The 113,800-nt window shown below is 70.3% G+C and carries 97 protein-coding genes (2 of these 97 only partly in view); 50 read left to right on the plus strand and 47 right to left on the minus strand.

Features of this window, described 5'->3' with window-relative positions:
* Together OZ403_RS02795 and OZ403_RS02800 are read right to left on the minus strand one after the other, a co-directional pair.
* On the minus strand, positions 1-391 hold the beginning of the coding sequence (locus tag OZ403_RS02795; protein ID WP_268783414.1) for a JmjC domain-containing protein. Its footprint begins 917 nt before the window's first position; the window shows 391 of its 1,308 coding nt (coding positions 1-391); it begins with the start codon at positions 389-391; its stop codon lies off the left edge, out of view.
* Between the two features lie 3 nt (positions 392-394).
* A complete protein-coding gene (locus tag OZ403_RS02800; RefSeq protein ID WP_268783415.1) occupies positions 395-1,705 on the minus strand; it encodes a hypothetical protein in 1,311 nt (436 codons plus the stop codon).
* A gap of 20 nt (positions 1,706-1,725) precedes the next feature.
* On the opposite strand from OZ403_RS02800, the gene OZ403_RS02805 reads away from it, so the two are divergent.
* Positions 1,726-2,298 (plus strand): glutathione S-transferase family protein, encoded by a 573-nt coding sequence (locus OZ403_RS02805; protein ID WP_140786985.1) that lies wholly within the window; start codon positions 1,726-1,728, stop codon positions 2,296-2,298.
* A gap of 85 nt (positions 2,299-2,383) precedes the next feature.
* Here OZ403_RS02805 and OZ403_RS02810 read toward each other — a convergent pair whose 3' ends face one another.
* From OZ403_RS02810 to pdxR, 8 genes are all read right to left on the minus strand, one after another.
* The gene (locus tag OZ403_RS02810) at positions 2,384-2,914 is read right to left on the minus strand and encodes a hypothetical protein (RefSeq protein ID WP_140786987.1); all 531 of its coding nucleotides are present in this window, start codon (positions 2,912-2,914) and stop codon (positions 2,384-2,386) included.
* 27 nt (positions 2,915-2,941) lie between these two features.
* A complete protein-coding gene (locus OZ403_RS02815; protein ID WP_268783416.1) occupies positions 2,942-3,916 on the minus strand; it encodes a HEAT repeat domain-containing protein in 975 nt (324 codons plus the stop codon).
* 14 nt (positions 3,917-3,930) lie between these two features.
* A complete protein-coding gene (locus OZ403_RS02820) occupies positions 3,931-5,154 on the minus strand; it encodes a hypothetical protein (RefSeq protein WP_268783417.1) in 1,224 nt (407 codons plus the stop codon).
* 95 nt (positions 5,155-5,249) lie between these two features.
* A complete protein-coding gene (locus OZ403_RS02825) occupies positions 5,250-6,917 on the minus strand; it encodes a serine/threonine protein kinase (protein WP_140786992.1) in 1,668 nt (555 codons plus the stop codon).
* Between the two features lie 124 nt (positions 6,918-7,041).
* Positions 7,042-7,788, minus strand: a complete 747-nt coding sequence (locus OZ403_RS02830; protein WP_174258622.1) for an ABC transporter permease — start codon at positions 7,786-7,788, stop codon at positions 7,042-7,044.
* A gap of 24 nt (positions 7,789-7,812) precedes the next feature.
* Entirely contained in the window at positions 7,813-8,745 is a 933-nt protein-coding gene (locus tag OZ403_RS02835) for an ABC transporter ATP-binding protein (protein WP_140786996.1), read from the minus strand.
* A gap of 123 nt (positions 8,746-8,868) precedes the next feature.
* Positions 8,869-9,699, minus strand: coding sequence for a metallophosphoesterase (locus OZ403_RS02840; RefSeq protein ID WP_268783418.1), 831 nt, complete (start codon positions 9,697-9,699; stop codon positions 8,869-8,871).
* A gap of 88 nt (positions 9,700-9,787) precedes the next feature.
* A complete protein-coding gene (gene pdxR, locus OZ403_RS02845) occupies positions 9,788-11,215 on the minus strand; it encodes a MocR-like pyridoxine biosynthesis transcription factor PdxR (protein ID WP_268783419.1) in 1,428 nt (475 codons plus the stop codon).
* Between the two features lie 103 nt (positions 11,216-11,318).
* Between pdxR and OZ403_RS02850 the strand changes: the two genes are divergently transcribed.
* From OZ403_RS02850 to ettA, 3 genes are all read left to right on the plus strand, one after another.
* The gene (locus tag OZ403_RS02850; RefSeq protein WP_268783420.1) at positions 11,319-11,783 is read left to right on the plus strand and encodes a 2,4'-dihydroxyacetophenone dioxygenase family protein; all 465 of its coding nucleotides are present in this window, start codon (positions 11,319-11,321) and stop codon (positions 11,781-11,783) included.
* Positions 11,784-11,827: 44 nt separating this feature from the next.
* Positions 11,828-12,160, plus strand: a complete 333-nt coding sequence (locus OZ403_RS02855; RefSeq protein WP_140787003.1) for a DUF2834 domain-containing protein — start codon at positions 11,828-11,830, stop codon at positions 12,158-12,160.
* A 232-nt stretch (positions 12,161-12,392) separates the two neighbouring features.
* Positions 12,393-14,072 carry an energy-dependent translational throttle protein EttA gene (ettA, locus tag OZ403_RS02860; protein WP_140787005.1) on the plus strand — a complete coding sequence of 560 codons (1,680 nt, stop codon included), beginning with the start codon at positions 12,393-12,395 and terminating at the stop codon, positions 14,070-14,072.
* A 54-nt stretch (positions 14,073-14,126) separates the two neighbouring features.
* Here ettA and OZ403_RS02865 read toward each other — a convergent pair whose 3' ends face one another.
* Positions 14,127-14,372 carry a hypothetical protein gene (locus OZ403_RS02865; RefSeq protein ID WP_140787007.1) on the minus strand — a complete coding sequence of 82 codons (246 nt, stop codon included), beginning with the start codon at positions 14,370-14,372 and terminating at the stop codon, positions 14,127-14,129.
* A gap of 14 nt (positions 14,373-14,386) precedes the next feature.
* Positions 14,387-15,295 carry a peptidoglycan-binding protein gene (locus OZ403_RS02870; RefSeq protein ID WP_268783421.1) on the minus strand — a complete coding sequence of 303 codons (909 nt, stop codon included), beginning with the start codon at positions 15,293-15,295 and terminating at the stop codon, positions 14,387-14,389.
* Between the two features lie 531 nt (positions 15,296-15,826).
* On the opposite strand from OZ403_RS02870, the gene htpX reads away from it, so the two are divergent.
* From htpX to OZ403_RS02890, 4 genes are all read left to right on the plus strand, one after another.
* Positions 15,827-16,744 (plus strand): protease HtpX, encoded by a 918-nt coding sequence (gene htpX / locus OZ403_RS02875; protein ID WP_140787010.1) that lies wholly within the window; start codon positions 15,827-15,829, stop codon positions 16,742-16,744.
* A gap of 160 nt (positions 16,745-16,904) precedes the next feature.
* Entirely contained in the window at positions 16,905-18,290 is a 1,386-nt protein-coding gene (locus tag OZ403_RS02880; protein ID WP_268783422.1) for a porin, read from the plus strand.
* Between the two features lie 185 nt (positions 18,291-18,475).
* A complete protein-coding gene (locus tag OZ403_RS02885) occupies positions 18,476-20,086 on the plus strand; it encodes a LysM peptidoglycan-binding domain-containing protein (RefSeq protein ID WP_237077991.1) in 1,611 nt (536 codons plus the stop codon).
* Positions 20,087-20,236: 150 nt separating this feature from the next.
* Positions 20,237-21,400: an ATP-grasp domain-containing protein gene (locus OZ403_RS02890; RefSeq protein ID WP_174259178.1), complete on the plus strand. Its 1,164-nt coding sequence runs from the start codon at positions 20,237-20,239 to the stop codon at positions 21,398-21,400.
* A 5-nt stretch (positions 21,401-21,405) separates the two neighbouring features.
* Here the strand turns inward: OZ403_RS02890 and OZ403_RS02895 are convergent, their stop codons facing one another.
* Both OZ403_RS02895 and OZ403_RS02900 read right to left on the minus strand, forming a co-directional pair.
* Positions 21,406-21,978 carry a DUF2378 family protein gene (locus tag OZ403_RS02895; protein WP_268783423.1) on the minus strand — a complete coding sequence of 191 codons (573 nt, stop codon included), beginning with the start codon at positions 21,976-21,978 and terminating at the stop codon, positions 21,406-21,408.
* Between the two features lie 10 nt (positions 21,979-21,988).
* On the minus strand, positions 21,989-22,762 hold the full coding sequence (locus tag OZ403_RS02900; RefSeq protein WP_140787019.1) for an alpha/beta hydrolase: 774 nt from the start codon (positions 22,760-22,762) through the stop codon (positions 21,989-21,991).
* 132 nt (positions 22,763-22,894) lie between these two features.
* On the opposite strand from OZ403_RS02900, the gene OZ403_RS02905 reads away from it, so the two are divergent.
* The 6 genes from OZ403_RS02905 to OZ403_RS02930 all read left to right on the plus strand — a co-directional run bounded on the left by OZ403_RS02905 (position 22,895) and on the right by OZ403_RS02930 (position 30,982).
* On the plus strand, positions 22,895-23,086 hold the full coding sequence (locus OZ403_RS02905) for a hypothetical protein (protein WP_140787021.1): 192 nt from the start codon (positions 22,895-22,897) through the stop codon (positions 23,084-23,086).
* A gap of 112 nt (positions 23,087-23,198) precedes the next feature.
* Positions 23,199-25,292, plus strand: a complete 2,094-nt coding sequence (locus tag OZ403_RS02910) for a hypothetical protein (protein ID WP_268783424.1) — start codon at positions 23,199-23,201, stop codon at positions 25,290-25,292.
* A 26-nt stretch (positions 25,293-25,318) separates the two neighbouring features.
* Positions 25,319-27,130: a lamin tail domain-containing protein gene (locus OZ403_RS02915; RefSeq protein WP_140796323.1), complete on the plus strand. Its 1,812-nt coding sequence runs from the start codon at positions 25,319-25,321 to the stop codon at positions 27,128-27,130.
* Positions 27,131-27,210: 80 nt separating this feature from the next.
* A complete protein-coding gene (locus OZ403_RS02920; RefSeq protein ID WP_237077993.1) occupies positions 27,211-27,603 on the plus strand; it encodes a thermonuclease family protein in 393 nt (130 codons plus the stop codon).
* Positions 27,604-27,809: 206 nt separating this feature from the next.
* Complete coding sequence (locus tag OZ403_RS02925) at positions 27,810-30,074, plus strand: PAS domain-containing sensor histidine kinase (protein WP_140787025.1); 2,265 nt, start codon at positions 27,810-27,812, stop codon at positions 30,072-30,074.
* Positions 30,075-30,151: 77 nt separating this feature from the next.
* On the plus strand, positions 30,152-30,982 hold the full coding sequence (locus OZ403_RS02930) for a hypothetical protein (protein WP_140787027.1): 831 nt from the start codon (positions 30,152-30,154) through the stop codon (positions 30,980-30,982).
* A gap of 30 nt (positions 30,983-31,012) precedes the next feature.
* On the opposite strand, the gene OZ403_RS02935 is transcribed toward OZ403_RS02930, so the two are convergent.
* Entirely contained in the window at positions 31,013-31,198 is a 186-nt protein-coding gene (locus OZ403_RS02935; RefSeq protein WP_162521040.1) for a hypothetical protein, read from the minus strand.
* Positions 31,199-31,639: 441 nt separating this feature from the next.
* Here OZ403_RS02935 and OZ403_RS02940 point away from each other — a divergent pair, with 441 nt between their 5' ends.
* Positions 31,640-32,047 carry an arsenate-mycothiol transferase ArsC gene (locus OZ403_RS02940; RefSeq protein ID WP_140787028.1) on the plus strand — a complete coding sequence of 136 codons (408 nt, stop codon included), beginning with the start codon at positions 31,640-31,642 and terminating at the stop codon, positions 32,045-32,047.
* A gap of 19 nt (positions 32,048-32,066) precedes the next feature.
* On the opposite strand, the gene OZ403_RS02945 is transcribed toward OZ403_RS02940, so the two are convergent.
* From OZ403_RS02945 to OZ403_RS02955, 3 genes are all read right to left on the minus strand, one after another.
* Positions 32,067-32,888, minus strand: coding sequence for a TonB family protein (locus OZ403_RS02945; RefSeq protein ID WP_268783425.1), 822 nt, complete (start codon positions 32,886-32,888; stop codon positions 32,067-32,069).
* Between the two features lie 132 nt (positions 32,889-33,020).
* Positions 33,021-33,635: a DUF938 domain-containing protein gene (locus tag OZ403_RS02950; protein WP_140787031.1), complete on the minus strand. Its 615-nt coding sequence runs from the start codon at positions 33,633-33,635 to the stop codon at positions 33,021-33,023.
* 77 nt (positions 33,636-33,712) lie between these two features.
* Complete coding sequence (locus OZ403_RS02955; protein WP_140787033.1) at positions 33,713-34,777, minus strand: ATPase, T2SS/T4P/T4SS family; 1,065 nt, start codon at positions 34,775-34,777, stop codon at positions 33,713-33,715.
* An 81-nt stretch (positions 34,778-34,858) separates the two neighbouring features.
* Between OZ403_RS02955 and OZ403_RS02960 the strand changes: the two genes are divergently transcribed.
* The 12 genes from OZ403_RS02960 to OZ403_RS03020 all read left to right on the plus strand — a co-directional run bounded on the left by OZ403_RS02960 (position 34,859) and on the right by OZ403_RS03020 (position 55,264).
* The gene (locus OZ403_RS02960) at positions 34,859-35,230 is read left to right on the plus strand and encodes a hypothetical protein (protein ID WP_237077994.1); all 372 of its coding nucleotides are present in this window, start codon (positions 34,859-34,861) and stop codon (positions 35,228-35,230) included.
* Positions 35,231-35,623: 393 nt separating this feature from the next.
* Positions 35,624-36,376: a translation initiation factor IF-3 gene (gene infC / locus OZ403_RS02965; RefSeq protein ID WP_140787035.1), complete on the plus strand. Its 753-nt coding sequence runs from the start codon at positions 35,624-35,626 to the stop codon at positions 36,374-36,376.
* Positions 36,377-36,619: 243 nt separating this feature from the next.
* Complete coding sequence (locus OZ403_RS02970) at positions 36,620-37,516, plus strand: DUF2135 domain-containing protein (RefSeq protein ID WP_140787036.1); 897 nt, start codon at positions 36,620-36,622, stop codon at positions 37,514-37,516.
* 29 nt (positions 37,517-37,545) lie between these two features.
* On the plus strand, positions 37,546-38,286 hold the full coding sequence (locus tag OZ403_RS02980) for a DUF1175 family protein (protein WP_140873128.1): 741 nt from the start codon (positions 37,546-37,548) through the stop codon (positions 38,284-38,286).
* Positions 38,283-39,851, plus strand: a complete 1,569-nt coding sequence (locus OZ403_RS02985; protein WP_268783426.1) for a hypothetical protein — start codon at positions 38,283-38,285, stop codon at positions 39,849-39,851. Before OZ403_RS02980 ends, OZ403_RS02985 begins: the two co-directional genes overlap by 4 nt.
* Positions 39,848-44,566, plus strand: coding sequence for an MG2 domain-containing protein (locus tag OZ403_RS02990; RefSeq protein WP_140787041.1), 4,719 nt, complete (start codon positions 39,848-39,850; stop codon positions 44,564-44,566). Before OZ403_RS02985 ends, OZ403_RS02990 begins: the two co-directional genes overlap by 4 nt.
* A 3-nt stretch (positions 44,567-44,569) precedes the next feature.
* Entirely contained in the window at positions 44,570-46,780 is a 2,211-nt protein-coding gene (locus OZ403_RS02995; RefSeq protein WP_268783427.1) for a SpoIID/LytB domain-containing protein, read from the plus strand.
* Positions 46,781-46,918: 138 nt separating this feature from the next.
* Positions 46,919-48,238 carry a trypsin-like serine protease gene (locus tag OZ403_RS03000; protein WP_140787044.1) on the plus strand — a complete coding sequence of 440 codons (1,320 nt, stop codon included), beginning with the start codon at positions 46,919-46,921 and terminating at the stop codon, positions 48,236-48,238.
* 213 nt (positions 48,239-48,451) lie between these two features.
* Complete coding sequence (locus OZ403_RS03005) at positions 48,452-50,632, plus strand: hypothetical protein (protein ID WP_268783428.1); 2,181 nt, start codon at positions 48,452-48,454, stop codon at positions 50,630-50,632.
* Between the two features lie 111 nt (positions 50,633-50,743).
* Complete coding sequence (locus OZ403_RS03010) at positions 50,744-52,666, plus strand: HEAT repeat domain-containing protein (RefSeq protein WP_268783429.1); 1,923 nt, start codon at positions 50,744-50,746, stop codon at positions 52,664-52,666.
* A gap of 40 nt (positions 52,667-52,706) precedes the next feature.
* Positions 52,707-54,479: a hypothetical protein gene (locus OZ403_RS03015; protein ID WP_268783430.1), complete on the plus strand. Its 1,773-nt coding sequence runs from the start codon at positions 52,707-52,709 to the stop codon at positions 54,477-54,479.
* A gap of 53 nt (positions 54,480-54,532) precedes the next feature.
* Positions 54,533-55,264 carry a hypothetical protein gene (locus OZ403_RS03020; RefSeq protein WP_268783431.1) on the plus strand — a complete coding sequence of 244 codons (732 nt, stop codon included), beginning with the start codon at positions 54,533-54,535 and terminating at the stop codon, positions 55,262-55,264.
* Positions 55,265-55,321: 57 nt separating this feature from the next.
* Here the strand turns inward: OZ403_RS03020 and OZ403_RS03025 are convergent, their stop codons facing one another.
* Positions 55,322-56,599, minus strand: coding sequence for a nucleotide disphospho-sugar-binding domain-containing protein (locus OZ403_RS03025; RefSeq protein WP_140787051.1), 1,278 nt, complete (start codon positions 56,597-56,599; stop codon positions 55,322-55,324).
* Here OZ403_RS03025 and OZ403_RS03030 point away from each other — a divergent pair.
* The 5 genes from OZ403_RS03030 (at position 56,598) to OZ403_RS03050 (ending at position 60,826) form a co-directional block, all read left to right on the plus strand.
* Positions 56,598-56,738, plus strand: a complete 141-nt coding sequence (locus OZ403_RS03030) for a hypothetical protein (RefSeq protein WP_268783432.1) — start codon at positions 56,598-56,600, stop codon at positions 56,736-56,738. The genes OZ403_RS03025 and OZ403_RS03030 overlap by 2 nt on opposite strands.
* 107 nt (positions 56,739-56,845) lie before the next feature.
* Positions 56,846-57,517: a DUF4142 domain-containing protein gene (locus OZ403_RS03035; protein ID WP_268783433.1), complete on the plus strand. Its 672-nt coding sequence runs from the start codon at positions 56,846-56,848 to the stop codon at positions 57,515-57,517.
* Between the two features lie 67 nt (positions 57,518-57,584).
* Positions 57,585-58,538, plus strand: a complete 954-nt coding sequence (locus OZ403_RS03040; RefSeq protein ID WP_268783434.1) for a hypothetical protein — start codon at positions 57,585-57,587, stop codon at positions 58,536-58,538.
* A 21-nt stretch (positions 58,539-58,559) separates the two neighbouring features.
* Positions 58,560-59,318 (plus strand): ATP-binding cassette domain-containing protein, encoded by a 759-nt coding sequence (locus OZ403_RS03045; protein WP_140787052.1) that lies wholly within the window; start codon positions 58,560-58,562, stop codon positions 59,316-59,318.
* Positions 59,315-60,826: an ABC transporter permease/substrate-binding protein gene (locus OZ403_RS03050; protein ID WP_268783435.1), complete on the plus strand. Its 1,512-nt coding sequence runs from the start codon at positions 59,315-59,317 to the stop codon at positions 60,824-60,826. Before OZ403_RS03045 ends, OZ403_RS03050 begins: the two co-directional genes overlap by 4 nt.
* A gap of 17 nt (positions 60,827-60,843) precedes the next feature.
* Here the strand turns inward: OZ403_RS03050 and OZ403_RS03055 are convergent, their stop codons facing one another.
* From OZ403_RS03055 to OZ403_RS03070, 4 genes are all read right to left on the minus strand, one after another.
* The gene (locus OZ403_RS03055) at positions 60,844-61,221 is read right to left on the minus strand and encodes a DUSAM domain-containing protein (RefSeq protein ID WP_140797112.1); all 378 of its coding nucleotides are present in this window, start codon (positions 61,219-61,221) and stop codon (positions 60,844-60,846) included.
* Positions 61,222-61,299: 78 nt separating this feature from the next.
* The gene (locus tag OZ403_RS03060) at positions 61,300-61,629 is read right to left on the minus strand and encodes a hypothetical protein (protein WP_237080167.1); all 330 of its coding nucleotides are present in this window, start codon (positions 61,627-61,629) and stop codon (positions 61,300-61,302) included.
* Between the two features lie 56 nt (positions 61,630-61,685).
* The gene (locus OZ403_RS03065) at positions 61,686-62,657 is read right to left on the minus strand and encodes a COX15/CtaA family protein (protein ID WP_140797113.1); all 972 of its coding nucleotides are present in this window, start codon (positions 62,655-62,657) and stop codon (positions 61,686-61,688) included.
* Between the two features lie 464 nt (positions 62,658-63,121).
* On the minus strand, positions 63,122-66,055 hold the full coding sequence (locus OZ403_RS03070) for a sigma-54-dependent transcriptional regulator (RefSeq protein WP_268783436.1): 2,934 nt from the start codon (positions 66,053-66,055) through the stop codon (positions 63,122-63,124).
* A gap of 96 nt (positions 66,056-66,151) precedes the next feature.
* Here OZ403_RS03070 and OZ403_RS03075 point away from each other — a divergent pair, with 96 nt between their 5' ends.
* On the plus strand, positions 66,152-67,237 hold the full coding sequence (locus tag OZ403_RS03075; protein ID WP_140800599.1) for a hypothetical protein: 1,086 nt from the start codon (positions 66,152-66,154) through the stop codon (positions 67,235-67,237).
* Positions 67,238-67,328: 91 nt separating this feature from the next.
* Here OZ403_RS03075 and OZ403_RS03080 read toward each other — a convergent pair whose 3' ends face one another.
* From OZ403_RS03080 to OZ403_RS03095, 4 genes are all read right to left on the minus strand, one after another.
* Positions 67,329-67,619, minus strand: a complete 291-nt coding sequence (locus tag OZ403_RS03080; protein WP_237078002.1) for a hypothetical protein — start codon at positions 67,617-67,619, stop codon at positions 67,329-67,331.
* Positions 67,620-67,695: 76 nt separating this feature from the next.
* Positions 67,696-68,457, minus strand: coding sequence for a mechanosensitive ion channel family protein (locus OZ403_RS03085; RefSeq protein WP_268783437.1), 762 nt, complete (start codon positions 68,455-68,457; stop codon positions 67,696-67,698).
* Positions 68,376-69,374 carry a hypothetical protein gene (locus OZ403_RS03090; RefSeq protein WP_268783438.1) on the minus strand — a complete coding sequence of 333 codons (999 nt, stop codon included), beginning with the start codon at positions 69,372-69,374 and terminating at the stop codon, positions 68,376-68,378. Before OZ403_RS03090 ends, OZ403_RS03085 begins: the two co-directional genes overlap by 82 nt.
* A 43-nt stretch (positions 69,375-69,417) precedes the next feature.
* On the minus strand, positions 69,418-70,833 hold the full coding sequence (locus tag OZ403_RS03095) for an NAD-dependent succinate-semialdehyde dehydrogenase (protein WP_268783439.1): 1,416 nt from the start codon (positions 70,831-70,833) through the stop codon (positions 69,418-69,420).
* Between the two features lie 142 nt (positions 70,834-70,975).
* Here OZ403_RS03095 and OZ403_RS03100 point away from each other — a divergent pair, with 142 nt between their 5' ends.
* The 6 genes from OZ403_RS03100 to OZ403_RS03125 all read left to right on the plus strand — a co-directional run bounded on the left by OZ403_RS03100 (position 70,976) and on the right by OZ403_RS03125 (position 79,103).
* Entirely contained in the window at positions 70,976-71,215 is a 240-nt protein-coding gene (locus OZ403_RS03100) for a hypothetical protein (RefSeq protein ID WP_140787062.1), read from the plus strand.
* Between the two features lie 81 nt (positions 71,216-71,296).
* Positions 71,297-72,001 carry a phosphatase PAP2 family protein gene (locus OZ403_RS03105; protein WP_140787064.1) on the plus strand — a complete coding sequence of 235 codons (705 nt, stop codon included), beginning with the start codon at positions 71,297-71,299 and terminating at the stop codon, positions 71,999-72,001.
* 130 nt (positions 72,002-72,131) lie between these two features.
* The gene (locus tag OZ403_RS03110) at positions 72,132-73,892 is read left to right on the plus strand and encodes a histone deacetylase family protein (RefSeq protein ID WP_140787066.1); all 1,761 of its coding nucleotides are present in this window, start codon (positions 72,132-72,134) and stop codon (positions 73,890-73,892) included.
* Between the two features lie 12 nt (positions 73,893-73,904).
* Entirely contained in the window at positions 73,905-74,564 is a 660-nt protein-coding gene (locus tag OZ403_RS03115; RefSeq protein ID WP_140787067.1) for an acyltransferase, read from the plus strand.
* Between the two features lie 161 nt (positions 74,565-74,725).
* On the plus strand, positions 74,726-76,897 hold the full coding sequence (locus OZ403_RS03120; RefSeq protein ID WP_268783440.1) for an ATP-binding protein: 2,172 nt from the start codon (positions 74,726-74,728) through the stop codon (positions 76,895-76,897).
* Positions 76,898-77,042: 145 nt separating this feature from the next.
* Positions 77,043-79,103 carry a neutral/alkaline ceramidase gene (locus OZ403_RS03125; protein WP_268783441.1) on the plus strand — a complete coding sequence of 687 codons (2,061 nt, stop codon included), beginning with the start codon at positions 77,043-77,045 and terminating at the stop codon, positions 79,101-79,103.
* A 13-nt stretch (positions 79,104-79,116) separates the two neighbouring features.
* On the opposite strand, the gene OZ403_RS03130 is transcribed toward OZ403_RS03125, so the two are convergent.
* Both OZ403_RS03130 and OZ403_RS03135 read right to left on the minus strand, forming a co-directional pair.
* Positions 79,117-80,526 (minus strand): serine/threonine-protein kinase, encoded by a 1,410-nt coding sequence (locus tag OZ403_RS03130; RefSeq protein ID WP_140787072.1) that lies wholly within the window; start codon positions 80,524-80,526, stop codon positions 79,117-79,119.
* A 132-nt stretch (positions 80,527-80,658) separates the two neighbouring features.
* On the minus strand, positions 80,659-81,711 hold the full coding sequence (locus tag OZ403_RS03135) for a DNA ligase (protein ID WP_174259180.1): 1,053 nt from the start codon (positions 81,709-81,711) through the stop codon (positions 80,659-80,661).
* Between the two features lie 169 nt (positions 81,712-81,880).
* Here OZ403_RS03135 and OZ403_RS03140 point away from each other — a divergent pair, with 169 nt between their 5' ends.
* The 3 genes from OZ403_RS03140 (at position 81,881) to OZ403_RS03150 (ending at position 84,843) form a co-directional block, all read left to right on the plus strand.
* Positions 81,881-82,369, plus strand: coding sequence for a gluconokinase (locus OZ403_RS03140; protein WP_268783442.1), 489 nt, complete (start codon positions 81,881-81,883; stop codon positions 82,367-82,369).
* 210 nt (positions 82,370-82,579) lie between these two features.
* Positions 82,580-83,128, plus strand: a complete 549-nt coding sequence (locus tag OZ403_RS03145) for a carbonic anhydrase (RefSeq protein ID WP_328285501.1) — start codon at positions 82,580-82,582, stop codon at positions 83,126-83,128.
* A gap of 14 nt (positions 83,129-83,142) precedes the next feature.
* Positions 83,143-84,843, plus strand: a complete 1,701-nt coding sequence (locus tag OZ403_RS03150) for a dihydroxyacetone kinase family protein (protein WP_140852964.1) — start codon at positions 83,143-83,145, stop codon at positions 84,841-84,843.
* Between the two features lie 174 nt (positions 84,844-85,017).
* Here OZ403_RS03150 and OZ403_RS03155 read toward each other — a convergent pair whose 3' ends face one another.
* The 4 genes from OZ403_RS03155 to OZ403_RS03170 all read right to left on the minus strand — a co-directional run bounded on the left by OZ403_RS03155 (position 85,018) and on the right by OZ403_RS03170 (position 88,093).
* Entirely contained in the window at positions 85,018-85,830 is an 813-nt protein-coding gene (locus OZ403_RS03155) for an oxidoreductase (protein WP_140852965.1), read from the minus strand.
* Between the two features lie 311 nt (positions 85,831-86,141).
* Positions 86,142-86,480, minus strand: a complete 339-nt coding sequence (locus OZ403_RS03160; RefSeq protein WP_174258628.1) for a CBS domain-containing protein — start codon at positions 86,478-86,480, stop codon at positions 86,142-86,144.
* A gap of 159 nt (positions 86,481-86,639) precedes the next feature.
* The gene (locus tag OZ403_RS03165) at positions 86,640-87,416 is read right to left on the minus strand and encodes a DUF481 domain-containing protein (protein WP_140787088.1); all 777 of its coding nucleotides are present in this window, start codon (positions 87,414-87,416) and stop codon (positions 86,640-86,642) included.
* Between the two features lie 50 nt (positions 87,417-87,466).
* Positions 87,467-88,093, minus strand: coding sequence for a phenylalanine--tRNA ligase beta subunit-related protein (locus OZ403_RS03170; RefSeq protein ID WP_140787090.1), 627 nt, complete (start codon positions 88,091-88,093; stop codon positions 87,467-87,469).
* Positions 88,094-88,278: 185 nt separating this feature from the next.
* On the opposite strand from OZ403_RS03170, the gene OZ403_RS03175 reads away from it, so the two are divergent.
* Positions 88,279-89,901, plus strand: a complete 1,623-nt coding sequence (locus OZ403_RS03175) for an ABC-F family ATP-binding cassette domain-containing protein (protein WP_140787092.1) — start codon at positions 88,279-88,281, stop codon at positions 89,899-89,901.
* A 127-nt stretch (positions 89,902-90,028) separates the two neighbouring features.
* Here OZ403_RS03175 and OZ403_RS03180 read toward each other — a convergent pair whose 3' ends face one another.
* From OZ403_RS03180 to OZ403_RS03205, 6 genes are all read right to left on the minus strand, one after another.
* Positions 90,029-90,796 (minus strand): PH domain-containing protein, encoded by a 768-nt coding sequence (locus OZ403_RS03180; protein WP_140797123.1) that lies wholly within the window; start codon positions 90,794-90,796, stop codon positions 90,029-90,031.
* Entirely contained in the window at positions 90,789-91,367 is a 579-nt protein-coding gene (locus OZ403_RS03185; protein WP_140797124.1) for a PH domain-containing protein, read from the minus strand. The genes OZ403_RS03180 and OZ403_RS03185 overlap by 8 nt, the downstream gene beginning before the upstream one ends.
* Before the next feature lie 125 nt (positions 91,368-91,492).
* Positions 91,493-92,911 (minus strand): hypothetical protein, encoded by a 1,419-nt coding sequence (locus OZ403_RS03190; RefSeq protein WP_268783443.1) that lies wholly within the window; start codon positions 92,909-92,911, stop codon positions 91,493-91,495.
* 50 nt (positions 92,912-92,961) lie between these two features.
* Positions 92,962-94,401: an aldehyde dehydrogenase family protein gene (locus OZ403_RS03195; RefSeq protein WP_140787100.1), complete on the minus strand. Its 1,440-nt coding sequence runs from the start codon at positions 94,399-94,401 to the stop codon at positions 92,962-92,964.
* Positions 94,402-94,439: 38 nt separating this feature from the next.
* Positions 94,440-95,891 carry an aldehyde dehydrogenase family protein gene (locus tag OZ403_RS03200; RefSeq protein ID WP_140873144.1) on the minus strand — a complete coding sequence of 484 codons (1,452 nt, stop codon included), beginning with the start codon at positions 95,889-95,891 and terminating at the stop codon, positions 94,440-94,442.
* Between the two features lie 28 nt (positions 95,892-95,919).
* A complete protein-coding gene (locus OZ403_RS03205; protein WP_140787104.1) occupies positions 95,920-96,603 on the minus strand; it encodes a TetR/AcrR family transcriptional regulator in 684 nt (227 codons plus the stop codon).
* Between the two features lie 98 nt (positions 96,604-96,701).
* Here OZ403_RS03205 and OZ403_RS03210 point away from each other — a divergent pair, with 98 nt between their 5' ends.
* Positions 96,702-97,334 (plus strand): phospholipase D-like domain-containing protein, encoded by a 633-nt coding sequence (locus tag OZ403_RS03210; protein WP_268783444.1) that lies wholly within the window; start codon positions 96,702-96,704, stop codon positions 97,332-97,334.
* A gap of 133 nt (positions 97,335-97,467) precedes the next feature.
* Complete coding sequence (locus tag OZ403_RS03215; protein WP_268783445.1) at positions 97,468-98,799, plus strand: sensor histidine kinase; 1,332 nt, start codon at positions 97,468-97,470, stop codon at positions 98,797-98,799.
* A gap of 270 nt (positions 98,800-99,069) precedes the next feature.
* On the opposite strand, the gene OZ403_RS03220 is transcribed toward OZ403_RS03215, so the two are convergent.
* From OZ403_RS03220 to OZ403_RS03235, 4 genes are all read right to left on the minus strand, one after another.
* A complete protein-coding gene (locus OZ403_RS03220; protein WP_140797127.1) occupies positions 99,070-100,080 on the minus strand; it encodes a hypothetical protein in 1,011 nt (336 codons plus the stop codon).
* A gap of 306 nt (positions 100,081-100,386) precedes the next feature.
* On the minus strand, positions 100,387-101,160 hold the full coding sequence (locus OZ403_RS03225; RefSeq protein WP_140787112.1) for a helix-turn-helix transcriptional regulator: 774 nt from the start codon (positions 101,158-101,160) through the stop codon (positions 100,387-100,389).
* Positions 101,161-101,240: 80 nt separating this feature from the next.
* Positions 101,241-102,140 (minus strand): fatty acid desaturase family protein, encoded by a 900-nt coding sequence (locus OZ403_RS03230; protein ID WP_174258629.1) that lies wholly within the window; start codon positions 102,138-102,140, stop codon positions 101,241-101,243.
* A gap of 145 nt (positions 102,141-102,285) precedes the next feature.
* A complete protein-coding gene (locus OZ403_RS03235; protein WP_026114223.1) occupies positions 102,286-102,645 on the minus strand; it encodes a helix-turn-helix transcriptional regulator in 360 nt (119 codons plus the stop codon).
* Between the two features lie 421 nt (positions 102,646-103,066).
* Here OZ403_RS03235 and OZ403_RS03240 point away from each other — a divergent pair, with 421 nt between their 5' ends.
* From OZ403_RS03240 to OZ403_RS03250, 3 genes are read left to right on the plus strand one after another with little or no spacing between them, the layout of a single operon-like run.
* The gene (locus tag OZ403_RS03240) at positions 103,067-105,295 is read left to right on the plus strand and encodes a HEAT repeat domain-containing protein (protein ID WP_268783446.1); all 2,229 of its coding nucleotides are present in this window, start codon (positions 103,067-103,069) and stop codon (positions 105,293-105,295) included.
* Positions 105,296-105,335: 40 nt separating this feature from the next.
* Complete coding sequence (locus OZ403_RS03245; RefSeq protein ID WP_140787120.1) at positions 105,336-106,295, plus strand: ParA family protein; 960 nt, start codon at positions 105,336-105,338, stop codon at positions 106,293-106,295.
* 5 nt (positions 106,296-106,300) lie between these two features.
* Positions 106,301-107,557 carry an extensin-like protein gene (locus OZ403_RS03250; RefSeq protein WP_140787122.1) on the plus strand — a complete coding sequence of 419 codons (1,257 nt, stop codon included), beginning with the start codon at positions 106,301-106,303 and terminating at the stop codon, positions 107,555-107,557.
* A gap of 10 nt (positions 107,558-107,567) precedes the next feature.
* Here the strand turns inward: OZ403_RS03250 and OZ403_RS03255 are convergent, their stop codons facing one another.
* Genes OZ403_RS03255 through OZ403_RS03265 form a run of 3 tightly spaced genes read right to left on the minus strand, consistent with a single transcriptional unit; the run spans position 107,568 to position 111,510 of the window.
* Entirely contained in the window at positions 107,568-108,554 is a 987-nt protein-coding gene (locus OZ403_RS03255; RefSeq protein ID WP_140787124.1) for a M48 family metalloprotease, read from the minus strand.
* Positions 108,551-109,129 (minus strand): SH3 domain-containing protein, encoded by a 579-nt coding sequence (locus OZ403_RS03260; RefSeq protein ID WP_174258630.1) that lies wholly within the window; start codon positions 109,127-109,129, stop codon positions 108,551-108,553. The genes OZ403_RS03255 and OZ403_RS03260 overlap by 4 nt, the downstream gene beginning before the upstream one ends.
* Before the next feature lie 26 nt (positions 109,130-109,155).
* Positions 109,156-111,510 carry a CHASE2 domain-containing protein gene (locus tag OZ403_RS03265; protein WP_268783447.1) on the minus strand — a complete coding sequence of 785 codons (2,355 nt, stop codon included), beginning with the start codon at positions 111,508-111,510 and terminating at the stop codon, positions 109,156-109,158.
* A gap of 269 nt (positions 111,511-111,779) precedes the next feature.
* Here OZ403_RS03265 and OZ403_RS03270 point away from each other — a divergent pair, with 269 nt between their 5' ends.
* Together OZ403_RS03270 and OZ403_RS03275 are read left to right on the plus strand one after the other, a co-directional pair.
* On the plus strand, positions 111,780-112,985 hold the full coding sequence (locus OZ403_RS03270) for a hypothetical protein (RefSeq protein WP_140787130.1): 1,206 nt from the start codon (positions 111,780-111,782) through the stop codon (positions 112,983-112,985).
* 1 nt (position 112,986) lies between these two features.
* A complete protein-coding gene (locus tag OZ403_RS03275; protein ID WP_140797132.1) occupies positions 112,987-113,760 on the plus strand; it encodes a ferritin-like domain-containing protein in 774 nt (257 codons plus the stop codon).
* A 3-nt stretch (positions 113,761-113,763) separates the two neighbouring features.
* Here OZ403_RS03275 and OZ403_RS03280 read toward each other — a convergent pair whose 3' ends face one another.
* Positions 113,764-113,800, minus strand: the final stretch of a protein-coding gene (locus OZ403_RS03280; protein WP_140797133.1) for a DUF924 family protein. It continues 518 nt past the right edge of the window; only the last 37 of its 555 coding nucleotides appear in the window; its start codon lies off the right edge, out of view; its stop codon occupies positions 113,764-113,766.

Raw genomic sequence — 113,800 nt, forward strand, 5'->3', positions numbered from 1 at the left:
GCCAGAGGTCGGAGAAGAAGGCCCGCTCGCGGGACCAGAGTCCGAAGCCGTGGGAATGCAGCAGGGAGATGATGAGCGCGTAGCGACGAGTTCCCAGCGCGTCCGCGAGCCGCGAGTCGTAGCCGTCCAGCGAGCCGTCGGTGTCGCGGGGAAGCCAGGGCCCGGGGTGGACGGGCTGCCCCTGGTCGATGGTGAACTGGACGTCCGTGCGCGCCTCGAGCGCCGTGGGCGGGTCCATGGCGCCGCGCGAGGCCCCGAGCGCCGCGTCGAACACGTCCGTGTCCATGAACGGATTGACGCCCGTCGCCTGGTAGAGCACCGGCCGCCGGTTCCAGTAGCGCGTGACGAAGGTGTCCCAGTCGAACCGGCGCTGGATGTCGATGCGGGCCATCCGTCAGGCCTCCTTCGAGGGCACGCGCTCGATACCGCGCAGCGCATGAAGGGTTTCCAGCAAGGCCCGCACCTGCTCGCGTTGGGACGCGCCTCGCCCCAGGCCGCACAGGGCGCCCACCCGCACGGGGACGCCCGGCGCCAGCGCGTCCAGTACGTGCGCCGCGAAGGGGCCTGGACCGGCGAAGGCGTGGCCGTTGACGGCCCACAGCCACTGCCCCGGGCTGTCCAGCATCCGCACCACGCGGCCCGGAGGCGTCTTCCGCACGTAGGCGTCTTCTTCGAGGGGTTCGTGGGCGCGCGGTGGAGGCACCGGCTCCAGCGCGGAGGCGCTGACGCGCTGGGCCCACGTGATGCGCAGCAGTTGCCGCAGGTCCGGGCCGTGCGTCACGGCCCGCAGCGCGCTCGCGGTGTGCGCCAGTCGTGGCACGGGCGTGCGTCCACGCGTCCCGGGAAAGGGCAGGTACGGGACGGTGTCATCCGCCTCGCCCTGGGCCTCCAGGAGCTTCACCGCCAGGGCCTTCACGGCCTCCAGGGGCTCGCTGCCGCGCACCGGAATCCACAGCCGCAGCACCAGGGCGCCCTCGTCGCTCGCCTCCTCTTGCCAGACGTGGGACGGCGCATACAGCACGTCCCCCGCCTGGGCCTCCACCGTCCGGGCCTCGTGGGCGTCCTTCGTCCACTGGCGCACGCGCAGCCGCCCGTGGAGCACCGCGGTGAAGCGGGCATGGTGTTCCCGGCGCGCGGCGCCCTGCGGCGGCTCGCTGAAGCGTCCCAGCCACAGGTCGCTGATGATGGGCAGCACGGGCACGCCGACCTGCGCCAGCGCGCCGTCGACGAAGGCGCGCACTCGCTCCCACTGCGCGTAGTCCCGCATGAGCGGCTGTTCCACGAAGCACTGGAAGCCGCGCGCCGCGCCGAGCTCGCGGCCGACGCGCTGGAGATACGCGGTGGCGTCCGCGTCCTGCTCCCCGGGCAGGAGCGTGCCGGGCGCGCGCATGCGAGCGGTGTCCGCGAAGAAGCGCACGTCGGGCAGGGCGCGGAAGCGCGTGCCGAAGCGGAAGGGCGCGCTGATGGAGACGAGCCCCTGGAAGGCCTGCTCGGGCGGAATGAGCGGGGTGTCCAGCCGCAGCCGCGTGGGGGACTGCTCCCAGTGCGTGCTCGCGAAGCGGGCCCAGTCGGGTGCGTGTCTCATCGGCAGGGATTCCACCATCGAAGTCTGACGGGTGGGCGAGCGTCCAGCGGTGGATTTCTTCACGCGCATGATGCCGTGCTCCGTGCCGGCGTTCTGGTAGGAGACAGCGCTGTCCTCCATCCGAAAGGTCAGGTCCGACGATGAAACTCTATTTCAACCCCAGAAGCCGCGCGGTCATTGCCAAGTGGATGCTGGATGAGTGCGGCGCGCAGTACGAAATCGTCCCCATCGACTTCGAGAAGAAGGAGAACAAGTCGCCTGAGTTCTTGAAAATCAACCCCGCTGGGAAATTGCCAGCCTTGGTGGACGGAGACGCGCGGCTGTTCGAGAGCGCGGCCATCTGTCTCTACCTGGCGGAGAAATTCCCGGACGCGCAGCTCGCGCCGAAGCCGGGTGACAAGGACCGGGGGCGCTACCTGTCGTTGATGGTGTATTCCACGTCGCAGCTCGAGCCCTCCATGGGGGACCACCTGATGAAGCTGCCGACGGGGCCCGCGCGGGGCTGGACGGACTTCGAGACGGTGCTGAACGTCGTCGAGGGCGAGCTGGGACAGGGGCCCTACCTGTTCGGTGAACGCTTCACCGCGGCGGACGTGATGATTGGCTCGATGTTCATCTGGATGCGCATCTTCGGCAGCCGGACGGGGCGTCCCGCGCTGGAGGCCTACATCGAGCGGCTGCTGGCCCGCCCGAAGGGCATGAAGCTGGGCTGAGCGGCGCCCCGCGCGAGGTCGAAGGCCCGGACCTTCCGATGGGGGACGTGTCCGGGCCTCCTGGCGGCCCAGGTGGGCCCGTGCGTCAGTCCAGAACGCCGATGGTCTTCGCGCGCGTGACGGCGGTGCCCACGCTGACGTAGCCCTTGTACCAGGACGTGTCCTTCGTCCCCAGCTTGTCCTGCTGGAGGTGCGCGTGGGGGCCGGAGGAGTTTCCGGTGCCGCCGATGTTGCCCACCTGGCAGCGGTCACACGTGCGGTTGCGGGAGTCCGCCGTCTTGATGAAGTGCCACTGACGGAACGTCCAGCCGCTCGCCCAGGCGTGGCGGGCCTCGTTCTGGTTGCCGCTGCCGTTGCCGTTGCAGACGACGCCGGTGGTGCGGATGGTCACCGCCCAGTAGAGCGAGCCCACCACGCCCGTCTCCGCGCCCCAGTAGTTGCAACGGCCGCCCGCGCCGATGTCCACCGCGCCGTGGAACTTGCCGCTGCTGTAGTTGGTCAGGGCCGTCACCGAGCCGGTGTGGGTGCCCTTGACGGTGTGCGCCGTCACGGACGCGGGGATGAGCGCCAGCGCGGCCAGCGCGGCCAGGGAGTTCTTCCAGGTGCTGCTACGCATGAGGTGTTCCTTTCAATGGACTGCCTGTCACGGAGCCTGCTGCAACCGCTGCTTCTCCCTCAGGAGCAGGCTCCACTCCTGAAGGCCCATGCCGAGAACCTGAATCCACGCGTCGGCCTCCCGCGCCAGGCGCGGGTCCATGGCGCGCAGGCGTTGGAGGTCGGGAATCGCGCCCTCGAAGCCGAGCTGCGCGACGCTCTGGAGCAGCGCCTTGCGCACGCTGTCGTCCGTCTCCTCGCGGTACATGGCGAGCAGGGACTCACGGGCGCCCTGCATCTGCTCCGCCGGGACGCCGCCCAGCGCGTTGACGGCGGCCTTGCGCACGCTCGCGTCGTCGCTGCGCAGCAAGGACGTGATGCGGTCCGCGGACTCGGCGCTGATTTTCTCCGTGGAGAGGTTGTCCAGGATGCGCGCCGTCACCGCCGGGTCCGTGGAGGCCACCGCGGCCGTCACCGCCGTGTCGGCCGCCGGGCCGTACTGGCCGGCGTACACGTGTGCGTTGTCCTCGATGAGGTTGGTCGCCGCCTCCTGCCGCACCTGGGGCGACTCGTCCCGCACCATGCGCTCGTACAAATCGCCGGTGCGCTCCAGCGCGCCGGTGCGCCGCATCGCCCGCAGGGTGGCGGCGCGCACCGACGGGTCCGCGTCGTGCAGCGCGCGCTGTGCCACCACGTCCATGGCCTGGGTGTCCGCTTCACGTTCCGCGCGGGCCACCAGCGCCGCCGCCAGGTGTTCGGCCATGACGGGGTCCGACTCCCGCGCGAAGGCGTCGCGCAGCTCAGCGTCCGGCAGCGTGACGGCGGCCTCGCGCAGCAGGGTGCGCAGGTAGCGCTGGTAGGACGGTGAGCCGGAGCCCAGTCCACGGCGGATGTCATCCATCAGCCCGCGCACGGAGCAGGTGCTGGCCCGGAGCGCGGGCCGCGCGTCGGCGGAGGCCGCGTGCGCGTTGGCGGACAGCAGGGGGAAGAGGGGCAGCGTGAGCAGTAGGCAGAGGCGTTTCATGGAAGCTCCCGTGCTCAGTCGTGACCGACGAGACAGCCGAAGGGGTCCTGGTCGGGCAGGCTGTTCCAGAGCCGGACGAAGTCGTGGAGCCCGCTCGCGTAGAGCTGTTCGAAAATCTGGTAGATGGGCTGGAAGCGCGGATCGGCCATCGCCATGTTGGCCATGACGGGCAGGGCCTCGCGGCCGGATGCGCGCGCGGCGAAGCGGAAGAGGGCCCACCGCACGCACGTCTCCTGCTCTCGGGCGAAGGCCTGGGCGAACAGCTCCAGCACCTGCTGGTTGTCTCCGGAGATGGAGAGGTTGTGGGCGGCGGCCTCGCGTCCGTCCGGGCTGCCCTCCTGCGTGAGCACCTTCGCGTACCGCGCGCGGGTGTGCTCATCCAGCACGGGCGTGGCGTGCATGGGCGTGGACAGCGCCAGGTAGCGAATCTGCTCGTCGGGGGACTCGGTGCCGATGGCGAGCAGCGCGTCCATGTAGGGCGCGGCGTTGCCCTTCGCCTCGAAGTCGCGCTTCATGACGCGGGCGATGGTGCGCGTGGCGGCCCAGCCTGCCTCGCCGGAGACGGGGTCTTTCGCGAAGGCCGTCAGGGTGTCCAGCGCCGCCGGCTCGAAGCGCTTCTGCGTGTCCAGCGCGGACAGGATGCCCGCGCGCCGTCCGCCGTCGAGCGTGGCGTCCATGCCCTGCGCCAGCAGCTGGGTGGCCACCTGGGCGTGGTGCACCGCCTCCGAGCCACGCAGCGCCGTCAGGAGGACGTCGAACTCGTCGGGCCCCGCGGTGCGCGCCCAGGACAGCACCTGGCTCGCTCGGCCCGGGTCCTGGCCAATCAGCTCCGTCAGGCGCTCCGCCAGGTAGTCCGCGACCAGCGAATCCCCCGACGCGAGCAGCGGCGCGGCCCACGCGCGGAAGTTCTCCAGCGTCACCGCCGCGTCGAAGCGCTCCAGCTCGCGCCAGCACACGGCCTCGTCGAAGCGAGGGGGCGGCGGCTCTTCGTCGTGCGTCCCACCCGCGCCCGCGCGCCCGCCGTGGCCTCGCCCGCCGGATGCGGCCTTCCGGGACGCCGCGGCGGTGCCGCCGGCTTCGGCATCGGACGACTCGCCATCGCCGCCACGCGACGACAGCAGGGCCACGCCTCCCACGAGCAAGGCCGCGCCCGCGAGCCACGCCAGCGTCTTGGGCACGCGACGGCCCGGAGCGCCCGGAGCGGGAGCGGCGGAACGGTGGATGGATTCTGGAGTCATGGCGCCTGGGCCTGTGAGGGGGTCCACTCCCCCTGAGGGCCCAGCGCGCGCGCCGTCTCAGAAAATCATTTCGCGCGGATTTTCCCGCGCGAGGCTCAGCGGCCCGTCTTGATGCCCAGGCCGCCGCCCTGGCCGGGATTGGCGGGCCGCTTCGTCCCTGCGGCCGGCGTGCCCGGACTGGACTTGCCGCCTCCGGCGCGCCGCAGCTCCAGGCGCAGCTCCTCGTCCGTGGCGGACACCTGCCGTGTCACGGGCTCGTAGCCGTTGAGGGCCAGCGTCACCGACACCGGGGCGGCTCCGGCCTCCAGCTCCAGGCGCAGCGGTGTCTCGCCGCGCTCCTCGCCGTTGACGCTCACCCGGGCTCCAGGGGGCTCGGTGATGACGGGCAGCTTCACGTGGCGCGCCGGCTCGGGGTCCACGTGTGGAGGCGGCTGCACTTCAGGCGCGACTTCCGGCTGGTGCGGCACGGCCACTTCCACCGGCGGACGGACCGGGGTGGCGTCCGCGGGCGAGCGGAAGAAGACGATGCCCGCGCCCGCGATGAGCAGGCCCAGCCCCGCCGTGGCCACCGGGAGCCAGGGGATGCGCCGGGCCGGCTCCGGTTGCTGACGGGCCAGGGGCGCGGTGCCTCGCGTCTGCTCCTTCGGCTGCGGCGCGGCGGCGGCGTGCCGCGAGCGCGTCCCGGGGACGGCGCCATGGGGGGAGCCGCGCATGGCCCGCGACGCGGAGGAGCGCCCCGCAGGGCCCAGCAGCCCCGGCACTCCGCTGAGCGACGAGTTGGAGCGCGAGTCCAGGTCCGCGTCCTCCGCGAGCTGGTCCAGCTTCGCCGGGTCCGTCTCATGGGCGATGCGGTCCGCGTAGAGCTCCCGCAGGAAGGCGGCCAGGTGCGCGCTGCTGGAGGGCAGCCGCAGGTTGAGCGCGTAGTCCTCCAGCGCCAGCCGGAAGGCGCCGCAGTCCGGGTAGCGCTGGTCCGGCGAGGGCGCCAGGGCCTTGAGCACCACTTCGTCCAGGCCCGGTGGCAGGCGCGGGTTGAGCTGCGACGGCCGTGGCACCTGGCAGTCCTTCACCAGCCGCAGCGTCATCATGTCCGACTCGCCCTTGAAGAGGCGCTTACCGGTGAGCAGCTCCCACATGACGACGCCCAGCGCGAACAAGTCACTGCGCGCGTCGATGGAGAGCCCGCTGGCCTGCTCCGGGGACATGTACGGGTACTTGCCCTTGAGGACGCCGGTGGCCGTGTTCTGGCTGCTGGTGGCCGCCTTCGCCACGCCGAAGTCGATGACCTTCACCCCGCCGTCGAAGCCGACCAGGATGTTCTGCGGCGACACGTCGCGGTGCACCAGCCGCAGCGGCTTGCCCTGGGCGTCACGCGCCTGGTGCGCGTAGTCGAGCCCGGCGGCCGCGTCCGCGATGATGCGCAGGATGAGTCCCACCGGCAGCGTCTTGCCCTGCGCGCGGGACGTCTTGTCCAGGCGGCGCACGTCGTCGCCCTGCACGTACTCCATCGCCAGGCAGTGGCGGCCCTCAATCTCTGTCAGGTCGAGGATGGTGATGAGGTTGGGGTGCGTCAGGCGCGCTACGAGCCCCGCCTCGTCCAGGAACATGGAGAGGAACTCATCATCCTCCGCGAGGTGGGGAAGGATGAGCTTGAGGACGACAAGTCGCTCGAACCCCGTCCCATGTTCGCGGGCCAGAAACACCTGACCCATTCCCCCAGAGGCAATCTTGCGTAGTAGCTCGTACTTACCGAATGGCACAGCCATGTGTGCCCGCCAGGATATCGCTCTTTCTTACCTCGTGGGAATTGCTCAGTCGCGAATTACCCCACAGGGTTGGGAACGAGCAGGCAGGCAGGCGTGAACGGCCTGCCCGGCTTTCCGGGGTGAGTCAGGCTTTCATTTTGTAGCCGGAGCGCAGGACGGCGTAGGTGAGCGCGGTGGCCACCACGGCGACGGCGAAGAGGATGCTCCCGCCGCCCAGGGGCGAATAGATGCTGCGGCCGAGCATGCCGTAGCGCAGCCCTTCCACCATGTAGACCATGGGGTTGAAGAGGCTGACGGTGTTCCAGGGCGCGGGCAGCTCGCGCACGGAATAGAAGACGCCGCCCAGGAAGGTGAGGGGCAGCATGACGAAGGTGGGGAAGAAGTTGATCTGCTCGAACTTCTCCGCCCACACCGCGGCGAGCATGCCCAGCACACTGAAGACGTAGGACGACAGGATGAGGAAGTACGCGGCCACTCCCGCGTGCTCCAGGCTGAAGCCGGTGAAGAAGGTGGCCACGGCCCAGGTGAGCAGACCCACCGCGAGCCCGCGCACCATGGCGCCGCCGATGAAGCCCGCCATCAACTCACCGGGCCCCAGCGGGGCCACCAGCAAGTCCACCACGGTGCCCTGAATCTTGGTGATGAACAGCGACGAGGAGCTGTTGAGGAAGGCGTTGTTCGCGATGCCGAGGAAGACGAGCCCCGGCACGATGAAGTGCAGGTACGGCAGGCCCTCCACCGTCTGGACGCGGTTGGACATGGAGACGCCGAAGACGATGAAATACAGCGTGGTGCTGATGAGGGGCGACAGGACGGTTTGCCCCGGCACGCGCATGAAGCGCCGGACCTCCTTCGCCAGAAGGGTCTTCATCCCAAGGACGTTCATGATGAGGGCTCAGGCGGCCTGCTGTGGGCGGCCACGGAGGATTTCGATGAGCACGTCTTCCATGCGAGAGCGGCGCGTCTCCACGTCGGAGATGAGCTGCCCTTCGGCGTAGAGGGCGCGGAGCAGTTCGCCGGACGGGGCGCAGCCGTCGCGCTCCACGTAGGTGAGGGTGCGGCCGTCCTCGCTGAGGCGGGCGGTGAAGCGCTTGCCGGCCTCGGACAGGCCCGGCTGCGGCTGCTCGAAGGTGATGATGACGCGGCGCTCGCCGAAGCGGCGCAGCAGGGTGGCCTTGTCCTCCACCATGAGGAGGCGGCCCTCGTTGATGATGCCCACGCGGTCGGCCAGCTCCTCGGCCTCTTCCAGGTAGTGCGTGGTGAGGACGATGGTGGTGCCCTCCGAGGCGAGCTTGCGCACGTAGGTCCACAAGTCGCGGCGCAGCTCCACGTCCACGCCCGCGGTGGGCTCGTCGAGGAACACGAGGCGGGGCTTGTGCACCAGCGCCTTGGCGATGAGCAGCCGGCGCTTCATGCCACCGGACAGCGCGCGCGTGTACGCGTCCTTCTTCGCGTGCAGGTTGAGGGCGGTGAGCACCTCGTCGATGCGCGCGTCATCCGCGGGGCGGCCGTAGAAGCCCAGCTGGATGCGCAGCGATTCGGCCACGGTGAAGAAGGGGTCGAAGTTGATTTCCTGCGGCACGAGCCCGATGTCGTAGCGCGGACCCACCGGGTCCTGGTCCAGGTCCTTGCCGAAGACGCGGATGCTGCCGGAGGACTTCTTCACCAGGCCGCAGACGCTGCCAATCATCGTCGTCTTGCCCGCGCCGTTGGGGCCCAGCAAGGCGAAGATTTCACCGGGACGGATGGCGAGGTCCACGGTGTGAAGTGCCGTGAACTCTCCGTAACGCTTGGAGAGTCCCTGGAGTTCGAGGGCGGGGACGGACATGGCGCGCTTCCTGTAACACCTCCGGTCGCGCGGCGCTCGCCTTGTGTGCGGGCGCGGTGTCCGTCCCTGGCGACTCGCTATCGCAAGTCGGGCAGGGTGGCGCGTCGCGTTGTCCACCCGGTGTCATTCCCGCATGGCGACTTCCTGGAGCGTGCCCTCGCGGCACTGGAAGACCGCGAACGCATCCGCGCCCTGCTCCACGCTGGCGAGGCACCGCACGAGCGAACGCTGGCCGCCGGGGTGCTGGACGGTGCCGGCGTAGGGCCGGTGCAGGTGGCCACAGAGGACCAGCCGGGGCTGGAGCGCGTCCACCAGGAGCCGCGCGTACGCGTTGCCGACGAGGTCGTGGCTCGCGCTGCGGCGCTGTCCCTGGAAGTCGGCGGCCTCCTCGGGCGGGATGATGCCGGAGGGCCAGTCATGCAGCAGGAGTACGTCCGCGCGCCCGAGCGCCAGGACTCGCTCGACGTCCTGTTCGTTGAAGAAGGTGAAGTCCTTGTTGGACACGTCGCCCATCGAGGCCAGCGGCGGGCGGGACTTGCAGAAGGTGGCTTCGCGGTGGATGCCAGACAGGCCCGCCACGCGGAGGCCGTTCAACTCCACCACGCCGCTCCGGCCCAGGTAGTGGCAGTGCGGCGCCAGCGCGGAGCCCTCGGGGTACAGGTCGAGGTGACCGTAGGGCTCGTGGTTGCCGCCGATGAAGTAGACGGGCCAGGGGAAGCGGCGCCGTCGCTGGTGGTAGGCCTCGAAGTCCCCCAGGTGCCTGTGCTTCATGGGTGCGGCCATGGTGGCCAGGTCGGCGTCGTGACGGTGGGGCTCGAAGTCGCCCACCTGGAGCACGAAGTCGAGCGGCCTTCGGCTGCGTTCCTCCCAGGCGGTGAGGTGACTCACCATCCGGTTCATGTGTCCATGGACGTCGCCCACCACGGCGAAGAAGAACGTCTGGGAGGAGGACATGGCGGTTTCCGTTCTGGTTCAGGTTCCAGTCGCGGGCGAGGACGAGGGCGGTGCTTTGGGACTGACGGGTGGTTCGTGTGCGGTGGCCTCAGAGGGCTCCGGCGAGCCGCGTTCGCAGGCGTCTGAGTCCTTCGTCGATGCGGTCTACTGTCACGCCGCCGTAGCCCAGCACCCAGCCATGGCGGGTGGGCGTTCCGGCGAAGTAGCGGGAGAGTTCTTCGATGCCGATTCCCGCGTCACGGGCCCGTCGTGTGAGCTCCCGCTCCAACCGGGCGCCGCCTCGCGTGAAGGCGACGCACAGGTGCAGGCCCGCGACGGAGGGCAGTTGCTCAAGGGTGTCTCCAAAGTGGTGGTGGAGCTTCTCCGACAGCCGCGTGTGCCGTTGCTCGTATTCGCGCCGCGTCTTTCGCAGGTGCCGGGCCAGTGCTCCCGTGTCGATGAAGCGCGCGAGCGCCGCCTGCGCGGGAAGCTGGCTGTGCCAGTCCGTCACCTGCTTCGCCAGCCGGAGCTCTCGTTGGAGCGAGGGCGGCGCGACGAGGAATCCCAATCGCAGCGCGGGGAGCAGCACCTTGGAGAACGAGCCCACGTAGAGGACGCGGCCCGAACGGTCCAGGCTGTGCAACGTCTCCAAGGGCCGGCCGCCGAAGCGGAACTCGCTGTCGTAGTCGTCCTCGATGACCACCGCGTCGCGCCGCCGGGCCCAGTCGAGCAGGGCCCTGCGGCGCGCGGGCGACATCACGATGCCCAGCGGGAACTGATGGGACGGCGTGACGTAGACGAGGCGCGTGTCGTCCGGCAGCGCCTGCATGTCGAGCCCCTCCTCGTCGACTGGCACCGGAACCACGCGGGCTCCGAGTGACTGGAACAGGAGCCGTGCGGGCGGGTAGCCGGGTTCCTCCACGGCGACGCGGTCTCCGGGCTCCAGCAGCACCCGGCCCGCGAGGTCTAGCGCCTGCTGCGCTCCATGCGTGATGAGCACGTCCGACGCTTCGGCACGAACGCCTCGGGAGACGCCCACGTGGCGTGCCACGGCCTCGCGCAGCTCGGGGTGGCCGGCCGGGTCCGCGTAGGCTGCCGTCATCACGGCGGCGCGCAGGTGCCGCGCGAGCAGCCGATGCCAGGTTTCGAACGGGAACAACGCGGCGTCGGGGGTGCCGACGCGGAAGTCATACGGCGCTGGCGGCTCGGCGGGTGGAGGGACGTGCAGCTCGCTCCAGACGGCGCGCGGACGCAGCTTCACACCGCGCGTCGCCGCCGCGCGCGCACATTGTTCCCGGGGCGCGTTCTGGACGAAGCTGCCCGCGCGGCCTCGGCCCACGAGCAGGCCCTCGGCGGCCAGCCATTCGTAGGCTACGCCCACCGTGTTGCGCGAGACGCCCAGCCGCTGGGCCAGCTCACGCGATGGAGGAACCTGCTCACCGTCCCGCAGCCGCCCGTCGAGAATCCGCGCGCGCAGCCCTCGGTAGATCTGCCCCGCGACGTCTCTGCGGTCCTGGAGGTCGACGTGAAGGTCCATGCCAGGAGCCCCTCTAGTTTGGCCCAGTGAGATTCGTCAATTCTGGCCCGGTGGGCGGGCCAGTGAGGGCGCAAGGTGACGGCGTTTCTTCACAGGAGCCATCATGAACGACACGTCCTCGTCCTCTGCGTCCTCGCGCCCGGTCGACCCCGAGCGCATGCCCTGGATTCCCATGGGCCCCGCGGGCCTCTCCTTCAAGCCGCTTCGTTTCTTCCGGGATGGCTCCGGCTGGATGTACCTCTTCCGCTTGGAGCCCGGCACCGTCATTCCCCGGCACCGCCACACCGGCGAGGTGCACGGCTTCAACCTCTCCGGGACTCGCGAGCTGCTCGACACGGGGGAGGTGATTGGCCCCGGTGGCTACGTCTACGAACCGCCCGGCAATGTCGACAGCTGGCGGGTGACGGGCGACGCGCCAGCGGTCCTTCTCATCACCGTGCGCGGGGCCATCGAGTACCTGACGGAGAATGGCCAGGTCTCCAAGCGCGTCACGTCCGAGGACCGGCTCCAGACCTACCGTCGCTGGTGCGAGGCGAACAGCGCGCCGTTCATGGCCACACTCGAGTGAGCCCCGACGGCATGGTGTGAACGCACGCTTGTTATGCTGACGCGGTGAAGACCCGGCACCTCAAGTCCGTGCTCCTGGCCCTGACCGTGGCGGGAGTGGCCATCCCCTACGCGGCCTTCGTGCCCTTCGTCGTGGAGCACGGGCTGGATGTTCCACTGTTCGTCGCGCAGGCCGCGGCCAATCGCATCAGCGCGTTTGCATGGCTGGACGTCGTGGTGTCCGCGGTCGTGTTGCTGGTGGCCGCGTACTCCGGCAGGTTCATCCAGCGGAATCAGGCCCTCTTCGTCACCGGCCTCACCCTGGGGGCCGGCGTTTCGGCGGGCCTGCCGCTGTTCCTGTACTTCGCGCTCGATGCCGGCGCGTTCAAGAGGGATTGAAAGAGGATGGATGCCGTCATGGAGCAGGCCCAGAGGGGGCTTCTGGCGGCACCGTTCGCTTTTCCACGCCTGCGGGGCGGGCCAAGGGGCGACGGCTTGTTCCGGGCTGCCCCCACCTGTCGGGGCCGGTCGTTCGAGCCCCACGGGGTTGGGGGACGCTCTCGCCTTGAGTGCGCTGTTGCACCCTGGTATCCGCAGAGCCCCTCACTCCACCTTAAGCAGGAAGGCCCAGATGGCCCAGAATTTCATCTTCACGATGCAGGACCTGCGCAAGGTCAAGAACGGCAAGGAGATCCTCAAGGGCATCTACCTCTCGTTCTTCCCCGGCGCGAAGATTGGCGTCATTGGCCCCAACGGCTCCGGTAAGTCGACGCTGCTGCGCATCATGGCGGGCGTGGACACGGAGTTCTTCGGGGTCGCCAAGCCAGACCCCAGCGCCAAGGTTGGCTACCTGGCGCAGGAGCCACAGCTCGACGCCTCGCTCGACGTGAAGGGCAACGTCGAGCTGGGTCTGAAGGAGATTCGCGCCACGCTGGACCGCTTCAACGAGGTCAGCGCGAAGTTCGCCGAGCCCATGAGCGACGCGGAGATGGAGAAGCTGCTGGCCGAGCAGGGCCGGCTGCAGGACGCCATCGACGCGGTGAATGGCTGGGAGCTGGACCGCACCATCGAGATGGCCATGGACGCGCTGCGCCTGCCGCCGGGCGACGCGGACGTGACGAAGCTGTCCGGTGGTGAGAAGCGCCGCGTGGCGCTGTGCCGCATCCTGCTGGAGAAGCCGGACCTGCTCCTGCTGGACGAGCCCACCAACCACCTGGACGCGGAGAGCGTCGCGTGGCTGGAGCAGGCGCTCAAGGAGTACAAGGGCACCATCGTCTGCATCACCCACGACCGGTACTTCCTGGACAACGCGGCCGAGTGGATTCTGGAACTGGACCGCGGCGAGGGTGTGCCCTGGAAGGGCAACTACTCCAGCTGGCTGGAGCAGAAGCAGAAGCGCCTGGAGCTGGAGGAGAAGTCGGAGAGCCACCGCCAGAAGACGCTCAAGCGCGAGCTGGAGTGGGTGCGTGCCTCCCCGAAGGCCCGTCAGGCCAAGAGCAAGGCGCGCATCGCGGCCTACGAGGAGCTGCTCAACCAGACGCAGGACAAGCGCGACGCGACGGGCGAGGTCATCATTCCGCCCGGGCCGCCGCTGGGCGGGCTCGTCATCGAAGCCAAGGGGCTGCGCAAGGCCTACGGCGACCGGCTGCTCATCGACGACCTGAGCTTCAAGCTGCCGCCGGGTGGCATCGTGGGCGTCATCGGTCCCAACGGCGCGGGCAAGACGACGCTGTTCCGGATGATGACGGGCGTGGAGTCGCCGGACGCGGGCGAGCTGCGCATCGGCGAGACGGTGAAGCTGGCCTACGTGGACCAGAGCCGCGACGCGCTGGACGGCGACAACACGGTGTTCCAGGAGGTGAGCGGCGGGCTGGACCACCTGGACCTGGGCAAGGCCGGGCAGGTGCCCAGCCGCGCGTACCTGGCGGGCTTCGCCTTCAAGGGGCAGGACCAGCAGAAGCGGGTGAAGGACCTGTCCGGCGGTGAGCGCAACCGCACGCACCTGGCGAAGATGCTCAAGAGCGGCGGCAACCTGCTGCTGCTCGACGAGCCCACCAACGACCTGGACGTGGAGACGCTGCGGAGCCTGGAGGACGCGCTGCTGAGCTTCGCGGGTTGCGCGGTGGTCATCAGCCACGACCGCTGGTTCCTCGACCGCATCGCCACGCACATCCTCGCGTTCGAGGGCGACAGCAAGGCGTTCTTCTTCGAGGGCAACTTCGAGGACTACGAGGCGGACAAGAAGAAGCGCCTGGGCCCCGAGGCCCTGGAGCCGCACCGCATCCGCTACCGGCCGATTACGAAGAGCTGAGCTGCTGCATGCCCAGAGCCACCGTACCGTGAGGTGCGGTGGCTCCACGGTGCTTCAGCAGCTGTGGATGCAGTCCACCGTGTAGAACGGCGTCACGTCCTCGGTGTTGTAGCAATCCGGGTTCGCGCAGGAGCAGTGCAGCGTCATCACGTACTCCGTGAGCGCCTCGTCGTTGTAGTACGTGTACGTGCAGGCCTGGTTGAGCGACTCGGCCTCGGCGACAGGCGTGTACCCCAGGCCGCCGACGACAACCCCCGCGGGAACCGCCAGCACCGCGAACGCCATGAGCAGCTTCTTCATGTCTCTCTCCTGAGTCAGGGCCGGTACTCCCAGTGCCAGGGCTCGGACGGGACGGTGCGCACGAAGCCGAAGTTCTTCGCGTTGTTGGCCATCCACCGGTACGTCGAGGTGCCCGTGCCGCCCGTGTTGACGTCCACCGCGATGCCGCCCTGGTGGTTGGAGTAGCCCGGAGGCGCGGCCAGGTTGCCGGTGCCGTTCTTGTACGCGCGGTACAGCGCTTCCTGCTCCCCCATGCTGCGGAAGCCGCTGTTCACCTTCAGGGTGATGCCCTGCGCGCGCGCCGCCGCGTACATGCGGTTGTACGCCGCCGCCGCGTCCGAGCGCATCTCCTTGCCGTTCGGGACCGACGAGAGCGAAATCTGCCGCGGCTGCCCGTTCACATAGCCCGTGACGACCCGACCGCCACCGCCGCCGCCCGGGTTGGTGACGGGGCCCTGCACGTTGATGCCCAGCTTGTCCCACGTCTTGGGGCCGACGATGCCGTCCGCCACCAGACCGCGGGACTGCTGGAAGGCCTTCACCGCGGACAGCGTCTTCGGACCGAACGCGCCGTCCGCCGTGCCCGACTTGAAGCCCAGCACGTTGAGCCGCTGCTGGAGCGCACGCACCGGCTCGCCCCGCGCGCCATTGCGCAGCGTGGGGCCCGAGCCGCCCGAACCGCCCGCGGAGTTGAGCGCGCTCCACGTCTTGGGCCCGACGATGCCGTCCACCTGGAGCCCACGCGCACGCTGGAAGGACTGCACCGCCGCCTGTGTCTTCGGACCGAACACGCCATCCGCGGCGCCTGGGTTGAAGCCCGCGGCCCTGAGCTTGTTCTGGAGTTGCGTCACGGCCGCGCCGCGCGCGCCACTGCGCAGCGTGGGCGAGGCAGAACGGGACGCGCTGCTGGACGCAGCCGCGGAGGAGCGGGCAATGGCTACCATGGGGGGACTCTTCCCTTAAAAGAAGAATGGAGTTGGACCCATTTTCCCAACCGCTCAAATAAAGTTGCCTGGGATTCCGTCAAAAACGCGTGTCAATCCAAGCGCGCGCTCATGATTGAGCTGCGTTTCGTGGCGTGACGGAAATTTTGCGCCAAGGTGACAGTGGGCAGACGGGATTCGTGGCATTCATTGTCGTGGAAATATTCCACCTTCTTCGTCTGATTTGTCATTGCTGACGCGGGAAGGGGATGTGCGGTGGAGTCGTACGTGTGGCGCCCGGAACTCACCCCTGGTGTTGAGCCGCACGGGCAGGGCCCAGGCACCCAACCTGGCGGCCGATCAAGCCCCGGGGAAACGCCCGTAAAGGCCATTTCATAGAGAAAATCTCAGGTTCCTGAAGGAACAACCTTGGGAAGTGCCCCGTCGGAAGGCTGTTCTAGTCCGGTCGGGACAAGAAGTGGCCGACGAAGCTTGCATTCGTCCCGCGCTGCTGAATGTTGTCCCCAAGGTTTTTTCTAGGGAGAGAGAGTCATGAAGGGAAGCTTCGCCAAGCGCATCACACTGTTCGTCCTGACCAACCTCGCGGTGGTCGCGATGCTGGCGATCGTCGGGCAGCTCATCGGGGTGGAGAACCTGCTCGCCCGCCGCGGCGTGGGGCTGAACCTGCCGGGCCTGCTCATCATGGCGGCGGTGATGGGCTTCGGCGGCGCCATCTTCTCGCTGCTCATCTCCAAGCCCATGGCCAAGTGGAGCACGGGGGCGAAGGTCATCACGTCGCCGCGCTCGGAGGACGAGCGCTGGCTGCTGGAGACGGTGCACCGGCTGGCCCGCGACGCGGGCATCGGCATGCCCGATGTGGCCATCTACGACAGCCCGGACATGAACGCCTTCGCCACGGGCGCCAAGCGCAACAGCGCCCTGGTCGCGGTGTCCACCGGCCTGCTCCATGGCATGAAGCGGGACGAGGTGGAGGCCGTGCTCGGCCACGAGGTGGCCCACGTGGCCAACGGTGACATGGTGACGCTCACGCTGCTGCAGGGCGTGCTCAACACCTTCGTCATCTTCCTCAGCCGCGTGGTGGGCTTCTTCGTGGACCGCTTCCTCAGCCGCTCCGAGGATGGCGAGGAGAGCGGCGGCTCGGGGCCGGCCTACTTCATCACCAGCATCGTGCTCCAAATCGTGTTTGGCATTGGCGCCAGCATGATCGTGGCCTGGTACAGCCGCCGGCGTGAGTTCCGCGCGGATGACGGCGGCGCGCAGCTGGTGGACCCGGGCGCCATGGCGCGGGCGCTGAACCGGCTGCGCATGCAGCAGGGGGAGCCGGCCATGCTGCCGTCCAACATGCAGGCGTTCGGCATCCGGGGCGGCGGGATGATGGCGCTCTTCTCCAGCCACCCGCCGCTGGAGCTGCGCATCCAGCGCCTGATGGACGGCAGCTGGAAGAGCTGACGCGAGCGCGGTCGTAACGCCGGCACATGTCACGAATGTGTGACATGTGCCGGGCTGTTCCGTGACACGGCGAAGGGGCCTGTGACGGTGAGGCAACAACAAGGGCCCTTGCGTTGCGGCAGTTCATTCCGTCCTGTAACGGGAGCGCAAACTCGAGCCCGTGCGCGCTTTCGCGCTCTGCTGGCAGTTCCGCGCCGTCATGACCCCCACCGCTTCGTTCCGCGCTGCTCTCCAGGTCCTGTTGTCCGGCTCCGCGCTGCTTCTGGCGCCTCTTGCCCACGCGCAGCAGGACGAGGCCGCGCCCTCGTCCGCCACCGAGACACCTCCTGCTTCCGAGCCGACGCCCACGCCGACGCCGACGCCGGTTCCCGAGGCGGCGATGCCCGAGCCGGAGACGAAGCCCGAGGCGGAGAAGAAGGAGCAGGCCTGGTACGACCGCATCCGCATCCGGGGCTACACGCAGTTCCGCTACAACCGGCTGCCCAGCTTCCGGGTGAATGACGAGCTGGTCAACGACCAGGGCGACCGCTTCCTCGGCAAGAACACCGGCTTTGGCATCCGGCGCGCGCGCCTCGTGCTGTTCGGTGACGTCTCCGACCGCGTGTCCATCTACCTCCAGCCGGACTTCGCGTCGGTCATCGGGGACCAGTACAACGTCACCATCATGCGGGACTGGTACGCGGACATCTTCCTGGACGCGAAGAAGGAGTTCCGGCTGCGCGTGGGCCAGTCGAAGGTGCCGTTCGGCTTCGAGAACCTCCAGTCCAGCCAGAACCGCGTTCCCCTGGATCGCAATGACGGCATCAACAGCGGGCTCAAGGACGAGCGCGACCTGGGCGTCTTTTTCTACTGGGCGCCCGACGAAATCCGGAAGCGCTTCAAGTTCCTCGTCGACAACAACCTGAAGGGCTCCGGCGACTACGGCGTGGTCGGCTTCGGCGTCTTCAACGGCCAGACGGCCAACCGCGCCGAGCGCAATGACACGCCGCATGGTGTCGTTCGCGTCACGTGGCCCTTCCTGTTCGGCTCGCAGTACGTGGAAGCGGGCGTGGGCGGCTACTACGGTCGCTTCGACCTCACTGCCTCGCCGCGTGACGGCGCGCCCTACGCGCTCGCCCGGGGCTCCAACATGGTGGACGCGCGCGTCATCGTCAGCCTGGTCATCTACCCGCAGCCGCTGGGCTTCCAGGCCGAGTTCAACCTGGGCCGCGGTCCCTCGCTGGGCGAGGGGCCCGTCGATGGCCTGCTCATCGACAGCCGCCAGCTCCGGGGCGGCTATGCGCAGCTCATGTACAAGCTGGACGGCGTGCTGGGTGTGTCCCTCATCCCCTACATCCGGGGCACCCTCTACGACGGCGGCAAGAAGTTCGAGACGAACGCGCCGCTCTACGACGTGCGAGAGCTGGAGATGGGCGCCGAGTGGCAGCTCAACAAGGCCTTGGAGCTGACGGGCACCTACCTCATCTCGGACCGCACCTCGTCCCGCTATCCGTATATCCAGCAGCAGGGACACGTGACGCGCGTCCAGCTTCAGGTCAATTATTGAGCAATTTTGGATGCTGCCGCCGGGTGTCTGTCACAATCCTGTGACTGGTGCGGTGCGTCAGGGTTTATTCATGCGCACTGGATTTGAACGCTGAGGCTGTTGTTTCGCGGCTTGCGCAACTTTCGGATGTTGATCCGGAAAATCATGGAGGCGTCTGACTTACTTCGCCCCCCATGGAGCCGCTGATGACTGGTAGCAACTCCTATCGAATCCGCCAGGGAGATACGCTCAGCGCCATCGCCCGGCGCAACAACACGACCGTCGATGCGCTGGCGCGAGCGAACAACCTCCAGAACCCGGACCGCATCATCGCCGGGAAGACCCTGGTCATTCCGGGCGCCAACGATGGTTTCGAGGCCAATGCGCCTCGCCCGATGCCGCGCCCGGCCAACCGGCTGGCGGGTACGTCACAGAACCGTGACAGCTTTGAGCCTGGCACCGCGCAGGGCACCGTGGCGCAGGGCGTCACGCCGGCGGGCACCGCTGGCGTGTCTGGCACCCAGAATGGCTATCGCAACATCGACCTGACGGCCTTCCGCCAGGGCGGGTCCAACTCCGAGTCCGCCATTGTCGTTGGCACCTCGGAAGGCAACCGCACGCCGAATGGTGGCTTCACGGCGAGCTACGGGGGCCACACCGACCCGGGCAATGCCAAGCACAACCGCGGCTCGTTCTCCTACCAGGGGGGCGGCGCGAACTCCCCGTCGCACGCGGACGAAATCTGGAACCGCGAGCTGGGCCGCGTCACGCCGCAGTACCAGCGCGCCGCCGAGCGCGCGGGCCTGGACCCGAACAACGCGCTGCTGGCCTCCACCTTCTACGACCTGCACACGCAGTCGCCCCGCGCGGCGCAGAACTTCCTCAACCGCGAGCTGCCCAAGCTGGCGCAGGACCCCCGTGGCGTGACGTCCGAGGCGCTCGTCGACGCGCGCGTGAATGCGTTCCGCACGGACAACGGGCAGATCAGCGCCTCCGGCTTTGACCACAACGAGCAGCGCCTGCGCGCCGACCAGACGCGGCGTGAGACGGCGTTGGTCCGGGCCCTGGACGCGCGCGGCTACCGCGACGGCGGCGGCGCGGTCGAAAACGCGCCCATCCCGCGCCCGCGCCCGGAGAACCTCACGGCGGGCACCACGGAGCTGCCCGCCGAGGTCCCCATCCCGCGCCCGCGCCCGGAGAACCTCCAGGCCTCCAACACCACCGAGGGCGCGACGCCCACTGACTTGAGCGACACGGCGGAGATCGCGCCCGCGGCGGACCGCCCGGCGGTGCAGACGGCCACGCCGTGGGTCAGCCAGTACAACGCGTCGAAGGTGGAGCGTGCCGGTGACAAGGCTTGCTTCCGCGCCGCGGTGGTGATGGCCGCGGGCGCCGGGGCCACCGTGACGGGGCCGGACAACCGCATCCAGGTGGCCACGGGGGATGACCCGAACGGCGGCGTCACGGTGAATGCCGCGGCGGCGCGCCGGGGCCGTGAGTACATCGATGGCCAGCTCGACGCGGGCAAGCCCGTCGTCGTGGGCGTGGACCACCGCTCTGGCCGGAACTCGGACAACGTGGACGGCATCACCGACCACTTCGTGGTGATTACGGGCCGCGGCACGGACGAGCAGGGCCGCACGTACTACACGTTCCACGACCCGGCGACGAACCACGAGCAGCGCGGCGCGGACACCAACCCGAACAACCGCTTCTACGTGGACCAGGACACGGGCAACCTCTACCGGGAGGGCCCCACCACGGGCAACGTCGTCCAGCGGCACTTTGAAGTGTCGATGGTCCGGCCGAACGCCTAGCCGTTCCGCTGGGAGACGTGCAGGGCGCTGGGAAGCCCTGATTCCAGGCGCACCCGAGGCGGGAAGGAGTGACTTCCCGCCTCCGGGCGTTCAGTCAGGAACTGGGCGCGGGCGCGCGGCGCGATATGGTCGCCTGTGCCCCGAGGAGCCATGAACTTCGTCTTCATCTCCCCCCACTTCCCTCCGCATTACTTCCACTTCATCTCCGCGCTGCGGGAGCGGGGCGTCACGGTTCTGGGCATCGGTGACGCGTCCTACGAGTCGCTCCGCCCCGAGCTGAAGGAGTCCCTGCGCGAGTACTACTTCGTCCCCAGCCTCATGGACGAGGATGCGCTCACCCGCGCGGCGGGATACCTCACGTGGCGGCACGGCCGCATCCACCGCATCGACTCGCTCAACGAGTCCTGGCTGGAGGTGGAGGCGCGCTTGCGTGGGGACTTCAACGTGCCGGGCCTGCAGCCCGCGGACATCCACCGGCTGCGCTCCAAGTCCGGCATGGCGGAGGTGTTCCAGGAAGCGGGCGTGCCGCACCCGGACCTCATCCGCGTCCGCGACGCCGCGCAGGTGAAGGCGTTCGCCGCGCGCGTGGGCTACCCGCTGGTGCTCAAGCCGGACGTGGGCGTGGGCGCCGCCAACACCTTCAAGGTGGCCAGCGACGCGGAGGTGGACGCGGCCCTGTCCTATCCGCTGCCCACCACCTACGTGGCACAGCCCTTCGTGCGCGGCACCATCGTCACCTACGACGGCATCGTGGACCGGCACGGCGTCATCGTCTTCAACCTCAGTCACGAATACAGCGACGGAGGCATGGAGACGGTGGTGGAGCAGCGCGACATCTCCTTCTGGAGCCACAAGGAGATTCCCCCCGCGCTGGACGTGCTGGGCCGGCAGGTGGTGGCCGCCTTCGGCCTGCGCGAGCGCTGGTTCCACCTGGAGTTCTTCCGTCTGCCAGATGGCCGCTTCATGGTGCTGGAGGCCAACCTGCGGCCGCCCGGCGGCTTCATGGTGGACATGATGAACTACACGTGTGACATCGACGTGTACCGGCTCTGGGCGCGGGTGGTGACGGGCGACCCGGTGGCGGACTTTCGCTTCACGCCGCGCTACCACGTCTGTCACAGCGCGCGCCGCAAGTCCCGCCGCTACCGGCACCCGCACGCGGACGTGGAGAAGAAGCTGGGCACGTCACTCATCCTCCACCGCGAGCTGCCGAGCATCTACCACAGCCTCCTGGGCGAGGAGATGTACCTCACCCGCCACGCGGACATGGACGCCCTGCGGGATACGGTGCGCTTCATCCAGGACAAGGCGTAGCGCGCTCAGCGCGCCGCCCAGGTGAGCTGGTAGGTGGTGCTGTCCGCGTCCTCGTGGATGCGCGCCACGCGGGGGGACTCGGCGCCGCCCAGGCGCAGCAGGGACTCGAAGAGCGCCTCCGCGTAGCCGGGCGCGTCCACCCGCGAGTTCATCCGCATGGCGTAGGTGGTGGGGCCCTGCTCGGTGAGCTCCACCTCCGTGTAGTTGTCGGTGGCGCGCAGCGTCTGCGGCAGGCGCTGCACCAGGCGGCGGGGGCCCAGCAGCCGCATGACGCCGTACACCGCGCGGCCCAAGACGGTGCGCCCGTAGCCCTGCACGTGGCGCTCGGCGAGCTGGCGGAAGGCCTCCTCCCGGGGCAGGCCCGGAAAGGCCTCCTCGACGATGACGTCGAGGCACTTTCCCCACAGGAGCACCGGATAGCCCGGCAGCAGGGGCCGGTCCAGGTCGATGCCCGCCTGCCGCAACCGGTGCTTGAGGCTGGGCGACACGCTGCCGCGCAGCCCGTGCTCGAGCAGGCCCTCCACCACCTGGACGTAGACGAGCCGCTGCTCCAGGGGAACCGCCCTGCGGTGCTTCATTCGAAGCGCCTCACCCCAGCAGCCAGCGCATGGCGGAGGGCAGGCGCCGCTGCCAGTCCCGCTCGTGGTGCCCGCCGTGTGGATCCAACACCAGCGCCAGTTCGTGGTCCGCGTAGCCCAGGTGCTTGAGGTGCTCGTAGAAGGCGCGCGTGGATTCGCCGTAGTAGACGGGCACGCCGCTGGCGTCCGTGTACTCGTGGGCGCCCGCGTCCAGGTAGATGCGCGTCCAGCGGCGGCTGTGCGCCGACCATGCGCCGAAGAGCTGGTTGGCGCCCCACGTCACGGTGGGAGACAGGGCGCCGATGCGGCCGAACACCTCCGGATAGCGGCACCCGAGGTAGAGCGAAATCAGGCCGCCCAGCGACGAGCCCATGGCGCCCGTCCACTGCGGCTCCGTCCGGGTGCGGTAGGTGCGGTCCACCAGCGGCTTGAGGTGCTCCACCAGGAAGCGGCCGTAGGCCTCGCCGCGCGCGTGCATCGGGCTGCGCGGTTCATTCCACGGCGAATAGTCGTGCACGCGCCCCACGCCCGAGTCCACCGCGACGATGAGCCACGGCTCCAGGCTTCCTTCGCCCACGCCGTGCTCCAACGCGAGGTTGGCGCACCAGGTCTCGAAGAGGGCGGATTCGGGGTGGGCGAACACGTTCTGCCCGTCGTGCATGTACAGCACGGGGAACCGATGGCCCGGCATCGCATCGTATGCGTGGGGGGTGTAGACGCGCACGGTGCGCGCGAAGCCCTCCTGGGGGGAGGGGAAGTCTCGGACGATGTGGACGTGGCCCATGGGAACCGGGTGCCAGCATACCTGGAGGGGGTGACCGGTCGGGAAGCGCTGGCCCCGGGGATGCACAGGCGACGGGCGGACCGCGCGGTGCTCCCAATCTGCGTGGAAAGCTGCTTAATCTGGAGTTCCATCATGGAGCTGGAACACCCGCATCTGGCGGTCCTGCTGCTCACCACCGAGTCCGACTTGCGCGAGGCGCGGGAGGCCTTGGATGGCAGCGAGGAGTCACGCCTTCGTTACGTCGCCGCGGAGAGCCGCGCGGAGGCCGCGTACTTCCTGGCGTGGGACCTGCTGGAAGTCGACCCGCGCATGGGCCGGGCCTGAGCTCCTGACACGCGTGTCCCGCCTTTGGACGGCGCGTCCGCGTGCCGGACGGCCCGTGAGAAGGGGGCTGCTGTAGGGAATCGTGGTCCCGGATGTGCACAAGGCGCGGTGCGTGCGTCGGGTGCTCTGGGTGGGATGGTGTTTGGGTTGGTGGCTGGCGGGCGCGCTGCCCGTGCATGCCGCGCCGTATGAAGTGGAGCCCGAGTCCGTGGGCGCGCAGGACCTGCTCGCGCTCGTGGAAGAGGGCGCCATCTCCGCCGAGACACTCTCCACGCTGCTGGCCTTGCGACGGACGGGCGTGGACCTGGGGCTGGCGTCGCGTGCCTCGCTCTACGGCTTGCCGGGGCTGACGTACTCGGACGTGGATGTGCTGCTGCGGTCGCGGGGAGAAGGCGGCGCCGCGGGTGGCGCGTTGACGGAGGCGGCGTCGCGGCGGCTCGCGCCGTTCCTGGAGGTACGGACGCCAGGACGGCTGTCGGGTGACGCGCGGTTGATGATGGCCTTCGCGGCGTCGGATGGGCTGCCGCCACCGTTGGCGTTGCAGGTCCGCGCTGGAGGGCTCGCGGGGCTTCGGGTGGGACTGCTGACGACGCTGGCCCGGCGGACGCTGGAGCCTCCGCGCAGGGACGCGCGGCGGCGTGCCTTCGTGGTGGAGGCGCCCGGGACGTCCGTCATGCTGCCCAAGCTGTACGTGCAGTGGACGGGAGCGCGCGCGTCGCTGCTGGCGGGGACGTACCGGCTGGGCTTCGGACAGCGGCTCACGCTGGACACCACGGCGCTGCCGTCACCCGACGGGTTCCTTCCTGACGATAACGTGCGTCCTCCGGCGGGATTGGAGCGCGCGTGTCTGGCGGGCGGTGCGGGTTGCGAGCCCGAGGAACGCCTGTCGGACGTCACTCCGGACTTCCGCTGGGACGAGGGCTTTCGGGGCGTCGCGGGCACGGTGCGAGGCCCGCTGGGGACGGGGGCCGCGCTGTCGCTCACCGGCTTCGGCTCGTATCAGTCCCGTGCGCTGGCTCGGCATGCGGTGCTGGACCGCTCGTTGTGTCCGTCGTCCGCCCGAGGCGTGTGCAAGGCCCCTGATGTCTGGGTGTCCGTGGCGGAGGGGCGATGGGAGAAGCTCACGGCACGGACGCTACCGGGGATGTTCCGAGAGCTGGCGGGCGGTGGCAACGCGACGCTGGCGCTGTCGTCGCGGAGCCATGTCGGGCTCACCGGTTGGATGGCTCGGCCCGTGTGGGGCCAGGAGGGGACGAAGCTCGACTTCCAGCCCAACGCCCGCTACCCGGCGGGAGGTGCCTTTGGCGCATTCGGGCTCGACGCCGCGTGGGGGCGTGGCGCGCTGGACGTCTTCTTTGAAGGCACACGCAGCTTCGATGCCGCGCCGGGTGGCGGCGGGGACTTCGGTGCGGTGCAGCGCACCGTGCTGTCAGGGGAGTCGCGCGAGCTGGAGCTGTCGCTGCGCTACTACGGGCGCGGTTTCGCCAATCCCTACAGCGGCGCGACGTCAGGCCCGGATGCGCTGGAAGGACTGCGCGTCCGCAACGAGCTGGGCGCCCGGCTGCGCTACCTCCACCGTGAGGAAGGCGCATGGCGGCTGCGAGGGCAGGTGGACGCCTGGACGCTGCCCGCGGATGGGGCGGTGTCTGGGAGCGCGGGCACGCTGCATGCGCGTGCCTCGATGCGCGGGGACCTTCGGGTGCGGCCCTGGCTGCAGCCCTCGCTCCAGGTGGAGTTGCGTGACAACGGCGTGGGCGGGATGGGGGCGTGCGCGGCTGACTCGCTCTCCGCGCAAGAGGTGGCGGACCTGTGCGCCAGCGCGCGGTACGGCGTCACCGCCCGGGTGCGCTCCGACGTCGCGAAGGGGCTGACGGTTTCGCTCCAGTACGGACATGCGCGCGTGCAGGCACCCGGGACGAAGGGACTTAGCGACGACGCGCAGGCCGTGCTGGATGTCCGTGCCCAGCCGCTCGCGTCGCTGAAGTTGCATGGGCGACTGGTGTGGAAGGACCAAGACCTTTCCGAGCGCAGCCGGCTTCAACAGGAGCTGCGGACCGCGCTGGATGTCGCGTGGAGGGTGGCGAGCGCCGTGTCCGCCCGGGGCCGGTACGCGTGGGTGCTCGACTTGAAGGACGCGCGCGTGGCGCGTGTGCCTCCCGACCCGCCGCGCCACCTCTTCCACCTGGAGTTGGAGACGCGCTTTTGACGGAGCTGAACGTGAGGGGGCAGGGCATGAAGGGCTGGGGCAGGTACTTGGGGTGGGGCTGGTTGCTGGGGTTGGCGGGCGCGTGGGCGTGTGGTGGCACATCCCTGGACGAAGACGTGGACGCGGCGTGCGCGGGGCTGTTGCCCGGTGATGTCGTCATCACCGAGTACCTCAACGACCCGGTGGGGTCGGACACGGGCCAGGAGTACGTGGAGCTGCACAACCCCACGCGCATCCCCGTGGACCTGTATGGGCTGACGCTCTACGCGTCCCGCTCGGATGGCTCGCAGGAGAAGGCCTATGCCGTCCTCGATGAGATGACGGTGGCGGCGGGGGACTACCTGGTGCTGGGCGACGTGCGCGACGGGCCGGTGCCCGCGCACGTGGACCACGCCTATGGCGACGGGCTGGGGGCGTTGGGGAACTCGGGCGGACGGCTGGGCATCCGGTGCGGTGAGCGGGTCCTGGACGAGGTCCAGCTCTCCGCGCCCGCGAAGAGCGGAGCGTCGCGCATCTACGACGGACGCCTGGTGCCGGACATGGCGGGGAATGACGACCAGGCTCGCTGGTGTGACTCGCCCGACGCCGGTGTCGGCGGGACGCTCCAGGGGAGTCCTGGCGCCGCGAACGCCCCCTGTGGCCCCGTGGGTGACGCGGGTGTCCCCGCGGACGCGGGTGTGGTGGCGACGTGCAGGCCCGCGGGCGCCGATGCCGGGAGACCTGTCCTGCTTCCGGCGCCTGGAGACCTGGTCATCACTGAGCTCATGGCCAATCCGCGTGGCGACGACACGTTGGGTGAGTGGGTGGAGCTGCGAGCCACGGCCCCCGTGGACCTCAACGGCGTGACGCTGGTCGCCGAGGCGGGTGAGGCGACGGTGAAGGCGGACGGTTGCCTGTCACTCGCGACGGGGGAGTACGCGGTGCTGGCCCGTCGCACGGATGCCACCCTCAACGGAGGGCTTCCTCCGCCCGTGGCGACGTTCAACATGGACCTGCGCAATGCGGGCGGCCGGTTGCAGGTGAAGGCCGGGGGCGTGGTGGTCGACGCGGTCGATTACGGTCTGGCGATGGATGGCGTGGCCACGCAGGTGTCCGCACCGCTCGCGGATGCTGTCCAGAATGACGCGCCCTCCGCATGGTGCGCGGCCACGGCCGCCTATGGCTCGCGCGGCGACCTGGGGACGCCCGGTCGTGGGAATCGTGTCTGTGAGGGAGACGGAGGCACGCTGGGCGGCGCTGGCGACGGTGGAACCTCCGATGGCGGCGTGGATGCCGGGACGCTCGAGGACGGATGTATTGACCGGACCACCGGAAGGACGCGCGCGCGCAGGGTTCCCGATGGGGGCTCGCTCGTCCTCACCGAATTCATGGCGGACCCACAGGCGGTAGCGGACGCCATGGGGGAGTGGGTGGAGGTGCTCGCGCTGCGCGACGTGGACCTCAATGGTGTGTCGCTGTCCAACGAGAGCGGGAGCCGCTCGACGTTCGACTCTGCGCTGTGTCTGGCCGTGAAGGCAGGAGGCCGCGCGGTCCTGGCGCGCAGTGAGGACGCGTCCCGCAATGGCGGGCTGCCCGCGGTGCTCGGCACCTTCAGCTTCAACCTGGCGAATACAACGGGCAGCCGGAAGCTCGAGCTCTCGGTGGAAGGGCGCGTGCTCGACGCCGTGTCGTGGACCGGCGCGGCCATCCCGGGTGTGTCCTCACAGCTCGACCCCGGGCGCAGTGACCCTCAACGCAATGACTGGCCCGGGAGCTTCTGTCCCACGCCCGAGTCGGCCCGTTATGGCCGGGGAGACCGGGGCACGCCGGGAGGGGTGAACCGCTCATGCGCGCCTTGATGAAATGTGCGTTGGCCTGTTTGCTGGCGGCCTGTGGTGGAGGTGACGCGGAAGTCTCTTGCGGCCCCGCTTCAGGACGGGTGGCGGAGGTCCTGGATGGGGACACGGTCGTCCTGGAGAGCGGCGAGCGTGTTCGCTACCTGCTCGCGGATGCACCGGAGCGCACGGGCGCGGGCGGTGACTGCTTCGGTCCGGAGGCGCATGCCTTCAACCGGGGACTCGTCGAGGGCAGGCGGGTAGCGCTGACCTATGGCGAGGCGTGCGAGGACCGCTTCGGCCGGCTCCTCGCCTACGTGTCCGTGGACGGTCGCGAGGTGAACACGCTGTTGGTGGAGAGAGGCCATGCCTGCGTGCTCCACGTTCCTCCCGCGGGCCGTTCGAGACGCGCGGAGTTCGAGGCACTGGAGGCGCAGGCCCGGCTGGCGAGGCGCGGTGTCTGGGGGGCCTGCGCGCCCGTCCCCTGTCAGCGGTGAGCCACCTGTCGGACGAGGCACCGCCGTGGCTGCCTCTCCCGCGAGGCATCATCCGAGCCCGACTCGGAGACGGGCAGTCCCGCCGGGGGGCGGGATGTATCCCAGTGGTAACAGCCACGCGCGGCCCGCATGGAGAGGGTGGGCGTTCCTGGTTGGGGGGCTGGTGAGGACATGCCAGGGCAATCATCGACCACGAAGGCGCGCGCATGAGTCCAAGCGTCACGCCGACGCTCTCGCTGCCGGACGTCTTGGAGGTCCTTCGGGAGGACATCATCCGGCGCCTGATGGCGGGGGTGGGCGCCGCGCTCGGAGCGCTCGCGCCCCTGGCGAGCGCGGATGCGGGGGGCCTCCACAAGCTCGTGGGGCGGCTCGGGGCGCTGCTCCGAATCCCCTCCATGGCGGCGCGGCTGGCGGAGGCTCGCGCCCTGGGCCGTGAGTATGGACGTGAGCGCTACCTGGCGGGCTTCAGCATCAGCTCGCTGGTGCTCGAGTATGGCGCGCTGCGCGAGGCCATCCTCGAGAGCCTGGAAGCCGTGGGCTGGGTCCCCGAGCTCGCGGGGCTGCGCGCGCTGGCCCAGGTGCTCGACGCGGGGCTGGCGGAGGCGGTGGGCCAGTCCTCCCTGGAGGACGAGCGCACCGCGCGGGCGACGGGGGCCTGGCTGCACGGGCTGCTCGACCACGCACCGACGCTCATCTACGCCAAGGACACGGCGGGCCGGTACCTCTACGTGAACCACGGTTTCGAGAGGGCCTCCGGCAAGCTCCGGCGCGATGTGATGGGGCGCACCGACTTCGACCTGTTCTCCGCGGAGGTCGCCAGCACCTTCTCCGGCAATGACCGGCAGGTGCTGGACTCCGGCCAGCAGCTCACCATCGATGAGCACGTGCCGCTCATCGACGGGCTGCACGTCTTCCAGACCCTCAAGTTCCCCCTGCCGGACGCGCAGGGGCGTGTCGTTGGCGTGTGCGGCTTCTCCACTGACTTCACCGAGGCGAAGCGGCTGGAGCGCGAGCGGGACGAGGCCCGCGAGCACCTGCGCCGCATCGTCACCCAGTTGCCCGTCATCCTCTGGGCCACGGACGCGCAGGGCATCATCACCCTCTTCGAGGGCGAGCGGCTGAGCGCGCTGGGGCTGGAGCGAGGCGCCTACGTGGGGCGCTCCGCGTTCGACGTGTACCGCGACCGGCCGGACCTCGTGGCCGCCACGATGCGCGCCCAGGAGGGGCAGTCCTTCACCCTGGAGGTGGAGATGGCGGGCTCCTATTTCATGACGGGCGTCTCCCCCGTCATCGGGCCCGACGGCAGCGTGATGAGCGTGGCGGGCGTGTCGCTGGACATCAGCGAGCGGCGGCGCGCCGAGGAGGTGCTGCGCCAGTCGGAGATGCGCTACCGACTGGCCACGCTGGCGACCAGCGACGTCATCTACGACTGGGACCTGGACGCGGGGACCGTCGAGTGGAGTGAGCTGGCCGCCGCCCAGTTCCGGCTGGCCTCGCGCGCCCCGCCGCGGGACATCGCGTGGTGGACGGAGCACATCCATCCGGAGGACCGCGAGCGGATTGCCCGGGACATGCAGGCCGTCATCGACCAGGGCGCGAGCCATTGGGCGGACGAGTACCGCTTCCTGCGCGGGGATGGCACCTGGGCCGTGGTCGCCGACCGGGGGCAGGTGGTCCGGGACGCCGAGGGCCACGCGGTGCGCATGGTGGGCGCCATGCAGGACATCACCGAGCGGCGGGCCACGGAGCTGGAGGCGAAGCGGCGCGCGGAGTTCGAGCAGCTCCTCATCGGCATCGTCAGCCACGATCTGCGCAACCCCCTCGCCGCCATCAGCATGTCCGCCACCGCGCTGCTGCGGCGGGAAGGCCAGGATGAACGGCTCCGCAAGGGCCTGGGCCGCATCCTCTCCAGCGCCGAGCGCGCCACGCGCATGCTGAGGGATTTGCTCGACTTCACGCAGGCCCGGCTGGGCGGTGGCATTCCCATGGAGCCCCAGTGGTTGGACCTGCACGAGCTGACTCGGCAAGTGGTGGAGGAGGTCCGGCTCACCCGCCCGGAGCGGACGCTGGAGCTGGAGTGCCGGGGAGACGGCTACGGGCTGTGGGACGCGGACCGGCTGGCGCAGGTCATCACCAACCTGGTCAACAACGCGCTCAGCTACAGCCCGGAGCACTGCCCGGTGCGCATCCGCACGCATGGACTTCGCGATGACGTGCTGCTGACCGTCCATAACGCGGGCGGGCCCATTGAGCCGGAGCTTCGGACCCGCCTGTTCGAGCCGATGAAGCGCCCGGAGCGCAAAGGCGCCCGGGGCGGACTGGGGCTGGGCCTCTTCATCGTGAAGCACATCGTGGATGCCCACGGCGGCGCGGTCCGCGTCCACTCCACGGAGCAGGAGGGAACCACGTTCCAGGCCCGCCTTCCCCGCCAGCCCATGCCGCCTGCTCGCCCGGACGTCGACGCTCCGTGACACCGTGACGCTTGCTCCAGGGGGCCCAGCCCGGCTAGCACTGGGTCCGTGGTGACACGTCTTCCCTGGAGGGTTTCATGAAGAAGGTCCTCATCGGACTGGGCATCGGCTGCGGTGTCTTCATCCTGGCGGGCATCGGCTTGATGCTGGCGGGTGGCATCTGGGCCAAGAACAAGTTTGGCGGCAGCATCGAAGCCATGCAGGCGATGCAGGCTCAGGAGCAGGAGCTGACACAGCTCAACGCCAGCAATCCATTCAAGGCGCCCCCGGAGGGGCAGGTATTGCCGTTGGACGAGCAGCGGCTGCTGGCCTACCTGACGGTGCGCGAGTCGGCGCTGCCGGCCTTCAAGGCCTTCGAGGTGAAGTCCAAGGAGTTCGAGGCCCAGCACGAGGGCGACGGTGACGAGAAGCCGGGCTTCAACGCGGCCGTGGACGCCGCGGGCCTGTTCATGGGGCTGATGGCGGACGTGCGCAAGGCGTACATCGCCGGCCTCAAGGCGCAGGGGATGTCGCCCGCCGAGTTCCAGAGCATCACCACCACTGTCTACGCCTCCATGGTGGCCGACAGCCTGGACCAGATTGGCGCCGCGGCGGAGCAGGGCCGGAAGATGATGGTGACGCAGCTGGCCGAGGTCGACAAGCGGCTGGCGGACGACTCGCTCGCCGACGAGGAGCGCGCGCAGCTGGAGGAGGCCCGGGCGCAGCTCCAGGAGACGCTGGACACGATTGAGGAGACCCACGCGAACGAGGAGCAGCCGCTGTCCGAGGAGTCCAAGAAGGCGGCCGCCGCCAACGTGGCGCTGCTGAAGAAGCACAAGGAGCGCGTGGAGCTGATGGCCAACGTGGCCTTCGACGGCTTCGTGTTGGGTGGTGCCGGCGCCGACGGTCAGGCCGCGGGCCTGGAGTAGCCGTTCCGCCGTGTCATGGGCGTTCCCGGCTCAGGCCTCCCGTTCCACGGGGGCGCCGGGCCGGGACGCCGCCGCCGCGCGTGCCTCCCACCGCCGCGCGCGCTGGCTGGCCCACGCCGCCCCCGTGATGAGCGTGACGATGATGAGCACGGACGTCATGGGCAGGACGTGGAGCCACGGCTCCAGCACCATCTTCAGCCCCGCGAAGGCCAGCACACCCGGCCAGGCCGTAGTGCAGGTAGCGCAGCGTCCCGACGGTGCCCGCCAGCACCAGGTAGAGCGCGCGCAGCCCCATGATGGCGAAGGCGTTGGAGTTGTAGAGGGGGCACGGAGTCCACCGCGAGCAACACCAGCACCACGGCCCAGAAGACAATCCACATCCATGGCGGCACGCTCTGCATGGCGGAGTCAACCGATGCATGCCTGCCTCCGCGCGGGCGTGCGCACCCTGGTTGCGCCCCGCGTTGCAGTTGCAGGCGTTTTTCACATGCGCAATGGATTGCGCCCGCCAAAGGTAGGCGCGTGTGGCCTTCCGTCCGCCCGGCCTCTCCCTTTGCGGCCAGCCGTCCGTGAGATATGCAAGCGATTGAATACAACGAAAGTCGCTTCGCGCGGGGAGGGGCGCGTGAACCTTTGAGGAATGGAGTTGGACGTCTGATGAACAAGGTCATCTTCGCCTGTGTACGCAACGCTGGCCGCTCGCTGATGGCGGAGGCGTTCTTCAATGTGATGGTAGACCCCCAGAAGGCGCGCGCCGTCTCCGCGGGGACGCAGCCTGGCGACAAGGTGCATCCCGAAGTGCTCGCGGCCATGCGGGACATCGGCATCGACCTGCACGACGTGAAGCCCCGCCTGCTCACGGACGACCTGGCCCAGGACGCGCAATGGCTCATCACCCTGGGATGTGGCGAGGCCTGTCCCCAGGTGCCGGGGCTCCAGCGCGAGGACTGGCCGCTGGAGGACCCCAAGGACAAGTCGGACGTCCTGGTCCACCGCATCCGCGACGAGCTGGCCGCCCGCGTGGCCGGATTGCTGGAGCGCGAAGGGTGGATGCGCGCCGGCTAGCGCGGCTTCGAACGCGCGCTCATTCCAGGTGGTAGTTGAAGGGCAGCTCGACGGTGACCCGGTCGCCGAGCGCTGGCGGAGGCGGAGGAAAGGGCGCGGCATGCCGCACCGCCTCCTGCGCGGCTTCGCACAGGAGGGGGTGGGGGCAGGGGCCCAGCACCCCCAGGGCCACCAGCTGGCCCTGCACGCCCACGGAGATGCGCAGCACCAAGGACCCTTCGATGCCCGCCATCCGCGCCTCGTGGGGGTAGGGAACGTCCTCGAAGCGGTCGCGGAACATCTGTTCGAAGTAGCGCCGGGCCGCGTCCTCGCGGTTGTCGGGGGCCGTGGCGGGCGGCGGCTCCACGAGCAACCCCGGGAGGCCTGGCCCCAGGGCGCGCTGGGTAATGCCCGCCACGGCGCGGCCCGCCAGGCTGTCACGGCCATGGGCTGGGATGCCGGCGGGGCGCCCGACGGACAGCGGCTCCGCGAGTTCGGAGGCGCGCGGTGCTGCGGCGGTGCGCGGCGGTAAGGGGGCGCGCAAGGGGCGAGGCCTGCGCGCGGTCCGGGGCCGAGGGGGCGCGGGGGCTGGCCCGGTGACGTCCCCCTCGGGAGCCGAAGGTGGCATGGCGGTCAGGCGGAGCACGAGGACTTCTCCCCGAGTGGTTTCGCCTTCGAGCCGTCGCGGTGTGCCGTGCCAGAAAGAGGCCGCGCCGATGAGCGCCGCGGCGTGCAGACCGATGACGGCCAGGACCAGCATCAGCGTGCGTTGACGGCTCCGGGCCCCTGTCTCGTGGTCACGGAAGGCCGAGGCGAACAACACGTCCTCCGGCGCGCGGGCCTTCGCTGGTGCGTCCGGCATGGTGTGCCCCCCTCTCCCGCCCACGTCTCGCCACGGGATGGGGGTAGTGGCGTGCGTGTCGGGCGTGAAGGGTTCCTGCGCTGCGGGCGTGTGCGGCGGTCCGCACTCAGCCAGCGCGGTGTCGGGCGGCCTTCAGTGCGGGGACACCGGAGGACGGGGTTTGCGGAACACCACGGTGAGGTTGTTGCTGGGCATGTCCACCACGCGCTCGCGCTCCAGGCCATGCAGGGCGGCCTCGGCGGTGACGGCTTCCAGCGACCTCACGCCCCACGCTGGATTCCTGGCGCGGAGGGAGGCGTCGAACTCCAGGTTGCTGGGAGCCGTCTCGCGGCCCTCGACGAAGTAGGGGCCATACAGGACGAGCAGCCCGCCGGGAGTCAGCACCCGGCCCGCGCCTCGCATCAATCCCTGGCAGGCCGCCCAGGGGGAGATGTGAATCATGTTCACGTTGAGGATGACGTCCACGGCCGTCTCCGGCCAGGACTCCGCGCTCGCGTCGAGCCGGCGTGGCGGCAGCAGGTTGGGCGGGCCTTCCTCGGTGCGCCACGCCTCGATGCTCTCCAGCGACTCCGCGTCCACGTCGGTGGGCTGCCAGACGAGGTGGGGGAGGGCTCGGGCGAACCAGGCCGCGTGTTGGCCGGTGCCGCTGGCCACCTCCAGCACCCTGCCGGAGGCGGGAAGGACTTCGCGGAGGACAGCGAGCAGGGGCTCGCGATTGCGTTCCGTGGCCGGGGCGTGACGCTTCATCCCCCGGGTTTCGCACATCCGCCGCGTTCCGTGCGAGCGCCGCTGGCCGCCTGCGTGGGCCAGCGGACGCATGGCGTTCAGTCGGGCCGCCAGCGCTCGATGCGCGCGGGGGTCGTTCCATCCTCCACCACGCGGTACAGCGCCACCATGCGTGCGCCGGACTGTGCGTCCACGGTGTGATGCACGAGGAGCGGCGACACGGGAACGCTGGGAATCGCGGCGCGCACCCGCTGGAGCGCGGCCTCGGGCGTCTGGGCCTCGAGCACGCCTGCCGTTCCGTGCCCTGTCAGCGACGCGTTGATGAGCATCTGCAGTTCCTCGTCCGTGCGGACCTCGTCCGCGAAGACCAGGTCCGGGTCCTGCCTCAGGAACGCGCGGAGTGTGCCAGGCATCGTCATCTCACCTCCGGGCTGGACGATGCTGAAGCGGAGGTCCGTGGCGCGGGGCGTCTCCAACGCGGCCAGTCCGCGCACACCGTCCGGGAGTGCCTCGATGGCCGCGTGGAGCGACGTCGTCCGCCCCGAGCCGCGCGCGCCGGTGAAGAGCACCAGCTGCCCCTGGAAGAGTGAGTCGAGCCGGAGGAAGCGCTCCGACAGGAAGTCGGCCTCCTCGGCGGACAGGGGCAGCGAGGCGAACGAGGGGAACGCGTCCCGTGTCCGTGGGTCCCGGGCCACGGAGATGACCCACGGGCCCAGCGCGCCCGGCTGGAAGACGACCCGGAACTCCACCTCCGGGCTGCTGGCGTCATAGGGGAATGGCACGCTGCCCCGGTCGGGCCGCCGGGCATCGGCGCCGCGTTTCGCGAGCGCCGCCATGGCCTCCGTGAGGGGCCCGTGGAGCGACAGGTCCAGGGCCTGCCGCACCACGCGCTTCTCCGCGCCGAGCAGCCCCGGTGGTGCCGACGTGTCGGGGATGTCATGGAAGAAGAGGCTGATGCCCGCGGCGTCCTGCCCGTCTTCGAGCGTGTCCGCCCACACCGAGAAGTGCGCGGCCCGCGTCTGCCCGGCGATGGCGTAGAGCGCCCGCGCGGCTTCATCGAAAGTTCGCGCTGCGGGCGGCGTGGCCACGGAGCGGTCCTCCCGGGCCAGCGTTTCGAGCAGTCCTGCAATCACGGCGGAGATGGGCGAAGGGGGCGGACTCATGGTGTAACTCCGATGCGGAGACGGCCGACTCTCTCACGGGAGACACCCGCCGAAGCGCACCTCCTCTCAGGCGCACCACCCATGCACCGACGTGTCGTGGTCCTCGCCTTCCTCGCTCTCGTTGCCACGGCGTGTTCGGATGCCTCGGAAGCCGGGCCGGCGGACAGCGGCACCGTGCTTCCGGACGGCGGCGGCGACGCGGGCACGCCCACCCGGGCGCTGGAGCTGTGGACGGCCCGGGCCACCCTGGCTCCCGGGATGCCCCCGGTCACCTACGCGGCCGGCCGCCTGGTGATGTATGACGGGCAGCTCTACCGGGCCCGTTCCGCCAGCACGGAGCAGGTGCCTCCGGAGCATCCGGCCGTCTGGGAGCGGCTGCCCCCGCCGGTGGACGACCTGCGCACCGCCCCGGGGAGCGAGTGGGCAGAGCGGGGCGTGGGCCTCCTGCCGTGACTCCGGGTCCGGGTCCGGGCTGGAAGGAACGTTCCGTCCACGCCCGTCTGTTTCCCACCCGGCAATTTCCGGCCCCCCGGGTCGAGTTGGAGTGTCGCCCCCAGATGGCCCTTGGGGGGGTACATTGGGGGCATGGTTCCACGGCAGGTGGACGGGCCGGGCGTTATCTCTGGCGTTACCGTCTCCCAAAGAGGAAAGTTCACCCAGGGCTCCCCTTCCTACCGGGCGAGCGGGCACTGGGATGCACTCCTGCGCCCGCGGGTTACACTGCCAGGCGTGGGTCCCAAGCAGGGCGGGGCGCTTCACATGTGTGTACGGTCCCTTGTTGTCGCGGACCTGCCTGCCACACCTTTAGGTGGGCAGGCCTGAAACCCAATTCGGAGGAGAGTCACCATCATTCGCGAACAGAGAAGCAGCCGCGGCGGGAGCCGCGACCAGAGAACCAATCGCCGTATCCGTGCCCGTGAGGTCCGCGTCGTCGGGTCTGACGGTAGCCAGCTCGGGGTCATGCCTCTCGAGGCGGCCCTGGATCGCGCCCGGACCGAGGGGCTGGACCTCGTTGAAATCAGCCCCATGGCCAGTCCTCCGGTCTGCAAGATCATGGACTACGGCAAGTTCAAGTACGAGGAGAAGAAGAAGGCCTCGGAAGCGAAGCGTGCCCAGGTCACGGTCCTGCTCAAGGAAGTGAAGCTCCGTCCGAAGACGGAAGAGCACGACTACGAGTTCAAGGTCCGCAATACCCGCCGGTTCATCGAGGACGGGAACAAGGCGAAGGTCGTCATCCAGTTCCGTGGGCGTGAAATCACGCACAAGGAGCAGGGCACGGCCATCCTCGACGACGTGGCCAAGGACCTGAAGGACGTGGCCGTCGTGGAGCAGATGCCCCGCATGGAAGGGCGTCTGATGTTCATGATCCTCGCGCCCACGCCGAAGGTGGCGCAGAAGGCCCGCGAGCTGGTTCGTCAGGCCGCCACCGCCGCCAAGCGGACCCCTCCTCCGGGAGCCCCTGCCGCGGGCAAGTCGGCTGGTGCCAGCAGTGGCGCTGGGGAGAAGTCCGAGGAGAAGGCCGAGGAGACGGCCGAGGAGACGAAGGAAGCGCAGGCCGCGCCGGCAGCAGCCGAGGCGCAGAGCCCGACGGCGTCCTGAGGGATTGCCGGCACGCGGTGGGTCTGGGTTCCCACCGCGTGCGGCGCCTCTCGAAAGTTGGGAAGGTGTGGCCGCCGCCACACGGGCAGGCAGCCAGGCGTGGCTCGCCGCCCACACGTCCGGCGCACGTTGCCAGGGAGAGGCCGCCCAGGAGGCTGGCAGGCGACTTGAAAAGGAGGGCACTGCTGCCGCAGTCTGTCCGCCCGCGAACGCTCGCGGACCTCCTTCTATCAAGGACGCGTGATGCTGCCTGTCCTCCTCGCCGTGCTGCTGGCGCAGACGCCCGCCTCCAATCCCCGTCAACAGGGCGTGCCCATTGGCAAGGGCAAGACGCTCCCGGTCGTCACCCTGACCGCGCCGTCGGGCGGTTGGACGGTGGACCGGATGATGCTCATCGAGGGCACCGTCAGCGACACCACCATTGACCCGGTGGTGGTGTCCATCAACGGCGACCGCTACCTGATGCGCACGTACCGCGGGCGCTTCAGCCGCAAGTTCCCCGCCGCCAGCGGGAAGAATGTCGTCACGGTGATGGCCACCAACCAGGCCGGCACCGCGCGCACCCAGGCCACCAGCTACGCGCAGATTCCGCCGGTGCCCTTCAAGGTGGTGCTCACCAGCGACACCGACGGCGTCTACACCGACCTGCACCTGTACGAGCCCACCGACGCCAGCGCCGCGGGTGACACCCTGGACGTGCAGAAGATGGCGCACGTGTACTGGGCCGACACCGCGAGCCCCTCCGGTGGCACCTTCTTCCTCAACTCGCAGGGCGGTGACTTCGACCAGCCCGCGTATGGCCCGTACCTCTACATCCACCGCGCGCCGCCCAAGGGCGTGTACCTGGTGGCCACCAACTACTGGCCCAGCGGTGACAAGGCCCACACCGTGGCCACGCTGAACCTGTCGCTCTTCGAGGGCACGCCGAACGAGATTCGCCGCATGGTGCGCATCCCCCTGGCCACGCCGGGTACCACCCGCGTGCTGGCCTGGGTGAACGTGCTCGGGGGCGGGCAGGCGGAGGTGTACGTGCCCTCGCAGGACCCGCGTCCGAAGCACGCCGCGTGGCCGAAGAATCTGGATGAGGCCCTCAAGGCGCTCCAGTCCAATGGGGATGGCGGCGGCGAAGGCGAGTACTGACGCCTCCGTCATTCAGGGCCTCCACGTCCATGCGCCGCGTCCTTCCCGTGCTCCTGCTGCTCCATGCATCCGCGCCTCTGGCGAACGGAACGGCTGGCGTGCGGCCTCATGTGTCGGCGCCGTCCGCGTCCGGCGCGGCCAGTGTGCGGACCCACGCGTCCTCGCCTGCGGCGCCGTCCCATGCTTCCGCGCCAGCGGCAGCGGACGCGAGGCCGCCCGACGCGGAGGCAGCCACGACGCCCGAGACGCGCGACATGCTGCTCCGTCGTCTGGTGGCGCGCGTGGCGCTGGCCCAGGTCCGCAAGCAGGACGCCGCGTGGCATCCGGACCAGCGTGACTGCGCGGGCCTCATCCGCTTCGCCTTCCGTTCCGCCTACAAGCAGGTGGCTCCGGACCGCCTGTCCACGCCGCTGTGGCGTGACGGCCGGGGCCACCCGTCGGACTTCGCGGACGCGGAGGTGCTGCTCCAGCACAGCTTCCAGCTCCTGGGCCGTGACGATGCCACCCGGGAGTCGCTGCGCACCGGCGACGTGCTCGCCTTCCGCCAGGAGCAGGACGCGGGCCCCATCTTCCATCTGATGCTGGTGGTGCGCCCGGAGGACCGGGCCCATGCGCCCGCGCGCGTCGTCTACCACCCGGGGGAGAAGGGCGCCGCGGTGCGCACCGGCGTCCTCCACCACCTGGCCACCGAGGCGCCGATGGAGTGGCGCCCGGTGCCGCAGAACGCTTCCTTCCTCGGCTTCTTCCGTTTCAAGGAGTGGATGTCATGACGTCTCCCAAGAGTGGCCCGCCCAAGGCGCTGCTCATCGGCGTGGTTACCGTCCTCGTGGGCGGCGCCGTGGCCGGAGCCTTCTTCCTGGGCCGGCGCAGCGGGCAGTCAGGCGACGGCGGTGGCACTGTCACGAACCTGCTCGGCGGCGAGCGCAAGGGCCCGCCCAGCGCGGGCGCCGGCGTGGAAGGCCTGCCCGCGCCCGCGATGACGGCGCTGGAGGTGCCCGGCACGGCCGCGCCTTCCGCCCTCTGGGTGGACGTGCACCACCCGGGCAAGGTGCGGGATGCGCTGGCGGCCAACGTGTGGCTGCGCGACCAGCTCCAGAAGCCGCTGGGCCAGGGCTTCATCGGTGCGTGGGCCGCCTTCTTCGGCTCCACCGGCGAGGACCTCCAGGCGGGCTTCAAGGGCGCGGTGCTGGACCTCTTCGCGGGGCAGCTGTTGGACGCCCCCTTCCGCGTGACGTGGTTCGCCGGTGACGCGCGCTCCAGCACGCCGGCCTTCATCCTTCCCAAGCCGGGCCGCGCCGCGACGTCCGCGTACGAGGCGCTGGACGGCGTGGCCAGCCGCGGCGGCATGACGGCGCCGCACTGCCCGGGCGGCGGCTCGGAAGGCACCTTCGAGCTGAAGCGCTGGCTGGTGGCGGAGCAGACGCTGTGGGCGGGCCGGCTCAAAGACAGGCTGGTGCTCGCGCGCCACCCGGTGGCGGTGCTCCACGGCCTGTGCGCGGAGCTGCCGGAGCTGAAGGCGAAGGACGGCGTGGACGTGGAGCTGGGTTACGACCCGGAGGCCTACGGCCGCGAGGTGCAGCTCTTGTCGAGCGTGGTGGGGCTGGCCCCGGGCACGCGGCTCCAGTTCGGCGTGGAGGCGGGACGGCTGGTGGGCCGGGGCATCGCGGGCGATCTGCTGGACGGCCCCGCGCGCCTGGACGCCGCGCCCCTGTCCGACGACCTGCTGAAGCTGGTGCCGGAGGACACGCCGGTGCTGCTGGCCTTCCAGCTCAAGCTGCCGGAGTCGTTGGACCCCGAGACACTCAAGGCGTACTGGGAGAAGGGCGGCGGCAAGGGCCCCACGCGCACGCGCCAGGTGGCGCTGGTGTGGACGCCGCGCGGTGATGCGAAGCTGCCCGTGGAGCTGGCCGTGCTGTGGGGCCGCACCGACGACGCAGCCGCGCTAGAGGGCCTGTTCTCCGGTGGCTACAACCGGTTGGTGCGCGGCACCCACTGCAACCACGTGGTGCTGGCGTCCAACGACGCGGAGCTGGAGCGCCTGCGCAAGGCGTGCGCGGGTCAGCAGCCCAACATGCTCAACGCCGCGGGCCCGGTGGTGGCGGGGCTGCGCGCGCCCACCTCGGTGGCTTTTGGGGTGAACACGGGCCGGCTGCTCAGCGGGCTCACCATGGATGGTTACCTGTCCGAGTTCCGGGTCAGCCGCAACGCGCCCATGCCGAGCGCGGCGCCCCCGGAAATCGAAGCGGCGCGGAGCGACCTGGAGTCGCTGCCGTACCTGGGCCTGCGCGGCACCGTGCAGGGCGATTCGCTGGTTCCTGGAGGTTTCGGGTCATGAAGTGCCTCATCCGACTGGCGGCTCTGTCCGCGCTCATGCTGTCCGGCGTGGCCCTGGCCAAGCCGCTCTACATCACCGTCCCGCGCTCCTATGGCACCCAGGAGCCGGTGGCGGTGGACGTCGCCTTCGAGGACAAGGGCCCCGTCGAGCTGCGCGTCCTCAAGCCGGAGAACCTGGACGCCTTCATCCGCGCCCAGGGAGATTTGCGTCGCGCGTACCAGACGCCGCCCACGCTGAAGAACCCGGGCCGCGCGCTCAGCCGGGGCTTCAACGCGGTGCGCACGCCGGGCATGTTCCTGCTCGACACGCTCAACCCCGCGTTCCGCGACGAGGTGGGAGAGGTGCTGCCCCGTTCGCCGCAAACGTCGGGCTCGGGCGAGCCGCTGGCCAAGGTGGCCGAGGGACCGGAGCGCCTGGTGGGCGTGCCGCCCGGCTTCACGGTGGCGCGCAGCCAGTGGCTGAACCTGGACCTGGGCGGCGCCGAGCGGGACTTCAACGTCCCCGGCTTCAACGCCAGTGGCCCCAGCGGCTTCCAGGAGCGCCGCGTCACGCTGGCGCCGCTGCCCGCGGGCACCTACGTGCTCCAGATGGTGCAGGGCCGCGTGGAGGGACAGGTGGTGCTGGTCGTCAGTGACTTGACGGTGCAGCTCAAGCAGACGGATGGCCAGGTGCTGGTGCGCGTGGCGGGCCGGGACCAGAAGCCGCGCGAGGGCGCCGAGGTGCAGGTGTACCTGCCCAAGGGCAAGGGCCCGGTGGGGAAGACGAACGCGAAGGGCGAGGTGACGCTGGAGGTGTCGGAGCCGCGCGTCATCGCCACGGCGACGGCGGGTGGGGACACGGCCATTGTCGACACGGACTTCTACTCCGCGCTGGCGGTGGCGCCGGACGTGTTCATCTACAGCGACCGGCCCATCTACAAGCCGGGCCACGAGGTGAAGTTCCGCGGCGTGGTGCGCCAGCCGGACACCTTCCTGGCGCGCCTCTTCACGCCGAAGAAGCGCCAGGTGCAGGTGAAGCTCGTCTCGCAGGAGGGCCGCGCCCTGACCACGCGCGCCTCGGTGGACGAGTTCGGCGCCTTCCACGGCACGCTGAAGGTGCCGGAGGACCTGGGCACCGGCGTGCTGCGCGTGGAGGCGGAGGTGGACGGCCACCCGCACCAGGGCGAGGCCCGCGTGCAGGACTACGTGAAGCCCACCTTCTATCTGGAGATGGAGCCCGCGTCGGAGACGGTGGTGCCCGGGCAGACGCTGCGCGCGAAGGTGCGCGCTCGCCGCTATGCCGGTGGGACGCCCGACGCCACGAAGTACGAGGTGTTCCTCTACCGCAGCCTGCTGGACGCGCCCGCCTGGGTGGATGACGCGGGCAAGGGCGGTCAGGGCAGCGACGTGACGTACGGCAGCGCCTCCAGCACGGAGGGCAAGCTGAGCGTGCCGGAGCGGCTGTACTCCTCCGTGGAGGCGCGCGGCGCCTATGACGACCCGTGGTCCAGCGCCAGCGGCTTCGACGCCAACGGCGAGGCTGAAATCGAGGTGGCCGTGCCGGCGCTGGCCGCTGGCGAGGAGCGGCTGCCGTACCGGTACTCGCTCACCGTGCGCGCGCGCGATGACCAGGAGACCTTCGCCAACGCCACGTCCGCCTTCTTCCTGTCGAAGGTGGAGGTGCTGGGCCTGGCGCGTTACTCCGACGCGGTGGTGGCCAAGAGCGGCGACGCGACGCTGGCGATTCGCGCCACCACGCTGTCGGGCAAGCCCTACGGCGTGACGCAGGGCGAGGTGGAGTTCGTGCGGCGCGCGGCGGATGGCTCGGAGAAGAGCCTGGGCAAGCGCTCCTTCTCCACGGCGGCGGATGGCACGCACCGTGAGAAGGTCCCCACCTCGGACGTGGGCACCGTGCTGGCGCGCGTGGTGGTGAAGGACAAGAACGGTGAGACGTGGCAGGGCGAGGAGTCCCTGCTCGTCATCGGCGGCGCGGACGAGCCGGTGGCGCGCGTGCCCAACCTGACGCTGGCCTCGCTGTCCGGGACGCTGGCGCCGGGAGACACCGCGAAGCTGGTGGCGCTGATGCCGGACAGCTGGGGCTCGGGCGGCCGTGACGCGGGCCCGGTGTGGGTGACGCTGTCGGGCGCCTCGCTCTACGACACGCAGGTAGTGGAGCTGACGGGCCGCACGCTGGTGCACAGCTTCAACGTGGAGAAGCGCTTCGGCAGCGCGGTGTACGCGTCCGTCGCGTACCCCACGGCCACGGGCCGCTGGGAGGAGCGCACGGTGGCCTTCCGGGTGATTCCGCGCGAGCGCACCCTCACGGTGGAGCTGCAGCCCCGGCGCGCGGAGGCCCCGCCGCTCACCGAGCAGAGCATCGACGTGCGCGTGGTGGACCACGAGGGCCGCGGCGTGGTGGCGCAGCTGTCCGTGGGCGTGGTGGACAAGGCCGTCTACGCCATCCAGAGCGAGTTCCGGCCCAAGGTGCTGGACTTCTTCTACCCGCCGGCGCGCAACAACGTGTCCAACTTCTTCTCCTCGGAGTTCCAGGGCTACGGCTACGGCGAGGCGCTGGCGCGGAAGATGGCGGGGCTGCCGGACCACGCCTTCGCCTCCATCAAGCCGCCCAGCCGCCAGACGAAGGACCTGGAGCGCGACACCGCGCACTGGGACCCGACGGTGGTGACGGACCGGGATGGCCGCGCCACGGTGCGCTTCACGCTGCCCTCCAACCAGACGCTGTGGGTGGTGACGGCGGTGGCGGCGGACACCTCCGGCCGCTTCGGCGAGGGCACCTCCGAGTTCGCCACGCGCGGCGGCCTCAACCTCTACGCCGCGCTGCCGCAGTTCCTCCGCGAAGGCGACGAGGCGCTCGCCTCCGTGCGCCTGTCGGCGGGAGAGAAGTCGCCGGCCAGCCAGCTGCTGGACGTGAAGCTGGCGTCGCTGGGCGCGCTGAAGGCGGACCAGTTCGAGCACAAGGTGGAGCTGGCGAAGGGCGGTGAGCAGGTGGTGCCGCTGACGCTGAAGGCCGCGTCCACGGGCGCCGCGCAGCTCACCGTGAATGTGGCGGGCGGCAAGGACCCGCTGAGGGACCTCAAGCGCTTCGACGTGGGCCCGGCGGCGGTGGAGGACGAGGTGAAGGTGAGCGCCTGGGGCGGCGGCGCGCTGGAGGTGCCCGCGCCTCAGGAAGCGACGCTGGCGCGCGTGGAGCTGGTGCTCCAGCCGTCCATCGTCGACGCGGCGCTGTCCAACGTGCGCGAGCTGCTCACGTATCCCTACGGATGCCTGGAGCAGCTGGTGTCCACCACCGTGCCCAACGTGGCGGTGTACCAGGTGCTGCAGAAGGCGGGCGCGCTGGCGAAGCTGGACACGGACACGCAGGCGCTGCTGGCGGAGGCGCGCAGCCGCTCCGTGCAGGGCACCGCGCGCATCCTCGACCTGTCGGTGAAGGGCGGCGGCTTCACCTGGTTTGGCGGCTATGAGACGCCGAGCCTGCCGCTGACGCTCATCGCGCTGGACGGCCTGGCCTACGCCGCCGAGGCGGGGCTGGTGGACCGCGCCGACCCGCGCCTGGTGGAGAGCGCCCGCTGGCTGGAGGCGCAGGAGGGCCTGCCGCCCGAGTACGACGCCACGCGCGCCTACGTGCTGGCGCGGCTGGAGGGCTCCAAGCAGGCCGCGCGCGTGCGGGCGCTGGTGCAGGGCGCGGAGGGCGGGGACCTGTACCCGCTGGCCCTGGCGGTGCTGGCCGCGGAGAAGGCCGGCGTCATCAAGGAGCCCGCGCTCCAGACTCAAATCAACGCGCTGGTCGCGCGCAGCGCGCAGGGCTACGCCACGCTGGCCGCCCTCACGCCGGGCCAGCCGCTGGAGCAGTCGGAGGCCTTCTTCCGCTTCCCGCTGCGGCGCGTGGGCATGACGGCCATCGCCGCGCACGCGGCCTCGTTCGGCACGCTGGACATCACCCGCGCGCGCCGCCGCATCCTGGAGCTGCTGTCCGAGCCTGACCTGTCCACCTTCGACCGGAGCACCGCGCTGCTGCACTCGCTGTGGCTGCTGGAGCGCGACGCGAAGGCGATGCAGGGCATGAAGGCGCCCGAGGTGAAGGGCGTGAAGACGCCGGTGAAGTTCGCCCCGCGCGGTCTGGGCCTGGTGGCGGTGCTGGCGCCGGGCACGCGCACCGTGGACGTGGGCGGCTTCGACGGCGTGGCCACGCTGCGCGCCACCACGCGCACCCCTCTGTCCGCCGTGCAGCCGAAGGCGGAGGGCATGTCCATCCAGCGCGCCTACTACGTGCTGCGCGAGGGCGGGAAGGTGCGGCTGGGCGCGGGCGACACCGTGTCCCAGGGCGAGGAGGTCTACGTGGAGCTGACGCTGGATGCGCGCGGCGACAACCGCGTGCGCTCGGCGTACTACGTGGTGGAGGACGCGGTGCCCGCCGGCTTCGTGCCGCTCCAGGAGGACAAGGCCTTCCGTGGGCCGCCGCACTCGCTGCCGCTGGTGCCCGAGGCGCTCAAGCGCCGCGTGCTCAACCCGGAGCGGGCGACGTTCTTCTTCGAGGAGCCGGCCTGGTGGAGCGACAGCCCGCGCACCGTGGGCTACGTGCTGCGCGCGCAGTTCGCTGGCACCTTCTCCGCGCCGCCCGCGCACATCGAGGACATGTACGCCGCCAGCATCCACGGGCGAACGGCCGCGGACTCGCTGAAGGTGGTGCCCTCCAAGAAGCGCTTGGGCGACCTGTAGTCCATGGGGTTGGCTGTCACGGTGGCCGTGCTGCTCGCGGCCACCCCCACCTTCGTCACTCGCGGCGACGTGACGCCCGAGGCAGGGCTGCGCCGCGAGGCCGAGGCCGCCTGGACGGCGCTGGAGGCGCGTTACGTCCAGGAGGCCAGAGGCGCGCCGGCGAAGCCCCCGGCCTCCATCGTCCTCCAGAAGGGCGCGGCGCTGACGCCCCAGCGCAACGGCCAGGGGCGCCCGGGGCTGGTGGAGCTTCGGCAGAACAGGCCGGGCGTGCTGGATGAGCGGCTGCGGCTGGCGCTCCGGCACGAGCTGGCACACCAGCTCTTGTGGTGGGCGTGTCCCCAGTCCAGCGAGGACCGCCTCTTCCACGAAGCCTTCGCCGTCGCGGTGAGTGGCGAGCTGCCCTCGTGGAAGGAGGGGCCCTACCTGTCGTTGTCCCGCGCGGCGTCGGAGCTGGCCGCGGCGCCGGAGGTGGACACGCCCCGGGCCCGGCGCGCGCTGGCGCGGTTGCTGAACGAGTCCACGGGCTTTTCCCCGGCGCTGTCGCGCAGGCTTCGGCAGTGCCAGGACGGCGCGCGATGGGCGTCGCCGCTGTCCATCGACGAGCTGGCGGGCGTGGGCGTACGCGAGGCCCGGCCCGCGACGGTGGTGGTGAGCCGCCATTCGGGAGAGGTGTTGCTTTCGGAGGGCGACGTGCGGCGCGCGCTGCCGTACGGCTCGGTGCTCAAGCCCTTCCTGTACGTGGCGGGCGCGGAGCACCCGACGCTGCCGCCGCGCCCGGGCGTGCCGGAGTGGGCCTGCGGCGCGGGGTTGCCGGCGAAGGTGGACGCGCGCACCGCGCTGCTGCGTTCGTGCAACGGCTACTTCCTGGACTGGGAGGCGCGGGGCTCGGCGCCCCGGGCCTTCGGCGCGTGGGGACCGGTGCTGGCCGCGGTGGGACTGACGGGCCTGCCGGAGGATATGGCGGAGGCGACGGGGCTTCGCTCCACGCTGGCCGTGTCGCCCTGGGGCGTGGCGCAGGCGTACCGGCTGCTGGCGGAGGCCCGGCCGGATGTGGTGGCGCTGCTAGCGGACAATGCCGCGCGCGGCACGCTGGCGGAGTTGCCCGCGTCGAAGTCACTGGTGGGCGTGGCGACCAAGACGGGCACCGTGCGCGACGCGGCGAGCCGGCCCCAGTTCGGTTGGATTGCCGCCGTGGACCCGGATTTGGTGGCGGTGGTGGTGCGGCCCGGCGCGATGCCCCGCCAGTTCGCGGACGAAGTGCCCAAGGCGCTGGCGCGCGCGCGCAAGCAGGCTGGCCTGGAGGCCGCGCGCGTGCAGGTGCTGGGGCTGCTTCCACCGGGGGACGTGGAGGCGCGGTGCTCCGGTGCGGGCTTCGCACTGGTGGAGGGTGTGCCGCGCGCGGGCGCGGAGACCTGGGCACCACTGGCATCCCTCACCCAGCGTGGCGCGGCCGTGTGTCTGGGCGCGCCCTGGCGCGTGCGCTTTCCCGGTGGCCCGGAAGAGGGCCGTGACTACGCGGGCGTCTTCATCACCTCCGAGCCTCCGCCGTACCGGCCGCCGCCGGGCGTTCCCACCACCCCCAGCGCCATGAAGGCGCGGCGCGGCTCCGACTTCGTCTTCCGCACCACGCGTCTGCAATACGCGGCGGGCGTGGTGTCCGCCGAGGACGTGACGCTGACGGGCGAGGCTCGCGTGGCGCTGGCGCGGGTGGTGGCCCACAACGAGCAACATGGCCACAGCCGTCACCCGGGGCGCCCCGTCTGTGACACCACGCACTGTCAGGCCTTCCGCGGCACCGTGCGCGTGCGGTCCGAGGATGCGAAGGCCCTGGGACTGGCGCCGCTGAAGTGGCGCAAGTGGCTGACCTTCTCCCAGGGCGGGGAGGAGCCCTGGCGGCAGGCGCGGCCCCGCGCGGAGGTGGAGCGCCTGTTGGGGCGCGGGCTGGTGTCGCTGCGCTTCGAGGCGGGGCGGGTGCACTACCTGCGCGCGGAGACGGACGGCGACGCGACGTTCGACACCGCGAGCTCGGTGCCGTGTGACTTGCTGCGCTCCGGTTTGAAGCTGCCGTCGTGCCCGCGCACCGCGTCATTCAATGGCGAATCACTGATGTTCGAGGGCCGTGGCCGAGGCCATGGCGAGGGTTTGGATGTCGAAGCCGCCAAGGCCGCGGGTTCGCGCAGCGACGCGATACTCGAGGATGCATACGGTCAGTGAAGATAGACAAGAAAATTTCGATGTGTCTGTCTGGTTAATCTGCTTAAATTTGAATTACATGAAATCGCGTCAGAGCCGGGCGTAGAGTGGTTTTGCCCGCCCTTTCCGGCGGGCCCTCATCGTTAGGAGTGGTCGCCCATGCGCATCACCCGTACCGCCTCTCGCAGAAAGCTGTTCGGCGCGCTGTTGTGTACCCTCTCTGTCGCGGCCTGCGGCCCGGCGCCCGAAGGAGAGCCCTCCGGTGAGAAGTCCCCCGAGATGGGTTCGCAGGAGAATCCCGTTGTCTATGGCACGGACCACCGCACGGACGTCTATGCCTATCCGGCGTCCGCACTGCGGACCCGGGCCGAGAAGTCCACCGTGGCGCTGATGAGTCCGTCGGACTTCAACGCCTCCAATCCCAACAACGTCACCTTCAATGGCAGCACGCTGCAGAGCGCCTACAACCTCTGCTCCACGCAGCGCTTCCTGAATGACCCGACGCCGGCCTTCTGCTCGGGTACGCTCATCGATGATGACCTGGTGCTCACCGCGGGGCACTGCATCACCAGCGCGTCCGCCTGCGCCAACACGCGCTTCGTCTTCAACTTCTACCGCACGTCGGCGACGGCACTGCAGACGGTGACCACGGCCGACATCTTCTCCTGCCAGTCCATCGTCGCGCGTCAGCAGAGCACGGTGAACGGCCGCAACCTGGACTTCGCCGTCGTCCGGCTGGACCGTCCGGCCACGCCGCGCTTCGAGCCGGCGCCCATCCGTCCGGGCAACACCGCCCTGCCGCTGAACACGGGCGTGTCCGTGATTGGTTCCGGCAGCGGCATCCCGTTCAAGATTGACGACGGTGGCTGGGTGCGAGACGCCCGCGCCGGCACGCTGGACTACTTCGTCGCCAACACCGACACCTTCGGTGGCAACTCGGGCTCGGGCGTGTATGAGAACAACGGCGTCACCGTGGCCGGCATCCTGGTCCGGGGCGTGACGGACTACGTCAGCCAGGGCAGCTGCAACGTTGTGAACCAGTGCACCGACACGGGCTGCGGTGGCGAGTCCATCACCTACGTGCGTCCCGCCATCGACGCGTACTGCGCCGTCGCGGGCAGCATGCGCCTGTGCGGCACCACCGAGCCGCCTCCGCCCCCGCCGGTCAAGACCTTCACCTTCAACGTGACCAACACCAACAGCGCGCAGCAGAACACCACCAACGTCAGCGTGACGCTGGCGGCTGGCCAGACGCTGTCCTTCGGCACCTGCTCGCTGCCGCAGGCCGCGGGCACGGGCGACACCTACCTGCGCCTGTTCAACACGGCGACGAACACCCAGGTGGCGGCCAACGACGACTCCTGCAGCCTGCTGTCCTACGTGTCCTTCACGGCGCCCGCGGCGGGCACGTACCAGATGCGCGTCGGCTGCTACTCCAGCGGCAGCTGCAGCGGCACGGTGGCCTACTCCATCCAGTAGCACCGCTTTGACGTGAGGGCGCGGGTGGCCCTGCCGCCACCCGCGCCCGTAGCTTCGCAGACAACACCTCGCATCCCCTTGTTGCCCGCGTGTCCTCGCGTTCCCCGTGGCCTCCCTCTGGAGCGCGGGTGGAGCGCCTCCGGCACGCGCCGTGCTCTGGGCCTCCGCCGGGCCGAGCCCGGAGCCGGTCCCTCAACAAGGACGATGCGTTACATGAATCAGCGGAAACACACGAAACAGCTACGCCGCCAGCTGCGTTGGGCGGGCTTGTCCGCGACGGTGCTGGCCGCGCCCGCGAGCTTCGCGCAGGACTGTCCCAAGCCCACATTGCAGCAGTGCGTGGACGCCGACTACCGCGCCAGCAGCTGCGGCAGCGTCCACGACGCGTATTGCCAGGGGGAAGTGGAGCAGCAGTGGAAGGCCGGTTGGGAGGCTGCTCCCAAGCGCGTGGCGCTGCTGCCCGAGGAGCTGGGTGGCGGGGTGGACACGGTGGCCTACGAGCCTCACGTCCCGAAGCGCACGCGCTTCCAGGGCATGGACCAGAGCATCATGGGGCAGGTGCTCAAGGGGCAGATTCTCTACCGCAAGAACCTGGAGAACCTGACGAAGGACGAGCAGGCCTACCTGTCCCGGATTCGGAGCTGGGAGAAGGACGGCACGCAGGTGACGTCCTGCCAGGAGTTCGTCGACGAGAAATACCTCGGCTTCAGCCGCTTCGAGCGGCAGGCGGGCCGGTACGGCGACGACTACCGCGCCTTCTTCAACGGCGCCTTCGGCAAGGACGGCATCGCGCACCGCGTGCTCTACAGCCGGGACCAGGAGAAGCTGGCGCCCATCTGGGACGGGCAGCGCACGGCGAAGAACGCGTACTTCCGCTTCACGCCCGGCCGTTACCCGAAGGGCACCGACGGCTACGTCTTCAAGTCCGAGGCGGCGAAGCTGGCCAACAACGTGGAGGCGCGCAACTGGGTCGCCCCGTCGGACCATTGGCACCAGGAGCAGGCCGAGCAGTTCAGCCACATCGCGGATGACGTGCTCAACCACTACCAGGTGGAGCAGGAGTCCTTCACCGCGCTGCTGCGTCAGCGCGACGCCGTCTACGCGGAGTGGGAGCAGGCCTCGAAGGTCCTCCGCTCGCGCGACCACCAGACGGTGGAGCTGGACAAGCTGACCGCGGAGCGGCTGTACGGGTTGGACCAGGCCATCGAGGAGTCGCTGGTCAAGGCGCAGAAGGACGGCTGCCTCGACACCCAGGGCCCCACGGTGTGTGACTGGAGCCCCCGCCGCTACAAGACGATGCTGGAGGCCGCCATGGCCCCGCGCCGCGAGGCCGACCTGCAGGCGTGCCTCTTCCTGACCGGCAACGACTTCGGTCTGGAGAGCTTCGTGCGCAACGCGGACAAGCTCAAGGTGAAGGGCCTGGACCGGAAGGACTACACGCTCTCCTCGTCGTTGCTGGCGCAGTACATCGCCATCTACGGCGCCCACATCCACGGGCTGAACGTGCCGACGAACCCGTCCACGGGAGCGGTGCGGCACGGGGGAGAGGCCAGCGACAGTGGCTACGCGGGTGGCGACACCTTCGGTGGTGGCTACGACTACGTGGCCGGTTGGGAGTATGTCCAGCCGGGCTCGGGCCTGAGCAACAAGGCCCTGGGCGCCTGGTGTGACAGCGACGTGCGGCTCTACGGCGAGTTCAACGCCTATGCGAATGTGTTCGGTCCCACCCGGCACGAGATGGCGCACGTGAGCGGCGAGGCTGGCACGGAAGGCAACGGCATCCGCCTCAAGCTGGACGCGCGCGTGCTGGGCACCTCCCTCTACAGCCACGACAAGCACTACCCGCTGCGCGTCACCTTCTATGAGGGCAAGCCCGTCTTCGACAGTGACGTCGCGAAGGCCTCCACGACCTTCGTCGTCGTGTTCGTCCCCGTCACCGTGCAGGGCGGTCTGTCCGCGGAGACGGGCGTGAAGCTGAACATTGGCGGCGCCGTCACCCGCAGCTGCACTGAAGACCTGCTGGGCGTGGACCTGTACGGGACCATCACCCCGTTCGCCTCGGTCAAGGGCTTCGCGTCCGTGGGCATCGGGATTCCGGGCCTCCAGGTGGGCGTGAAGGGCGAGCTGGTCATCGCCCGCGTCAACGTGCCGCTCTACGGCGACATCGGCCTCTACCTGAGCTCGCCCTCGCACCCGACGAACCCGAACACGCTGTTCCTGCGGGCGTCGTCGAAGCTCGACATCGAGCTGCGCTTCCTGGACGGCAGCATCAAGCTCTTCGGTGAGCTGCTCTTCCTGAAGGGCGAGACGACCATCGTGAGCTGGAACGGCTTCGGCAACACCTGGAACATCTACAACGAGTCCAAGTCGCTGCCGCTGGTCCGCGTCTACTAATCCGTCGCACCCCCTGGCTCGTGCCTGACGCGAGCCGGGGGCTCCTCGCCGCCGCGGTGTGCCCATCCGCCGCCGCGGCGCTCCTTCTCCCTCATCTGTCTGGAGTCCTTCATGCGTCGCTCGAGGCTCGCCGTCCGCACGGCCGCGCTGACCACCACCTTGCTGTTCGTGGGCGCGGTGCCCGTCTGGTCCTACTTCCACCACGCCGCGCCGGAAGCCGTGGTGGCCGCCGCGCCCGTGAGCGCCTCCCGGCTGCCGCTCTACCGGTGGACCGTGGGGGAGGAGCGCACGTACCACTTCGTCTGGAACGACCTGCAGCGCGTGGCGCTCCCCGTTCCGCAGCAGGGGGATGCGCCCCAGACGATGGACGGAACGCTGAGCCTGGACGGTGAGCTGACGCTCCAGGCGCTGGAGGTCCGCGCGAATGGCGCGCGCGTGCGGCTGGCGGTGAAGCGACTGGACCGGCACGGCGCGACGCTCTCCGGCCAGGCGCTCTTCCCCGACGCCGCGGCCGTGCAGGCGCACCTGCCCCAGACGGCTTCGGCGTGGCTGGAGCTGGACGCCCGGGGCGCGCTCGTGGCCGTCCGCTTCTCCGACGCGGAGCCTCCCCTGTTCCGCCAGGTCGCGCAGACGCTGGCGGCGGAGTTGTTCCCCACGGAGCTGCGCGACGCCGCCGAGTGGAGCGCCGTCGAGTCCACGCAGACGGGCGAGGTGGAGGCGCGCTTCCAGTTCGACGGAGAGGACGCGCGCCTGACGCGCCGCCGCGCGCGCTATCAGTCCCTGCGCGCCGCCGCCACGGCGCCGTCCTTCCGCCAGACGCTGAGCTCCCTCACGCACTTCGACCGGGACCCGGAGGGCTTCCTGGCCGGGGTGTCCCACGACGAAATCCTGGATGTCACGCACACCGATGGCCGCCCGCTGATGTCGCGACGCGTCCGCCTGCGCCTCGCGTTCTCCACGCGTCAGCAGAAGCCGCTGCCGCCGGCCACGGAGGACAAGTCCATTGTCCTCGCGCCGTCGCAGGTGGCTTTCGAGGGCGACGAGGAGCTGGCGCTGACGACCAGTCAGGCCGACGGCATGACGGTGGACGCGGCGCTCCAGGTGTTGGCGTCCGCCACCGACCCCGGCGCCATTCCCGAGCTGGGCACCTTCGCGCGGCGGGCCATCGCCGCGCTCAAGCTGGAGCCCCACCGGGCCGGTGAGCTGGGGCAGCTGTTCCTCCAGAAGGGCAAGTCTCCCGCGATGCGCGAGCTGATGCTCGACCTGCTGGCCGGCGCGGGGCACGCCGAGGCCCAGGCCACGCTGCGCGAGCTGATTGTCTCCACGGAGGCCCGCGAGCATGCCGGCGCGCATGGGCTGATGGTGCAGCGCGCGGGCTTCCTCCGCGAGCCGGAGCCCGAGACGGGCCGGCTGCTGGCGCGGATGAACACGGAGGCCCGGACCGCCGGTGACGTCGGCGCCGAGCGCGCGTCCGCCTACGCTCTGGGCGCCGTCGTCTCCCGCCTGCCCAAGGGCAGCCCCGAGGTGGCCGAGTTCCTCCGCCCGCTGGAGGACGCCCTGGCACGCGCGGACAACGCCGAGTCGCTGGAGCACTCCCTGCGCGCGCTGGGCAACAGCGGCACGGAGCGCGTCATGGACCTGGCGTCGCCCCACTTGCGTGACGAGGCGCCCGAGGTGCGCTCCGCCGCCGCGGGGGCCCTGCGCACCGCGCCCCAGGAGGCCGCCACGCGCATGCTGCTGGACGCGCTGATGTCCGAGCCAGCGCGTGCCGTGCAAGGCGCGCTGCTGGACGCGCTGAATGCCCGCACCCTGGGCGCACCCGAGCTGGAGCGCCTGAGCGGCTGGGTCGTGGCGGGGCAACTGGCGCCGGGTGCCGAGGCCGCGCTGCTCAACGTCCTCACCCCTCGCATGGACGACAGCGCCGCCGTCCTCCGGATGCTCCAGGCCCTCTCGGTCCGTCCCGACCAGCAGCCCGCCACCCGGGCCCGCGTCATGGCGCTGATGGCCCAGGCCTCGGCCAGCCGCGGCGGCTGAGCCCCTTCGCTTCAACCCACCCACCGCAGTCGAGGTCCTCATGAAACGCAGTCTCAACGGGCTGTTGCCCCTGGCCCTGCTTGGCTTCTTCCTGGCGCAGGCCGCCCACGCGGACGTCGTGGACGACGTGTGGCGCGGCACGAACATCCGGCTCAACGCCGCGCGCATCCGCGTGAAAGGCAATGACTACGCCACCGGCTACTGGCTGCTGCCGAAGGCGGCGAACACGCTGAATCTCAACGTGCCGGCGCGGCAGTTCGGTCTCAACTCGGACCTGGTGCTGCACATGTATGGCTCGCGCTCCGGGAACGTCATCACCTGGACCTTCGATGACACCTTGCCCAGCCGCTACAACCTGGGGGACTCCACCTACGTGACGCGTGTGCGGGGGACGCTGAAGGCCTACGCCCGGCAGGTGCGTGGCGCGGATGACCCCTACTGTGACAGCGCCGCCTGCCCCCACAACGTGGAGCTGACCCTTGCGCCTGGCTCCAGCGCGAAGGTGAGCGGCTACAAGACCTTCATCTTCGACATCGACTTCACGGAGGACGTCCAGGTGAAGCAGTTCGTCGCGTATGGCGGCGTCCCGCGCCCCCGGCTGTCGTCGATGGCGGTTGTCACCCCCAGCAGCCGTTGCCCGTCCTCGGGGCCCAGCGAGCTGTCCGGCGACGTGGTGCTCAGCAGCCCCGCGCCCACCGGCGGCATCCTGGTGGACCTGATGAGCGTGGACGCGAGCGTGGGCGTGCTGCCCGTGCGCGTCCCCGAGGGCCAGCGCTCCGCGCGCTTCACGCTGCGCCTGCCGCCCTACTGGACGGGGCCCACCGTCGTCTACGGCGCGTCGGGCGGCGTCCGGAAGAGCGTGAAGGTGGGCGTGCGCCAGTGCCTGGTGCGTGTCTTCCCCTTCGTGCGCTGGTACCTCATCGATTCGCTCTACGCCCCCGCGCACCTGCTCAACGGTGGGGCGGTGATTGCCCGGTACAAGGAGGCGGAGTCGGACGTCCTGCTGACGGGCAAGGGCGAGACGTACTGGCTGAACGAGGTGCTCGGCGCGCAGCAGGCGCGCGTGGCGGGCGTCAACTCGACGGGGGACATCTTCGGCACGGCATACACCTCCAAGGGCCCCAACGCGTTCCTGCTCCGTTCGGAGGACGTGAAGGCGGGCGCGGAGCAGTGGCTGGAAGGCTGGGAGGCCGTGACGGCCAACGCACACGGCACGCTGTTGGTGCGTGACCCGAACGACGGCAAGAGCATCTACCGCGTGGACGAGGTGGGGCCCGCCAGGCACTCCGGCTTGTCCGAGCTGCTTCCGAGCCGCGTCCTCTTCAACGCGCTGGGGGAGGTGGCGGTGACGCTGGAGACGGAGAAGGGGCTCCGCGCCGCGCGCGTCTACGGCAAGGACGTGAAGGTGCTGCTGGACAACGAGTCCGAGGTCACCGCGCTGAACGACGTGGGGGCGTTCGTGGGCACCGCGCTCGATTCGGACAAGCGCCCCCGTCCTTTCATCTGGTCGCGGCAGGAGGAGGCCCGGTGGCTGCCGATGCCCAAGGGCGCCGTGTCCGCGAAGGCCGTGGCCATCAACGACGGAGGCTGGGTGCTGGGTGCCGCCACCGCCGAGGACGGCAAGACGCAGGTGCCCTTCCTCGCCTCGCCCGACGGGAAGACGGCCACGCGGTTGGATGAGGTGCTGCCGGAGGAGCTGAAGAAGGCCGGCTACCGCGTCCTGAGGGCGCTCGCGCTCGCCGACGACTTCAGCGTGCTGGTGCAGGCCCTGGATGGACAAGGCCAGCGCGTCCACCTGGTGCTGAGCCCGTGAGCCGCATTCCGGCCAGCGCGACTTCCACTCTTCCACAAACAAGGACCTTCCTCGTGAAATCGAACCTTCCCCTTCTTCGGGGGCTGATGATGGTGTTCATGGCCATCCTGGCGGGCTGCGGCGGTTGCCAGAGCAGCTCATCGTCGTGTTCCCCAAGCCAGTATGGAACCAACGGCTGTGCCTGTAGGACTGACTCCGCCAGCTGCAACGCCGGGCTGGTCTGCCGCAGCGGCACGTGTGAGCCGTGTGGCAACGAAGGCGGCGCTTGCTGCGTCAACGCGGGCACCACATCCTGCAGTGGCACGTTGACGTGTGTGATGGAGGCCGCGGGCGAGCGCTGCCGCAACTGCGGCGAAGTGGGCGAGGCGTGCTGCGTCTCGTCGGGGAACAGCCAGTTCTGCCGCGCGAACGCCGTGTGTGTCAGCGGGAGCTGCCAGTCAGTGGCGGCGCACACCTGCGACCCGAATGGCACTGTGTACTCGGTGGGCATCCAGGACACGAACCTGTGCGCCCGGCGCGTGGTGGAGGTCCGCGCGAGCTCGCCCGCGGACGCGCTGCAGTGTGCCAGTGCCAGCGGGATGCTGGCGGCGGATGAGACCGTCTATGAAATCCCCAACACGCCCATCACCGACTACGAGCTGTGCCTGGAGTCGGAGAGCCAGGGCCGGCGCACCACGAGCGTGCAGGCGTTCGAGGACTACAACGCGCTTCGCTGCGCGCGCTGGACGCGGTGTGGCGCCAGCGACCCGTGCACCAGCGTGACGCACGGCGCCTGCACGCCCTGAGGCGAGCGGGGGACGGATGCGGGGCGGAGCGCGCGGAGGGGGACGCTCCGCCCCGTGTCATGTCGGGAGGAGCCGCAGCACCGCCTGGGCCGCGCGCTCGGTGCCGTCCACGCCCTCCAGCGTCGCGGCCAGGGCGCGGGCCCTGGTGGCCACCTCTGGCTGGGACACCTGGGTGAACGCGTGGGCGATGGACGCGGCGCCCAGCGCGGAGGGCAGCACGGCGCGGCCCACGCCAAGCCGCTCGACGCGCCGCGCGTTCGCGAGCTGGTCGCCGCCGAAGGGCACGACGACCATGGGGCGTCCGGCCGCGAGCGATTCCTGCACGGTGTTGTTCCCACCGTGCGTCACCACCAGGTCCACCTTCTGGAGTAGCGGCACTTGAGGCACACGGCGGAACACCTGCGTGCGTGGGCCCGCGCGGGCCTGGAGTCGTTCGAAGCTGGCGCCCGCGCTGACCACCACGTCCACGTCGTGCCGCGCCAGCCCGTCCAGGATGGCGTGGAAGACGTGCGGCTGGGCGTTGAACACCGTGCCCAGTGACACGTAGACGTGCGTGCGGCCGGGCCGGATGGCGGTGAGCGCGGGGTCATCCACGTTCGCGGGCGCGGGCCGGGGCAGGCACGGGCCGGTCATCTCCACCGGGCCGGGCAGCGGCTTGAGGCCGGGCTCCAGCGCCGGGGTCGTCGCCATCAGGTTGAGGTCGTCGGAGATGGGCGCAGCGAGCAGTCCGTTCGTCTTCAAGGGGACGCGCAGGCGCTTCGCGGCACGGGCGACACGCGCATCGAACCAGCGCAGCAGCGCGAGCCCCCGTTGCTCGGCCTGGGTCCATGCGGCATCGCGGGGGGCGTCGTCCTCGAGCCCACTCCCAAAAGGAGCCGCGCCCTCCACGGGGAAGGGAAGGGCGGAGTGATACAGCGCCACATAGGGGCGCCGGGTCCTCCGGGCCGCGAGCAGGGCCGCGGGCATGAGGTAGTCCGCCAGCACGACGTCAGTCCCAGAGGCTTCGATTTCCTCGGCGATGCGCCGTGCATGCCCCTCCATGCCGGTGGTGAACAGCCGGAGCGCCCACCCCAGCTCGTCGAGTCCCCGGGCCCGGGTGATGCGCATGCCGTACCAGAGCGCGGCCGGAGAAGGGCGCAAGGGCACCAGCCTGAGTCCGTCCTGGCGCAGGGCTTCCGGAAGCTGGGAGGCGAAGCGCAGCGGCTCTGGCATCAGGCCGGGAAAGCGCGCCGGCGCCACGACCGTTGCGATGGCCAGGTCGTGGCCGAGTTCACGCAGGCGCCCACCCATGGCGCGCAGTGCGTTGGTGTGACCCGCCGTGGGGTGGGCCGCCATGAGAATCCTCGCCATGGGGCCCAGCGTAGCAGTGCGGGGCCGCCCGCCCGACAGGTACTCCGCCGTGACGCTCGGCGTGGTGCCGCTGTCCGGGCCCGCTGGCGCCAACGTCGTGGTAGCGGCCAGGCGCCAGGACTGAGTCCCGTGTCCACGGGGCCCCACGGGGAGGCCCCGCCGGGCAGGCCATGTTTGCCATAAGCGCCACTCGGGCCCCACCTTCGGACATCGCTTCGTCGGGAGGTGGACATGACTGGAAGGCTTGGCAGAGCAGGCGGCGTGGCGGTCCTGGCGGCCCTGTGGGGCACGGGCCCCCTGGTGGGGCTCACCGCCCGGGCGGAGGCGCCCCAGGCGGGGCAGACGCGGGACGTCCTGTCAGAGCGGGACCTGCTCCTGGGACAGCTCGCCCTCTTCGACGCGAAGACCATCGCGGCGGGCAACCTGGCGTTGGAGAAGTCGACCAACCCGCAGGTGCGGCAGTTCGCGTTGCGGCTGGTGGAGGACCATCGCCGGCACCTGCAGGACTTGAAGGCGTGGGGAAGCTCGCCGTCCATGGACATGGTGGTGGCGGACCTCACGCAGCCCCGGAACACGGCGGGGATTGGCGGCTCGGGGAGCAAGGACGGGGGCCTCATCCCGGGACCGAGTCTGCCCATGCAGCGCGCGGACGCCCGCCTGGAGCAGGCCGTGGCGTATGCCCAGCAGCACCTGGACGTGCTCCGCAAGGCGCAGGGCCGGGACTTCGACGAGGCCTTCCTGAAGCGCGTCATCAAGGACCAGGAGGACGGCCTGCGGCTCGTGAAGCAGGCACAGGCGACGTACAAGAACGATGGGGCGTTCACCCTCATGCTCGACAGGACGGGGAACCTCGCGGACCGTCATCTGCAGCGGGCTCAAGGGCTGAAAGAGTCATTCGAGTGAACGCGCCATCCATTCGCCCGGCCTGCCGGGTTGACGTGACGAAGAGGGGGCGCCTAACTCCGGCGTCATGAGGACCGCCGCGAGGCTGCTGTGGGTGTACCTGGCCGGGGCCCTGTGCTCGTGCGCCGCGCCCGCGCCTCGTGTGTCGCCCGTGGCCCCCGAGGGCGCGACGCCCGTGGGCCCCTTCCTTCCCGAAGCCCGCGCCTTGTTCGAGGGGTGCACGCTGGTGCCGGACCGGGCCGACTCACGGCTGTACCGCTGTGACGGCGTGACGGTGTGGCTGACCGAGCGGGAGGACCTGACGCCCGAGCAGGCATTGACGGAGGCCCAGGCTCGAATCACCGAACGGCTGGGGCCCGGTGCCACGGTGGTGGAGGAAGCGCTGCCGCTGGCGGGAAGTCCGTGGCCCTCGGTCCGGGTCGAGGCGTGCGAGGCGGAGGACTGTCGCGCCGCCGGGTATGCATCCGCTGTCACTGGGACACTGGGGCGGGTGCGGCAGGTCGGGTGCGTGGTCCGGGCGCCCGTGCGGCCTCTGCTGGCGCGCTGCCTGGAGTTGCTCGAGTCCCTCGCCTCGAATGGCAGCCCCGAGGGCGAGACGCTGGGACGCGAGGCGCTGCTCGTTCCGCCGCGCCTGCCGTGGCGGGCCCTGGCCGTGCCGGACGGATGTCAGCTCGCCGCGTCCACGGCGCGCGCGGGACGCATCCGCTGTGAGGGGGCATCGCTGTTGTGGAGCCTCTATCAACCGGCACGGTCCGAGGTGACGGAGCGCTGGCGCTCGCAGAGCGTGGCGGAGCTGGTGGACGCGCTGCCGGGAGCGGGGCCCGTCGAGGATGTGCCCTGCCGGCTGGAGAACCTGGACACGCGATGCGCGCGCTTCACGGTGCCTTCTCCCGAGGGGCCGCTGCTCGTGTGGGCCGCGGCCGTGACGTGGGAGGACCGGGCGCTCTTCGCCGCGTGCAGCCACCGGGCCTCCGAGCCTCCATATCCCGCCGTCTGCAATGGCGCGTTCACCCTGCCTTGATGCTGCGAAGGACGGCACCCCGTGTACGAGCTTCAGGACGTCTCCAAATGCTACGGGGCCACGCAGGCCTTGCATCCGCTCAGCTTGAGCCTGCCGACAGGACGCACCACCGTGCTGCTGGGGCCGAGCGGCTGTGGCAAGTCCACGCTGCTGCGCCTGCTCAACGGGTTGTTGCCGTGTGACACCGGGCGCGTCCTCTTCGATGGCAAGCCTCTGCCCACGGGAGGCGAGGCGCTGCTCGCGGTGCGCCATCGCGTGGGGTACGCGCTCCAGGGTGGCGGCCTCTTTCCGCATCTCACGGGCGAGGAGAACGTCACCCTCATGGCGAGCCACCTGCGCTGGCCCGCGGCGAAGACGCGCGAGCGGCTGGATGCATTGGTGGAGTTGACGCGCTTTCCCACGGACGCGCTGGCGCGCTATCCCTCGCAGCTCTCCGGTGGCCAGCGTCAGCGGGTGGCGCTGATGCGCGCGTTGATGTTGGACCCGGACGTGTTGCTGCTGGACGAGCCACTGGGCGCGTTGGACCCCCTGGTCCGTCACGAGCTGCAAGGTGACCTGCGCGGCATCTTCGCCCGGCTGCGCAAGACGGTGGTGCTGGTGACGCATGACCTGGCGGAGGCGGGCTTCCTGGGGGACAGCATCCTGCTCATGCGAGAGGGACGCGTGGTGCAGCAGGGGCGGCTCGCGGATTTGGAGGCGCGGCCGACGGATGACTTCGTCACCCGGTTCATCCAGGCGCAGCGGCCGCTGCCTGGTGGTGGGCCGGGAGGCGAGGCGTGAGGGGGTGGCTCCTGGTGTTGCTGCTCGTGGGGGCGTGTGGCGGGGCGTCCTCGTCTGGGGACGGCGCGCCCCAGGTGCGCGTGGGCTCCAAGAAGTTCACCGAGTCCGTCATCTTGGGAGAAGCGGTGACGCAGCTCGCGCGGAGCACCGGTGCGCGTGTCACGCACCGGCGGGAGCTGGGCGGTACCACCGTGCTCTGGGAGGCGCTGCGCCGGGGCGAGCTCGACGTGTATCCCGAGTACACGGGTACGCTGCGACAAGAGCTGCTGTCCGGCCGCCACCTGCCGGATGACGCGGCGCTACGGGCGGCCCTGGCCGAGGCCGGGCTGCGGATGAGCGAGCCGCTGGGCTTCAACAACACGTATGCCCTGGGCATGAAGGAAGCGGAGGCCGAGCGGCTGGGCATCCGCCGCATCTCCGATTTGCGCGCCCATCCCTCGCTGCGTTTGGGTTTCAGCAACGAGTTCATGGACCGCGCGGACGGCTGGCCCGCCTTGCGGGACAGCTACCGGTTGCCGCAGCGGGACGTGCGCGGGCTGGACCATGATTTGGCGTACCGGGGCATGGAGAGCGGGTCGCTCCAGCTCACGGACCTGTACTCCACCGATGCGGAGATTCAGGCCTACGGGCTGCGCGTGCTGGAGGACGACCTGCACCACTTCCCCGCGTATGACGCCGTGCTGCTGTATCGCGACGACCTGGAGGCGCGGGCGCCCGAGGCACTGGCCGCGATGCTTCGTCTGGAGGGCCGCGTGTCCGAGGAGGACATGGTGAAGCTCAACGCGCAGGCCCGGCTGGAGCGCGTGTCGGAGGGCCGTGTGGCCTCGGGCTTCCTCGCCACGGCGCTGGGGGTCACTTCGGAAGTGCGTGGGGACGGGCTGGTCTCTCGCGTGTGGAAGCGGACGCGTGAGCACCTGTTCCTGGTGGGGGTGTCGCTGCTGGCGGCGATGGCGCTCGCGGTGCCCTTGGGTGTGTTGGCCGCGCGGCGGCCTCGGCTGGGGCGCGGTGTGCTGGGGCTGACAGGTGTCATCCAGACGGTGCCGTCGCTGGCGCTGCTGGTGGTTATGATTCCGCTGCTGGGAATCGGTTCACGTCCGGCGATTGCCGCGTTGTTTCTCTACAGCCTGTTGCCCATTGTCCGGAACACAGCGGCGGGGTTGGCCGGAATCCCACCCGAGGTTCGCGAGTCCGCGGAGGCATTGGGACTGCCCGCACGGGCGCGGCTGTGGCGCATCGAATTGCCCATGGCGGCGCCGTCCATCCTCGCGGGCATCCAGACGGCCGCGGTCATCAACGTGGGCACCGCCACGCTGGGTGCGCTGGTGGGGGCAGGGGGCTACGGCCAGCCGATTCTCACGGGCATCCGGTTGGATGACGTGCGGCTCATCCTGGAGGGAGCGATTCCCGCCGCCGCGCTGGCACTGGTCGCCAGTGGCCTGTTCGACGTCGTGGAGCGTGTGGTGGTGCCCCGGGGGCTGCGGCTGGGCGCGGCGGCGCGTCCACGTTGAGACCTGGGCGGTTGTCGTCAGGGCTCGTCGAGGGCGTCGAGCTGGACCTGGGCGAGCTCTCGATAGAACGGGACGACTTCAACGGCGAGTAACTCCATGAGCGCCGCGCGCGCCCCGTCCGTGTCGCCCGCTTCCTGCCGTCTGTTCGCTTCAGTCAGCGCTCGTGACAGTCGCCAGGAGCCTTCACGGATTCGCTTTGCGACTTCTCTGAGCAGCTCAGTGGCGCTCGCGTTGCCTTGGAGCGCCAGGGCGACGGTGTCGGACGCGATGGCCACGTCGGATGCGGTGTCACGCAGGAGTGCCCGGATTTCGTCCGTGAGCGCGAGCGGTTCGCCCAAGTCGTTGACGCGGCGGTTGAGCTCCCGGATGGCGTGCCAGGTGCGATGTTCCGGCATCGGAGGCCTCTAGCGCTTTCTGCGGCTGCAGTCTTCATAGGGCCACTGCCGTTGCCCTTCGCAGTACCGGAAACAGGCCTAGCAGTCGCCGTCCCATGTCGGCTTCTTTTGATCCCGACACAGGACGTATGTGTTCAGGCAGTGTTCACGCCAACCGTCGTCGGCGTCGTCTCCTTGATCCATGGTGCTGGTTGGGTTCATGGCTGCATCCAAGGCTCCGATGTAAACGGCCACGCCTGGGTTGCGCATGATGCAGCACGATACGCTGTCGGAGCAGGACGCCAGGGCATAGGCGTTGCTGTGGTCCATGTCGCGGCGGGTGCCGCTGACAGTGGCACTGCTGGAACATCCCAACGCCAAGGCCAAGAAGGCGCACGCCATGAAAGTGGCGATGTTCGGTTTTCGCACGGCACGCAGCCTAGCCGCGGCATGTTCTTCCGGCCCCTCGAACGGGAGCGGTTCGCTCAGACCGGCTCGGCGCTCGAAGCGGGCGAGGCTTCCGTCACGACCCTGGGCGCATCCGCGGCCAGGCCCGCCGCGCACAGCACCACCACCGCCATCCACACGAAGTCCGCCAGCAGCAGGTGCACCAGCTGCATCCACACCGGCGCCAGCAGCAGCAGATTGGTGACGCCCGCGCCCAACTGCACCGCGTAGAGCACGGTGATGGCGGACGCCGCGCGCCGCACGTCCTCCGATGGCCGTGCCCGCGCCACCCACCGTGACGCCAGCACCAGGAACGCGCCCACGCTCACCGCCAGCAGCGGGTGCAGCACCCGCAGCTTGATGAGGATGTGTGCCGTCTCCGAAATATCCTGGCGCAAACCCTCCGCCAGCGTCGTGGACGGGAACAGGGTGTCCCCCAGCGCCGCGATGGCGCCACTCACGCCCAGCACCAGCAGCCCCAGGATGCTCAGGCCCATCAGCGCGCCCGGCAGCCCCTGTCCCCGCAGGCTCAGGGGGGCGCGTCCCCGGGAGAACCAGATGACCAGCGTCTGCGCACCCACCAGCAGGAAGGTGTTCACCAGGTGCACGCCCATCCACAGGGCCCGGCCCACGGAGGCGTTGTCCGCCACGTACTTCAGCAGCACGATGCCCGCGCCGACGAGCGCCTCCGTCATCATGAAGAACAGGGCCCAGGCCGCCGCGCTCCGCACCGGGTGGCCCTTGGCGTGCCCCTTCCGGGCCCAGACGTAGAGCGCCACCGCCAGAATCATCGCCAGGCCGCTCGTCAGCCGGTGCGTGTATTCGATGAGCGTCTGGACGCTGGGGGCCCGGGGGATGACCTCGCCATTGCACACCGGCCAGTGGTCTCCACAGCCGGCACCCGAGCCCGTGGCGCGCACGAACGCACCCCACAGAATCACGACCAGCGTGAAGGCAAGCACCCCCAGGCTGAAGGCCTGGAACCGGCGGGACGAGGCAGCGTGGGTCATCACGCTCCCCCTTAACCCACTTCCACCCCCCGCCGCTGTCCCACACGTCGCTTGGACGCTCACCCCGGCCATCAGCGCGGCTGCTCGGCTGTCGGGCCGGCTGGGCATCCAGTGTATCCGGAATGATTCAGATGGATGCTGCCCTGCATCCATTGGATATGCCCGCCCCCTGTCCGGGCGCGCGGATGATTTCCATTTGAGTCAATCACCCTCCCGGGCATTGGCACGCCGGGTGCTTAACACCCCCCCAGTGCATCCGGTGCCGCGGTGGGCGCCGGAGGCACACATCTTTCGCATGAGGCCGCTTCGGTGGCCTCGGCACCCCGGGTTGGAGTTTCCCCCCTCTCCGACCCGTGGGTGTGTTCTTCCAGAGACGTGGACGCACGCATCTCTGGAGTCGCTTCCCACAGGGGTGTGGGGAAACAGGGTGGAGCGCATCGCGGGCTGAGGCCACTCCTCTGGCTTCAGCCCGCGATGCGCATCTGCTCCGCGCCCAGCACCGCGGGGAACGGCCCGTAGGCCATCGACCGCTCAATCACGTTCCGCAACTCGCGCACGTTGCCGGGCCACGGGTGTGACATCAGCGCGGCGATGGCATCTGGCCCCAGTTGCGGCGGCTCCATGCCCTCGGGCGTGAGCTGCCGGACGAAGTGCCGGGCCAGCGCCACCACGTCCTCGCGCCGCTCGCGCAGCGGGGGCACGCGCACCGGCACCACCTGGAGGCGGTAGTAGAGGTCCTCGCGGAAGCGGCCCTCCCGCACCAGCTGGCCCAAATCCCGGTGCGTGGCCGCCACCACCCGGACGTCCACCTCCACCGGTCGCATCTCCCCCAGCGGGAAGACTTCGCCGTTCTCCAGGAAGCGCAGCAGCTTGGGCTGCACCTCCAGGGGGAGCTCGCCAATCTCGTCCAGGAAGAGGGTGCCGCCGTGCGCGGCGCGGATGACGCCCGGATGGTCCGTGGCCGCGCCGGTGTACGCGCCGCGCCGGTAGCCGAAGAGCTGCCCTTCGAAGAGGTCCCGGGGCACCGCGGCGCAGTTGAAGGCCACGTAGGGCCGCTGCGAGCGCGCGGACAAGGCGTGCAGCGCCCGCGCCACCACCTCCTTGCCGGAGCCGGACTCGCCGGTGACGATGACGGTGGCGCGGCTGGAGGACAGGCTCGCCAGCTCCGAGCGCAGCCGCCGCATGGCGGATGAGGCGGCGATGAAGCCCGGCACGTCCGTATCCCGCACGTCCGTGTCGTCACTGGCCAGCGCGGGCACGTCCACCTGGGCGAAGCCTCGCAGGGTGGCGACCTCCATCGCGAAGCCGCCCAGCCGGGACAGCGCCGTCAGCAGCGCGCGGCCGTCCGGGGGCAGGTGGCCCGCGACGCCCAGGCGGAGTCGCCGGCCACAGCCGTCCCCGAACTCCACGGCCTCGGTGGCGGGCACGGAGGTGTTGCCGCCCAGCGGCGTGGCCCGGCCCTGCGAGTCCAGCTCCTCCAGCCGGGGCGCGCAGTGGGGGAAGAGTCCCTCCACCACGGCCAGCAGCTCGCGCTGGATGAGGGGCGCGCCCATGCCGCGCACCGACAGCCGCTCGAAGGGCACCACCAGGGCCTCCGCGCCCAGGCGGGGAGCGCCCTCGGCTTCGCGGGCGGTGGCGTGGGGCTCGCGGGCGACGTAGTGCACGAAGTGCTGCGGGTGCACCACCATGCCCACGCGGCGCAGCTCCGCCTCGCTGGCGGCCAGCAGCTCGCCGGCGGCGGGGTCGCCCTCCATCCGCGCCAGCAGCGCCAGCAGGTGGCGCGTGTAGACGGCCATGCACAGGTCGCCGGTGAGGCTGAAGGTGCCCAGCGCGGCCTCCAGCAGCGACCGGGCCTCGGCGGTGCGCCCGTCCAGGACGTGCAGCAAGGCCTCGAAGCGGTGGAGCAGGGCGGAGTGCCACGCGGACGGCATGCGCTCCAGGAAGGCGCGCGCCCGCCGCAGCAGCACCAGGCCCTCGTCGCGCTGGCATGCGTAGACGCGCGCATACGTCTCGTACAGCAGGCATTCGCGGCGCAGGTAGGGCCAGCCACCCAGCTCCATGGTGCGCTGTCCGGCCGCGGCGAAGCCCTCCGCCGCGCGCTGCGCGTTGCCCTCGGCGAGGTCGGCCAGCGACTCCGCGAACTGGGCATAGGCCCCGGTGAGGGCCCGCTGGATGGTGCCGTCGTAGGCCGTCAGGTGCCGCGACAGCTTGCGCAGGCCCGGGTACCGGCCACTGAGCAGGTACAGCCGCGCGCGCGTCACCGTCAGGTACAGCGGCGTCCAGCGCAGCTCCTCCACCACCGCGTCCGCTTCATCCAGCACGGCCTCGGCTTCCGCGAAGCGCGCCAGCCGCAGCAGGGCCTCGGCCTCCGCGCGCGCGGCGAAGATGAAGGAGAAGCCGCGGACCATGCGCCCGCCATAGGCGGCCTCCCGCGCGCGGCGCACCATCTGGAGCGCCTCGGATGGCTCGCAGGCCTCGTCCAGCCGGCGCTGGGCCAGGAAGGCCAGGTTGCGCGCCTCCAGGAAGGCGTACCCCATCCGCGCCGCGCCCTGCGCCACTTCGCGGAAGCGGCGCGTGGCCAGGGTGGCCTCACCGCGCAGGGCCGCCTCGTGGGCGCAGGCGTCCTCGGCGAGCAGTCGCAGGGCCGGGTCCTTCACCCCCACGAGCGCATCCTCCAGTCGTCCGGACCCGTGGGTGATGCGCTCCGCCTCGCCCAGGTAGAAGCCGCAGGCGACCTCGGCCATGCGCAGCTGGCAGCGCACCTCCGGGTCGTCGTGGTTGGCCAGCAGCGCCTCCGCGCGCGCCACGTAAGCGGCGGACTTGTTCGCGTCGAACAGCTTCCCGTCCGGTGACGCGTAGAGGTTGGCCGCCATGGCGAGCACGCGCAGCTCCACCTCTTCGGGAAGGATGCCGGCGTCCGCGAACGCCAGGTGGGGCAGCAGCGTGGTGAAGGCACCCCGGCTGTCCTCGCGGCCCCAGCGCTGGAGATAGGCCAGTCCCACCGCGGCCATGGCCCGCGCGCCCGGAGTGCGCAGCAGGCCCGAGGCCAGCAGTGACAGCAGTTCCTCTTCGGCGGCTCGCCACTCGGCCCGCGTCAGGTGGGTGACGCTGGGGAGGATGCGAGACAGCTCCTCGGGATGCAGCTCCTGCCGCCGGGACGCGGAGACGACGGGCGTGGGGGCCCCTCCTCGCGCGGCGAACTGGCGGAGCGCCACGGCCACGCGGCCTCGCGGACGGCGGGCCTGGGGGGCTTCGCTCGGCAGCTCCCAGCGGTAGACGGTGAGAGGGGTGACGCCCAGCAGGCGAGCAAACGCCGCGCGGCTCTGCTCACCTCGCAGGGCGCGGATGGTCTCGGGTTCCCACCCGGCGCTCTCCCCCTTCTCCTCCGGTAACTCCACGGCACCTGCCCCCTTTTTCGCCCCCCGCCAGGGCACATTCTCTACGGAGTTTCCCAGGACGAATGCAAACGGTTGAGCATTTCCGTTTGTTGCACCCTGCATATGCAGCAGGCGACGAATGGCGCGCATCCCCTCCCTGCGGGGACGTGTCGTCGTTATCGTCACCCCGTGCCTCGCGGACGTTCCCAGCCTCCGATTTCCCCGCCTTCCCGTCTCCAATATGAACGCCTGCTCAGGTTGGAGGACGCGCTTTCGGAGGGTCGTGCGCGTGAGGACGCGGCGGTGGAGGCCTGGGTGCGCCGTACCGGGCAGATGCCGCCCCGGAAGATTCGCCGGAAGTGGGAGAAGCAGTGGCGGCGGGAGGCGAAGCACGCCGCCCGCCGCGCCGAACGGGAGGTGCTGTCCAACCGCTCTCGCAACCCCGCGCGGGGCGCCGCCTACGTCACCGCGTCGATAACGTGCGTGCTGATTGCCCTGGCGCAGCCCCGCAGGCTGTGGTGGCTGGTCTTCGTGGCCCTGGGCTTCTTCCTGGCTTCGTTGAAGCACCTGGAGCGCCCCCGTCGTGACGAGGGCCGTGCGCGCGACGCTGGAGCTCCGGAGCGGGCGCCCGTGGGTGTCTCGGCGGGGGAATCGGACGCCCGGGTGGCGAAGGTGGATGCCCTCTGCGTCCGGCTGATGGAGGCCCTGCGCGAGGGGCCCGCGGTGCTGCGCGAGCTGGTGCATGCGCCGGAGCGCACGGTGGAGGCCCTGCGACAGGGCTGTCACGCACTGGTGCGCCGTGAGCGGGAGCTGCGGGCGCTGGCGCCACCGGATGAGGCCCAGCGGCTGGACGCCGAGCGGGACGCGCTGGCCGCGCGGGTGGCTTCGGAAGAGGACGCGGTGGTGCGGGAGCGGCTGGCCGGCGCGCTGGCCGCGCTGGAGGCGCAGCGGCGTCAGCGCGCGGAGCTGGCCACCGCGGCGGCGCGGCTCGAGGCGGAGCACATGCGCCTCTACTACACCCTGGAGGGCCTCTACGCGCAGGTGCTGCGGGTGCGCTCGGCGGACACCGCGGGGGAGGACATCGCTGGGCTGGGGCTGCGGCAGAGCGTGGAGCAGCTCGGCGCGGAGGTGGAGGCGGTGACGCAGGCGCTGGAGGAGGTCCACGCCGCGCCCGGCGGTGGTGGCCGGACGCGGACGCGGTAGAGGCCTGGAGCGTGGGTCACGCCGGTGTGCTGTCCGGCGCGTCTACGTGGGACGCGGTTCGCGGTGGGACGGCCGCCCTCGCCCCCGGCGCTCAGCGGACCTCGGGGCAGTCCCAGACGTTGCGCGTGCCCAGGGGGCGGCAGGTGCAGACGTAGTCGGACCAGATGCCATCCGTACACTGCTGCGTCGTGCCCGGGCCGGGGCACGACGTGTAGTGGAGGTTCCAGCAGAACTGGAGCAGCGGCGGCCGACTGGCGTCGGCGGCCTCCTGGCTCACGAGCTCCTCCGGGTCCACGTCCACCGACAGGTCCTCCGAATCGAAGTCGGACGAGGCGAACGCGGGCAGGGATAGGGACAGGGCGATGAGGAAAGCCTTCTTCATGGGACGGACTCCGTGGGGTGAGAGGGATTGCAGCTGAAGACGAAGCAACTCGAATCCTGGGGAGGCACCTCTATCGTTACCGGTGTGAGGCCGCGAGCGCCTGGGGCTCCTGCTGCGGTGCCTCGGAGGTGGCGGGAAGCAACGGGCCCCCCTCGTATTCCACCCCCTTGGGGTAGGGGAATTCCAGGCCATTGGCGGTGAAGGCCTCGATCAGCAGCCGGTTGAGAAGCCGCTTCACGTCGAAGTGTGTCCCTGGCTGCACCTTGGCTTCGATGCGCATGGTCATCCAGCTCTCGTCCATGCTCTCGATACCCAGAAGCTTGGGGATTTCGGACACCTTCCCCTGCGACAGCATGGGCACCTGCTCGCACACCTGGCGAATCACATCCATCACCTTCTTCAGGTCGCTTTCGTAGGCCACGGCCATGTCCACAATGGCCAGCGTCCAGCCGCGGCTGTAGTTGATGACATTCTTGACCTCGCCATTGCGGAGGATGTGAAGGCGCCCGAAGCGGTCGCGAATGCGGGTGATGCGAGGCGTTATCTCCTCCACCACGCCCTCTGTATCGTTGATGCGGATGTAGTCGCCGTTCAATATCTGGTCTTCGAAGAGCAGGAAGACGCCGTTGACCATGTCCGTAACGATGGCCTGCGAGCCCAGGCCCACGGTGAGGCCGACGATGCCGGCGCCCGCGAGGATGGGGGTGGGGTCCACGCCAATGTCGCTGAGCACCATCATCCCCACCAGGAAGTAGACTAGGTATTTGGAGGTGCTCTGGATGAGGGCGACGAAGGTGTTGCGCCGCCGGGTCGCATCATCCAGGTCGGGGCCGTCCACCTTGAATGCCGGGCGATGAGCAGCCGGACGAACTCCACGACGACGCTGGCGGCGAAGAACAGGGCGATGACGCGGATGAGCACCGGCCCGTACGGAGCAAAGAGTTCCAGGCCCTGGAACCGGCGGATGATGAGGGTCGCCACCGAGATGTAGACGATGGCCTCCAGGCTCTTCTGCCCCACCGGTAGCAGCCGGCTGAGCGCCATGAAGTACTCCTCGTACTTCGTGGCCGTGTTCTTCGCCGCCCAGGTCCCGACCAGCCGCCCTGACATCAGGTGCAGCAGCGACACCGCCAGGCGCCCGCCGCTGATGGACATCAGCACGAAGAGGATGGTGCCAATGAGCCAGTCGAACACGGTTGGGAGTTGCAGCGAGGTGAGCGCCAGGCCCACCACGAAGTAGGCCAGCACCAGCTTGATGAAGCCGGGGCCCTGCTCCATCGCCTTCTGGGCATGTGCCCTGTGTTCCGGGGGCAGTTGCCATTCATTCAACCTGCGTTCGATTCGCACCAGGAGCTGGCGGGCCGCTCGATCCAGCACCAGGAAGGCCGCCATCAACAGCACCAGCAGCCCCGCACCGCGCCCCAGGTCCGCCAGCCCTTCCGCCGTCACCCCCGCAAGCAAGGCATTGAAGTGGGGGGCCAGGTCCTTCTCCGCCCACAGGGCGAAGCCCAGCACCGCGATGCCGGCGACCACCACCACCAAGGACAGGAGGGCGGCGCTCAGCCGGGCGCGCTTGCGAAGGGCGTCGGCCGCCTGCTCCAGCGCCTTCAGCCCCACCAGCCGGATGCCCCGGTACAGCAGCGCGCTGGAGCCCACGAGAAGGGCCCAGAGCGCGAGCAGCATCAATGTCACGCTCAGGCCGACGAGCCAGGCGTTATTCAATTCGACCGTATCCGCGATTCTGAAGATCTCCATGCAATGCGTGCATATCATGCCGATGGACGCGCTGCGTCTCAGGCTACTCGCTGATGGCGGCGCGAGGCGGAGGCTGCTGCGCCGTGTCCTCCGTCGCCGCGATGCGGACGGACTTGATGTTGACGAACTCGTGGATGCCCACGTCCGCCAGCTCGCGCCCGTGGCCGGAGTGCTTCACGCCGCCAAACGGAAGCCTGGCGTCCGACGCCACCAGCGCGTTGACGAACACCATGCCCGCTTCGATGCCGTCGATGAAGCGCCGCTGCTCGGCTTCGTCTTGCGTCCACACGCTGGCGCCCAGGCCGAACGGCGTCGCGTTGGCCAGCTCCAGGGCGTGGTCCACGTCACGCGCGCGCAGCAGCGTGGCCACGGGGCCGAAGAGCTCGTCGTGGAAGGCGGGGGCTTGGGGCGGGGGCTCGGCCAGGACGGTGGCCGGGTAGAAGTTCCCCGGACCCTCCAGGGGCTTGCCGCCCAGGAGCAGCCTCGCGCCGGCCTTCACGCTCGCCTCCACCTGGGCATGGAGCCCGTCGAGGATGCCGCGCGTCGCCAGGGGACCCAGGTCCGTCTTCGCATCCATGGGGTCGCCCACGGTGACGCGCTTCATCCGCTCCACGAAGCGACGCTCGAACTCGGGGTAGATGGCGTCGGCGACGATGAAGCGCTTGGCGGCGATGCAGGACTGGCCGTTGTTGATGAGGCGCGCGGACACCGCCGTCTCCACCGCCTTCTCCAGGTCCGCGCTGGGCATGACGATGAACGGGTCACTGCCGCCCAGCTCCAGCACCACCTTCTTGATGGCCTTGCCCGCGGCGGCGCCCACGGCCCGGCCCGCGCCCTCGCTGCCGGTGAGCGTCACCGCGCGCACGCGGCGGTCTTCGATGACGCGATTGACGTCGGCTGACTCGATGAGCAGCGTCTGGAAGGCGCCGCGTGGGAAGCCCGCCTGAAGGAAGAGTTCCTCCAGGGCCAGCGCGCACTGGGGCACGTTGTGGGCGTGCTTGAGCAGGCCCACGTTCCCCGCCATCAGCGCGGGCGCGGCGAAGCGGACCACCTGCCAGAAGGGGAAGTTCCACGGCATGATGGCCAGCACGGGCCCCAGGGGCTGGTAGCGCACGAAGGCGCGGCCGGTGCCCATGTCGACGAGCCTGTCGCGCAGGAGGGATTCGCCCTTGTCCACGTAGTAGCGGCAGGCCGTGGCGCACTTCTTCGCCTCGGCCTTGGCGGCGTCGAAGGGCTTGCCCATCTCCTGCGTCATGATGCGGCCGTAGCGGTCGGCCTCGGCCTCCAGCAGGTCGGCCGCGCGCCGCAGCCAGGTGACGCGGTCGGCGAAGGTCGTCTCGCGGTAGGCGCGGAACGTGTCGGCGGCCGTCTGGAGCTTCGCCTCCAGTTCCTCGGCGGAGAGGGGCGTGAAGGTGCGCAGCGTCTTGCCGGTCGCCGGGTCGATGGTGGAAATGGCCATGGAAGTGCCTCCTTGGGGCCCTGTGATAGCAGCCAGGCGCGGGGAGCCCGTGCCGCTCGTGGCCCGAGCGTCCAGCCGTTCACTCCAGGGCTTTCGCGGCCCCGGCCCCTCCTTTATATGGGGGGCAGGACTGGAGACTGCCATGGCCGACATCATCCGCGAGCGCCGCTTCAACTTCCTCATCGCTGGGGTGCTGTCCTTTTTCATTCCCGGCCTGGGACAGCTCTACAAAGGCCAGTTCCTGCGCGCCGTCCTGTGGTTCCTGATGGTGGGGGCCGGCTACTGGTTCTTCCTCATCCCGGGCTTCGTCCTGCACTTCTTCTGCGTCCTCGGCGCGGCCTTCGGCAGCGCGGGCAGCGACCGCATCCGTCTTCCCGGATAGCCAACGTTCAGCGCGGGAGACGTCCCGCCGGACGCCGGAGTGCATACAGTCACCGCCATGTGGCGGAGGCTCTGGCAGTGGATGTCGGGATGGGACGTGGCGGTGACGCGGCCATTGGGGCTGCTGTTGTTGTTGCTGGTCTGCTGTCTGAGCTTCATCGCCCTGTCAGACGAGGTGGCCGAGGGCGAGACGCAGCAGCTCGATGAACGCATGCTGTTGGCGCTGCGCAATCCCGAGGACCCGGCGCGGCCTCGCGGGCCCTGGTGGCTGCGGCGCACGGCGGAGGACGTGACGGCGCTGGGCGGCGTTCCCGTGCTGACGCTCGCCACCATGGCGGTGTGTGGCTTCCTCCTGCTGGTGAGGCGCTACCGGACGCTGCTGCTCGTGCTGGGCGCGACGCTGGGTGGCGCGGGCCTCAATGTCTTGCTCAAGCAGTTCTTCGCCCGGCCTCGGCCATCCGTGGTGCCGCACCTCACCGAGGTGGTCAGCCAGAGCTTCCCCAGTGGGCACGCCATGCTGTCGGCCACCGTGTACCTCACGCTGGGCGCACTGCTGGCTCAGCTCGCCGAGCGCAGGCGACTCAAAATCTACATCCTCACCGTGGCGCTGCTGCTGCCGTTCCTCGTGGGTCTGACGCGCGTCTACCTGGGCGTGCACTACCCCACGGACGTGCTTGGTGGCTGGGTGGCCGGACTGGCGTGGGCGCTGCTCATGGCGGTCTGTGCGCGGACGCTCCGACGGCGGAGCCCTGCGCTGCGCGCGGAGGCCCGGCGCCCGGTGGAGTGAAGCGCGGCGGGCCGCGTCGTGCCGTCCACCCCATGGCGCCGTTCACTGCGCGAAGCTCCACTGTGCCACTGTGCCCAGGCGTCCTGTTGGGCCCTGGTCCCAGACCTGGCGCCGTGAGAGACATGGGCCCATGAGCCTGTGGGACTGGCTGTCGCGATGGAGCTGGGGCGGCGCGCCGGTGCCCGCCTTCTACGACGAGTCCTACCGGCTGCCCCTCGCCGGCATCGAGTCCTCCGTGGGCATCGAGCCGCGCGGCGTGGACTTCACCACCTGGTATCTCCTGGAGGCCCGCGCGCTGCGCTCCCAGGACGTGCACCACCCGCAGCCGGTGAGCCTCGCCGAACTGTCGCGCGTGCATGACGCCGCCTACCTGGAGTCGCTCGGCCAGCCGGAGACGCTGGCGCGCATCTTCGCCACCAACCCCGCCGACGTGCCAGTGGACGCGCTGCTGTCCAACCTGCGGCGGGTGTGCGGCGGCACGCTGGGCGCGGCGCGGCTCGCGGTGGCGCGCAAGGGCCCGGTGGTGAACATGGCGGGCGGCTTCCACCACGCCGGTCCGGCGCGCGGCGGCGGTTTCTGCGCGGTGAATGACATCGCGATAGCGCTCGCCGCCCTCCACGCGGATGGCTTCGACGGACAGGCCGTGGTGCTCGACCTGGATGCCCACCCGCCGGATGGCACGGCGGAGTGTCTGGCGGGCCAGAAGCGGGCCTGGATTGGCTCGCTGTCCGGCAGCGACTGGGGCGCGCTGTCGCCCGAAGTGGATGAGACGCGCGTCCCCGAGGACACGGACGACAGGACGTACCTGGCCCTGCTCGACGGCCTCCTGGAGCGCATGCCCCGGCCGGACGTGGCCTTCGTCATCGCGGGCAGCGACGTGCTCGCGGGAGACCGCTTCGGCCGCGTGGGCCTGTCCCTGGACGGCGCCCGTCGCAGGGACCGGGCCGTGGCGCGCGCCCTGCGTGGCATCCCCAGCGTCTGGCTTCCAGGCGGGGGCTATCACCGCGACGCGTGGAAGGTGTTCGCGGGCACCGTGCTCGTCCTCGCGGGGCAGGGCCGTCGCCGCATCAAGGCGCGCTATGACCCGCTGAGCGCGCGCTATCAGCGCATCGCCCGCTCACTGACGCGCGAGGGCGCGACGCCGCTGGACGAGCCCATCACCCAGGAGGACCTGGAGGGCTCCCTCGGCCTGAGCGGCGGCCAGCGCCAGCCGCGCATCCTCGGCTACTACACGGCGCAGGCGCTCGAGTACGCCTTCTTCCGCTACGGCCTCCTCTCCTTCGTGGAGCGGCTCGGCTACAGCCGGCTGCGCGTGGCGGTGGGCTCCGTGGGGGAGGGAGACCGGATGGAGGTGCACGGCTGCGCGGCGGGCCAGGAGCACCTGCTGGTGGACTGCGTCGTGGAGCGCCGCGTGCTGGCGGGGGAGCCCTTCCTCTTCGTCAACTGGCTCAGCCTGCGCCACCCTCGCGCCCGCTTCAGCGAGGGGCGCTCGCGGCTCCCCGGCCAGGACGTCCCGGGCCTGGGCCTGGCGCGCGAGGCGACGGAGATGCTGCTCGTGATGGCCCGGCGCCTCGTCCTGGCGGGCGTGGCCTTCCGTCCCATGTGGTTCCACCTGGCGGCGCTGGCGCGCGCGCGCTTCCGCTTCCTCGACCCGGCGCGGCAAGGGCGCTTCGAGGCGCTGCTGCGCGACCTGGGGCAGCTGCCCCTCCTGCAGGTCTCCCAGGCGGTGGTGGACGGCCACGTCCTGCTCAACGGTCAGCCCTACGCGTGGGAGGCGAGCGACATGGTGTCGCGCCTGGAGCCCGCGGCCGGAGACGTGGAGGCCATTGCCCGGGAGCGTGAGCGCTGCCAGTTCACCTGGGAACCCACCCGGCTGGCCACCGGAGCATGATAGGGAACGGGCGTGGACCTGGACGCGCTTCGCCGTGAGCAACACAAGCGCCGGCTCTCCTGGATGCCGTGGCTCTACTTCGTCCTCAAGCCCCGCCACCGCGAATGGGCGGATGCCTGGCAGCGCGAGGTGCAGGCGCTGCTGCGCGAACTGGAGACGGTGGACATCGCGGAGGGGTGCTTCATCGCCCCGGAGGCGCGCATCTTCGCCGAGCCCGGACGCACCGTCTCCATCGGCCCCGGGTGCAGCATCGCCGCAGATGTCTTCCTCCACGGTCCCGTGTCACTCGGACCCCGGGTGAGCATCAACGCCCGGGCGAGCCTGGACGGCGGCGCCGCGGGCATCCGCATCGGCGAGGGCACCCGCATCGCCACCGGGGCCACCCTCTACGCCTTCGACCACGGCATTGCCCCGGACCGGCCCGTGCGCGAGCAGCCCGTCACCTCGCGGGGGCTCGTCATCGGCGCGGACGTGTGGGTGGGGGCCAATGCCGGCATCACGGACGGTGTCACCGTGGGGGACCACGCCGTGGTGGCCATGGGGGCCGTCGTCACCCGGGATGTGCCGGAGTGGGCCATTGTCGCGGGCGTGCCGGCCCGCGTCGTGGGGGACCGGCGGCAGCGGCCCCGCTCAGGTGCTCCGGGTGGATGGGAGCCCGAAGACGGAGCGTGAACTTCTCCCGCCTTCATTGACTTCCAGTTATTGAGACCCAATATGCTTCGGGTCGACGTCGCCACGGGAGGGGAACCGCAGGGTCTGGATTCGCTCCCGGCAGCCGTAGGTGCTGTCAGGGCTCCGGCCCCTCTCCGATGAGGCGCTAGGGAGGCCAGCACGTGGCAGACGAGCAACGGGACGCGGCGGTCATGGACGCTCCCGGGAAGGCTTCAGGGACAGTTCCCGCCGACATGGCGTGTGAGCTGCTCCCTCCCATGAAGTCGCAGGCGTCACACGCCGGGAGCCAGGTGGAGTCCGAGCGTTTCCAGCACCTGTCCGAGCTGCTGCACGAGGTGGTGTTCCAGCTCGACGCGCAGGGGCGGCTCACGGTGCTGGGGGGGGCCTGGGCGCGGCTCACCGGGACGCCCGTGTCCGCGTGGCGGGGCCGCGCGCTCCTGGAGGCCATCCACCCGGAGGACCGCGAGCGCGCCCAGGCGTTGCTGGCGTACACGCCCGGCACCGCCGTTTCGCGCCAGGAAGTGCGCGTGGACACGGGCGGCGGCCATGGCGTCCGCTGGGTGGAGCTGTCCGCCCGGGCCCTGGCCACCGTGCCGGGCGAGGTGATGGGGACGCTCCTGGACGTGACGTCGCGGCGCACCGCCGAGGAGGCCGTCACCACCCGCGAGCGCTACCTGGAAGCCATGGTGCAGGTGCAGCGGCGGATGATGGGGCACGAGCTGCCGGATGACCTGTACGGCGCCGTCGTCGAGCCGCTGGGCCACGTGTCCGCTGCCAGCCGCGTCTACGTCTTCGAGATGCACTTCGCCGAGAACGGCACGCTGCTGGCGTCGCAGCGCGCGGAGTGGTGCGAGCCCGGGGTTCCTCCCAACCTGGAGGACCCCAACATGCACGGCCTGCCCTTCGACGAGGCCCTGCGGCCCCACCAGTCCGAACAGCTGCAGCGCGGCGAGCCGGTGCAGGGCCAGCCGCGAGACTTCTCGGAGCTGCTGGCGCCCATGCTGGAGGCGCAGGGCGTCCGCTCCGTGCTGCTGCTGCCCATGCACGTCCACGGGCAGCTCTTCGGCGTCATCGGCTTCGACAACTGTCGCGAGCCCCATTCCTGGGGCCCCATCGAGGTGAACCTGCTGTCGGGTGCGGCGGGCGCGCTGTCCCTGGCGCTGGAGCAGCGCACGGCCAACGCGCTGCGCATGCGCACGGAGACGACGCTGCGGCGCACCGAGGCCGGCGTCCACCTGCTCATCGAGGCCTTCCCGGACCCGGTGCTGGTGCACGTGGGCGACGGCGTGCTGCTCTCCGTCAACCCGGCGCTGGTGCAGTACCTGGGCTTCCGCGACGCCTCGGAGCTGGTGGGCCGCCACATGCTGGACCTGGTCCGCCCCGAGGACCGGGGGGCCGCGCAGCTCCACCTGAGCCAGGCGCTGGAGGGCAAGAGCGCGGCGCGCGTGGTGGAGATGCCGCTGGTGCGCAGCGACGGCGAGGTGGTGGTGGCGGACCTGGTGACGCTGGCCGTGGTGCTGGATGGCTCGCCCGCGCGCATCACCGTGGCGCGCGACTTCACCGAGCGCAAGCGCACCCAGGCGCAGCTCATGCTGACCGACCGCATGGCCTCCATGGGCCTTCTGGCCGCCGGCATCGCCCACGAGCTGAACAACCCCCTGGCCTACGTGCTGTCCAACCTGGACTTCCTCCACAGCGCCGTGGGCGGCGTGCGTCCACGGATGCTCTCCCCGGAGGACATGGTGGAGCTGCGGCAGGTGCTCGACGACGCCCGCGAGGGCGCCGAGCGCATGCGCCAGATTGTCCGCCAGCTGCGCGTCTTCTCCCGCGTGGAGGACGGCAAGGAAGAGTCGGTGGACGTCCACGCGGTGCTCGAATCCGTGACGCAGATGGCCGCCAGCGTGGTGCGCGCCCGCGCCCGGCTGGTGAAGGACTACGGGGAGGTGCCGCTCGTCCGTGGCAACGAGGGCAAGCTGTTCCAGGTCTTCCTCAACCTCCTCATCAACGCCGCGCACGCCATCGAAGAGGGCGACTCGGAGGCGAACGAAATCCGCCTCACCACCCGCGCGGAGGTGGGCGGCCGGGTGATGGTGGTGGTGAGCGACACGGGCCAGGGCATCCCCCCGGAGCACCTGCGCCGCATCTTCGACCCCTTCTTCACCACCAAGTCCTCCGGCCTGGGCACCGGCCTGGGGCTGTCCATCTGTGACACGATTGTGACGGCGCTGGGCGGCCACATCTCCGTGGAGTCGTCGGTGGGGGCCGGCACCACCTTCCGCGTGGCGCTCAACCCCGCGCCGCCCAAGGCCCCGGCGAACCGGCCGGGCGCGTGAGCGCTGAGACGGCCGGTGTCACCTCCGGCCTTCGCGCGGACTGTAGCCCTCTCGACGGCTCGTTCTTCCGGTACTGCGCGCCCGCCCTGAAGCGTTATCCACTTCCACCCCAGGGGGATGTCCCCTGGCTCCTTGGAGGCAGGCCATGCGCACCCACTTCGTCCGGCACCTGCTGGCGCTCTCGCTCGTGCTCGCGACGGGCGCCCAGGCGGCCAGCCAGCCCTGGCGGACCTCCCCCCATCCCGAGTCCGCCGCGTCCGGCCTGACGGGCGCGTGCGAGGACGCGCGGGAATTCCTGCTGGGCACGGGCAGCGCCGACATCACCGGCCCCGCCGCCGAGGTGGGGATGATGGGCTACGGCATGGTGGAGCAGCAGACCACCGGCATCCACCAGCGGCTGCGCTCGCGCGCGTTCGTCATCGCCTCGCCCTGCAACGGCAAGCGGGTGGCCTTCGTCAGCGCGGACCTGGGCATGGTGTTCCAGGCGGTGAAGCAGCAGGTCGTGGAGCGGCTGCGCGCGCGTTATGGCGACCTGTACACCGACGACAACGTGCTGCTGAGCGCCACCCACACCCACTCCGGGCCCGGGGGCTATTCGCACTACACCTTCTACAACCTCACCACGCTGGGCTTCTCGCCGCAGAACTTCGAGGCCATCGTCTCCGGCATCGTCGCCTCCATCGTCCGGGCGCATGAGCGGCTCGCCGAGGGCACGCTGCGCCTGTCGTCGGGGGAGTTGTTCGGCGCCAGCCGCAACCGTTCCCCCAACGCCTACCTGCTCAATCCAGCCGAGGAGCGCGCCCGCTACGCGCACGACGTGGACACGCGGATGACGCTGCTGCGCCTAACCCGCGCGGATGGCACCGACATGGGGCTCATCAACTGGTTCGCGGTGCATGCCACGTCCATGGGCAACGGCAACACGCTCATCAGCGGCGACAACAAGGGCCTGGCCTCGTACCTCGCCGAGCAGGCGCAGGGGGCCGGGGACACGTTCGTCGCCGCCTTCGCCAACGCCAACGAGGGCGACGTGACGCCCAACATCCTGGGCGGCACCCACGGCGGCGGCGCCAATGACTTCGAGGACACGGACCTCTCTGGCCGCAAGCAGTACGACTTCGCCGCGAAGCTGTGGGCGGAAGCGAAAACGCCGCTCACGGGCGGCGTGGACTACCGGCATGTCTACGTGAAGATGGACGCGGTGGACGTGGCGCCATCCTTCGCGGACGGCGCGCCGCGAGCCACCTGCCCGGCCGCCATCGGCGTGTCCATGCTGGCGGGGGCGGAGGACGGGCCGGGTGTCGGCGTGGAGGGCGTCACCTGCGCCGCTGGCCAGAACGCCTGGGGGCAGTTCAGTTGCTCGCTCGCCACCACGCCGTGTCAGGCGGAGAAGCCCATCGTCCTGGAGACGGGCAGCATGCGGCCCTTCCCTTGGACGCCGGAGGTGCTGCCCCTGCAACTGGTCACCATCGGCAACCTGGCGCTGGTGGCGGTGCCCTTCGAGCTGACGACCATGGCCGGACGCCGCCTGCGCGACACCGTGGAGACAGCGCTGGCGCCCGCGGGCGTGACGGACGTCGTCATCGCGGGCCTGTCCAATGCCTATTCGGGCTACGTGGCCACCCGCGAGGAATACGCGCGCCAGGACTATGAAGGCGCCTCCACGCACTTCGGCCCGTGGACGCTCGCGGCCCTCCAGCAGAACTTCCACCTGCTGGCCACGTCGCTGCGGGACGGCGCCGGTGTGCCGCCCGGGCCCACGCCCAGGGACTTGCGCAAGGAGCAGCTCAGCCTGCAACCCGGCGTGGTGTTCGACGACAAGCTCTTGTGGGTGGACTTCGGCGAGGTCGTCACCGACGCGCGGCCCACGTACTCGCGCGGCGACACGGCGAGCGCCACCTTCTGGGGGGGGCATCCCAAGAATGACCTGCGCCTGGAGGGCACCTTCCTGCGCGTGCAGCGGCGCGAGCCGGACGGCACCTGGACGGACGTGGCCACCGACGCGGACCCGGCCACGCGCTACCAGTGGCGGCGCGAGAACTGCGTGCCCACGTTGGCGTGCTCCCACGTCACCGTGACGTGGGGCATCCCCGGCGACACGGTGCCGGGCACGTACCGGCTCGTCCACGAAGGCAACTGGAAGTCGGGCTGGGACGGCAACGTGCGGCCCTACTCTGGTGCCTCACGGACCTTCACGGTGAAGTGACGCGCGGCCCGCGTCAGAGCACCACCTCCGCGCGCATCAACGTGGACGCGGGCGTGGTCAGCCGGTGGGGCTGCACGCGGCGGATGAGCTCGCACAGCCGGGCGGATGGGTTGATGAACTGCACGCCCACGCCCGTGGACAACATGCCCCATGTTTGCGCCTGGGCGGCGTCCACGTGGCGCACCACCTCGCCCGCGCACTCCACCAGCTCGCCGGCCAGCAGCAGGGTGAACTCCAGCCGGTTGAACAGGCGCGGGAAGGGGTCCGCGCAGCACATGAAGAGCCCGCCCCGGCTCAGCTCCGTGCACAGCACCTCCACGTCGCCCGCGCCGGAGCGGCGCCGCACGCGCGCCACCCACGTCAGGGGTGGGGTGAGCATATTGGGCTCCGTCGCCGGGCCCTCCGTGTCCAGCCACGCCAGGGACGGCACCGGCGTGTGGCTGCGCGGCGGCGGCGTCTGGGGCGACAGGGCGTCCGCCAGCGGCTGGGCGGCGGCCAGCAGCAGGGCCTCCTTGAACTCCAGCGCGGTGGCGTAGCGGTCCTCGCAGCGGCGCGACAGCGCGCGCAGCAGCACCTCCGACAAGGCGGGCGGCACCCCGGGCACCAGCAGGTGCGGCGGCGGCGCGCCCACCGGGCCCGTGCCCAGCGCCAGCTCCACCATCTGCCCCCGCTCGAAGGGCAGCTGCCCCGTGGACAGGTAGTAGGCCGTCACCGCCAGCGCGTAGATGTCCGCGCGACCGTCCACCGGCTGCCCCGCAGACTGCTCGGGCGCCATGTATGCCGGCGTGCCCAGGACGATGCCCGCCGCTGTCTCGTCCTCACCCGGGTGGGGACGGCGCGCCTTGGCCACGCCGAAGTCCAGCACGCGCAGCGACGGCGGCTCGCCCGCGTGCCGCACCACGAAGAGGTTGTCCGGCTTCAAGTCCCGGTGCACCACGCCGCACCGGTGCGCCGCGTCCAGCGCGTCACACGCCTGCGCCAGCAGCGACACCAACGCCGCGGGCACCATGGGCCGGGGCAGGTGCGACATGGGCACGCCTTCCAGGTACTCCATGACGAAGTAGTGGATGCCGCCGGGCGCCTCGTTGATGTCGAAGATGTGGACGATGTTCGGATGGCCCACCACGTTGACCGTGCGTGCTTCCGCGTAGAAGCGCGCGCGCAGGCTTTCGTCCCGGCCCAGGTGGGGGTGCAGCACCTTCACCGCCACCCGTGCGCCAATGCGCGTCTGCTCGCCCAGGTAGACGGTGCCCATCCCTCCAGCGCCCAGCCGGCGGACCAGCCGGTAACTCCCCAACGTCTGGCCCGTGAGGTCCACGGGAGGGGCTTCCGCGTCGCCCGTGGACAGGTACACCTGCGTCCAGGGCTCGCCGCCACACGCCACATCGTAGGGATGCTCGGTCAGACAGAGCTCGCAGTGCATGGTTCCCTGAAGCAGACACCAGGGCGGCGCCCGGGCGCGCATCACCCCGGGCACGCACCGTCTGTCAGGTGGCAATGCGGCGCCGCTCCGTCGACCAGCGGACCGGTGACTCCTGCCGTGGGACGGCTGGCCTCAGCTCGCGGCGAAGGGGGCGGCGTCGACGCGCACACCCACGTACGACGGGAAGCGTGGCACGCCGTCGTTGGACAGCTCCTGGTAGCGGAAGGTGATGATGGCACCCACGGGTGGCGGCGATGCGCGCTCCGCGTCCGACAGGCCCGTGCCCACGCTGAAGCGCGTGCCGTTACGCAGCACCACCTCCAGCGCGCCCAGGCGGCCCTTGTGGCGGCCCGCGCCAGCCACGTGTCCCACCACGCGCGCTTCGTCGTCCTTGAAGCTCTTCACCTTGAGCAGCGTGTGGGAGCGGCCCGCCTCGTAGCGCGAGCCGGGCTGGCGCAGCATCAGGCCTTCTCCACCCAGTGCCTCCACGCGCGCCAGCTCCGCGCGCAGGTGCGGCGTGCCGTCACAGCGCGCGTGGGCGTGCCACTGCGCATACGCGGGCTTCGCCTCCTCCATCCACTGTCGGCAGCGCTCCAGCCTCGCCTCGAAGGTGCCTTCCACGCCGGGCGCGTCGAAGGCGACGAAGGCCAGCTCCTTCCAATCGTCGCTGCGGTCCTGCCGGCGGACGATGCTCACCGTGCGTTGAAAGCGCTTGCGCCCGCCGAACAGCTCACCGTCGAGCGGGAAGTCCGGCAGCCCCGCGGTGAACCACTCCGGCGCGAGGAACGCGTTGCCCAGCCGCGACCAGAACTGCTTCCCGTCCCAGTACGCGCGCACGCCGTCCAGCTTCTCACTCATCCACCAGCCGGTGAGGTCCACGTCGTTCTCCCACGACTGGGCCAGCAGCAGGGGCGGGGCCTTGGTGTCGTCGCTGGCCGACGTGCTCCTCGTCGGACGCGCGGGGACCGCGGGTGCGCCGGATGCGTCACCGCCGATGCGCGCGTCCTCCGCGGCGTCTCCGCGCACGCGGCGCAGGTGCTTGCAGGTGCGCCGCTCGATGGCCACCGACTGGTTGCGCCAGGCGGGGCACGAGCACGAATACACACCGCCGGTGTTCTTGAGGATGTAGGGCTTGGAACCCGAGCCCTGAACCGAGACCTGCTCCCCGTCCGCGATGTCCGCCATGACCGACCCTCCGTGCCGCATCCGGAGCGGCGATGGGATGAAGCATACCCCCTGGGGCCGACGTTTCAGGACGTGATGCGGTGGGCATTCCGCCTCGGAAGGGGTGGCGCGAGGCCGTTGGGCACCCCACGATGTGGAGTGGGCCCCGGAACCAGGAGGAGTCGCGTCAATGGTCGTCATCGTCATGGGGGTATCCGGAGCGGGGAAGACGACGGTGGGCCGCACCCTGGCAGCCGAGCTGGGCTGGCGCTTCATCGACGCGGATGACCTGCACCCGCGCTCCAACGTGATGAAGATGGCCGCGGGCGCGCCGCTGACGGACGAGGACCGCGCCCCCTGGCTGCGCAAGCTGCGCGACGAAGTGGCGCGGGCGCTGACGCAGGGCGAGGACGTGGTGATGGCGTTCTCCGGCCTCAAGCAGGCCTACCGCACGCTGCTGGAGGAGCTGGACCCCGCGCACGTGAGGTGGGTGTTCCTGCACGCGCCGCATGAGGTGCTCGCCCGCCGGATGTCGCAGCGCCAGGGGCACTTCATGCCCGCGTCCCTGCTGGAGAGTCAGATGGCCGCCATGGAGCTGCCTTCGCGCGCGCTCAGCGTGGACGTGACGCCGCCGCCAGCGGACATCGTGAAGCACATCCGTGACCATCTGGGTATCTGACGGCTGAACTCCCGCGTCGAAGCACGAGGACGGCTCGCCCCTTGGTCGCCCGGCTGGTGTATAGCGCTCTGTTGGGTTGACACCTTTTCGCTTCACCCACCCGCGAGGACCCGCGCAATGCCCACTGCTTCGACGCCACCCATCTCCGCCCAGGATGCCCTTGCGCGCCTTCGGGAAGGCAATCAGCGGTTCGTCCTGAACGCGCGCAGCATGGAAAACCTGCTCGGCCGCTCCGCCCGGCAGGCGCTGGTGGCGGGGCAGAGTCCCTTCGCCATCATCCTGTCGTGCTCGGACTCGCGCGCGCCGTCGGAGTACATCTTCGACCAGGGGTTGGGGGACCTGTTCGTCATCCGCGTGGCGGGCAACGTCGTCGCGCCGTCGCTGGTGGGCAGCGTGGAGTTCGCGGCGGCGAAGTTCGGCACGCGCCTGGCGGTGGTGATGGGGCATTCGCACTGCGGCGCGATCCAGGCCACGCTGGACTACGTGCGTGACGGCAAGGGCGCGGCGTCCGAGAACATCCGCGACATCGTGGAGCGCTGCCGCGCGCCGGTGACGACGGTGGTGAGCGCCGCCGGGCCGAATGCGGACCCGGAGTTCCTGATGAAGGAAGCCGTCCGCGCCAACATCCGCAACTCCTGCGACACTCTCCGCCATGGCAGCCGCCTGCTGGAGCGTTTGTGCAGGGAGGAAGGCATGCTCATCGTCGGCGCCGAGTACTCGCTGGAGACGGGCGCGGTCGACTTCTTCAACGGCGTCTGAGAGAGGACACGTTCATGAAGAAGCTGGTCAACGCCCCTCGCGCGGTGGTGCGGGAGATGCTGGAGGGGTTGGTCTCGCTCGCCCCCGGGCAGGTGCTGCTGGAAGGGGAGTCGGTGGTGCTCCGCGCCGACACGCCTTCCGACGTCCGCGCGCGCAAGGTGGCTGTCATCTCCGGTGGCGGCAGCGGCCATGAGCCGGCGCACGCGGGCTACGTGGGCGCGGGCATGCTGGACGCGGCGGTGGCCGGTGACGTCTTCACCTCGCCCAGCACCGATGCCGTGCTGGCCGCCATCCGCGCCGTCGCGGGGCCCGCGGGCGCGCTGCTCGTCGTGAAGAACTACACCGGGGACCGGCTCAACTTCGGGCTCGCCGCCGAGCTGGCGCGCGCCGAGGGCATCCCCGTGGAGATGGTGTTGGTGGCGGACGACGTGTCCCTGCACGACACGGTGGAGCCCGCGCGGCGCCGGGGCATCGCTGGCACGGTGCTGGTCCACAAGGTCGCGGGCGCGGCGGCCGCGGCGGGCGCGGCGCTCCAGGACGTCCTCCGCGAGGCCACCGCGGCGGCGGAGGCGCTGGGCACCATGGGCGTGGCCCTGGAGCCCTGCACCGTGCCCGCGGCGGGCAAGCCGGGCTTCACGCTGGGGGAGGACGAAATCGAGCTGGGCCTGGGCATCCACGGCGAGCAGGGCGTGCGGCGCGTGCCGATGCAGACGGCGGACAGCCTGGTGGACACGCTGCTCACCACCATCGTCGAGGACCGGCGCATCAGCTCGGGAGACCGGGTGGTGCTGCTCGTCAACGGACTGGGCGGCACGCCGCCCATGGAGCTGGCCATCGTCGCCCGGCACGCATTGGCCGTTCTGCGTCAGGGCGGCATCCGCGTGGAGCGCGCGTGGAGCGGGACGTTCCTCTCCGCGCTGGAGATGCCCGGCTGCTCGTTGACGCTGCTGAAGGTGGACGACGCGCGGCTGGCCCGCCTGGATGCGGCGGCGGATGCGCCCGCGTGGCCCGGCGCGGGACGGCTGCCGAAGGAGCCGGGGGTGTACCGGCCTTCGTCCACGGCGTCTTCGGCATCGCTCCCGGCGGAGGCGCCGCAACCGGGGATGGACCGCTTCCGGAAGGCCGCCTTGCAGGTGGCGGACGCGTTCGAGCAGTCGGAGCCCCGGCTGACCGCGCTCGACAGCGCCGCGGGCGACGGTGACCTGGGGCTCAGCCTGGTGCGTGGCGCCGAGGCGATTCGCGCCCTCCGGGAGGACGCGTGGACGAGCCCCGCGCGCGCGTTGACGGCGCTTGGCAACGCGCTCCGGCGTAGCATCGGCGGCAGCTCGGGGCCCTTCTATGCGACGGCGCTGCTGCGTGCCGCGCGACGGCTGGCGGAAGGGCCCGTGGATGCCGCTGCCTGGGCCGAGGCCTTCGACCTGGCCGTCACCGCCGTGTCGGAGCTGGGCGGCGCGCGGCCCGGAGACCGCACCATGCTCGATGCGCTGCGGCCCGCCGCGGATGCGTTCGCGAAGGCGGTGCGGGACGGACAGGGGGCTCGTGACGCCTGGACCGCCGCGGTCCAGGCGGCCGAGGCGGGAGAGGAGGCGACGTCCCGGATGCAGCCGCGCCTGGGACGCGCCAGCTACCTGGGCGCGCGCGCCGTCGGCGTTCCCGACGCGGGTGCCGCCGCCGTGGTGGTGTGGATGAAGGCGCTCACGCCCGCGCTGGGCTGAGCGCCGTCGAGGACCGCGCCCCTCGGAGTGAGGGCGTGCAAGCCGGGATGCGCGTCCCGTTCCTGGCCGCGGGGATCCGCCCTGGGACAAGCCCCGCGGCGTCACTTCTGGCGCACCGTGGGGCCGGAAGTCCCGGAGCGCGCGGGCCCCTGAGGCGCAGCGCGTCCGGCTCCCTCAAGATGCAAAGTCCGTGGAGAGGGACAGCGCACGGTGGGCGGCCATCTCGCGGGCGACGAAGGCGTTCTTGTCCTCGATGCTCTTCACCGTGTCGCTGCCCAGGGCGAGGCGCAGGGGTGGGTTCTCCATCTTCGCCAGTTCGAGCATCGCGGTCGCGAGCTTTGACGGGTCACCCGGCTGACGGTGATTGAGCTCGGTGGCGCGCGCCCGGATGGCGCCGACCGTCTCCGCGTAGTCGGGAATGCTGGCCGCGGCCCGGGTGAGCGAGGCCGCGTCCAGGAAGTCGGTGCGGAAGTAGCCGGGCTCGACGACGGTGACGTGGATGCCCAGTGGCGCCAGTTCCTGGTGCAGGGCCTCGCTCAGCCCCTCCACGGCGAACTTCGTGGAGCAGTACACACCCCAGCCCGCCCCCGCGTGGTAGCCACCAATGGACGACAGGTTGATGATGTGCCCGGAGCGCTGCTGACGCATGCCAGGCAGGACCGCGCGGGTGACGGTGAGCAGTCCGAAGACGTTGGTGCGGTAGACCTTCTCGACTTCCTCGGCGCTCGCCTCCTCGACGCCTCCGAGCAGGCCGATGCCCGCGTTGTTCATGAGCACATCGATGCGGCCCGCGCTCGCCACCACGCTCCGGGCCTCTGCCTCGTTGGTGACATCCAGCTTCGCCGCCACCAGCCTCGGGTGGGGCGCCAGGGGAATGCTCTTCGGATTGCGCGCCGTGGCGATGACGCGGTCTCCCGCGTCGAGCGCCGCCTGCGCGATGAGAACGCCGAAACCACGGGATGCGCCAGTGATGAGCCAGGTCTTCATGGGGTGTGCTCCTCTTCAGCGGGTTACACGCGAAGAACTACGCCCTGGCTGCTCATGAGAGAATGCGCACGGAATGCGCAAGACTGTTGAGCCGCCCTCAACACCCGGGCGGCGCGTCCATGCAGGCCGACGTCCGTGAGCTGACGGTGTTCCTGGAGATTGCCCGGTGCTTGAACTTCCGCCGCGCGGCGGCAAGGAGCTGGGAGTGGGGTGCCCGTCCTCCCCGGGCTTCTTCCTCTACGCCTCGAGCCGCCGGCACCTGTGGGCGTGCCGCGCGCGTTCAGCGGACGCCCGGATTCGGACCTTCCGGCCTACTGCACCCAGCGTTTGCTGGTCTGGTACACGTCCACCAGGGGGGAGATCAGGGTGATGCGCGGCCCCCAACGGGTGGCGTCCTCCAGGTCTTCATCCCGCAGGGATTTCAGTGAAAGAATTTCCGACATACAGGCCAGCGGCGCGTGCTGCCAGACCCGGGTGAGGTCGTCGGCCGTCACGTCGCCGATGAGCTCGCCGTGCACGTCGTCCACCACCGGCAGCCGGCTCAGGCCATACCGCTGCATCAGTGACAGTGCCCTCACCACCGTGTCCTTGGGGAAGAGCGTCACTGCCTTCGCCACCGTGTCCTCGCACTCCACGTACAGTTCCGTCATCGCCGGCCTCGCCACCCTGTTGTTGCCCTGCGAGGCACCGTAGCAAGACAGTTGCCAACAACCGGGGCGCTGCCCGGCATGGGCGGGGAGGCAGGCGAGGGCTGGCTGCTGTCGCCCGGGTGGCAATGTCCCTGGGGCGGAGCCGGGGCCCGGCGGGGGCTACAGCCGGATGCCCACCGTGGTCCGCAACTGGGTGTCGAGCTTGGGGACGGCCAGGGGCGGGGAGTTGTCGAAGGTGAGGTTGAAGCCGATGCCCACGGTGAGGCGTTCGTTGGGCTTCACCTCGAAGATGGTGTCGTTGAGCAGGCGGATGTCGGCGGGGTTCGTCACGCGGGGCTGGGCGTAGAGCGTCTGCACCAGGAAGACGTTCTCCATGAACTCCAGCCGCCCCAGCACGTAGCTGGACAGGCGCGGGTCGGTGCGGAAGTCCCCGGCATCCGGTTCGGAATCCCGGCGGATGCGCTCGTGCTCCAGCATCAGCGCGATTCCCACCACCAGCGTGGCTTTCTTGTCGGTCAGCACCCTCACCCGGGGCCCCGCGCCCAGCAGGGCCCGGAACTGGATGCGGCGAAACTTGTCGAACTCGTGTTGGAGGAACACCTCGCCGGAGAGCCGCTCCGTGAATCCGTAGCGGTAGCGGACGTGCTCCATCACCTTGCTGACGATGACCTCATCGGCGGCGAAGGCGTACTCCCCCCGGATGACGGCCAGCCAGGTGTGCTTCTCGCTGCGCCACTGGCCCAGCAGGGCGCCGCGCACGCTGAAGAGGTCGGTGCTGCCCGTGCGCCAGTCCGCGCCCAGGTCCACGGCCGCCGAGCGCCCCGGGCCTGTGTTCTCGTCGAACAGCGCCTGGACGTTGACGATCTGCGCTGCCGCGCTCGCCGCATGAAGCCACACGAGCAGCAGCACCCACCTGCTGGATTTCCGTCCCGCCATGGCCCGGGTCTGCCCCGTCGGCCGGCATGTTTCAAGGGTACCCGCGCGGTTCAGGGCAGGCGCTCCACCGTGGCCCCCGCGCGCTCCAGCAGCTCCCGATACCAGTCGAAGGCGCGCGCGGTCCGCTCGCCCAGGGCCTTGGCGCCCCAGAGCACGGTGAGGGTGCGGCGGGTGTCCGCGTTCGTCTTGGTGCGCTGCGCGTCCTTGACGGCGTTGGCGCACGGGCCCTCCGCGTCGAAGAGGCACAGCAGGCCCGCCAGGTCGATGCTCTGCCCGGACGCATTGAAGACGTACTGTGCGCCCTCCGGGGCCACGCCTACGCGGAAGGGGGCGGCGGCCCGGTCCAGGTCCACCACGCTGATGGGCAGGCCGCTGTGCAGGGACACCGCGTTGCAGGCATCCACGGCCAGGTTGATGGCGCCCAGCGAGCCGTCACCCGAGGCGCGCACCAGGTACTCCGACGCGGGCTTGCCTCGCCCGGTGGGCTTGTAGCCGCCGTGGCGGAGCATGTCGCGGATGGCGCCGCGCACGGTGTCGTCGCTGGACAGGGGCGCGGTGGCGCCGGGCTTCAGCAGGGCCACCAGCCACTCCGGGGAGGGCAGTCCGCCCAGCGGCCCGGGGAAGGTGGTGGTGAAGGCCAGGGTGTCCAGGGAGGGGTGGGCGTCGATGGTCAGCACGGCGCGGCAGTCTATGCCACGGCGCGAGTGGGGGCAGGTCCCACTTCCAGCCTGGGACCGGGGGCTCCCCCGCCTGTCCGCTCCCATGCAAGAGAAGTCGCTTTCCAGGGGTTCGGAACATTCTTCCCGGGGCGCGCTACGTGGCATAAGGGCGCCGCACCCGCTTCCGGGCCCCCCGCACGCACATGATTCGTCTCGACAACATCAGCAAGCAGAACGGCCAGCAGATTCTCTTCATCGAGGCCTCCGCGGCGCTCCACAAGGGGGAGAAGGTGGGCCTCGTCGGACCCAACGGGGCCGGCAAGACGACGCTGTTCCGGATGATTACCAGCCAGGAGCACCCCGACGAGGGCCAGGTCGCGGTCGACCGGGGCGTCACCATTGGCTACTTCAGCCAGGACGTGGGTGAGATGGAGGGCCGCAGCGCCGCCGCCGAGGTGATGGACGGCGCGGGCCCGGTGAGCACGGTGGCCGCCGAGCTGAAGGAGCTGGAGGCCGCCATGGCCGACCCGGACCAGGCGGACAACATGGACAAGCTCGTGGAGCGCTACGGCCTGGTCCAGGGGCGCTTCGAGGAGCTGGGCGGCTACGCGCTGGAAGGCCGCGCGCGGGAGATTCTCGCGGGCCTGGGCTTCAGCCAGGAGATGATGGACGGCGACGTGGGCGCGCTGTCGGGCGGTTGGAAGATGCGCGTGGCGCTGGCCCGCATCCTCCTGATGCGTCCGGACGCGATGCTGCTCGACGAGCCGAGCAACCATCTCGACATCGAGAGCCTCATCTGGCTGGAGGAGTTCCTCAAGAACTACGACGGCGCGCTGCTGATGACGTCGCACGACCGCGAGTTCATGAACCGCATCGTGAACAAGGTGGTGGAGATCGACGGCGGCTCGCTGTCGACGTACACCGGCAACTACGAGTTCTACGAGCAGCAGCGGGCGATGAACGAGAAGCAGCAGCAGGCGCAGTTCGAGCGCCAGCAGGCCATGCTCGCCAAGGAGCTGAAGTTCATCGAGCGCTTCAAGGCGCGCGCCTCGCACGCCGCGCAGGTGCAGAGCCGGGTGAAGAAGCTGGAGAAGATTGAGCGCGTGGAGCCGCCCAAGCGGCGCCAGACGGTGCTCTTCGAGTTCCAGCCGGCGCCGCGCTCGGGCGACGACGTGGTGAGCCTGAAGGGCGTTCACAAGGCCTACGGCAGCCGCACCATCTACGAGGGGCTGGACTTCCTGGTGCGCCGCACGGAGCGCTGGGCCGTCATGGGCGTCAACGGCGCGGGCAAGTCCACGCTGCTGAAGCTGGTGACGGGCTCCACGCAGCCGGACACGGGCAACGTGGCGCTGGGGGGCAGCGTGAAGATGGGTTACTTCGCGCAGCACGCCATGGACCTGCTGGACGGCGAGCGGACGGTGTTCCAGGCGCTGGAGGACGCCTTCCCCCGCGCGGGTCAGGGCTCGCTGCGGGCGTTGGCCGGCTGCTTCGGCTTCTCCGGTGACGAGGTGGAGAAGAAGTGCCGCGTGCTGTCCGGTGGTGAGAAGGCCCGGCTCGTCATGGCGAAGATGCTCTTCGACCCGCCGAACTTCCTGGTGCTGGACGAGCCCACCAACCACCTGGACATGGCGACGAAGGAGATGCTCATCACCGCGCTCTCCCGCTACGAGGGGACGATGCTGTTCGTCTCCCACGACCGTCACTTCCTGGCCGCGCTGTCCAACCGCGTGCTGGAGCTGACGCCCGAGGGCATCCACCAATACGGCGGCGGCTACACCGAGTACGTGGCCCGCACCGGCCAGGAAGCGCCGGGCCTGCGGAGCTGAGGCGCGTGGCGGTGCTGCCCGGCGGACCGTCTGGGCAGCGCCGGGCCTGCCGCGTCCCGTGGCCGCGTGGCCGCTGCGAACAGAGGCCGCGGTCCAGGCGCGGGGACGTCGCCCGTGCCCGACGGGCTCAGGGCTCCGGTGGGCCCCGTGCGGCCCAGGTGCTTCGGAGCCCTCGGACCTCGGCCAGCAGCTCCTTCGCCGCGCCGAGCGTCTCGGCCGAGGGAGCCGTTGAGGGCGGCAGGGCCGGCTCGGCATGCTGCGGCTCGCCCAGCCCGGCGTCCCGGTGCATGCGCACGCGCGTCATGATGACGTCGCGAATCTCCTCGGGATTGTCCACGCCCCGGAAATGGGCCTCGTGCAGGCCTTCGCGGGTCGACGCGTCCGCGTCGTGCGAGCCGCTGTTGCCGCCTCCACCCGCCGTCTCCACCTTCACGTCGGAGATGCCGAACAGCCGCTGAAGCGGGTTCTGCCGGATGGAGACCTGCTGGATGTTCGCGAAGGTCATCGTCTTCTCCTGAAGCGAGACGAGCCCTTCCCGGATGCGCAGGCTGCGGTCGGAGAGGATGTACCAGCGGTACTCGTAGTCGAGCCAGGCCACCAGGAAGGTGATGGGGACCTGCACCGCGAACGCGAGCCAGGCGAACAGCTCGACGGCGAAGAAGACGGTGTCCGCATACGCGTAGGGGATGTGCGGGACGAACCGGTGCTTCACCGCGACCCAGGTGAAAATCAGGCCCACCACGACGCTGGCCTGCCGCAAGCCCCAACGGAGCAGTTGGAGCCGGCGATAGGACGGCGCGGAGCGGAAGACGCGCACCGCGGCCCCCTCGGGGATGTGGGGCGCGGGGGGCACCTTCAGCAGGCGCAGGAGCCAGGCAGGCGCGGCGTCAGACATCCTGCTTCTCCCGCGTGTCGCCGGCGCCCAGGCTCAGCCGCAACGCCCGCACCTCGGAGGCAATCTCCCGCAGCGTCGCCGCGAGCTCATCCGGACCTCCCGGCGTGACGTGCGACGCGTCGTTCGCGGGCACGGCGCGCTCCCGGCTCCCGCGCATCCTTGAATAGAGGAAGTCCCGCATGGCCTCGTGAGCGGGAACGCCCTCGATGGTGATTTCCGCCTGCGAGTTGCCGCTCGCCGTCTGGATTTGGATGCGCGCCAGCCCCAGCCAGCGCTCCACCAGATTGCTGGACAGGTGGATGTCCTGGATGCGCGCGTAGGTGAGGGACACCTCCCGCCTGAAGAGGATGCCCCAGCGGACAGTGATGCCCTCGGCGTCCAGCGTGTAGCGCAGCGTCTGGTACTTGAAGTAGCGGATGAGCCCGAGGATGGGGAAGCCGGGCCCGGCCAGCAGCGCGCTGACGAGGTAGTAGGTGAGCAGGCTGCGGTGCGGCTGCAGCACCGTGGGCAGGCGCGACAGGAAGCCCCCGTCGCGGGTCGCGGCTGTGAGGGCGTGAGACGAGTCGGTCATGGACGGCCGTGCGGGCTGGTGGCGATACGGACGGGCGCGGACGTGATTGCACCGGCCCGCCCGCGATTCTGCGCCCAGGGGAGGGGGACGGCCACCCCCTCCCAGGCATATCCACTGGCGGTGAATCAGAGCGGAGAGACCGTCGCGCAGCTGGGCGTGTCGCTCTCCGCGGTCCGCCGCGCCAGCGACTTCGGAGCCGCGTCCGTGTAGGGCGACACGCCGAGCACCAGGCACGTCCGGTACACGAGGTCGCGGCTCGCGGGGAACGCGTTGATGGGGAGCGAGGCGCCGGCGTTGAAGTACACGGAGCCCAGCGCGGAGCCGTAGAACGGGCTGCTGCCCCAGGCGAACTTCTTGCCCGTCACCGCCGTCGCGGCCGACAGGCCGCTGTACTGCGCGGACTGGAAGGGCCACTCGCCAGCGGAGAAGCCCCCGCTGAGCAGCGCCCGCCCCGAGGCCGCCCGCGTCGTCCCGTTGTTGAGGCCGTAGCCGCCGTACACCAGCCCGGTGTCCTGGCCGAGCTTCAGCTCGACGAGCCCCAGCTCATACAGCACGCCGGAGGTGGGGTGCCGCGCCAGCAGCGCATGGTACTTGCGCGTGGTTCCGATGGGCTCGTTCCACGTCCAGTTCGCCTCGGTGGTGAGCGCGCCCGCGGCGGCCACTCCTGTCGTGAAGTGGTGGAGGGAGTCACCCCACTGCACGTTGTTGAGGGTGGCGCTGGCGGCGGCGTCCGCGAACTCGACGACGCCGTAGGGGCCTCGCATGTCGAAGGACAGTTGGCCAGCGGTGGCCTCACTCAGGTCCATCCGCGTGTCGATGCGCGGGAAGTCGGTGCCCTTCTGGAAGACCCACTGGATGGTGACGGGCACCATGAACTTCTGGTGCGCGGCGTCCGCCGACGCCGTGGCCTCCGTCACGTTGGCCATAGCGGCGCGGGTGCCCCACTTGGGATACCGCAGCGTGAAGCGGTGGCTGGCGGAGGTGGACGCCGCGGAAATCTCCGAGCGCGAGGCCTCCACCGGGAAGCCCAGCCCCAGCGGCGAGTCGTCCTCGCCATGCCGCCCCGCGATGGTGCCGGACGTGCCGTTGTCGAAGGAGCGGTACAGCTCGTGGGCCACGAAGTAGCCGAAGCCCGCTTCGCCTCCGGCCGTGCCATCCACCGTCACCGTGCGCCACTCCGCGCCAGCGGGCACCTGATACGTCATCTGCACCGCATAGCCGCCGTTGCCAGCGGGAGACTGCCGTTTGAGGGACACCGTGCGCGGGCGTCCCTGGGCGTCCGTCCAGGCGTAGCGGTCCACGGGGATTCCCGCCACCGTGGTCGTCTCGTGAGAGACACCATCGCCCTGCTCGGAGGTGGGCTCGGGGCCGGCGTCCGGGGTGCCACTATCGGGCGTCCCGCTGTCGCCGCTGCCTCCGTCCGTGCCCGCGTCCGTCACGCCGGCATCCTCCGGTCCCTCCCCTGGGCCACCGCCGTCGCAGGCCCCCAGGGCCAGCGCCATTCCCAGCCAGAGCCTCGCGAACCGCCGTCCATTCTTGGTCATGGACACAGTTATCCCGGAAAACGGGAGACTTGTGCCAGGGAGGCCCGGCCCTACTCGAACAAGCGCCCCGCCAGCCGCGCCAGCTTCTGCGCCTTGCCCGTGAAGGGTGGGAAGAACAGGTGGACCAGGGACGTGCGCCCCTGGCGCAGCACCGCGCGCTCATGGCTGAAGGTCCGGAAGCCCGTCTCGCCGTGATACGCGCCCACGCCGCTGGCGCCCACGCCGCCGAAGGGCAGGTTCGGATTCACGTTGTGCAGCACCACGGTGTTGATGCACGTGCCGCCCGCGCGCGTCTCCCGCAGCAGCCGCTCCACCGTGGCCTCGTTGTTGCTGAACACGTAGAGCGCCAGGGGCTTTCCGTCCTCGCGCACGTGTGACACCACTTCGTCCAGGGACTCGAAGCGCAGCACCGGCAGCACCGGCCCGAAAATCTCCTCGGCCATGATGGGCGTGTCCGGCGTCACGTCCGCGAGCACCGTGGGCGCGATGTAACGCGACTCCGCATCCACGCCGCCGCCCGCCACCACGCGCGCGCCGGCCTCCACGGTGTGGTCCATCAACCGGCGCACCCGCGTGAAGGCGCTGTCATGCACCATGCGGCACAGGTCCAGGCTCGCGCGGCGTGCCTCCTCGGTGCGGCCGTAGAAGCGCTCCAGGGCCGCCTTCATCGCCTCCAGCAGCGCCTCTTCCTTCGACGCGTGGACCCAAACGTGGTCGGGCGCGATGCAGGTCTGCCCGCCGTTGAGGAACTTGCCCCACACCACGCGCTCGGCGGCGGCCTCCACGTCCGCCGTCTCATCGACGATGACGGGCGACTTGCCACCCAGCTCCAGCGTCACGCTGGCCAGGTGCTTCGCCGCGGCCTCCATCACCCGCTGGCCCACGCGGGCCCCACCGGTAAAGAAGAAGTGGTCAAAGGGCAGCCGCAGCAGCGCCTCGCCCACCTCTGGTCCGCCTTCCACCACCGCGACCTCTTCCGGAGGAAAGACGTCCTTCACCAGCTCCGCGATGAAGCGCGCCGTGTGGGGCGTCTTCTCACTGGGCTTGCACAGGACGGTGTTGCCCGCGGCCACCGCGGCCACCAGCGGCGACACCAGCAGGTGGAAGGGGTAGTTCCACGGGGCCATCACCAGCACCACGCCCCGAGGCTCGTACTGCACCAGGCTGGACGTGCCGGTGAGGAGCAGGGGCGTGGAGACCTTCCGGGGCTTCATCCACGTCTTGAGGTGCTTCTGGATGTAGGCCAGCTCCATCAGGACGGGGAGGACCTCGGTGGCCTCCACCTCCGCGCGCGGCTTGCGGAAGTCGGCGTGGAGCGCCTCGGCCAGGGCTTCTCGCCGGGCGACGAGCAGCGTCTTGAGCTGCTCCAGCCGGGCCAGCCGTTCCTTCACGCCGCGGTGCGCCACCTCCCAGCGATGCGCATGGAGGCGGTCGAACGCCTCCTGCACGCCGTCCGGCATCCGTGCTTCTTCCAACTTCACCACGCGCATCGCCTGGCTCCTTCCGGAGGTGCCCCGGCCTGGGGTGCCTACTCCATCAGCCGGGTCGCGCGGGAGGCCAATTCCTGCGCCTTCCCGCGATACGGCGGGAAGAACACCGAAGCCAGCGACTTCATCCACTGAACCATCACTGCCCGCTCATGGCTGAACGTCTTGAAGCCGAAATGGCCGTGGTAGTTCCCCAGGCCACTGGTGCCCACCCCTCCGAACGGGAGATTGGGGTTCGCGAGGTGGACGAGCACGTTGTTCACCACCGCGCCACCCGACGTGGTGTTCTGGAAGATGTCCTCCACCGCCCGCTTGTCCTGGCTGAACACGTAGAGGGCCAAAGGCTTCCCGCCCGCGCGGATGTGCGCGTAGACCTCTTCACGGGACTGGTAGGTGAGCACCGGCAGCACGGGGCCGAAAATCTCGCCCTCCATCACCGGGCTCTCCGCCGTCACGCCGGACAGCACGGTGGGCGCGATGTAGCGCGAGGGCCCGTCCGCCTCCCCGCCCACCTCCACCTTCGCTCCCGCGGCCACCGAGCGGTCGACCAGGTCCTTCACCCGCCGCCACGCCACCGGGTCCACCAGCCGCGTCAGGTCAGGGCTCGCCTGCCGCTCCTGCTCCGTGCCGCCGTAGAAGCGCGTGATGGACGCCTTGAGCGCGTCCAGGAACGCCCGCTCCTTCGACGCGTGCACGAACACGTAGTCTGGCGCCACGCACGTCTGGCCGCCGTTGACGAACTTGCCCCAGCACAGGCGCTCCGCCGCGGCGGCGACGTCCGCCGTCTCATCGACGATGACGGGCGACTTGCCACCCAGCTCCAGCGTCACGCTGGCCAGGTGCTTCGCCGCGGCCTCCATCACCTTGCGGCCGATGCGCGTGTTGCCGGTGAAGAAGATGTGGTCGAAGGGCAGCTCCAGCAGCGCCTCCGCCGTCTCCGCGCCGCCTTCGAACAGCGCCACCTCGTTCTCGGGAAACACGTCCTTCACCAACTGCGCCAGGAAGCGCGAGGTGTGCGGCGTCTTCTCGCTGGGCTTGCAGATGACGGTGTTGCCCGCGGCGATGGCGGCCACCAGCGGCGACACCAGCAGGTTGAAGGGGTAGTTCCACGGCGACAGCAGCAGCACCGTGCCGCGCGCCTCGTAGCGCACGTGGCTGGACGAGCCCGCCAGCAGCATCGGCGTGCCCACCCGCATGGGCTTCATCCACGACTTGAGGTGCCGCACCGTGTGGTTCAGCTCCTCCAGCGTCGGGTGGAGCTCCGTCAGTTCAACCTCCACCGCGGGCTTGCGGAAGTCCGCGTGGATGGCGTCCGCCAGCTCCGCGCGGCGGGCGATGATGGCCTCGCGCAGGCGCTTCAGCCGGGCGATGCGTTCGGCGGCGGTGGTGCGGGACATCGTCCAGCGGTGCGCGCGCTGGGCTTCGAACACCGCGCGGATGCGCTCGGTGTCGGCGGCGTGCTGCGTGTTGGCTTGAGAAGTCGCTTCGAGCATGGGGCTCTCCAGGGGTGGGGAAGGGGACTCAGCGGGACTCCAGCCCGCGAAGAAGGGTGGTGAGGGCCGCCGTCAGCTCGGCGGTGAAGTCGACGCGCAGCGGCGCCAGGTGGGGCAGTGCCTCCAACACCTCGCGCGCCACCGGGGCCACGTCCGCCATCTGCCGCAGGCCCGTCACCAGCGCGTGAAGGTGGATGAAGAAGCGCGGGCCGTCTCCGGCATGAAGGAAGGGCAGCCGCTGCTCCACCCGCGTGCCCGCGCGGAGCAGCGCCGCCAGCAGCCGCTCCTTGAACGGGCGGAGCTGCTCGGCCGTCACGTTCTGCTCCAGCACCGTCTGCAGCAGCGCGAGCAGCCGCGTCAGGGCCTCCTCGCCCTCCAGCGACTCGGCCACCGTGCGCGCCAGTCGGGGCCCCGTCCAGGCGGAGGTGTCCTCCGCCAGCAGTCCGTCCAACCGGGCGAACCACGCGAAGAGCAGGTCCTCCAGCAGCGCCAGGAACAGCGCCTCCTTGGTGGGGAAGTAGAGGAACACCGTGCCCTTGGCCAGCAGCGCCCGGCCGGCCACGTCCGCCATCTTCACCTCGGCGTAGGACGTCGCCTGATACAGGGCCAGGGCCTCATCCAGGATGAGCCGCCGCCGCGCTTCCTTGTCCTCGTCCTTGCGAGCTCGCTGGGGCAGGGCCCGCTTCGCCTTCGCCGCTGGGGTACTGACCATGACGCATGGATGAATGACCCACGGTCATTCGTCAAGTGACTGAAGGTCATTTGTCCGCCAGGTGGCCAGGTGAGGATATGTGTGGTGGAGTGCGCGCCATGCGTCCCATCGAGGCGGAGCTCCTGTCGGGCAGCGCGCTGTACCGGGAGGTGGTGTTGGAGAAGCTGCTCCACGCCCGGGAGTCGGTGTGGATGGCCACGGCCAACGTGAAGGCGATGCTCGTGGAGCACGGTGGCCGCTTCGTCCCGCTGGTGGACGTGCTGGACACGCTCGCCGCGCGTGGAGTGGCGCTGCGGCTGTTGCACGCGGAGCTGCCGAGCCGGCCCTTTCGCGCCGCCTTCGACAGACAGGCGCGGCTGGTGGCGGGGGGCCTGTCGCTCAAGGTCTGCCCGCGCGTGCACTTCAAGGCGGTGGTGGTGGATGGCGCCTGGGCATACCTGGGCAGCGCCAACCTCACCGGCGCGGGGCTGGGCGCCAAGGGCGACTCCGCGCGCAACTTCGAGCTGGGCTTCGTCACCGAGGACTTCGACGTCATCGACCGGGTGACGGCGCTCTACGAAGCGGTGTGGAGCGGCGCCGAGTGCAAGGCATGTAAGCTCCGCGCGGTGTGCCCCGACCCCATTCTGCCCGCAGGCAAGCGAGCGCCCACGCCGCGCCGTCCTCGCGCGGCTGCCCCACGTCTGGGCAAGGCGCGCCGTCTCCAGCGGGGCGCGAAGGCCGCCACACGCTAGGTTTGTCACACAGCGCGTAGGGGGCGCCCGGCGCGGCTGGCAGGCGTCCGGGACTCGGGCTGAAATCGCAGCCCTTCCGCTGTACCGTTCCGCCGCTACTCGCGCGCTTTTCGTCCCGCATCAGGAAGCCCCCGTGCGCCCGGCCACCCTCTCCGCCACCTCACCTCCCGAGTTGGAGTCGCAACTCGAGCTGCGGCGCCGCAACTTCCTCCTGTGCGCCGCGGGGCTCGCGCTGTCGCTCGTGATGCAGCCGCTGACGCTGGGTCAGGTCGTCACGCAGATGCTCTGGGTCCACCTGGGCTGGTGTGCCGCCTTCATCTTCCTGGGCGTGGCGGTGGGAGCCCGGTGGCTGTCGCCTCGCACCAGCGGCCTGGCCGCCGCCGTCGTCAGCCTGGTGGGGCTCACGCTGGACATCCACTTCACGGGGGGCATCTACAGCCCCTTCTTCCCCTCGCTGTACGCGGTGCCGCTCATCATCTGCGTCTTCACGCCGGGGCACCGCCGTCCCACGCAGCTGGCCAGCGCGCTCACGTTGGTATCCATGTGGGTGACGTGCTGGACCTCGGGCGCGTCGCTGCAGGTGGCGGTGTCGCAGGGCCTGTCCTTCGCGTTCGTGGCGTGGGTGTCCGTGCTCGGCTCGCAGACGTTCCGCCGGTTGAGGGACGCGGAGCGGGCAGCGGACGAGGAGCGGGTGGTGGCGCTGGAGCGCCTGGCGGAGAGCGAACGGCTGCGCGCCCAGGTGGACCTGCACCGCGCGGAGATGGAGCGGCTGGCGCTGGTGGGGCAGCTGGCCGCGGGCGTGGCGCACCAGGTGAACAACCCGCTGTCCTATGTGAAGTCCAACCTGGGCTACCTGGACGAGGAGCTGCGCGAGCCGTCGCCGGACGTGGAGGACCTGCGCCGTGTGGTGGACGAGACGCAGCAGGGGGTGCTGCGCATCCAGCAAATCGTCACGGAGTTGCGCGACTTCTCCCGCGCCAATGCCCAGGACGAAGAGGCCTGCGTGGTGGCGGAGGCCCTGGCGAAGGCGCGTTGGCTGGCGTCCGCGGAGCTGCGTGGCCTGAGCGAAGTCGTGGAGGACGTGCCACCAGACCTGCCCCGCGTGCGCATGGGCCTGGGGCGGTTGGTGGAGGTGCTGGTGAAGCTGCTCCTCAACGCGGCCCAGGCCGCGGATGACGCGCGGCCTCGGCGCCCGGGCCGCATCATCCTTCGCGCGCGGACGTTCCAGGATGGCGTGCGGCTGGAGGTGGAGGACAATGGCGCGGGCATCCCCGAGTCCATGCTTCCTCGTCTCTTCGAGCCCTTCTCCGCCGTTCCTCGCGCCAAGGCCGCGGGGCTGGCGCTGTCGGTGTGCCGCGACCAGGTGGAGAGCGTCGGGGGAACGTTGTCGGCGGAGAATCATCCCGACGGTGGCACCCGCTTCGTCCTCGATTTGCAGCCAGCGCCGATGCCCGCGCCCGTCTGACGCGAGCGGCGCCGTGTGACGGCGACGCAGGTCGCGCTGGACCTTCAGCCTTCGTGGCGACGGAGCCCGGGCTCGTCGAAGAAGTCCCGGGGCGAGGCCTGGTCCACGAGCATCCCGTCATCGATGAGCAGCACGTGGTCGGCCACCATGCGCGCCAGGGCAAATCGAAGGAGCGCTTCGCCAGCACCGCGCGAGGGCCATGGCCGGCGCCCAGGTTCCTGGCTTGAATCACGGCGCTGCGCTCCTTTCTCGATGCCGGGGGGACGGCTTTCAGCGGGCGGCGGCCAGGGCTTCCTCCTCGGGAGGAGGCACCGCGCCGTGTTCGCCCAGGAGGCTCGTGGCGAGCCGCTCCAGTGTCTCCCGCCACTCCGCGCGCTCCACGGCGGTGGGATTCTCGATGCAGTCGTCCAGCACGTCGTCCACGCCCAGCAAGGGATGGGCGAGTTCCGCCAGCCGCTCGGCGCTCAGCGAAGGGTCCAGCTCCAGGCTGAGCAGGAGTGAGCCCAGCAGCGCCTGGTCGTGCTCGCGCAGCTCGGGGCGGAGGCTCACCTGCGTGAGCAGCTCGGCGAACACCGCGATGTCCTGCCACAGCCTCCGGCCGGACACGGCGTCATGGCCATCCTGCCCGCGCAGCCAGTCCAGCACCGCCGCCTGGAGCCGCCGCAGCTCGGTGCGGTCCTCGATGCGCAGGTCCTCGTAGATTTCCCGGCCCGTCAGCTCGGAGAAGCACACCGCGGCCCGGCGCAGCACGGGCGCCAGCCACGGCGCCGTGGGCTCCGCGCGCGTGAGCAGCCCCCGGCGGAACAGCACGTAGGCCTGACGCACCTTCAGCGACCGCTCCAGCTCCTGGGTGAGGAGTCCTTCGAGCCGGGGCGTCAGCCCCTCATGCGCGCACAACGCGCGCTCCACCGCGGCGGCGCACTTGAAGAGGCGGCGCCGGGCGCTGCCACACGTGGCGATGATGTTCCAGGGCGCCTCGGAGGCCGTCATCGCCCCCAGCCGCTCCAGCCGCTCGCCCAGGTCCAGGCGCGCCATGAAGGCCAGGTCCGCGATGCGCTGCCGCCCGGTGTCGGCCCCGAGTCCCGGCGGGTCCTCATCCTCTTCGTAATGGGCGCGAACGGCGCCCAGCGCCTGGGCCCCCTCGAGGACGGCGTTGCGCAGCGCCGGCACGGATTCCTGCAAGAGACGCGGGGACTCCTCCTGCTCGCACCGGCGCAGGTCCACCTGCCGCGCCAGATGAATCGCGTCCGTCAGCGCTGTCTGTAATTGACCGGGCGTCAAGGGAGGCAGCTCCGAGGCCAGCGGTGGAAGCGCCGGTGGGGTGGGCGTCGCGTTCCTTGTTTTTGTAGTGTTTGTTGATAATTATTGTCAAATCGCCATGAGGTACGGGAATCAGTCTGAAAGTCCGCTGAGAGTCGGAACTCACGGAGTCCCGAGCGCCAGGTATCGCACCCACGAGGTGTCAAAGACTTGCGCGTCACCCGCTGAATCGCGCGGTCCTGCCTGACAACGTTTTGGAATGTTGAGCGCCTGTGGTGACTGGCAGGGATTGCCGGGAGCCAGCGGCTTCCCGGCTCCAGGGCGTGACTACTCGGGGACTTCGGACGTGGCCGCGACGGGGCCCTTGCCGGGCGCTCCGGCCACTTCCTCCACCAGGGCCTCGGCGGGTAGTGGCGCGCCGTTGCCCTGCGGCCGTTTCTGCCGGTCCCGCCACGCGCTGGGGGACTCGCCCACCAGTTTGCGGAAGAGGCTGCTGAAGTGCTGGAGCGAGGCGCAGCCCACTTCCACGGCGACCGCCGTGAGCTTCATGTTCGACTCGCGCAGCAGCGACTGCGCCATGCGCACCTGCACCGCGTTGAGCTCCGCCTGGAAGGACGTGCTGGCCTCCTTTAGCCGGCGTTGCAGCGTCCGTTCGGACATGCCCATCTCCCGGGCCACGTCCGACAGGTTCACTTCCGGCAGCCGGCCCCGCATCACCTGGTGCAGCTCGCGCAGCAGGGGCGACTGGCCGGTGGCCTCCGCGACCAGTCCGTTGAGCTCCGCCAGCAGCGCCGCGGCTTCGGCCTCTGGCTGCCCCAACCACTGGAGGGCGGTGTCGGGAGCGGTGAAGGCCCGGCTGGGATAGGCCCCGGACAGCAGCGTGTAGAAGCCGCCTACCACCGCGCCCACCACGCCTTCAGGCCGCACCAGCGCCTGCTTCAGCACGGAGGTGCTGAAGTCCTTCTCGCGAGGCTGCATGTATTTGACCAGGGCGGCAAAGGCCATGGGGTCCGCGGCCTCCAGCCGGCGCGCGTCCACCAGCGAGGCATGGGGCTTGGCGGGGGCCAGCTCCACGTCCAGCACCTGGACGAGCCGACGCACCTCCGCCTCTCCGGGACGTCCCCAGAGGACGAAGCCGCACAGGTCCGCCGAGGCGTACCAGTGGAGGAAGCCCTCCCCGACTAGGTAACGGCCGTGGGGGTCCCGGAGGTAATCTTCGACTCCGTCTGCCGATCGCACGGCTTGGCAGAATAGCGCTTCGCCACCCGGGCCACCCACAACGGATTGATGGGGGAGAGCCCAGTAGTCAGCTCTGGACGGAGCCTGGACGTCCGAGCGAGCTCCTCGGTGAGGGCCGGAAGCTCGTACCAGGGCACCTGCGGCTTCAAATGGTGGGCCTGGTGGTAGCCCGCGTTGAAGAACCACCGGTTGTAGAAGGCGGAGTAGGACGTGGTCCCCAGGGCGTCCTTCTGCTCGGAGTCCGTTTCGAAGTGGGCCGCCAGGTTGAGCCAGTGGATGCAGAACTGCGTCACCAGCAGCACCCCCCACCAGGCCAGGCCCAGCGCGGGCTTCCACACGATGAGCGCCAGCAGCGCGCCGTCCACCACCAGGAAGTCCACCGCCAGCTCCAGCCGCTGGTTCTTCTTCTTCGCCCACTGCCAGACCTGACCCAGCGTCTCGTAGGGCCACAGCCACGGTGTCAGCGCCGAGCGCAGGCAGTAGCGGAAGACGCGCTCGCCGGGACGGCGGCGGCCCCAGTCACCCGGGCCGTCATCGTACCGGTGGTGGTTGAAGTGGTGGATGAAGTAGCCCCGGTAGGGGAACCCACACGCCATGCCCAGTGCACGGGACACCACCCAGTGCGCCAGCGGAGGCCGGGCGATGGACACGTGCATGTGGTTGTGCAGGACGGCGTAGTTCCAGAAGCAGATGGCCCAGCCCAGCACGCACATGGCCAGCCGCCCCACCCAGGGAAGCGCGTCCCAGCTCAAGATGAAGGCTGGGAACCACCCCCACCACAACGCATGAACCGCGAGCTGCGGCAGGTCGGCTGAAGGGGGCGGGGGGCGGGCGGGGGTCATGAAGCATTCAGTACGCCCCCCCAGCAGCGGCTGCTTCACTCCACGCGCCAAGCGCTTGCGCCAGGGCGCAATCCGTCCGGCCCCTCACCACCCTTCAGGTCCCAGCCAGGGTCTTCACCGCCCCGGCCGGGTCCCCGCTGTATCGCTACGTCTCGAGCGCGTTCGCCACCTGCCCGAGCAGGCGCAGACGCGGTGCGTCCAGCTTGCGCACCGTGCGCAGCAGCCGGCGGACTTCCGGGCGCTCACGGTATTCCGGCGGGTCCTCCGCCAGCGTGGGCGCGCCCTCCACGCCCGCCATTCCCAAGAGCACGTCCGAGGAGCAGTTGAGCACCAGGCACAGCTTGCGCAACGTGCGGACGCTGGGGAGCATGTGGCCGCGTTCCAGGCGGCCATACACCTCGGTGGCGATGCCAACGCGCTCGGCCACGTCGGCCTGGGTCAGCTCCAGCCGTTGTCGCGCCGCGCGGACCGCGTTTCCAATGAGGGTTGCCAGTCGTTGTTCCATGGCGTGCTGAAAACCTGTCGAAAAGAGGGCTTCGTCCCCCCGCATCCAGGCGGAGAGGCTCCGGGGAGAAGTGACGGCCGTTGGCTGCCTCGTGGAACACAGATTACGAGTGGGGTCTGACATTCCGGGGCTTCCGGGAGGGCCTGCTGGAGCGTCCGGAATCGAGCGCTTCAACCCCTTGAGACGGATGTGTCTCCCGCGGCCCCCTCGAGCGCGCGGAAGCCGAAAATTCGGCCTGCGCGGCGTTGTCAATGACGGCCCGGGACGCGTTGAAAAAAGCCCTGGTGTTTCCGTGGTTTACGAAGTGAGGACGTCTGACGTAGGGTGGGCCCCCCGGTAGGTACCGGGAATCCGGTGCAAACCCCCGGTGACTCGGATCCGCAGGCCGCGCCGCGTGCCTCGCGGGGAGGCTGTTGAGGTCGTGAGCGACGAGCGTCCGGACGCGCTGCTCAAGAGCGCACTCGAAAAGATCGTCTACTTCGAGGCGCGTGCCCAACAGCTCCACAGCGAGCTGGCTTCGACGCGCGATGAGATGGAGCACCTCAAGCGCGAGGTAGCGGAGACGCATCAGCGCGAGCTGGGCCTGCGCCGTGAAGTCGCCGAGTTGGAGGTCCGCGTGGGTCGGCTCCAGGCCGAACGCGAGGAGCTGGCCCGGCTCAACCAGGCCCTGCGCGGCGAGCGGAACCAGATGATGGACAAGCTGCTGGACGTGGGGCGCATCCGCGCCACCGCCCAGGAGCGCGACGACGAGGACGATGACCTGGGGCTCGACCTGGCGTCGTTCATCTCCCAGCTTCGCAGCGAGGTGCTGCTGCGCGGTGAGGCGGGGCCGGTGGCCCGCGGGCTGGTGGTCCCCACGCGGCGCTCTTCGGTGCCGCTGCGTGAGACGGCGGCCAGTGTTCCCGTGACGCCGGCGCCGGTGAGCGAGCCGCCCGTGGCCGTTGTCATCGAGGGCGACGGCCTGTCTCCTGTGGCGCGTGAGGCGCAGCGCTTCCTGCAGGCGGGACGGTTGGGCGTGAGCGCGGCGCAGCACGCGGAGCTGTCCTCGCACGCGGGTTTCGGTGGGACGACGGATGAGACGTTGTTCGGGTTCTCCGTCCGCGAGTTGTCCGCGCAGGATGGCGCGGCCCGAGTGCGTGCCGCGGAGCGATTGAAGGCGCTGTCACAGCCGGCCGCCGCGCCCGCGCTGGCGTCGGCGCTGCATGCTGAGACGGATCCGACGGCGCAGGTGGCGCTGCTCCAGGCGTTCGCGTCGCTGTGCCAGGAAGAGGGCGCGTCGGTGGTGTCGCCGCTGCTCGCGTCGCCGGTGCCGGAGGTGCGCATCGCGGCGCTCAAGGCGCTCCTGACGCTGGCGCCGAAGGACGCGGCGCCGCATCTGGCGCAGGCGATGAAGGACCCGGACCGTTCGGTGCGCCGCCGCGCGTCGCTGCTGGCGCTGGGCCTGGAAGGGGAGACGGCGCGGCGGCTGGGCGAGGAGGCCATCCACGACGCGGATCCGGAGGCGCGCGCGCTGGCCGCGCTGGCGCTCGGAGCTGGCGCTGGGGAGAACGCGCGCACGCTGCTGCTGGGCGCCTTGGGTGACCGTGAGCAGCGCGTTCGCAAGGCCGCCGCGCAGAGTCTGTCGCGCATCCTGGGGCAGGACGTGTCGTCGGTGGTGGACCTGGACGAGACGCACCGCCGCCGGGAGATTCGCCGGCTGGCGACGTTGCCCGTGAAGCCCGTGCGGGCGCGGCTGGAGCAGCCTCGTCCGGTGGTGGCTTCGGTGCAGGCGGTCGCGCCGGCAGTGGCTGTTGCCGCGGTGGTTCAGGCGCCGGTGGCGGCGGTCGAGCAGCCCGCCTACGCGGTCGCCGCCTTGGGGGCCGCGAATCGGCAGGCGGTTACGGTCGGGCTCGCGCAGGGAGCAGGTACCGCTCCGGCGGGACTTGCGCAGGTGCGAGTGAGCCCGGTGGCTCCGACGCCCGCGCCGACTCCGCAGACCGCATCCCCCGCGCAGCGTTCTTCCGTGCCGACTCCGCAGGCCGCCACTCCGGTGCAGCGTCCGCCCGCGTCGGCTCCGCAGGCTGCCGCCTCCGCACAGCATCCACCCGCGCAACAGGCTGCCGCCTCTGTACAGCGTCCGCCCGCGTCAGGTTCGCCGGTCACTACACCGGTGCAGCGTCCCTCCTCGCAGCAGGCCGCTCCCGTACCGCATCCGCCCACGCCAGCTCCGCAGGCCACCACTCCGGTGCAGCGTCCGCCCACGCAACAGACCGCCGCCCCCGTGCAGCGTCCGCCCGCGCCAGCTCCGCAGGCCACCCCAAGCAATTCCAGTCTCGCGCAGGCTCCGCGCGCCCCAGCCGCTCGCCTGTCCCCTGTCCAAGCAGCCTTGGTGGCCATGGGCGCGGTGCCCGGGCAGGCCGCCCCCGCGCCGCGTGTTCCCGCTGCCGCCGCGGAGCCATCCCGCCCGGCCCCCGCGCGCCCCAGTGCGTCGCCGGTGGAAGCCCTCTGCACGCAGATGCTGGCCGAAGTCCGCGTCGCCGTCCGAGGCCGCTCGCTCGTCGAGCTGGCGGTCGCGCTCTCGGCGCCCTCGGAGCTTGCCCAGGAGGCGCTCACCCTGTTGTCCGCCCGGGGAGCGGTGATTCGAAGGGGGCACAAATACTTCGCCGCTTGAGGCAAGGTAGCCGTCCCGCACGTCTTTCGAAGGGTCGTCCATGGAAGCGCCGACGTACAGCTCCAAGCAGGTCGCCGAGATGCTCGGCGTGTCCCCGAAGCAGATTCCGGAGGAATCGCGGAAGGACGCCTACACGCCGGACGACATCTGGGAACTGCGCACCACGCTCGACCGTTTCCCGGCGCGGCTGGGCCACCGCCGCCAGCTCTTCCTGAACTTCAAGGGCGGCACTGGCAAGACGTCGCTGTCCACGTCCTACGCCTGGCGCCTGGCGGAGCTGGGCTACGCGGTGCTCCTCATCGACCTCGACAGTCAGGGCCATGCCACCAAGTGCCTGGGCTACGAAGGCGAGGACTTCGAGAAGACGCTCCTGGACGTCCTCGTCCGCAAGACCCCCCTGGCCAAGGTCATCCAGAAGTCCTCGCTGCCCAACCTGGACTTCGTCCCTTCCAACCTGACCATGTCCACGGTGGACCTCGCGCTGATGCCCATGGCTGGCCGCGAGTTCAAGCTGCGCAACGCCCTCAAGGACGTGGAGGCCCAGTACGACGTCGTCGTCTTCGATGCGCCGCCGTCCTTCGGCCTGCTCAACCTCAACGCGCTGATGGCGGCGAACGACTTGTTCGTCCCCGTGCTCGCGGACTTCCTGTCCTTCCACGGCCTCAAGCTGCTGTTCGAAACGGTGCAGAGCCTGGAGGAGGACCTGAACCACGTGCTCGACCACGTCTTCATCGTGGTCAACTCCTTCAACGCCACCTTCAAGCTGGCGAAGGAGGCGCTGGAGGCGCTCCAGACGCACTATCCGGAGTTCCTGCTGCCCACCATCATCCGGCAGTGCACCAAGTTCGCGCAGGCCTCCAGCGAGGGTCGGCCGGTGTTCGTCGCGGACCCCTCGTCCAAGGGGGCCAACGACATCCAGGCCATGATTGACAACATCCTGCCCCGGCTGGTGGCCGCGGCAGCCGCCGCCCAGACGAAGGGCACCCAGCAGGCCGGCTGAGAACCATGAAGAAAGCCTTTGAACAGAACGTGTCCCGCGCCAAGCCGCGCCTCCGCCTGGGCGCGCTGACGGGCCTCGTCGACCCCGTCGAGCCCACGCCTCCCGAGCCCGAGGCCGAAGCGGCACCCGCGCCCGTCGCCGAGGCCCCCGACCTCTCCGCCGAGGTGCGCGCCCGCATCGAGCGCGCCCGCACCCCGCGCCCCAGCGCCGCCCAGGCCATGGACGCCGCCCTGCGCGAGCCTGAACTCGAGCAGGACACCGTCGCCTACGCCGCGCCCGAGCAGGACGAGGCGCCCGTCTACGAGGAGCCCCCGCCGGAGCCCGAAGCGGTCGCCGATGTGCCCGTGACGTACGGGGCCCCGCCGGAGGCCGAAGCGCTGCTCGACACCGAGCCGTCCGCCGGGCCCGTCACCTTCGCCGCGCCGCCTCCGGCGCTGCACTTCGACGCCGTCAGTCCTCCTCCGGAGGCGCACCCCATGACGCAGGCCTCGGCTCCCGTGTCCATGCCGCACGTCACCGCCACCGTCGCGGAGCCGGTGGCCCGTGTCGAAGCGCCGCCCACCGAGGTGGAGGTGCAGCGGCCGGCCCCGCCGCGCGAGGACGGGCAGGACTCCTCGGCCCGCCGTGAGCGACTGAAGGCCCGGCTCAAGGCGGTGCGGGAGAATCCGCGCCCGGAGCCGTTGCCCGCCACCGTTGCGGAGGCGGGTCAGCGCGCCGTTGAGCGCATCACCCACCTCCAGGCGGAGCTGGTGAAGGTGAAGGCGCTCAACCTCTCCCTCACGCAGGACCTGGAGGTGTCGCGCCGTCAGGCGGAGAAGGCCACGGAAGAGGCCCGCCTGCGCATGGACGAGGCGCGCCGCCTGTCCTCGGAGATGGAGGGCCGGGTGAAGCTGCTGGCCGACCTGGAGCGCGAGCTGTCCGCGCTGGAGGGCGAGCGCGACGAGGCGCTGCTGTCGCTCCAGGAGACGCGGCAGGCGCTCCAGGCCGCTGCCAAGGAGCGCGAGGCCCTGGAAGAAGAGGTCGCCCGCGGCAAGCAGTCCCTGGTGGACAGCCTGGCCGAGGAGGAGCGGCTCGCCGGTGAGTTGGAGTCCGCCAAGGACGAGTCCACGTCGCTGCACCGCACGGTGGAAGCGCTCCAAGGGGAGCGTGACGTGCTGGCCCAGCAGGTGGCCTCGCTCACCGCCGAGCGCGCCGAGCTGCTCGAGGCGCGCAAGGCCCTGGAGTCGGTGCACCGGGCCCTGAGTCAGGCCACGGTGCGCTGAAGCCTCCCGGCTACTTCCCGTCCTTCGCCACGCCGCGTGCGTTGTTCCCAGCGCGCACGGCGGCGAAGGCGGGGCTGAGCGGCGGCGAGCGGAGCCCTTCGGTGGCCAGTCCACTGAAGGCGCCAGCCGGCTGTTTCAGCGCCTGGACGTGCGCGAGGATGTTGCGCCGGCGCTCGTCCTTTCCCGGGTGGTTGGCGAAGGTGCTGCCTCCGTCCTTCGTTTTGGCCAGCAGGGCGAGGTAGTCATCCGGCGTGTAGCCCGCGGAGAGCATCAGCTCGACGGCGATCCGGTCCGCCTCCAGCTCCTGCTCCTTGGCGTTGCCCTTGTCGATGAGGTCGATGGTCTTCTCGCTCAGGTGGCCCAACAGGCCCGGGTCCTTGTCCAGGTCCAACGTCCCGTCGCCATGGCGGCCCGCGGAGAGCACCTTCACCGCGGTGGGGGAGAGCACGGCCTCGCCGTAGGTGACCAGCTCGCACGTCTTCACTTTCGCGTCGCCGTACTGGTGGATGGCGTGCTTGAGCGTGACGTGGGCGATTTCGTGCGCCAGCACGCCGGCCAGCTGGCCTTCGTTCTCCAGTCCCTGGAGCAGCTTCCGGGTGACGAAGACGTAGCCACCGGGCGCGGACATCGCGTTGAACTGGGACGTGTCCTGGAGCACGCCGAAGGTCCACTCGAGCGTGGGCCGCGCGGATTGCGCCGCCAGGTTCTTCCCCACGACGTTGACGTAGCGGTGGAGCGCGTCGTTGGGGCCGTCCAGCAGCAGCCCGTCACCCCGTCGCACGAAGTTGATGGCCAGCGCTCCGCCCAGGGCGTACTCCTCCTGCACGCTGGGGGCGGCGCGCAGCTTCTTGCACGTCTTGGCTTCCTCGGACGCGGCGCTCAGCTTCCCCAGGATGTTCTCACCCCGGGTGAGCGAGGACGCATTGAAGCCCTTGCAGGACGCCGTCACCGCGCCCAGGCCCACCAGCGCGAGCACCTTCCAGCCCGTTCGCATCATCGGTTGCCGCTCCGCTTGTTCGTCCCGGCCTTCGCGACCGTGTCGCTGGCGCCCACCACCGGGAAGAGCCCCGCCGCCGTCACGTGCGCGGCGATGTCCGCCGTGGAGACGGACTTCGCCAGCGTCTCCAGCGCCTTGATGTCCCGCACGGCCTTGCCGTGGTCGCCGCCCTTGTCCTTGCCGTACTGCTCCGCGCCGGGGCTGAGCGCCTTCACCGCGGCGCCACTGGCGACGAACTTCTTCGGGTCCACCTGCTGCTTGCCTCCGCCGTCCGTCACCAGCTCCATGTTGGGCGGCGTGGTGGACAGGTTCGTCTGGAACACGAAGCCCTTCTTCCCGGTGGCCGTGGTCACCCGGTGCCACTGCTTGTGCTTCGCATCCGCGCCGCCCCACGTCACCTGCTCTCCGGGCTGGAGCACCGCCACGGCGTTGTCCGAACCGGACGGGCTCGCCTGCACACGTGTGTTCTTCGCCTTCACGTACAGCGGCTCGCCGACCTTCACGGCCGACGCCCCTGTTGGAATCGCCAGCGCCAGCAGGGCGGTGGTCCACGTCACCCGCGTCTTCATCCCCATGTCTCCCCGACTCCTTTCCGCACCGCTCACTTGTCCAGGTTCGCCACGCCGTCGAAGTCCGGCGGCGGCGCGTTCACATATCGCTGACAGCGCTCCAGCAACGCCTGAGTGGGCCCGTCCTCCGGGTCCTCCGCGCGGCGCGCTTCCAGCACCGCTGCTGCTTCCTCGAACCGCGCCGCGCGGTAGAGCGTCAGCGCCGCGTGATAGCGCGCCACCGTCTCCCGCTTGCGCGCGTCCAGCCCGCCCTTGAGCGCGAGCAATTCGTACACGGTGACGGCCTCCGTCTTGCCCGCCACGCGCACCCGGTCCAGCTCCCGCACCTCGATGTGCTCGCGCGCCAGTTCGTACGTGCGCGGGCCAATCATGATGACGGAGCCATAGGCCTTGTTCGCGCCCTCCAGCCGCGCGGCCAGGTTCATCCCGTCGCCAATCGCGGTGTAGCTGAAGAGCTGCTCGCTGCCGAAATTGCCCACGAAATTGACCGCGGTGTTCACGCCGATGCGTGTGTACATGTCCGGCAGCCCCTGGGCGCGGAACTCGTCGCGCAGCCGATCCACCGCCGCCTTCGCCGCGAGCGCGCCCTTGCAGCCGCGCAGCGCGTGGTCGGCCTGTCGCATCGGCGCGCCGAAGAGACACACCACGGCGTCACCGATGTACTTGTCCAGGCACCCACCTTCCTTCAGCAGCGCCGCGCTCACCCGGGTCAGATACGTATTGAGCAGGCGCACCAGGTTGCGCGGGTCATCCTTGAAGCGCTCGCTGAAGGTGGAGAAGCCCCGGATGTCGCTGAAGAAGGCGGTGATTTCGACATTCTCTCCATCCAGCCGAGGCAGCTCGCGCTGGGCAATCATCTGCTCCACCAGCTTGGGCTCCATGAAGCGGCTGAAGGCCTGCCGGATGAAAGCCGTCTCCTCGTTGGCCACCAGGTGGTTGAAGGCCACCGCGCTGACGCTGGCCAGCACGCCCGCCATCGCGGGCAGGGCGGTGAGCACGTAGGTGTTCGTCAGTCCAAGGGCGGGGCCCGTCACCCAGCTCATGCCGGCGTAGAGCCCCAGCGGCCACGCAATCTCCAGCGGCGTCCAGCGCGCCGTCATCAGCAGCACCACCGACACGAAGGCCACCGCGAAGACGAGCGCCAGACTCACCCCCAGCGGCGCGCGGGTGATGAAGCGGCCGTTGCCCAGGAGCGTGTCCAGCACCGCCGCCTGTTTCACCACGCCGGGCTCGTGCGACGAGAAGGACGTGGCCTTGACGTCGTTGAGGCCCACCGCGTTGCCGCCAATGACGACCACCTTGCCGCGGAAGACGTCCGGCGGCAGCCCCGTGGGTTGGCCCTGGCCCCGGTGCACCCACGCGTCGAGTACGGAGATGAGCGGAACGCTCGTGAAGCGGTCATGCAGCTGCCCGCCGAAGTCGATGCCCGCGCTGCCATCCGCATCCACGGCGTAGCTGCGCGAGCCCAGGCGCAGCGTGCGCCCGGAGAACTCGATGGCGCTGGCGCCCAGCAGGCCCGCGGCCACGCGCACCGGCAGCGTCGCGAAGGCATTGGGACCATCCGAATAGACGAAGCGCGTGCGGCGCATGAAGCCGTCGGCGTCCGACTCCGGCTCCACCAGCCCGAAGCCATCCACCGCCCCCACCAGCACGGGAATGGGCGGCACCGGGTGGCTGGGAAGCCGCTCCCCCGAGGACGTCGCGTAATCCAGCACGGGCAGCATCCGGCCGTTCGCGCGCACCGGAAACGCGATGGCCCGGGCAAGCTGCTCGGGAGAAGCCGAGGGAAGAGCGGCCTCCGGGGCGCCGTCCTCGAACGTCTCCGCGCCGGCTTCCTCCGGGAAGGTGTCCTCCTCCTGAGAGGGGCCGTCCACCACCACCGCCGCGCCGAAGTCAGCGGGGGGCAGCCGTGGCGCGTTCGCGTGGGTGGAGACCCCCAGGTAGAAGGGGATGGTCGTCTCCTGGAGCACCTGCGCGAAGGCCAGGTCCATGGACTCGTCGGTGCCGCGCTCGTCCATGACGGCGTCGAACACGATGGCCCGAGCACCCTCGGCTTCCAGCTGTTCCACCACGCGCGCCCAGAGGTTGCGGCTGTAGGGCCAGCTTCCGAAGTTGAGCGCGTACTGTTCGTTGGCGCGGATGCGCTCCAGGCTCGGCTGGTCGATGGTGACCAGCACCACCTGGGATGACACCGCGCGCCGCTCGGTGAAGCGCGTGACGACGGTGTCGTACGCGGAGCGCTCCGCTTCCTCCAGCAGGCCGCCCAGCTTCGCGTCGAAGTGAAGGCAGACGGCGGCCAGCGTGGTGGCCAGCACCGCCACGCCCAGCATCAGCCGCCAGTGGTTCTGCCACCGTGAACGGACCGTTTTCCAGCGCTCGCCTGCCACGTCCCCGTCCCCCTCTTGCGAAGCGTGCTGGAGTGGACACTACCCCAGCGGCAGGTGCGTGGGCAGTCACCTCGCATGACTGGGTGTGCCGGCCGTGTAGTCACGGAGAAACCCGAGATTTCAGAGGGTGCCCAAGCAGGCATCCAGGCGGGCCACTGGAGCCTCTGACGTCACTCTTCCGGAAACCCGTGGACCGTTTGCCACATGTCGGTGCCGTCCGGACCTTTGCACTCAGTTCGACACAGATTTTCGCATTCAAGGAGTCAGACGTGGCCCTGGATATCCTCCAAGAAAAAGGCGTCCCGCTCGACAAGCAGGTCTTCACCTGGAAGGACCTGGTCCGGCGCCCCTACAGCAAGCTGGATGACGACGCCTTCACCCGGGTGTGTGTCATCTACATGAACGGCATCATGGCGGACGCGCTCCGGACCAAGCATGCCTTCGCGCGCATGAATCGAGAGCTGAGGGAGCCGCTGGCGTTGATTCGCCGGTTGGAGCAGTACGAGCAGACGCTCATCAACTGGCTCAACCCTCCCGACCAGACACCGCTGGAGACCACCCTGGGATTTGAGCAGGTGGCCATCGAGGTGACGGCCAGCGTGGCCCTGCGCGAGCCGGACCCCTACCTGGCCCAGACGTACCGGTTCGGTCTGCTCGAGGATTTCGACCACCTGTATCGCTATTCCGCGCTCTATGACCGCATCGAGGGCAAGGACCCCAACAACATCACCCAGTCGTACACGGACATCATCCCTGGACGGCCTACCTCCGTGGAGCATCGCCATCCGCTGGATGACCTGCGCCGTCCCTACGACAAGCGCACGGCGCACCCGCTGACGAAGCTTCACGCGATGAGCATCACCGCGGCGGAGAACCAGACGCACGACTACTACATGACGGTTGGCCCGTTCTTCAGTGACCCGGTGGCCCGCCAGCTCTACGCGGAGATTGCCTCCATCGAGGAGCAGCACACCTCCATGTACGAGTCGCTGCTGGACCCGGGCGAATCCATGCTGGAGAAGTGGCTGATGCACGAGGCCTGCGAGGTCTACAACTTCTACTCGTGCGTGGCCTTCGAGAAGAACCCGCGCATCAAGGAGATCTGGCAGCGCTTCCTGGACTACGAGCTGGGACAGCTCCACTACGTGAAGGAAATCTTCCAGAACGTGGAGAGGCGTGACGCGGCGGAGGTGCTCCCCAGCACGCTGCCGGAGCCCATCGGCTTCAAGGAACACCGCGACTTCGTTCGCAAGACACTGAATCAAGAGGAGGACATGGCCTCCAACGGACAGGACTACGTGCGGATGGCGGACCTGCCGCGCGACCACCGCTCGTACATCTGGCGCGACCAGCTCAACTCCGACGGCTCCCCGTCCGAGACAGTGGCCGCTGGCTACAAATGGATTCCGGGCACGGAGCTCGCCTCGCGCACGCCGCGCATGGGCTCCACGTTCGAGGGAAAGAAGGTTCACTGACATGAAGACGACCACCAGCGACATGGGGCGCAACCGGACGGGCGTGGCCACCTCGCCCATCGACAGCGCGGACATCACCCAGGAAGCGCAGAAGCATCAGCCCAGCCACCTCGGAGACGGCTCGCTCCTCCTCCAGGTCCGGAAAATCTACGCGCGGGAATCCGAAGGCCTGGGCAGCGTGCCGCCGCCGACCAGCCTCAAGGGCGTGGCGAAGACGGCGGTGGAGGCGCTCAAGGGCTCCAAGCCCACCGTCTTCATCGACAAGTTGGGAGAACGGCTGGCCTTCGAGCGCAGCGGCACCCGGCTCTACGAGGGCGCGCTCGCCAAGTTCGACGTCTACGGCAGCTGGGAAGGTGGGCCCACGCGTGAGGGCCTGGAGAAAATCTACAACGACGAGCTGTCCCACTTCCTCATGCTCACCGAGGCCCTGAAGTCACTGGGCGCCGACCCCACGGCGATGACGCCCAGCGCGGACGTCACGGCGGTGGTGTCCCAGGGGCTCCCACTGCTCATCTCGGACCCGCGAGCCAACCTGCGCCAGTCATTGGAAGCGCTGCTGGTGGCGGAGCTGACGGACAACGCCTGCTGGGAGATGCTCATCGAGCTGGCCCGCGACCTGGGCCATGACACGCTGGCGGACCGCTTCCAACTCGCGCTGGATTCGGAAGGGCAGCACCTCCTCTGGGTGCGTGGCTGGCTGGCCGCGGGCGTGAGCGTGGAGGCGCGCGGGGCGCCTGCCCGCGAGGAGCGCGCGGGCACGCAGCCGCGGGTGTAACGCTCAGAACGCCGAGCCCGGCTCCTGGAGGAAGACGGAT

This window comes from Myxococcus sp. NMCA1, from assembly GCF_026810205.1.
GTDB lineage: Bacteria > Myxococcota > Myxococcia > Myxococcales > Myxococcaceae > Myxococcus > Myxococcus xanthus_A.

Coding starts and splice junctions, on each gene's coding strand:
- OZ403_RS02915 (WP_140796323.1), top strand. CDS start 25,319: ATGAAGGGCTGGGGCAGGTACTTGGGGTGGGGCTGGTTGCTGGGGTTG.
- OZ403_RS02905 (WP_140787021.1), top strand. CDS start 22,895: ATGGAGCTGGAACACCCGCATCTGGCGGTCCTGCTGCTCACCACCGAG.
- OZ403_RS02960 (WP_237077994.1), top strand. CDS start 34,859: ATGCACCGACGTGTCGTGGTCCTCGCCTTCCTCGCTCTCGTTGCCACG.
- OZ403_RS03155 (WP_140852965.1), bottom strand. CDS start 85,830: ATGAAGACCTGGCTCATCACTGGCGCATCCCGTGGTTTCGGCGTTCTC.
- OZ403_RS03260 (WP_174258630.1), bottom strand. CDS start 109,129: ATGGGGATGAAGACGCGGGTGACGTGGACCACCGCCCTGCTGGCGCTG.
- OZ403_RS02870 (WP_268783421.1), bottom strand. CDS start 15,295: ATGGTAGCCATTGCCCGCTCCTCCGCGGCTGCGTCCAGCAGCGCGTCC.
- OZ403_RS03040 (WP_268783434.1), top strand. CDS start 57,585: ATGAGGACCGCCGCGAGGCTGCTGTGGGTGTACCTGGCCGGGGCCCTG.
- OZ403_RS02970 (WP_140787036.1), top strand. CDS start 36,620: ATGCTGCCTGTCCTCCTCGCCGTGCTGCTGGCGCAGACGCCCGCCTCC.
- OZ403_RS03065 (WP_140797113.1), bottom strand. CDS start 62,657: ATGACCCACGCTGCCTCGTCCCGCCGGTTCCAGGCCTTCAGCCTGGGG.
- OZ403_RS03035 (WP_268783433.1), top strand. CDS start 56,846: ATGACTGGAAGGCTTGGCAGAGCAGGCGGCGTGGCGGTCCTGGCGGCC.
- OZ403_RS03210 (WP_268783444.1), top strand. CDS start 96,702: ATGCGTCCCATCGAGGCGGAGCTCCTGTCGGGCAGCGCGCTGTACCGG.
- OZ403_RS02955 (WP_140787033.1), bottom strand. CDS start 34,777: ATGAGTCCGCCCCCTTCGCCCATCTCCGCCGTGATTGCAGGACTGCTC.
- OZ403_RS03010 (WP_268783429.1), top strand. CDS start 50,744: ATGCGTCGCTCGAGGCTCGCCGTCCGCACGGCCGCGCTGACCACCACC.
- OZ403_RS03080 (WP_237078002.1), bottom strand. CDS start 67,619: ATGAAGAAGGCTTTCCTCATCGCCCTGTCCCTATCCCTGCCCGCGTTC.
- OZ403_RS02820 (WP_268783417.1), bottom strand. CDS start 5,154: ATGACTCCAGAATCCATCCACCGTTCCGCCGCTCCCGCTCCGGGCGCT.
- OZ403_RS03160 (WP_174258628.1), bottom strand. CDS start 86,480: ATGACGGAACTGTACGTGGAGTGCGAGGACACGGTGGCGAAGGCAGTG.
- OZ403_RS02890 (WP_174259178.1), top strand. CDS start 20,237: ATGAACTTCGTCTTCATCTCCCCCCACTTCCCTCCGCATTACTTCCAC.
- OZ403_RS02930 (WP_140787027.1), top strand. CDS start 30,152: ATGAAGAAGGTCCTCATCGGACTGGGCATCGGCTGCGGTGTCTTCATC.
- OZ403_RS02815 (WP_268783416.1), bottom strand. CDS start 3,916: ATGAAACGCCTCTGCCTACTGCTCACGCTGCCCCTCTTCCCCCTGCTG.
- OZ403_RS03200 (WP_140873144.1), bottom strand. CDS start 95,891: ATGCTCGAAGCGACTTCTCAAGCCAACACGCAGCACGCCGCCGACACC.
- OZ403_RS03275 (WP_140797132.1), top strand. CDS start 112,987: ATGAAGACGACCACCAGCGACATGGGGCGCAACCGGACGGGCGTGGCC.
- OZ403_RS03095 (WP_268783439.1), bottom strand. CDS start 70,833: ATGGCCATTTCCACCATCGACCCGGCGACCGGCAAGACGCTGCGCACC.
- OZ403_RS03205 (WP_140787104.1), bottom strand. CDS start 96,603: ATGGTCAGTACCCCAGCGGCGAAGGCGAAGCGGGCCCTGCCCCAGCGA.
- OZ403_RS02995 (WP_268783427.1), top strand. CDS start 44,570: ATGGGGTTGGCTGTCACGGTGGCCGTGCTGCTCGCGGCCACCCCCACC.
- OZ403_RS02885 (WP_237077991.1), top strand. CDS start 18,476: ATGACTGGTAGCAACTCCTATCGAATCCGCCAGGGAGATACGCTCAGC.
- OZ403_RS03030 (WP_268783432.1), top strand. CDS start 56,598: ATGAGAATCCTCGCCATGGGGCCCAGCGTAGCAGTGCGGGGCCGCCCG.
- OZ403_RS03235 (WP_026114223.1), bottom strand. CDS start 102,645: ATGGAACAACGACTGGCAACCCTCATTGGAAACGCGGTCCGCGCGGCG.
- OZ403_RS02865 (WP_140787007.1), bottom strand. CDS start 14,372: ATGAAGAAGCTGCTCATGGCGTTCGCGGTGCTGGCGGTTCCCGCGGGG.
- OZ403_RS03145 (WP_328285501.1), top strand. CDS start 82,580: ATGGAAAACCTGCTCGGCCGCTCCGCCCGGCAGGCGCTGGTGGCGGGG.
- OZ403_RS02810 (WP_140786987.1), bottom strand. CDS start 2,914: ATGCGTAGCAGCACCTGGAAGAACTCCCTGGCCGCGCTGGCCGCGCTG.
- OZ403_RS02940 (WP_140787028.1), top strand. CDS start 31,640: ATGAACAAGGTCATCTTCGCCTGTGTACGCAACGCTGGCCGCTCGCTG.
- OZ403_RS02895 (WP_268783423.1), bottom strand. CDS start 21,978: ATGAAGCACCGCAGGGCGGTTCCCCTGGAGCAGCGGCTCGTCTACGTC.
- OZ403_RS03195 (WP_140787100.1), bottom strand. CDS start 94,401: ATGCGCGTGGTGAAGTTGGAAGAAGCACGGATGCCGGACGGCGTGCAG.
- OZ403_RS02945 (WP_268783425.1), bottom strand. CDS start 32,888: ATGCCGGACGCACCAGCGAAGGCCCGCGCGCCGGAGGACGTGTTGTTC.
- OZ403_RS03185 (WP_140797124.1), bottom strand. CDS start 91,367: ATGACCGACTCGTCTCACGCCCTCACAGCCGCGACCCGCGACGGGGGC.
- OZ403_RS02925 (WP_140787025.1), top strand. CDS start 27,810: ATGAGTCCAAGCGTCACGCCGACGCTCTCGCTGCCGGACGTCTTGGAG.
- OZ403_RS03250 (WP_140787122.1), top strand. CDS start 106,301: ATGAAGAAAGCCTTTGAACAGAACGTGTCCCGCGCCAAGCCGCGCCTC.
- OZ403_RS03105 (WP_140787064.1), top strand. CDS start 71,297: ATGTCGGGATGGGACGTGGCGGTGACGCGGCCATTGGGGCTGCTGTTG.
- htpX (WP_140787010.1), top strand. CDS start 15,827: ATGAAGGGAAGCTTCGCCAAGCGCATCACACTGTTCGTCCTGACCAAC.
- OZ403_RS03005 (WP_268783428.1), top strand. CDS start 48,452: ATGAATCAGCGGAAACACACGAAACAGCTACGCCGCCAGCTGCGTTGG.
- OZ403_RS03245 (WP_140787120.1), top strand. CDS start 105,336: ATGGAAGCGCCGACGTACAGCTCCAAGCAGGTCGCCGAGATGCTCGGC.
- OZ403_RS03110 (WP_140787066.1), top strand. CDS start 72,132: ATGAGCCTGTGGGACTGGCTGTCGCGATGGAGCTGGGGCGGCGCGCCG.
- OZ403_RS03055 (WP_140797112.1), bottom strand. CDS start 61,221: ATGCCGGAACATCGCACCTGGCACGCCATCCGGGAGCTCAACCGCCGC.
- OZ403_RS03255 (WP_140787124.1), bottom strand. CDS start 108,554: ATGATGCGAACGGGCTGGAAGGTGCTCGCGCTGGTGGGCCTGGGCGCG.
- OZ403_RS02990 (WP_140787041.1), top strand. CDS start 39,848: ATGAAGTGCCTCATCCGACTGGCGGCTCTGTCCGCGCTCATGCTGTCC.
- OZ403_RS03130 (WP_140787072.1), bottom strand. CDS start 80,526: ATGCACTGCGAGCTCTGTCTGACCGAGCATCCCTACGATGTGGCGTGT.
- OZ403_RS02980 (WP_140873128.1), top strand. CDS start 37,546: ATGCGCCGCGTCCTTCCCGTGCTCCTGCTGCTCCATGCATCCGCGCCT.
- OZ403_RS02840 (WP_268783418.1), bottom strand. CDS start 9,699: ATGTCCTCCTCCCAGACGTTCTTCTTCGCCGTGGTGGGCGACGTCCAT.
- OZ403_RS03090 (WP_268783438.1), bottom strand. CDS start 69,374: ATGGAGATCTTCAGAATCGCGGATACGGTCGAATTGAATAACGCCTGG.
- OZ403_RS03135 (WP_174259180.1), bottom strand. CDS start 81,711: ATGGCGGACATCGCGGACGGGGAGCAGGTCTCGGTTCAGGGCTCGGGT.
- OZ403_RS03015 (WP_268783430.1), top strand. CDS start 52,707: ATGAAACGCAGTCTCAACGGGCTGTTGCCCCTGGCCCTGCTTGGCTTC.
- OZ403_RS03180 (WP_140797123.1), bottom strand. CDS start 90,796: ATGTCTGACGCCGCGCCTGCCTGGCTCCTGCGCCTGCTGAAGGTGCCC.
- OZ403_RS02900 (WP_140787019.1), bottom strand. CDS start 22,762: ATGGGCCACGTCCACATCGTCCGAGACTTCCCCTCCCCCCAGGAGGGC.
- pdxR (WP_268783419.1), bottom strand. CDS start 11,215: ATGGACCTTCACGTCGACCTCCAGGACCGCAGAGACGTCGCGGGGCAG.
- OZ403_RS02805 (WP_140786985.1), top strand. CDS start 1,726: ATGAAACTCTATTTCAACCCCAGAAGCCGCGCGGTCATTGCCAAGTGG.
- OZ403_RS03000 (WP_140787044.1), top strand. CDS start 46,919: ATGCGCATCACCCGTACCGCCTCTCGCAGAAAGCTGTTCGGCGCGCTG.
- ettA (WP_140787005.1), top strand. CDS start 12,393: ATGGCCCAGAATTTCATCTTCACGATGCAGGACCTGCGCAAGGTCAAG.
- OZ403_RS03025 (WP_140787051.1), bottom strand. CDS start 56,599: ATGGCGGCCCACCCCACGGCGGGTCACACCAACGCACTGCGCGCCATG.
- OZ403_RS03125 (WP_268783441.1), top strand. CDS start 77,043: ATGCGCACCCACTTCGTCCGGCACCTGCTGGCGCTCTCGCTCGTGCTC.
- OZ403_RS02825 (WP_140786992.1), bottom strand. CDS start 6,917: ATGGCTGTGCCATTCGGTAAGTACGAGCTACTACGCAAGATTGCCTCT.
- OZ403_RS02950 (WP_140787031.1), bottom strand. CDS start 33,635: ATGAAGCGTCACGCCCCGGCCACGGAACGCAATCGCGAGCCCCTGCTC.
- OZ403_RS02850 (WP_268783420.1), top strand. CDS start 11,319: ATGAACGACACGTCCTCGTCCTCTGCGTCCTCGCGCCCGGTCGACCCC.
- OZ403_RS02985 (WP_268783426.1), top strand. CDS start 38,283: ATGACGTCTCCCAAGAGTGGCCCGCCCAAGGCGCTGCTCATCGGCGTG.
- OZ403_RS02800 (WP_268783415.1), bottom strand. CDS start 1,705: ATGGAGGACAGCGCTGTCTCCTACCAGAACGCCGGCACGGAGCACGGC.
- OZ403_RS03100 (WP_140787062.1), top strand. CDS start 70,976: ATGGCCGACATCATCCGCGAGCGCCGCTTCAACTTCCTCATCGCTGGG.
- OZ403_RS02830 (WP_174258622.1), bottom strand. CDS start 7,788: ATGAAGACCCTTCTGGCGAAGGAGGTCCGGCGCTTCATGCGCGTGCCG.
- OZ403_RS03165 (WP_140787088.1), bottom strand. CDS start 87,416: ATGGCGGGACGGAAATCCAGCAGGTGGGTGCTGCTGCTCGTGTGGCTT.
- OZ403_RS03150 (WP_140852964.1), top strand. CDS start 83,143: ATGAAGAAGCTGGTCAACGCCCCTCGCGCGGTGGTGCGGGAGATGCTG.
- OZ403_RS03190 (WP_268783443.1), bottom strand. CDS start 92,911: ATGACCAAGAATGGACGGCGGTTCGCGAGGCTCTGGCTGGGAATGGCG.
- OZ403_RS02835 (WP_140786996.1), bottom strand. CDS start 8,745: ATGTCCGTCCCCGCCCTCGAACTCCAGGGACTCTCCAAGCGTTACGGA.
- OZ403_RS03175 (WP_140787092.1), top strand. CDS start 88,279: ATGATTCGTCTCGACAACATCAGCAAGCAGAACGGCCAGCAGATTCTC.
- OZ403_RS03230 (WP_174258629.1), bottom strand. CDS start 102,140: ATGACCCCCGCCCGCCCCCCGCCCCCTTCAGCCGACCTGCCGCAGCTC.
- OZ403_RS03140 (WP_268783442.1), top strand. CDS start 81,881: ATGGTCGTCATCGTCATGGGGGTATCCGGAGCGGGGAAGACGACGGTG.